This is a genomic window from Roseateles chitinivorans (assembly GCF_050632145.1).
In the GTDB taxonomy this organism is placed as follows: Bacteria; Pseudomonadota; Gammaproteobacteria; order Burkholderiales; family Burkholderiaceae_C; genus Roseateles; species Roseateles chitinivorans_B.
Genome location: NZ_CP192577.1, coordinates 2,480,892 through 2,590,336 on the forward strand (window position 1 = coordinate 2,480,892; position 109,445 = coordinate 2,590,336).

Consider the following 109,445-nt stretch of genomic DNA (forward strand, 5'->3'; position numbering starts at 1 on the left):
GGTAGCGCTTGATGAACTTCCCGTCGGGATCGAACTTCTCGCTCTGGTTGACCGGATTGAAGATGCGGAAGTAGGGCTGCGCGTCGCATCCGCTGGACGAGGCCCATTGCCAGCCGCCGTTGTTGGCGGCGAGGTCGAAGTCGATCAGCTTCTCGGCGAAATAGGCTTCGCCGCGACGCCAGTCGATGCCGAGATCCTTGATGAGGAAGCTGGCCGTCACCATGCGCAGCCGGTTGTGCATGTAGCCGGTCTCGTTGATCTGGTGCATGGCGGCGTCGACCAGCGGGTAGCCGGTGCGGCCCTGGCACCAGGCCTCGAAATCGGCGTCTGCGTCGGGGCCGTCGGCCCAGGCGATGCGGTCGTACTCGGGCCGGAACGCGCCTGCCACGACCCGCGGATGGTGATGCAGGACCTGGTGGTAGAAGTCGCGCCAGATCAGCTCGGACAGCCAGACCTGAGCGCCCGCGCTGACGGCCTTGCCGCCCTTCGGCGCATGGCCCCGGGCCCAGGCCTCGCGCGCCAGGCGGCGGATCGAGATCGTTCCGAAGCGCAGGTGCGTGCTGAGGTAGCTGGGACCTTTCGCTGCGGGGAAATCGCGCGTGTCGCCATAGCGGTCGATGCGCTCGAGGAACTCGTCGAACAACCGCTGCGCGCCGGCGCTACCGCCGGTCAGCGCCGCAGTGAGTCCGGCCGGCTCGAAACCGATGTCGCCGAGCGCCGGCACGCCCTGTTGCGGAGCCTTCGCCAGATGCGACGCGTATCGCTCGACCGGATAACTGCTCAGGAAGAAGGGATTGACGTCCCGCAACCACGCGTTCTTGTAGGGCGTGAAGACGCCGTAGGGCTTGCGTGAACCCGTCAGGATCTCCGAGCGCTCGAAGACGACATGGTCCTTGAAGCTCTCCACCTGAATGCCGCGTGCGAGCAGCGTTCCGCCCACGTCGGCATCGCGGCGCAGCGCGTCCGGCTCGTCGTCGTGGTTGAAGTACAGCGCGTCGACGCCCAGTTCCGCCGCCAGGGCGGGGATCTGCTCCCGCGCGGTGCCGTGGCGCACGATCAGCCCGGCGCCGGGCGCCAGGGCCGCCAGATCCGCGTCCAGCACGCGCAGGGCGTCGACGATGAATTCCACGCGGCGGTCCGCGCGCGGCAGCGCGTCCAGGATGTCCGTGTCCAGCACGAAGGCGCAGAACACGCGCTCGTGGTGCTTGAGGGCGTGGAAGAGGGCGGCGTGGTCGTCCGCGCGCAGATCGCGCCGGAACCAGACAAGGGCGTTCATGGAGAGGGAGTGTCGGTGAAATAGAATCCGCCCCTATGTCCAAGGCACGCATCGACCTGACCAACCAGTTCCTGATCGCCATGCCGGGCATGGTGGACGAGACCTTTGCCGGGTCGGTCATCTACCTGTGCGAGCACAACGAGAAGGGCGCGCTCGGCCTGGTCATCAACAAGCCGATCTCGCTGACGCTGGGCAACCTGTTCGAGAAGGTCGAGCTCGAGTTGTCGGACGTGGACATGGCCGCGCGGCCGGTCTTCTTCGGCGGGCCGGTGCAGACCGAACGCGGCTTCGTGCTGCACGAGGCGCTGGACGAGCAGGGCAACCACTACAGCGCGACGCTGGCGGTGCCCGGCGGGCTCGAGATGACCACCAGCCGCGACGTGCTGGAAGCGCTGTCCAACGGCGCCGGTCCCAAGCGTGTGCTGGTCACCCTGGGCTACAGCGGCTGGGCCGCGGGCCAGCTCGAGGAAGAACTCGGCCGCAACGGCTGGATCACCGTCGACGCGACGCACGAGATCATCTTCGACACGCCGATCGAGGAGCGCTACGACAAGGCGCTCGCGCTGCTCGGCATCGATCCCCGGATGCTCAGCCAGGAGGCCGGGCACGCATGATGACTGTGAGTCCCCCAGTCGCTTCGCTCCTGCCCCCGAGGGGCGCTGCCCGCCTAGGGGCGGCCCGGCGGCGGGCATGACCGGAGGCGTCATGAGCACCGGCTCTCCCGCTTCTTCCCCGCCGCTTTTGTTTCCCCCTCGGTTTTGATTTCGGTACCAAGCGCCTCGGCGTGGCGACCGGCAACCGGATGCTGGGGAGCGCGCGCGGGCTGCGGACCATCACCGAGCAGGGCGACGCCCGCTGGGCCGCGATCACCGCGCTGATCCAGGAGTGGGAGCCCGATGCGCTGGTCATCGGCGTGCCGCGCCATCCGGACGGCGCGCCGCATGAGATGACTGCCCGCGCGCTCAAGTTCGCCGGGCAGCTGCGCGGCCGCTACCGGCTGCCGGTGGTCGAAGTCGATGAACGCTACACCAGCGTGGAAGCCCAGTCGCAGGGCGCGCGCGACCTCGATGCCGCGAGCGCGGCATTGATCCTCGAACAATTCTTCCGGGAACACCCATGAGCACATTGCACCTCGATGCGGAAGCGCTCTACGCCGACCTCGTGCGCGGCGTCCAGCGGCTGCTGCAACCCGACTGCGCGCTGGTCGGCATCTGGTCGGGCGGCGCCTGGCTGGCCGAGCGCCTCCAGCAGGACCTGAAGCTGGCCGGCCAGCACGGCGTCATCTCGAGTGCGCTGCACCGCGACGACTTCGGCAGCAAGGGCATGAACGCGAGCGCCGACCACACGAAGCTGCCCTTCGACATCGAGGGCCGTCACGTCCTCCTGATCGACGACGTGCTCTACACCGGCCGCACGACGCGCGCCGTGATCAACGAACTGTTCGACTTCGGTCGGCCCGCGAGCGTCACGCTGGCGGTGCTCGTGGACCGCGGCGGCCGCGAACTGCCGATCGAGCCGGCGTTCTCCGCCGCGCGCGTCGCCGTCGCGCCGAACCAGCGCCTCAGCCTGGTGAAGGGTGACGGTGGCCGTTTCAGCTTCGACGTGAAGGAGGACTGACCCCATGCTGAGCAAACGCAATCCGCAGCTGAACAAGCATGGCGAGCTGATCCACCTGCTGTCCACGGAAGGCCTGCCCAAGGCCGTGCTGCACCAGATCCTGGACACGGCGGGGACCTTCCTCTCGGTCAACGACCGCGAGGTGAAGAAGGTGCCGCTGCTGCGCGGCAAGTCGGTGTTCAACCTGTTCTTCGAGAACAGCACCCGCACCCGCACCACCTTCGAGATCGCCGCCAAGCGCCTGTCCGCCGACGTCATCAACCTCGACATCGCGCGCTCCAGCACCGCCAAGGGCGAGACGCTGCTCGACACGGTGGCCAACCTGTCGGCGATGCACGCGGACATGTTCGTGGTCCGCCACAGCGAGTCCGGCGCGCCCTACCTGATCGCGCAGCACTGCGCGCCGCATGTCCACGTGGTCAACGCCGGCGACGGCCGCCACGCGCATCCGACGCAGGGCCTGCTCGACATGTACACGATCCGGCACTACAAGAAGGACTTCAGCAACCTGACCGTGGCGATCGTCGGCGACATCGTGCACTCGCGCGTCGCGCGCAGCGACATCCACGCGCTCACGACGCTGGGCGTGCCGGAAATCCGCGCCGTCGGTCCGAAGACGCTGGTGCCCGGCGACCTCAAGGACATGGGCGTGCGCGTGTGCCACGACATGGCCGAGGGCGTCCGCGATGCCGACGTCATCATCATGCTGCGCCTGCAGAACGAGCGCATGAGCGGCGCGATGCTGCCCAGCGCCGGCGAGTACTTCAAGAGTTTCGGCCTGACGCCAGAGAAGCTGGCGCTGGCCAAGCCCGATGCCATAGTGATGCATCCGGGCCCGATCAACCGCGGCGTGGAGATCTCGTCCACCGTCGCCGACGGCCAGCACAGCGTCATCCTGCCGCAGGTCACCTTCGGCATCGCGGTGCGCATGGCTGTCATGTCCATCCTGGCGGGGAACGAAGCATGAAGATCCTGATCCAGAACGGCCGGCTGCTCGACCCGGCTTCCGGACTCGACAAGGTCGGCGACCTTGCGATCGCCTCGGGCCGCATCGTCGGCCTCGGCAGCGTCGGCGACTTCAACGCGGATCGCGTCATCGATGCGACCGGCCTCGTCGTCGCGCCGGGTCTGGTCGACCTCGCCGCGCGTCTGCGCGAGCCGGGTCACGAGCACGAAGGCATGCTGGAGAGCGAGCTCGCCGCCGCCGCCGCGGGCGGCGTCACCAGCCTCGTCTGCCCGCCGGACACCGATCCGACGCTCGACGAGCCCGGCCTGGTCGACATGCTCAAGTTCCGCGCCCGCAAGCTCAGCCGCTGCCGGCTGTTCCCGCTGGGCGCCCTGACGCGCGGCCTGGCCGGCGAGTCGCTCACCGAGATGGCCGAGCTGACCGAATCCGGTTGCGTCGGCTTCTCGCAGGCCTACGTGCCGATCCGCAACACGCTGACCGTGCAGCGCGCGATGCAGTACGCGGCGAGCTTCGGCTACACGCTGTGGCTGCATGCGCAGGATCCGTGGCTGAGCGGCGGCGTCGCGGCCAGCGGCGCCGTGGCCACGCGACTGGGCCTCTCCGGCGAGCCGGTCGCGGCCGAGACCATCGCGCTGCACACGATCCTGGAACTGGTCCGCGTGACCGGCTGCCGGGTCCATCTGTGCCGCCTGAGCAGTGCCGCCGGCGTGGAGCTCGTGCGCCAGGCCAAGAAGGAGGGGCTGCCGATCACGGCGGACGTCTCGATCAACTCGCTGCACCTGAGCGACGTCGACATCGGCTACTTCAACCCGTCGATGCGCCTGCAGCCGCCGCTGCGCCAGCAGCGCGACCGCGACGCGCTGCGCGCCGCGCTGGCCGACGGCACGATCGACGCGCTCGTCAGCGACCACAACCCGGTCGCCGCCGACGAGAAGACGCTGCCCTTCGCCGAGGCCACGCCCGGGGCCACCGGCCTGGAACTGCTGTTGAGCCTGGCGCTGCGCTGGGGTCAGGACGAAGGGCTGTCGCTCGCGCAGGCACTCGACACGATCACCGCGCGTCCGGTGAAGGTGCTGGGCAGTGCGCTCGGTTCGCTGGCGGCGAGTGCCGGCCGGCTGGTCGAGGGCGGCGTCGGCGACGTCGTCGTCTTCGATGCGGAGGTCAGCGGCGCAGTGACACCGGAGCGTCTGGTCAGCCAGGGCAAGCACACGCCGTTCGCGTTCGACATCACCGGCTTCGAGCTGCCGGGCCGGGTGCGCTACACGCTGGTGGCCGGTACGGTCGCCTACGAATCGCTGGTCACCGAAGCCGAGCGGACCGTCTGATGCGCGCGCTGGTCGGCGCGTGGCGCGCGCTGCGGATGCTGGCGCACATCGGGCACGGGGTCTACCTCGTCCAGTGGCGCTGGGGACGTCTGGACACGCCGGCGAGGCAGCGATACGTCGGCTGGTGGTCGGCCAAGCTGCTGCGCGTGCTGGGCGTGCGGCTGGAGTCCCCCGGGCCTCAGGCGCCGACGCCGCGGCTGATCACGGCCAACCACATTTCCTGGCTGGACATCGCCGCGATCCACGCGGTGATGCCCGAGGCGCGCTTTGTGTCCAAGGCCGACATCGCGACCTGGCCGTTGGTGGGGTCGCTGGCGACGGCGGTCGGCACGCTCTACATCGAGCGTGCCAGCAAGCGCGATGCGCTGCGTGTCGTGCACAAGACGGCTGAGGCGCTGGCGGCCGGCGAGACGGTGGCTGTTTTCCCCGAAGGCACGACAGGCGCGGGCTATCCATTGCTGCCCTTGCACGGGAATCTGCTGCAGGCCGCGATCAGCACGCATACGCCGCTGCAGCCCGTGGTGCTGCGCTGGCATCAGCCGGACGTGCCGTACAGCGATGCGGCGCAATACATCGGGCAGATGACCTTGATGGAGAGTCTGTGGCGCATCCTGACCGCGAAGGATCTGGCGGTCGAGGTGCGTTCCCTGCCGGCGATGCCCACCGAGGGTCTTGATCGCCGCCATCTGGCGGGGGCTCTTTCGGACCGGATCAACAACGCACTCCCAAGGCCCTGAGTCCTCGGTTGATCGGGGACGCCCCCATCCGTCGGGCTCAGTTCGCCCAGCCCGGGTATGCCGGATGCCCTCCGGGTCCCGATTGGTGCGAGGATCCGGCGATGCTGCTTTGTTTCGAAGATGAACAGGAGTTGGCCACGCGCCTGGCGCGCGAGCTGGGCCGCCCGCTCGGCGTGATCACGCGCCACCGTTTTCCGGATGGGGAACTCCGTCTGGTCCTGCCCAAGCCGTTGCCGGCTGATGTGATCGTGCTGCGAGGATTGCAGCACCAACCGAACGATCGTCTGATCGAGTTGCTGATCACGGCGCCTGCTGCGCGTGGTTGGGGTGTCCGGCACCTGATGCTGGTGGCGCCGTATCTGGCCTACATGCGGCAGGACATGGAATTCACGCCGGGTGAGGCCGTCAGCCAGCGGCACATCGCCGCCTTGCTGTCGACGCAGTTCGACCGCGTGGTGACGGTGGATCCCCATCTGCACCGGATCGCGAGCCTGGACGAGGTCATGCCGAAGGGGCGGGGCGTCGCGCTGTCGGCGGCGTCGCTGCTGGGACGTTTCATCGCGGTGCAGGTGCCGGGGGCGGTGCTGGTCGGACCGGACGAGGAGTCCGGTCAATGGGTCGCCGAAGCGGCGCGCGCCGCCAAGCTCGACCATGCCGTCGGTCGCAAGGTGCGTTTCGGCGACACGCAGGTGCAACTCGCCTTCCCGGACCTGGAGGTGCGCGGTCGCGCCGTGGTGCTGCTCGATGACATGGCCTCGACGGGCCGGACGCTGATCGGCTCGGCCCGCGAGGCCCTGGAGCGCGGTGCGGCCAGCGTCGATGTCGCGGTCACGCATGCGCTCTTCAACGGCGATGCGTTGCCGGCGCTCCGCGCGGCCGGCGTGCGCCACGTCTGGAGCAGCAACGCCGTGTCGCACGAGAGCAATGCGGTCTGCATCGCGGAACTGCTGGCGACGGCATTGCGGCGGAAGTAGGTCGCGCCTTCGCGCGGCATGACCCGCTGCGCACCACCAACGAAAAAGCCCGGCACCGCCGGGCTTTCGTTCGTCTGCGTCAAGCGCTGTGTGCCACCGTGCGTGACGCAGCCCGATCTCAGGCCTTGCCCTGGTTGGCCACCGCGGCGGCGGCCTTGGCGGCCGCTTCGGCGTCGCCCAGGTAATAGCTCTTGATGGGTTTCAGGTCCTTGTCCAGTTCGTAGACCAGCGGGATCCCGTTGGGAATATTCACGCCAACGATGGCTTCGTCGGCGATGCCGTCCAAATACTTCACGAGGGCCCGGATCGAGTTGCCGTGGGCCGCGATCAGCACGCGCTGGCCCGACAGAATGGCGGGTGCGATCTGTTCGTTCCAGTAGGGCAGCACGCGGGCCACGGTGTCTTTCAGGCACTCGGTCAGCGGAATGTCCGAGGGCTGCAGGCCGGCATACCGGATGTCGCCGCGCTCGCTGCGCGGATCCGACGCTTCCAGCGCCGGAGGCGGGGTGTCATAGCTCCGGCGCCAGACGAGCACCTGCTCGTCGCCGTACTGCTTGGCCATGTCCGCCTTGTTCAGACCCTGAAGGCCGCCGTAGTGGCGTTCGTTCAGGCGCCAGCTGTGCTTCACCGGCAACCACTGGCGATCCATCTGATCCAGGCAATGCCACAGGGTCCAGATGGCGCGCTTGAGCACCGAAGTGTGGGCCACGTCGAAATCGACGCCGGCTTCCTTCAGCAGACGGCCCGCCTGCTTGGCCTGTTCCACCCCGGTGGGCGTCAGATCCACGTCGGTCCAGCCGGTGAAGCGGTTCTCGAGATTCCAGGTCGATTCGCCATGGCGAATCAGCACGAGCTTGTACATGGGTCTTGGATGGTTTCGTGAGGTTTGGCCGGGTTCCGGCAGGCCCGGCGGATTCTAGAGGCAGCCCTCCAGGGCGCCCGCCTCAAGAAGCCTTCCGCAGGGCCGACAACTGGTTTCGTACCGGGCGAAAGGCGCACTCGCGCCCCAACTTGGTTCGCCAAAAGAACATGCCCGCGTTGGGCATTCACGCTGTACAGGAGTACTTGCAATGATGGTGGTGAAGAACTTGCGCATGACGCCCCTCGCGCTGGCGCTGGTGGCATTCGGCGCGCACGCGCAGGGCCAATCGGACTCGATGTTCTCGTTCTCGGGCTTCGGCACGGTCGGACTGACCGGTGCGACCAAGGACGGTGCCGAGTACGTCATCCCCGGCCAGGTCCACGGCGCCGACAAGACGATCAGCGGCGAAGTCGACAGCAAGCTGGGCCTGCAGGGCACGGCGAAGTTCAACTCGCAGTTCTCGGCCACCGTGCAGGTGCTGACTAAGCAGACCGGCAAGGGCGACTGGACGCCGCAGATCGAGTGGGCCTTCGCCAAGTGGCAGGCCACGCCGGGTCTGGCGATCCGGGCCGGCCGCATCGGCGCGCCGTTCTTCGCGGTGTCCGACTTCCGTGACGTGGGCTACGCCAACACCTGGCTGCGCCCGCCGATCGACGTCTACGGCCAGGTGCCGGTCAGCCACTTCGACGGCGCCGATGTGAACTGGACGACGCAGGTCGCCGGCAAGAGCGTCTCGCTGCAGGCCTTCGGCGGCGAAGCCTCGTCGTACGTGCGCCAGACCAAGCTCGAGATCAAGAAGATGGTCGGCATCAACGCCACCGTCGAACTGGCCGATGGCCTGAACCTGCGTGTCGGTCATGCGCAGGGCAAGCTGACCGCGCACAGCGCCACCGTCAGCGGCCTGGTCGGCGTGCTGCGCCAGACGCCGTTCGCTTCGGTCGGCAACGAGATCGACGCGACCGACAAGGACGCCAGCTTCTCCGGCGTGGGCTTGACCTATGACGAAGGCCAGTGGGTCGTCGCCGCCGAGTACACCAAGCGCCGCAACGACTCGTTCGTGCCGGACACCACCGGCTGGTACACGACGGTCGGCTACCGCGTCGGCAAGTTCACGCCGTACGCGACGCTGTCGCAGCAGAAGACCGACAGCAGCAACGTCAACAACACGATCCCGGGCACGGTCGTCGTGGGCGGCCTGCCGCTGCGCGCCGTCGTCGACGCGATCACCGCCGCGCAGAGCACGCCGCAGAAGACCATCGGTCTGGGCGTGCGTTGGGACGTGTGGCGCAACATCGCCGTCAAGGCCCAGTACGACAGCATCAAGACCACCGGCGCCGGCCAGTTCTACAACGTCCAGCCGGGCTTCAACAACGAGCGCGTCGGCGTCTACAGCGTCGCCGTCGACTTCGTGTTCTAAGCATCAGAAGAAGAGGCCCCCATGCAGTTCAACATGATCAAGCCCATGATCGGCGCGGCGTTGTTCGCCGCCGCCGTGGCCGCACAGGCGCAGGTCGCCGTCGTGGTCAATCCGAAGAGCCCCGTCGCCAGCATGACCGCCGACCAGGTCGCGAGCATCTTCCTGGGCAAGTCCAACCAGCTGCCCAACGGCAGCGCCGCGCAGGCGGTGGATCTGCCCGACAGCGCCGCGGCGCGCGAGCAGTTCTACTCGAAGGCCACCGGCAAGTCGTCCGCGCAGGTGAAGGCCGCGTGGTCACGCCTGGTGTTCTCGGGCAAGGGCACGCCGCCCAAGGAACTCGGCAGCGCGGCCGATGTGAAGAAGTTCGTCGCCGCGAATGCCGATGCCATCGGCTACATCGAGAAGTCGGCCGTCGACGGCTCGGTGAAGGTGGTGCTCAGCGTCGATTGACGCCGGCACAGGGGCGGCGCGTGCCGCTCCCGCACCCGCCCGCCGAGTCCGCGCAGAGGGACCGGTGACGCGTGTCAGGCGCCGCGCCGGGAAACGACCGGGAAACGGGCGCCGCCGACCTCGCGGGGAAACCGCCGGGGTCGCAGGGGATCGTTGGGACAAAGATGAACTGGAGTCAGGCATGAACTTGAAGACCCGTATCGCGATGCTGCCCGTGCTGGCGGCGATCGTCTTCGCGGTGGGCATCGCGGTGGTGCTGTTCTTTTCGTCGCGGACCTCGGGCGCGATCCACGCGCTGGGCGAGGCCGACTATCCGTACCTCGTGGCCACCAACCAGGTGGCCGCGCAGCTCGAGGCCCTGGGCGGGACGATCCAGTCCGCCGTCGCCGAGGGCGAGAAGAAGCGCCTGGACGAAGCCGCCGAGCGGGCGGCCGCGATGCGCAAGGTGATCGCCAGCATCAAGGCGATCCCCGGTCGTGCCGATGCCGGCTCGAAACTGGAGAGTGGCTTCGAGGCCTACTACGCCGCATCGGTCGAGACGGCGCAGCTGTTCCTCGGCATCAAGCAGGGCGATCAGGCGGGCTCGATCCCGAAGATGCAGGCCGCGCAGAAAGCGCTGGAGCAGACGCTCGGCGACGCGCGCGCCGATGCGAAGTCCACCTTCGACGCGACGCTCGCAAGCGCCGAGAAGGGTGTCGGCTCCGGCCTGTGGGCCACCGTGCTGAGCGGCCTGATCGTCGTCGTGTGCCTGGGCGCGGGATCGTGGCTGCTGATCGCCAGCGTGTGGCGCCAGCTCGGCGGCGAGCCCGAGTACGCCCGCGACGTGATGCGCCAGATGGCCGAAGGCGATCTTTCGCAGACCATCCGCGTCGCACCGGGCGCCGAGGCCAGCCTGCTGGCGGCGGTGCGCGACATGTCGCAGGGCCTGTCGGCGATCGTCGGCAACGTGCGCAGCGGCACCGACTCGATGACGGTGGCCTCGCGCGAGATCGCCGCGGGCAACCAGGACCTGTCGGTGCGGACGGAGAAGCAGGCCGGCTCGCTGGAGCAGACCGCGTCCAACATGCAGCAACTGACCGAGACCGTGCGCCAGAGCGCCGACGCGGCCAGCCAGGCGAACCAGCTGGCCGGCAGCGCGGCGACCGTCGCGAAGAAGGGCGGCGAGGTCGTGGGGCAGGTCGTGTCGACGATGGACGAGATCAGCGCGAGCTCGCGCAAGATCGGCGACATCATCGGCACCATCGACGGCATCGCGTTCCAGACCAACATCCTCGCGTTGAACGCGGCGGTCGAAGCCGCCCGCGCGGGCGAGCAGGGCCGCGGTTTCGCGGTGGTCGCGAGCGAAGTGCGCTCGCTCGCCCAGCGCAGCGCCGAGGCGGCCAAGGAAATCAAGACGCTGATCGGCGCGAGCGTGACCCGCGTCGAGGCTGGTTCCCGCCTGGTGCAGGATGCGGGCTCGACGATGGAGGAGATCGTCGCCAGCGTGCAGCGCGTCTCCGACATCATCAGCGAGATCACCGCGGCGTCCGCCGAGCAGAGCCAGGGCATCGGCCATGTCAACGAGTCGGTGGTGCAGCTGGACCAGATGACGCAGCAGAACGCGGCGCTGGTCGAAGAGGCCGCCGCCGCCGCCAACAGCCTGGAGCAGCAGGCCCGCGCGTTGCAGTCTGCAGTGTCGACCTTCAAGCTGAACTGACGGACCCTCCTGGCGGGGTTTCTATAATCCTCGGCTTTTGCATCCAACCGAACGGGCCCCGCCTTGAAGTTCCTGATTGAAAACTGGTATCTCGTGCTGTCGGCCCTGGTGTCGGGCGGTCTGCTGTTGTGGACGTCGATGCGCGGCAAGGCGGGCGGTGTGCCGACGGTCGAGGCCGTGCGCCTGGTCAACCGCGAGAAGGGCGTGCTGGTCGACGTGAGCGAGCCGGAGGAGTTCGCCGCCGCCCACGCCAAGGGCGCCCGCAACGTGCCGCTGTCGACGCTGACTGGCACGGACCTCCCGGCCAAGCAACTGCCCAGCAACAAGGCCCTGCCGGTGGTGCTGATGTGCAAGACCGGCGCACGCGCGCAGCGCGCCGCTGGCATCCTTCAGAAACAGGGCTACGCGAACGCGGTCGCTGTCCAGGGTGGCCTGACCGCCTGGCGCGAGGCGAGTTTGCCTGTCGAGACGTCCGCGGCCTGACCGCCCTGGCGACCGCGCCGGCACAACGATTGCCGGTGGAAGGACGCTCGACACGATTCTTGGAGAACTGGCGATGGCCGCCGTGAAGATGTATACGACCCTGGTCTGCCCGTACTGCGTGCGGGCGAAGCACCTGCTCAAGCAGCGGGGTGTCAGCCAGATCGAGGAGGTCCGCGTGGACCTGGATCCGTCGCAGCGCGACGCGATGATCCTGCAGACGGGCCGCCGGACCGTGCCGCAGATCTTCATCGGCGACACCCACGTCGGCGGATGCGACGACCTGATGGCGCTGGACCAGCGCGGCGGATTGCAACCGTTGTTGCAGGCCTGATACCTGGATCCCTGAAGCGATACCCGAAGTCTTCGCCGATCTCCGGAAACCCCTCACCGGAGTGTCGCGAACGCTCGGTCATAATGCCCGCCACGGCTCGCCGCTGGCGGGCTTTTTCATTTGGATGACCCCATGGCCGACGACAACAACGCTCCCGTGTTCCAGATCCAGCGCATGTACCTGAAGGACCTGTCGCTGGAGCAGCCCAACGCCCCGGCGATCCTGCTGGAGCAGGCCCAGCCGCAGGTCGACATCAAGCTCTCGCTGGCCGCCGAACCGGTCGCCGAAGGCCTCTTCGAGGTCAGCGTCACCGCCACCGTCACGACGACGGTGCAGGACAAGACCCTGTTCCTGATCGAAGCCAAGCAGGCCGGCATCTTCGAGATCCGCAACCTGCCGCAGGACCAGCTCGAAGGCATCCTGGCGATCGTCTGCCCGCAGATGATCTACCCGTACCTGCGTGCGATCGTGTCCGACGTCTGCACGCGCGCCGGCTTCCCGCCGGTCATGCTGACGGAAGTGAACTTCCAGGCGATGTTCGAGGCCCAGCAGGCGCAACTGGCCGCCAACGGCCAAGGCGGCGAAGCCGTCCCGAACTGAACCTCGGCCCATGAGCGCGCCGGCCTCGCGGATCCGTCCGCCGGCCGGCGTGTTTCATTGCGAGCTTCCCCTTTTCGAACCTCTGAACCGACCATGACTGCTCCGCGCATGAAGATCAGCGTGCTCGGCGCCGGTGCCTGGGGCACGGCGCTGGCGATCGCCGCGAGCGCGCGCCATGAGGTGACGCTGTGGGCGCGTGACGCCGGTGCGATCGCCGCGATGCGCGCCGACCGCCGCAACATCCGCTACCTGCCGGATTCGCCGCTGCCGGACGTCCTGCAACTGACCGACGACCTCGACGTCGCGCTCGCACATGGGCGTGACGGATTGATCGTCATCGCGACGCCGATGTCGGGCCTGCGGGGCATGCTGACCCGCTTGCCGGCGGGCGCGCGGGCACAGTGGCTCTGCAAGGGCTTCGAGGCCGGGACCGGCCTGCTCGGCCACGAGATCGCCCGCGAGGTCGCGCCGCAGCTGGCCACCGGCATCCTGTCGGGGCCGAGCTTCGCGCAGGAGGTGGCGGCCGGTCAGCCGACCGCGCTCGTGTCCGCCTCGGGTGATGCGGCACTTGCGCAATTGGGCGTGTCCGCGTTCCACAGCGAACGGCTGCGTGTTTACTCGTCGGCCGATCCGGTCGGCGTCGAAGTCGGCGGCGCGGTGAAGAACGTGATGGCGATCGCCGTCGGCATCGCCGACGGGCTGCGGCTCGTCGCCGAGGCGAAAGGCGTGAAAGGCCCCGGCCTCAACGCCCGCGCCGCGCTGATCACGCGCGGGCTCGCCGAGATGCAGCGGCTCGCGCTGGCGCTGGGCGCGCAGCAGGAGACCCTGCTCGGGCTCGCGGGTCTGGGCGATCTGGTGCTCACCGCCACCGGCGACCTGTCGCGCAACCGCCGTGTCGGCCTGCTGCTCGCCGAGGGCCTGGACCTGCCCGGCATCCTCGTGAAGCTGGGCCACGTCGCCGAAGGTGTCTACAGCGCGCCGACCGTGCTGGCGCGTGCACAGCGCGCCGGCGTCGACATGCCGATCACCGCTGCGGTCGTCGACGTGCTGGAAGGCCGCATGACCACGCATGAAGCCCTGGACGCGCTGATGGGGCGCCAGGCCAAGTCCGAGTGGTGAACCGCCGGACGTTGATCGTCGCGGCCACCGCGACGTCGGCCTCGACCGCGTTCGGCGCCTGGCCGCTGTCCGGCCGCGCCGCGACACCGTGGCCGTCGCGACCGATCCGCCTCGTCGTGCCGTTCCCGGGCGGCAGCTCGCCCGACCTGATTGCGCGTTATCTCGCCGAGCCGCTCGCGCAGGCGCTGGGTCAGCCCATCGTCATCGACAACAAGCCCGGCGCCGGCGGCAATATCGGCACCGGCGCGGTCGCGAAAGCATCGCCCGACGGCCACACGCTGCTGTTCACGATCCAGGGACCGTTGATCACCGCGCCGTTGCTGGCGAAGTCATTGCCGTATGACCCGCAGCGCGAGCTGCGTGCGGTCAGTTTCATCGCGAGTTCGCCGAACGTGCTCGTCGTGCCGCCGTCGCTGGGCGTGGACACGCTGGCGCAGTTCGTCACGCTGGCGAAGCAGCGCGCGGGCGCATTGAACTATGGCAGCATCGGCAACGGCAGTGCCGCGCACCTGGCGATGGAATCGTTCATCGCGCGCGCCGGGTTGAAGCTGGTGCACGTGCCGTATGCCGGCTTCCCGCAGGTCGTGAACGCGATGCTGGCCGGTCAGATCCACGCGGGCTTCATGGTGCCGGCCATCGCGATGCCGCAGGTCAAGGCAGGCAAGCTGAAGGCGCTGGCCGTGACGAGCGCCGGACGTTTCGGAGCGCTCGCCGAACTGCCGACCGTCGCCGAGTCTGGGTATCCCGGCTTCGAGGCGACGTCGTGGCAGGCATTGCTGGCGCCGGCGGGGACGCCGGATGGCATCGTTCGTCGCGTTGCTGACGAAGTCATCCGCATCGTCCGCGGCGAGAGCTTCCGGCGCGAACTGCTGCCGCTGTACTTCAGTGCGGCAGGCACGTCGCCCGAAGGGCTCGACAGTTTGATGCGCGACGAGCGTCAGCGCTGGGGCGCGTTGATCAGGCAGTTGAAGCTGGATCGTGAATAGCGGGGGCTAGACGCCGTCGGCGTAGCCGTTCTGCCGCCAGGCCTCGAAGACCGCCACCGCCACCGCGTTGCTGAGGTTCAGGCTGCGCTGTCCGTCGCGCATCGGCAGCCGCACGCGTTGATCAAGCGGGAAGCTGTCGCGCAAGGGGGTTGGCAAGCCCGCCGTTTCGCAACCGAACACCAGCCAGTCGCCAGGCTTGAGCTCGACCGACGGCAGCAGCCGGCTGCCGCGCGTCGTGAACGCGAACATCCGCGTCGCATCGGGCTGCTCCGAGGCGATGAAGCGCTCCCAGTCCGCGTGCCGCAGTACCGGCGCGTACTCGTGATAGTCGAGGCCCGCACGCTGCAGCAGCTTGTCCTCCATCGAGAACCCCAGCGGCTCGATCAGATGCAGCCGGCAGCCGGTGTTGGCCGCGAGCCGGATCACGTTGCCGGTGTTGGGCGGAATCTCCGGATGGACCAGCACGATGTTGAACATGGGGCGAAGCTCTTTCGACAGGGGTCAGGGCGTGCGCGCGGCGACCCAGGCCTGCACGTCGCGGGCGCCCGCGCGCTGCAAGGCCAGCGCGGCCTCGTGCAGCGTGGCGCCGCTGGTCATGACGTCGTCGACGATCGCGACCCGCAGGCCGTGCACCGGTTTCACGACGGCGAACGCGCCGCGCAGGTTGCCGCGTCGCTCGTCGAGCGGCAACTGCGCCTGCTGGTCGGTGTGACGCACGCGCATCAGGGTCAGCGCGCAAAGGCGGGATTGTCGCTCGGCCCCCGGCGGCGGCACGAGTCGCCGCGCGATCTCGTGCGCCTGGTTGTAGCCGCGCTCGCGCAGCCGCTGCTCGGACAACGGGACCGGCACGATCAGGTCAGGCGGTGCCGCCCGCGCGAGTTCCAGAGCCTGCGACAGCCGCGTCGCGAGCAGTGGCGCGTGCTCCAGCCGTTCGCCGAACTTCAGCCCGAGCAGCAGCCGATCCCACGGAAACAGGTAATCCATCGCTGCGACGCAGCGCGACAGCGGCATCGGATGCGCCGCGCAACGCCCGCAGCGCAATGCGTCCGTGGCGCGCGTGCCGGCCGGCAGCCGCAGGGCGCAGAGCGCGCAACGCGGCCCGGCGTCGACCGGATGCTGCGACTCGCAGTCCTCGCACAACGGCCCCCGGCACCAGCACCGGCAGAACGCGCACTGCCCCGGCCAGAACCGCGCGAGGCCGCTGCCCATCGAGGATCGCGCCAATGCCCGGCGCCGGAACAGGTCAAGCATGGCCGCCTACAATCCCGCCCCATGACTGGAGATGAGGCCTTGCCGCCGAGCACACAGCAGATCGATGCGGGCGCGGCGCGGCGGCAGCGCCGTCGACTGGCCACGTCCGACGAGGCTCCGTGGCTGCATCAGGAGGTGGCCACGCGCATGCTGGACCGCCTGTCGGTGATCCGCCTCCAGCCGACGGCCGTGCTGCAGAGCCGCCCGTCGATCGGCGGCGGCGACGAAGGCCTGCGCCAACGCTACCCGCAAGCGACGCAGCTGTGGCTCGAACCCGACGCCGAGGTGCGCGCGCTGCTCGCGCAGCGCCTCAAGCGGGGCTTCATGCAATCGATGGTGGACAGGCTGCGCGGCAGCGCGCCGACCGAGCTCATCGTCGAGCCGCCCACCGGCGCCGCACAACTGGCGTGGTCCAACATGGAACTCCATGCCGAAGCCGACAAGCCCGCGCTGGTGAAGACCTGGCACGCGGGATTGGCGGTGGAGGGCTGCCTGATGTTCTCGTGCTTCGGTCCCGACAGCTTCATCGAACTGCGCCCGATCTTCGCCCGCGAGGGCTGGGGACCGCCGGCGCCGGACTGGGTCGACATGCATGACCTCGGCGACCTGCTCGTGCACGCGGGCTTCGCCGATCCGGTGATGGACCAGGAACATCTGCGCCTCACCTGGGGCTCGCCGCAGGACCTGCTGCGCGACCTGCGCGCACTCGGCGGCAATCTCGCGCCGGCCCGGCTGCGCGGTCTGCGCACGAAAGCCTGGCGCGAACGGCTCATGCAGGCGCTCGAATCGCTGCGCGGCCCGGACGGCCGCCTGTCGCTGAGCATCGAACTGGTCTACGGCCATGCGTTCAAGCCTCAACCGAAGGTGAAGGTGGCGGCCACGACCGAGGTCTCGCTGGATCAGATGCGGGCGATGGTGCGCGGCGCGGGCAAACACTGACCCCCGTCTTTCGCGGGCTCGGCTAGCCCCGCGCTTTCAGAGGGCGAGAGCGCACCATTCTGCGGGTAATCCTGGGCGGTTCGGCGCGTCGCGCCCAGTCATAGTGCGCCAGGGGGTGGGCTAGAATTCGCCCCCGACTGGAGTACGTCTGCTGGCCCCGTAGGTTTCCGCCATCGCTTGGCGCCGGAGCCCGCGCTACGAGCGGGCTCGAGCGCCGAAGCCGCCTGGAGGAGACCCGGGTGACAAGAGCTTGAGAAAGACTGGATAAAGAGACGACCATGACGATTGAACACAGTTGTGTGCAACTGGGGCGCCGCTGCAGCCAGCTCGCGTTCGGCCTGACGGCCGCGCTGGCCAGCCAGGTCGCCTTGGCGGTCAACGACCTCCCCGGAGGTCCGGCCGTCAACCAGCTGAATCTGCACCCGCCGGTCACCAAGATCGCGCATGAGCAGATGTGGCTGCACAACATGATGCTGATCCTCTGCCTGGCGATCTTCCTCGCCGTGTTCGGCGTGATGTTCTATTCGATCTTCAAGCACCGGAAGTCCAAGGGCGCCGTGTCCGCCAACTTCCACGAGAGCGTGAAGGTCGAGATCGCGTGGACCATCGTGCCCTTCATCATCGTCATCCTGATGGCGCTGCCCGCGACCAAGGTCGTCGTGGCGATGAAGGACACCACCAACTCCGACCTCACGATCAAGGCCACCGGCTACCAGTGGAAGTGGGGCTACGACTACCTGAAGGGCGAGGGCGAGGGCATCGGCTTCGTCTCGACGCTGGACGCCTCGCACCGCGCGCTGTCGGACTCCGGCCACCCCGGCCAGGTCGACAACTACCTGCTCAAGGTGGACAACCCGCTGGTCGTGCCGGTCGACAAGAAGATCCGCATCATCACGACCGCCGACGACGTCATCCACGCCTGGATGGTGCCGGCCTTCGGCGTCAAGCAGGATGCGATCCCGGGCTTCGTGCGCGACACCTGGTTCAAGGCCGAGAAGACCGGCGACTTCTACGGCCAGTGCGCCGAGCTCTGCGGCAAGGAGCACGCGTACATGCCGATCCATGTCAAGGTGCTGAGCGCCAAGGACTACAGCGCCTGGGTCGGCGAGGAACAGAAGAAGATCGCCGCCAAGGCGGACGATCCGAGCAAGGTCTGGACGATGGACGAGCTGCAGGCCCGCGGCCAGAAGCTGTTCGACGCCAACTGCGCGGTCTGCCACAAGGCCGACGGCAAGGGCGCGGGCCAGTTCCCGGCGCTGGACGGCTCGGCGATCGTGAAGGCCGAGGACCACACCCAGCAGCTCCACCTGGTGCTGAACGGCAAGGGCCAGATGCCGGCCTGGAAGACGGTGCTCAAGGACAGCGAGATCGCCGCCATCGTCACCTATACGAAGAACGCCTGGTCCAACAAGACCGGCCAGATCGTGCAGCCCGCGGAAGTCGTGGCCGAGCGCGCCAAGTGACCGGCGGTCACGCGCGCCTGACCCGACCCTTTCCGCCTGACCGACTGAACGCCAGATCGCCCCGGCGACCAGCTACCGAGGATTTGACATGAGTGCAGTGCTCGACCACCCGACCGGTCATGCCCATGACCATGACGATCACCACGACCATCACGCCCCGACGGGCTGGCGGCGCTGGGTCTTCGCGACGAACCACAAGGACATTGGCACGATGTACCTGCTGTTCAGCTTCACGATGCTGATGATCGGCGGCATCCTGGCGCTGTGCATCCGTGCCGAGCTGTTCCATCCGGGCCTGCAGTTCTTCAATCCTGAGCTGTTCAACCAGTTCACGACGATGCACGGCCTGATCATGGTGTTCGGCGCGATCATGCCGGCCTTCGTCGGCTTCGCGAACTGGATGATCCCGCTGCAGATCGGCGCGTCGGACATGGCCTTCGCGCGGATGAACAACTTCAGCTTCTGGCTGATGATCCCGGCGGCGCTGATGCTGGTGGGCTCGTTCTTCATGCCCGGCGGTGCGCCGGCGGCCGGCTGGACGCTCTACGCGCCGCTGACGCTGCAGATGGGCCCGTCGATGGACGCCGGCATCTTCGCGATGCACATCCTGGGCGCGTCCTCGATCATGGGCTCGATCAACATCATCGTGACCATCCTCAACATGCGCGCGCCCGGCATGACGCTGATGAAGATGCCGATGTTCGCGTGGACCTGGCTGATCACCGCCTACCTGCTGATCGCGGTGATGCCGGTGCTCGCCGGCGCGATCACGATGACGCTGACGGACCGCCACTTCGGCACCAGCTTCTTCACGCCCGCGGGCGGTGGCGACCCGGTGATGTACCAGCACATCTTCTGGTTCTTCGGCCACCCCGAGGTCTACATCATGATCCTGCCGGCGTTCGGCATCGTGAGCCAGATCGTCCCGGCCTTCGCCCGCAAGCGCCTGTTCGGCTACGCCTCGATGGTGTACGCGACGGCCTCGATCGCGATCCTGTCCTTCATCGTGTGGGCCCACCACATGTTCGCCACCGGCATGCCGGTCACGGGCCAGCTGTTCTTCATGTACGCGACGATGCTGATCGCGGTCCCGACCGGCGTGAAGATCTTCAACTGGCTGGCGACGATGTGGCGCGGCTCGATGACCTTCGAGACCCCGATGCTGTGGGCCGTCGGCTTCATCTTCGTGTTCACGATGGGCGGCTTCACGGGCCTCATCCTGGCGGTCGCACCGGTCGACATCCAGCTCCAGGACACCTACTACGTGGTGGCCCACTTCCACTACGTGCTGGTGGCCGGCTCGCTGTACGCGCTGTTTGCCGGCGTCTACTACTGGGGTCCGAAGTGGAGCGGCGTCATGTACTCGGAGACGCGCGGAAAGATCCACTTCTGGGGCTCGCTGATCTTCTTCAACCTGACCTTCTTCCCGATGCACTTCCTCGGCCTGGCCGGCATGCCGCGACGCTACGCCGACTACCCGATGCAGTTCGCCGACTTCAACGCGGTGGCCTCGATCGGCGCCTTCGGCTTCGGTCTGATGCAGGTCTACTTCTTCCTCGCCGTGGCCATCCCGATGATGCGCGGCAAGGGCGAGAAGGCCCCGCAGAAGCCCTGGGAAGCCGCCGAAGGCCTGGAATGGGAAGTGCCGTCGCCGGCGCCGTTCCACACCTTCGAGACGCCGCCCAAGCTCGACGTGACGGCCACGAAGATCATTGCCTGATCGCCTGATCGCCTGACCGAAATCGCCACCGCAGCGGAACCCGAGGACCGATCGATGTCGCCGACACCCGAGCAACGCAAGAGCAACCTGCGCCTGGCCCTCATCCTGGCCAGCGTGGCGGCGATCTTCGGGATCGGCTTCGTGGTCAAGATCGCGTTCCTCGGAGCGTCATGACCGAACCGATCAAGCGCGCCAGCTGGATCCGCCGGGAGAACCTGCGGATGACCGGCAAGCTGCTGGTCGTGGTGGCGGTGATGTCGTGCTTCGGCTATGCGCTGGTGCCGATGTACCGGGCGATCTGCACGGCGCTGGGCATCAACGTGCTGTCGCTGTCGGAGCGCCAGCATGCGGTGCGCGCCGAGGACGTGAAGAACACGCAGATCGACTACAGCCGGACGATCTCGATCGAGTTCGACGCGAACGCGCGCGGGCCGTGGGATTTCAAGCCGGCCAAGCGCCACCTGACGGTCCATCCGGGCGAGCTGACGACGGTGATGTACACCTTCCAGAACATCCAGACGCGGACCATGTCGGCGCAGGCGATCCCGAGTTACGCGCCCAAGCAGGCGACGCCGTATTTCAACAAGCTCGAGTGCTTCTGCTTCAACGAGTACACGCTGAAGCCGGGTGAGCAGAAGGAGTGGCCGGTGGTGTTCGTCATCGACCCGAAGATCCCGAAGGACGTGCGCACGATCACGCTGTCGTACACCTTCTTCGAGGTCGCGGGGAAGGGCAAGGCGCAGGCGAACCTGTCGGCGCCGACCACGGTGAAGACGCCCGCGGGCGACGTGAAGATCCAGCCCGGCGCCTGAGCGGCGGGCTGTGCAGAACGACGATGCTGAACGACGATAGCGACGATGTCCGATGACCTGAAGCCGGGCGAGGATCTGAAGCAGGCGATTCGGCGCAAGGGGTCCTTCTGGGCCACGCTGCGCGCGGTGGCCTGGTCCTTCTTCGGCGTGCGCAAGGGATCGGATTACGAGAAGGATGTATCGCAGCTCAATCCGGTGCACGTGATCGCGGCGGGCGTCATCGCCGCGGCGGTGTTCGTGGTCGGATTGATCCTGCTGGTCCGCTGGGTGGTGAGCAGCGGTGCGGCAATGAACTGAGAACCGAGTTCGAGGAGAAGAACGCATGTCGGCAACGACGACTCATGGCAACACGCCTTATTACTTCGTGCCCGGCCCGTCGCGGCATCCGGCGATGGCCGCGTTCGGCCTGTTCTGGGTGATCCTGGGCGCGGGCCAGTGGATCAACGGCCACGACTGGGGCAAGTGGTCGCTGCTGTTCGGGCTGCTGTGGTGGGCGTTCACGCTCAAGCAGTGGTTCGGCGACGCGATCCGCGAGAGCGAGACCGGCCAGTACAGCGACCGCATCGACCTGTCGTTCCGCTGGAGCATGGGCTGGTTCATCTTCTCGGAGGTGATGTTCTTCGCGGCCTTCTTCGGCGCGCTGTTCTGGTCGCGCGGCTACAGCATCCCGACGCTGGGCAGCCTGGACAACGCGTTGCTGTGGCCCGACTTCAACGGCCTGTGGCCCAGCGTCGCCGCGGGCGCGACCGCCTCGCCGGCGGGCACGGTGGATGCGTTCGCGACGATGGGCCCGTGGCCGATCCCGACGATCAACACCGCGCTGCTGCTGACCTCGGGCGTCACGCTGACCATCGCGCACCATGCGCTGATCGCGGGCAAGCGGGCGAAGACGATCGCCTGGATGTGGGCGACGGTGATCCTGGGCATGACCTTCCTGGGCTTCCAGGGCTACGAGTACTTCCACGCCTACCACGAGCTCAACCTGAAGCTGAACTCGGGCATCTTCGGCTCGACCTTCTACATGCTGACGGGCTTCCACGGCTTCCACGTGTTCGTGGGCATGCTGATGCTGCTGTTCATCACGCTGCGGCTGATGAAGGGGCACTTCACGCCGGACCGCCACTTCGGCTTCGAGGGCGCGGCCTGGTACTGGCACTTCGTGGACGTGGTGTGGCTGGGCCTCTACGTCATCGTTTACTGGCTGTGACCGCGCCCACCAGCGCACAATGAAGAAGCGCCGCTTGAAGCGGCGCTTTTTTACTTTCCGATCACTGCCGGATCACCTGCCGATCGGCAGTCCCGTGGGGTGGATCCACCCCATCCAGGCGCTGAAGAGGATGAACAGGAACAGCGCCACCGACAGCCCGACGCGCACCGCCAGTGCGCGGGCCATGGTGGCCTTGCCCTTCTGCTTGCGCAGCATCAGGATGCCGGCCGAGAAGAGCGCGGCCAGGATGCCGATGAACGCGATGAGGACGATGACTTTCATGGCGGACGATTATTCCCACCCGGCCCCGGCGGGGCCATCGGGCCGGGCCCGAAGGCGTCACGCCGTCGTGGTGATCGCGACGATCGCGGGCACGGCGGCGGCGCTGTCGCTCGGGGCCTGGCAACTCGATCGGGCCGATCAGAAAAAGACGATGCAGCGGGCGATCGACGAACGCGGGCAGGAAGCGCCGCTCGCGACGAGTGCGCTGCCGGGCGCCGATCAACCGCCGCAGCAGTTGCTCGAACACCGCCGCGCCGTGCTGACCGGCGAATGGGATGTCGCGCACACCGTCTACCTCGACAACCGCGTGATGGACGGCCACACCGGCTTCTACGTGGTGACGCCGCTGAAACTCGCCGGCCGCCACGATGCGATCCTCGTCCAGCGCGGCTGGGGCCCGCGCAACGCGGCGCAGCGCGAAGCGCTGCCACCGGTGGCGACGCCGACGGGCGAGGTGCGGATCGAAGGCCGGCTGGCGGCCTCAGTGTCCAAGGCCTATGCGCTGAGCCGGGACGCGGAGACGGGGCCGATCCGGCAGAATGTGGAACTCGCTGCCCTGCAGGCCGAGACCGGTCTGCGGCTGCTGCCGCTGGTACTGCTCCAGACGGAGCCGGACCTGGCGACAGTGACGGCAACGGCGACAGTGACGACGACAGGCGGCGCGACCCCGGTGGCGCCCGCCGCCGAGGCCGCTGACGGTCTGCAGCGGCACTGGCCGCCCCCCGCGGTCGACATCCACAAGCATTACGGGTACGCGTTTCAATGGTTTGCGCTTGCGGCGCTGATCCTGGGTCTTTATGTCTGGTTCCAAGTCCTCGCTCCCTACCGCGCTGGCCGAGCCGCCCGTGCCACCAAGGTCTCCGATGAACAGCGCGATGCGTGACGACAACGACCATGGCCGCGATGCCGCCCCGGCGCCCGTCGACATGCCGCTGCCGCCGGACGGTCCGGTGACGCTCGCCGTCCATTCGGTGCCGATGCCCGACCTCGATCCGCCGAAGCGCACGCGCTGGACGCTGTGGCTGGTGATGCTGGTCTGCGCGGCGCCGGTGATCGCGTCGTACTTCAGCTTCTACGTGCTGGACCTGCGCGGCCGCGCCTACAGCGACCTGATCACGCCGACGCGCGACCTGCCGGCCGCGATGCCCCTGACGACGCTGCAGGGCGCGCCGGTGGCCGCGGCATCGCTCAAGGGGCAGTGGCTGCTGACCTACGTGCCGGACCGGGCCTGCGACGAGGCCTGCGAGCGCATGCTCTTCATGCAGCGTCAACTGCGCGAGATGCTCGGCAAGGACCGCGACAAGCTCGACAAGCTGGTGCTGCTGCCCGACGACGTCGCGCTGACGCCGGCGCAGGTCGACGCGCTGACCGGCCACGGCGCGCCGGCGACGGTGCTGCGCGCGCCGCGCGCCGCGATCGAGGGCTGGCTGATGGCCGCACCGGGACGCCGGATGGACGAGCACCTGTTCCTGGTCGATCCGATGGGGCGCTGGATGCTGCGCTCGCCGGCGACGCCGGAACCGTCGCGGCTGAAGAAGGACCTGGAGCGCCTGATGCGCGCCAACGCCGGCTGGGACAAGCCGGGCCGATGATGACGAGGACGGCCCGCGCATGAACGGATTGGCGCTCGGTTTCGATTTCGAGCCGCTGCTGGAGCTGCTGGCGATGGCCGCGCTCGTCGGCGCGGTGCCGCTGGTCTGGTGGCAGTGGCGGCATCGTGGCGATGCCGCGGCGAAGCGGCTGCGCGCGCTGACGGTGCTCGCGACCTTCCTGACCTTCGACCTGATCCTGATCGGCGCGCTGACGCGGCTGACCGATTCCGGCCTCGGCTGCCCGGACTGGCCGGGCTGCTACGGCAGCGCCTCGCCGATCGGCGCGAAAGCCGAGATCCTCGCCGCGCAGACGGCGATGCCGACCGGGCCGGTGACGCACGGCAAGGCATGGATGGAGATGCTGCATCGCTACATGGCGGGCGGCGTCGGTTTCCTGCTGGTGGCGCTGGCGGGGCTGAGCTGGTGGATCTGGTGGCGCGGCCGTCGCACCGGCGAGGCGACACCGTCGCCGTGGTGGGCGACGCTGTCGCTGGTCTGGATCCTGGTGCAGGGGTTCTTCGGCGCCTGGACGGTGACGATGAAGCTGTTCCCGGCGATCGTGACGACGCACCTGCTGCTCGCGCTCGGGCTGCTGATGCTGCTGGCCTGGCAGGCCGAGTCCTACGCGCCGAGACCGCTGGCCTGGCCCACCGGCCTGCGACGCGCGTTCGCGGCCTTCACGGTGCTGGCGATCGCGCAGGTGGCGCTGGGCGGCTGGGTCAGCACGAACTATGCGGTGCTGGCCTGCCAGGACTTCCCGACCTGCCAGGGACAATGGCTGCCGCCGACCGACTTCGAACACGGCTTCACGCTGTGGCGGGAGCTGGGTCGCGGTGCCCACGGCGGCTGGTTGCCCTTCGAGGCGCTGACCGCCATCCACCTGGCGCACCGTGGCGGCGCGATGATCGTGTTCGCCGCGTTGCTGGCGCTGTCCTGGGCCTTGTGGCGCCAGGGCGGCCGCGGCGCCGGCGGCGGTGAGGGTCTCGACGCCCGGCGCTGGGCGCGCCGCCTGCTGGCGGTGGGGGCGTGGCAGCTGGCCTCCGGCCTGTCCAACGTGGTGCTGGGGTGGCCGCTGGTGGCCGCGCTGGCCCATACCGGCGGCGCCGCGGCGCTGCTGCTGATGTGTGCGATCGTGCTGGCGCGGCTGCGTGCCGGCCGGACGACAACTGTGATTGAGCCGGTGCCCGTGCGCGCCGGCATCCTGACGATGGGTTCGAAATGAGTTCCGCGACGCAGGCCGCCATGCCCTCCCGCTGGTGGCAGTTCTATCAACTGACCAAGCCCCGGGTCGTGCAGCTGATCGTGTTCTGCGCGGTCATCGGCATGGCGCTGGCGATCCCCGGCATGCCGCAGGGCGAGGAATGGGTGCGGCTGATCGCCGGTACCGGCGGCATCTGGCTGGTGGCGGGCGCGGCGGCCGCCTTCAACTGCCTGATCGAGCAGCACATCGACGCCAAGATGAAACGCACCGCCTGGCGTCCGACGGCGCGCGGCGAACTGAGCCGCAACCAGACGCTGCTGTTCTCGGGCGCGTTGTGCGCGCTGGGGTCGGCGATCCTGTACGTGCTGGTGAATCCGCTGACGATGTGGCTGACCTTCGCGACCTTCGTCGGCTACGCGATCATCTACACGATGGTCCTGAAGCCGATGACGCCGCAGAACATCGTGATCGGCGGCGCCTCGGGCGCGATGCCGCCGGTGCTGGGCTGGGCGGCGATGCGCGGCGATCTGGGCTCCGAAGCCTGGCTGATGTGCCTGATCATCTTCCTGTGGACGCCGCCGCACTTCTGGGCGCTGGCGCTGTACCGCAGCGAGGACTACCGCAAGGCCGGGCTGCCGATGCTGCCGGTGACGCACGGCAACGAGTTCACGCGGCTGCAGATCTTCCTCTACACCTGGGTGCTGTTCGCCGCGACCTTGCTGCCCTTCCTGACGGGCATGAGCGGCTGGATCTACCTGGCGGCGGCGATCGTCCTGGGGCTGATGTTCTGCCACCACGCGTTCAAGCTGTGGCGGGCCTACTCGGAGCCGCTGGCGCGCAAGACCTTCATGTTCTCGCTCTGGCATCTGTCGCTGCTCTTCGGCGCGCTGCTGCTGGACCACTACGTGAGTCCCTGGATCAGCTGAACGGCGGCGGACCTCGGGACCTTCTTTCGGATCGGATGGACGGATGATCTCGCGACGATTTGTGGGTCTTGGCGCCCTGGGTGCACTGGGGGCGGCGACGCTGCTGGCGGGCTGCGACAAGCTGGGGTTCTCCTCGGCGCCCAAGGCCAGTTTCCAGGGCGTGGACCTGACCGGCGCCGCGTACGCGCGCAGCTTCAGCCTGCCGGACCAGGACGGCCGCACCCGCACGCTGGAGGATTTCAAGGGCAAGGTCGTCGTCGTGTTCTTCGGCTTCACGCAATGCCCGGACGTCTGCCCGACCACGCTGGCCGAACTGGCGCAGGTCAAGCAGGCCCTGGGGCCGGATGGCGACAAGGTGCAGGGCGTGTTCATCACGGTCGATCCGGAACGGGACAAGCCGGAGCTGCTGAAGGCCTACCTCGGGAACTTCGACCCCGGCTTCGTCGCGCTGCGCGGCACGCCGGAGCAGCTCAAGGCCACGGCCAAGGAGTTCAAGATCTATTACGCGAAGGTGCCGGGCAAGACGCCCGACAGCTACACGATGGATCACACGGCGGCGAGCTTCCTGTTCGACCCGCAGGGGCAGGTGCGGGTGTTCTCGCGCTATGGCGCGGGGGCGCAGGCGCTGATGGGTGACATCAAGACGCTGATCGCTGGTCAATGAAGAAAAGGCCCCGCAGTGCGGGGCCTTCTCCATGGGCGCAGATCAGGCGATCAAGCGGCTTCCGCCACCATCGCCTTGCGCATCTTCTTCATCGCGGCGACTTCGATCTGGCGGATGCGTTCCGCCGAGACCCCGTACTCCGCCGCCAGCTCGTGCAGCGTCATGCCGCCGGAGCCGTCGTCGTTGACGTTCAGGTAGCGCTCCGTGACCACGCGGCGGCTGCGGTCGTCGAGCTGCTCCAGCGCCTTCTGCAGGCCATCGGTGGCCAGGCGGTCACGCGACTTCGACTCGATCACCCGCGTCGGTTCCTGCGTGTCGTCCGCCAGGTAGGCGATCGGCGCGAAGGTCTCGCCGTCGTCGTCGGTCTGCGGTTCCAGCGCGACGTCGCCGCCGGACAGCCGCGTCTCCATCTCGACCACGTCCTCGGGCTTGACGTTGAGCTCCTCCGCCACCAGGGCGATCTCGGCTTCCGTCAGCGAGGTGCGCTGCTGGTTCTCGGCATGTTCCTTCAGCGCGTGCTTCTTCGAGCGCAGGTTGAAGAACAGCTTGCGCTGCGCCTTGGTCGTCGCGACCTTGACCATGCGCCAGTTCTTCAGGATGTACTCATGGATCTCGGCCTTGATCCAGTGCATCGCGTACGAGACGAGGCGGACGTTCTGCTCCGGATCGAAGCGCTTGACCGCCTTCATCAGGCCGACGTTGCCTTCCTGGATCAGGTCGCCCTGCGGCAGCCCGTAGCCCAGGTACTGGCGCGAGATCGACACCACCAGCCGCAGGTGCGACAGCACCAGCCGACCGGCCGCGTCCACATCGCCATGCGTCTTCAGACGCGTGGCGTAATCCTTCTCTTCTTCCGGCGTCAGCAGCGGGATGTGGTTGATCGCCGTGATGTACGCATCCAGGTTCCCGAGCGATGGCACCAGGGACCAGGGATCGCGGACCTTCAATGCAAGGGTGTTGGACATGGGTTCTTTGCTCCTGTATCGGGGCGGTCCTCCGACCCGACGCCAGGAATATTAGCACTCATGCCGGATGAGTGCTAAGGCGCCGGCAATCAGATGGGTCACGGGAGGGCTACCCCTGAAACCGAGTGTGAGCCCGCCGTCTTAGGGCCGACTTAAGTCATTGATCTACCGAAGGAATCGGCAGTTCGAAGCTGAATGTCGCCCCCTCGCCGGCCGTGCTCCGGACCTGCAGCCGGCTGCCCATCAGTTCCAGCAGCCGCTGGGTGATCACCAGCCCGATCCCCGTGCCCTCGATCCCGCCGACCTCCCGGCCCAGCCGGTTGAACGGCTGGAAAAGCTGGGCCATCTGCGCCTCGGTCAGACCGGGGCCCGTGTCGCTGACGCTGAGTTCAACCTGCGAATCACCGACGCGACGCGTCCGCAGCTCCACCCGGCCGCCGTCCTGGTTGTACTTGACGGCATTGCTGAGCAGGTTGGTCAGCACCTGCTTGAGCCGGGTGGCATCGGCGCGCAGCCGGTCGACGGCAGGATCGAGCTCGACCTCGATGCTCACCCCGCGTCGCTGGCGCTGGGTCTCGATCATCGCCAGGCTGTCCGCCACGATCGGGCCCAGGTCCTGGTCGTCGATCTGCACCCGCAGGCCGCCGGCGTCCAGCCGTGACAGGTCGAGGGTGTCGTTGATCATCTGCAGCAGGTGCCAGCCCGACTGCTGGATCTGGGCGAGCCAGCCGCGCTGCCGCGCACTGAGCGTCGACTCGGGGTCCGACTCCAGCAGTTGGGAGAACCCCAGCATCGCGTTCAGCGGGGTGCGCAGCTCATGGCTCATCCGGGAGAGGAACTCGTTCTTGGCGCGGTTGGCGGCGAGTTCGGCTTCATGGATGCGTTCCAGTTCCGCCAGCCGGAGCTGTTCGCCGATGTCCTCGACGACGCCCAGCAGCCGCGCCGGCTGGCCTTGGGCGTCGCGCAGCAGGCTGACGGTGGACCGCACCGTGATCACCTGGCCCTGGCCGCCGATGTAGCGCTTGATGCGGCTGTAGCGGCCGAGTTCGCCCCGGATCAGCGCCATGCCCAGGCGGCTGTCCTCCGCGCGGTCTTCGGGATGGGTGATCGCCATGATCGAGCGCGCCTGCAACTGCTCGACGCTCAGGCCCAGCAACTGGCAGAAGTAGGGGTTGATCTCCTGCGGCCGCGCGTTGAGATCGCAGGAGACGACGCCGATCGGCGCGTGCTCGACGATGGTCTTGAAGCGGTCCTCGCTGGCGCTCAGGCGCTGGGTGGCCTCCTCGACGCGACGGGCGACGCGCGCGGTGCTGCCGGTGACCGACAGCAGCAGCAGGCCCAGCAGCGCGGTCCCGACCAGCCCCGCGATGGCGAAGGGCAGCGCGGCGCCGCCGTCGAGCGTCGGCAGGCCCGAGGGGTTGTAGACGATCAGGCGCCAGGCCCGCCCCGCGAAGTCGAAGTCTCGCGACTGGCTCGGCAGCGCGGCGGGCAGGCGCAGGCAGCGCTCGTCGCCGGCGAGCAGCGGACGACGGGTGCCGGCGGTGGTGTCGATCAGGCAGTAATCGAGCCGGCCCGCGCGCGCCGGCAGCGCGTCATGCAGCAGCGCTTCCGGACGCAGCGTCGCGAAGGCCACGCCGATCGGCCGGCGGGCGCGGCCCCCGGCGTCGCGGGGATCCGTGGAGCCGCCCTCGTAGAGCGCGCGGTAGACCACGACCCCCATCAGCGTCACGCCCGCGTCCTGCGAGAGCGGGAAGCTTTCGCTGGCCGACGGCTCGCCGGTGGCCATCGCGCGCTCCTGCGCGGCGCGCGCCTGGGGGATGTTGCGGACGTTGGCGCCCAGCGCCGGCCGGTTGCGCGCAAACGGCGCGATCAGCCGGATCGGCAGCCGGTCCTCCGCGGGATCCGGGGTCAGGTCGCCGGGGCGGCGCCATTCGTACACGCGATATCCGGCATAACCGTCGGCCTGGGCCGCGCGCTCGAACGCGGGCATGTCCTGCGGACGCACCAGCGGTGCCCAGCCGACCGCGAACACGGCGCCGCCGGCGCGGGCGCGTTCGGCATGGGCGCGTTCGAAGTCGAGGCGGCTGATGCCCGGTGCGACCAGCAGCAGGCTGTGGTTGGCCTCGAGCGCGGTCAGCGGCATGGACAGCGTGTCCGACAAGGTGTTCAGCGCGTTGACGGCCTCGAGGTCGAAGGCGTGGCGTCGGCGGCCCTCCTCGTTGCGGGCGACGTGGAGCGTGGCGCCGAACAGCAGCGCGCACGCGATCAGCAGCGGCAGGGCGACGCTCAGGCGTCGCGGTGCCCAGTGCTTGCGCGGCAGGCCGAACAGCGCCAGCGACACCGGCGCGCCGATCAGCACGCCGATCGCGTCGCCGATCCACCACGCAAGCCAATGGGAGACGAGCTGCGACGGTCCGATCGCGCCGGTGATCCACAGTGCCGCGACGCCGACGCTCGGTCCGACGAGGCAGGCGATGCCGGCGGTCGCGGCAAGGAAACGCAGCAGCTCGGCGGGCTCGCACAGCGGCGGATGTTCGCCCGTCCAGCGCCTCGCGAGCCAGGCCCCCAGCCACGCCTGCAGCACGCCGCCGACGCCGATCAGCAGATGCTGCAGCGGCTGGATGTGCGAGCGCTCGATCCCGAGCGTGAGGCTGACCGCCGCGCCGCCGATCGCGATGCCCGGCAGCGCGCCGGGGCCCCAGCGCAAGGCGGCGGCGACCGCGAGGCCGGCGGCGGGATAGATCGGGGAGACGAAGTCCGGCGGCAGGATCAGCCTCAGCGCCAGCACGCCGAGCGCGGCGTAGGCCAGCGCGAGGACGACGTTCAGGCGCACCAGCCGGACCGCCCCGCCTGAGCCGTCCGGTGGCCGTCCCTCGCCGGTCTCGTCGAGCGCCAGCGCGATGGAGGCGGACGTGGCGGGGGAGGACGCGTCGGTCATGAGCGCCAGCCTACCCTCGCCGCGACGCGCCCGGTACGTCGGTTTGCCCCCGGATCAGGCGCTTGTCCTGCGAAACCAACGCCGGCGCGAAACCAAGGACCTCGCGAAACCGGCGACGGCCCGAAACCGGCGACACAGCGCAACGACGATGGCGTCAGGCCGGCAGATCCCAGCCGAGCCCCAGGCTCTTCTGCAGCGCGACGAAGTCCTTCAGCAGCGCGGACTCGCCGTCCAGCGTCTTCAAGCGCGCGTCGGTGTCGCGGCGCTGCGCGTCGAGCAGGTCGATCTGGCTCGCGGCGCCGGCCTCACGGCGTTGCCGGGTCAGGTCCAGCGTCCGCGCCGTGGAGCCCTGCTGCGCGATCAGATGCAGGACCGACTGCCGTTGCCGGCCGAAGCGCGCCAGCGAGGTGTTGGCATCCTGCAGCGCGCCGAGCACCGTGGCCTTGTAGTTGGCGACGGCCTCATCGCGGCCCGCTTCGGCCTCGCGCACGGCGGCCGCGGTCCGGCCGAAGTCGAGGAAGTTCCAGCTCAGGTAGGGCACGGCGGCGAGCGCGAGGTTGTCGGTGCGCAGCAGCTTGCCGGGGTTGGTGCCGGCGACGCCGATGTTGCCCAGCAGGCTGAGCTTGGGGAAGTACTTCGCCTGCTCCTGGCCGATCTGCGCGTTGCGGCCGGCGAGGCGGCGCTCGGCCGCGCGGATGTCCGGACGACGCTGCAGCAGCGAGGCGGGATCGCCGATGGCGACGCTGTCCGGCGCTTGCGGCAGCGTGGTCGGCTCGGCCGTCGAGGCGGCGAGCTGTTCATCGAGCGCGCCGGGTGCCTGTCCCGTCAGCAAGGCGAGCCGGTCGAGCGAGGCGGCGATGTCCGCCGCCACGTCGGCCAGCGAGGCCTGCGTCGCTTCGCCCTGCTGGGCGCGTTGCTCGACGTCGTCGGCGCTCGCGACGCCCTGGTCGCGCCGCTGGCGCACCAGCGTCAAGGCCTGCGCGTCGAAGGCGGCCGTGTCGCGCAGCAGCGCCTGGCGGCGTTGCTGGGCGCGCAGGCCGACGTAGGTCGAGGCGACCTCCGCCGTCAACGAGACCTGCGCATCGGCGAGGTCCGCCTGCACGGCCTGCGCCTGCGCGGAAGCGGACTCGACCGCGCGCCTGGTGCCGCCGAAGAGGTCGACTTCCCAGGTCGCGTCGAAGCCGACGCTGTAGAGATGGAGCGAGCTCTCGTGGTCGGTGCCCGGCCCTTGCCAGACGCCGGCGCCGAGTGCCGAGGCCGAGCCCTTCGGGCGGCCGTTGGCTTCCTGCTCGTGGAAGGCGGCGCGCGCGGAGCGCAGACGCGCCTCGGCGGCCTGCAGCGTCGGGCTCTGGCCCAGCGCCTGCTCGACGAGTCCGTCGAGCGTGGCGTCGCCGAGTGCGCGCCACCACTGCGCCGCCACCGGCGCGGTTGCATCAGCGGAGGCGTCGTCCCGCTTGAAGCGCGACTGCTGGCGCGCATCGGCCGCCACGTCCGGCGCGCCCCGGTAGTCGGGCCCGACCGTGGTGCAGCCGGCGAGCAGCAGCATGGCGGCGGCAGCCGCGACGGCGGACAGCGTCGTCAACGTGGTGAGCCTGAGCGGCCCTGAGAGCCGGAGGCGGGAGAGGTGGGGAAAGTGGATCATGGAAGTCTCAATGCGCATCGTTGGACACCGGCGCCTTGCCGGGCTGCTGCGGTGTCTTGAGCGTGAGCGCCAGCGGCACGCAGAGCAGCAGCGCGGCCGCGAGCACATAGAAGGTTTCGGAGAAGGTCATCACGCTGGCCTGCTGGTGGAGGGTCAGCACCAGTTCCTTCATCGCCTGCAGCTGCGCGTAGGCGAGGTCGCCCACCTGCGCGAAGTGGCTGGCGGCGCTGCCGGCCAGACGTTCCTGGACGATCGTCGAATTGGCGTTGAGCGTCTCGCCGAGCCGGTCGATGTGCAGGCTGTTGCGCCGGTCGATGAAGGTGCCGATGACGGCCAGGCCGACCGAGCCGCCGAGGTTGCGTGCCATGTTGTAGATGCCGGCGGCGTCGCCCGATTCCTCGCGCGTGACCGTGGCCATCGACGCCTGGTTGAGCGGCATCATGCAGAGCATCTGCCCGACGCCGCGCAGCAGCTGCGAGCCGATGAAGTCGTGGCCGACGCTCTGCGCGGTGAGGCTGATGTCGAGCAGGCAGCTCGCGGCGAAGGCGGCCAGACCGAGGATCACCATCACGCGCAGGTCCACGCGCGAGATCAGCCGCGGCAGGATGGGCATCATCAGGAAGGCGGGCAGGCCCGCCAGCAGCATGATCGCGCCCGACTGGGCCGCGTTGTAGCCCGCGATCAGCGCCAGGAACTGCGGCACCAGGTAGGAGATGCAGTACAGCCCGGCGCCGACGGTGAACACGATGACGATGACGCTGGCGTAGTGCCAGTTGCGCAACAGGCGCAGCCGCAGGATGGGCCTGGACGCGTAGCGCTGCGACAGCGCGATCATCGCCATGCCGATCCCCGAGACCAGGCTCAGCGTGACGATCAGCGAGGACTCGAACCAGCGCTCGCGCTGGCCTTCCTCGAGCACGACGGTCAGCGTCGACAGCCCGACCGCGAGGCCGACGATGCCCAGCCAGTCGGCGCGGATGAACTCCTCCAGGTGCATGCGCTGCGCGGGCAGTCCCAGCAGCAACAGCGTGAGCAGCGCGGCGCAGACCGGCACGTTGATGAAGAAGCACCAGTGCCAGCTGGCGTTCTCGGTCAGCCAGCCGCCGAGCACCGGTCCCAGCAGCGGCCCGAGCAGCACGATCAGCCCGAACAGCGTCATGCCGACGGGGAGCTGATGCCGTGGCAGCCGCGTGCGGATGATGGTCTGCGCGGTGGGGATCATCGCGCCGCCGGTGAAGCCCTGGCCGATGCGCGCGAGGATCAGCATCGGCAGGCTGCCCGAGAGCCCGCACAGCACCGAGAAGCCGGTGAACAGCGCCGCGTTGCCGACCAGGAAGTTGCGCAGCCCGAAGACGCGCGTGAGCCACGCGGCCAGCGGGATCATGACGATCTCCGACATCAGGTAGCCGGTGGAGATCCACGTGCCCTCGGTGCCGGTCGCGCCGATCGCGCCCTGGATCTGCGGCAGCGCCGAGTTGGTGATGGAGATGTCCAGCGTCGCCATCAGCGCGCCGAGCGCGCCGGCCGCGACGGCGATCCAGTCGCCGGTGCCGGCATTGGGCTCCGCGTGCGGGGCGGCTCCGGGAGCGCCGGACGCGCCCGACGCGTCGGGCACGCCGGGAGCACCGGGCGCGGCCGACGGGACGGCCTCAGCCATGGCGCGCTCCGCGGGTATCGACGTCGGTCGTCACCGACAGTCCGGGCAGCAGGCGCTCGTGCAGCGTCGGATCGGCCTTCGGGTCGAGCTGCACGCGGATGCGCACCGGCACGCGCTGGACGATCTTCGTGAAGTTGCCGGTGGCGTTCTCCGACGGCAACAGCGCGAATTGCGCGCCGGTGCCGGGGGAGAAGCTCTCGACGGTGCCGTGCAGGTCGAGGTCGGGCAGGGCGTCGACGTGCAGCGTCACCGGCTGGCCGGCGCGCATGCGGCCGATCTGCGTCTCCTTGAAGTTGGCCACGAGGTACACGTCCTGCGTCGGCACGACGGTCATCATCCGCGTGCCCGGCTGCACGAACTGGCCGACGCGCACGGTGGTGTCGCCGATGCGGCCGTCGATGGCGGCCCGCACGACGGTGTCGTCGACGTCGAGGTGGTTCTGGCGCAGCGCGGCCTCGGCGGCCTCGACCTGCGCCTTCGATTGCGCGACCTGCGCCTCGCTCGACTTCAGCCGGCCGTCGGCGGCCTTCACCGCGGCTTCGGCGGCGGCCAGCGTGGCGACCGCCTGGTCGCGGGTGTTGCGCAGCTCGGCCAGGCGCTCCGCGGTCGTCGCGCCGGTGGCGGCCAGCGGCGTGTGGCGCGTCACCTCGTCCTGCGCGTGGGTCAGCGCCAGGCGCGAGGCCCCGGCCTGGGCGCGGGTCTGCGCGAGCTGGCCCTGCTGCTGGAGGATGTCCGCCTCGAAGCGGCGGATGTCGGCCTTGCGGCCGTCGATGGTCGCCTGCGACTGGTCGGCGGCGGCCTGGTACTGGCGCGCGTCCAGCTTCACGAGCGGATCGCCGCGCTTCACGGCCTGGTTGGCGACCACGTAGACCTGCGTCACGTAGCCGCCCACCTTGGGCGCGGCGGTGACGCTGTCGGCCTTGAGGTAGGCGTCGTCGGTGGTCTCGATGAAGCGGCCGGTGGTCCACCAGTGCAGGCCGTACGCGCCGGCGGCCACCAGCGCCGCCGCGGCGATGACGAGCAGCACGGGCCTGCGCTTCGAGGACGGCTTCGGGGCCGGGGCGGGGGAGGACGCCGGGGCGTCGGGCCCGTTCGGGCCGGCGGGGGTCTGGGACGACATCGGAGTGGCCGGGTGGACCGGCTCGCAGAATTATTCCGGTCGCTATCTTTTTCCAGTTGGAAGATTTCTGTCAACTGGTATATTTTTGACTTCTGCCATCGGCGTGCGTTGGTCGACGGGGCCTTCACGGGACCTTGACGGCGCCGGCGCCGCGGCGGCCAGCTGTCCCCCTGCCATGACCGAACGTCCCGTCCGAGCTCCCCGACATCGTGCCGACACCGCCTACGCGCGCGGCGAAGAGACCCGCCGCCGCATCATCGAGGTGGCGTTGCGGCTGTTCAGCGAGCGTGGTTTCGAGGGGGCGTCGACGCGCGAGATCGCGACGGCGGCAGGCGTGAATGCGCCGGCGCTGCAGTACTACTTCGACAACAAGGAAGGCGTGTACCGGGCCTGCGCGCAGTACATCGCGGACAGCTCGGCCGCGCATTTCGGGCCGGTGGTCGAACAGACCCAGGCGGTGCTCGACGACCCGGCGGCGACGCCGGACCAGCTCTTCGAGGCGTTCGGGGTGATGCTGGATGCGCTGACCGATTTCCAGCTGCTGCCCGACGACGCCGAGTACCGCCGGCTGTTCATCGCGCACGAGCAGATCGGGCATGCGCCGGGCGTGCTGTTCGAGATCTTCGACAAGACGCTGCGTCCGCGGATGGGCGAGCTGTCGGCGCGCGTGGTCGCGCGTTACTGCGGCATGTCAGAGAAGGACCCGCTGCTGGCGATGCGCGTGATGATGCTGTGCGGGCAGGTGATGGTGTTCTCGCTGGGGCGACGGACCATGCTGACCAAGCTCGGCTGGGAGCGCTTCGGACCGGAGGAGGTCGCGACCATCAAGCGGTCCTCGCGCGCGCACAGCCGCGTGCTGATGGACAGCTGGCGCGACGAGTCGCGCCAGGACACGGCCAGCCGCTGACGGGGCATCAGGCCGCCGCCAGCGCCTCCGCCAGGGCCACCGCATCGGCGCCGGCCGGAATCCGCATCGGCGCCGCCGGATCGGTGACCGCGCGCCAGACGGCCTCGGCCACCTCCTGCGCCTGGGTCACCGGGGTCGACAGGTCGCGGACGGCGGCGAAGACGCGGTCACGGAACTCCGTGTAGGCCTCGGGCACGCTGTCGCTCATCAGCTTGCGCGCGTTGTCGCCGAAGCTCGTGCTCGGCGAGCGGCCCGGCAGCACCAGCCGCGCGCGGATGCCGAAGGGCTCGAGCTCCAGCGCGAGCGATTCGGTGAACGCATTCACCGCGGCCTTGCTGCCGGTGTAGACCGACAGCAGCGGCAGCGACTTCAAGGTCACGCTCGAGGTGACGTTCACGACCACGCCGGCGCGGCGCTCGCGGAACTGCGGCAGCACCGCCTGCGTCATCGCGATCGTGCCCAGCACGTTGGTCTCGTAGAGGGCGCGGGCGTTGGCCATGTCGACCGCCTCGAGCGGCGACAGCAGACCGACACCGGCGTTGTTGACCAGCGCATCGATCGGACCGGCGTCCCAGAGGCATTGGCGGATGCTGGCGGCGTCGGTCACGTCGAGCGGCAGCACGCGCAACGCCTCGGAACGCGGCAGCAGGTCTTCGCGCGGCGTGCGCATCGTCGCGATGACGCGCCAGCCCTGGTCGAGGAAGAAACGCGCCGTCTCGAGGCCGAAGCCGGACGAGCAGCCAGTGATCAGGACGGTGGAAGCACGGGACATCAAGGACTCCTTGGTTGGGGGTGTCCTCACGATAGGGATAGACGGCTGGACTGGCTACACTGCCGAGTCCATTCATTTGTCGAGATCGTCCAGATGATCCAGGCAGCCACCGCAGCCACCGCAGCCACCGCAGCCACCGCAGCCACCGCAGCCACCGCAGCCACCGCAGCCACCGCAGCCACCGCAGCTCCAAGGGGCCTGATTGGCCCGACGAGCCCGACGAGCCCGACGCCGCCGGTGGTCGACCCGCTGGCGGAGGTCGTCTCGCTGCTGCGCCCCCAGGCGCCGTACGCCAAGCTCGTCGTGGCGACGGCCCCATGGGCCGTGCGCCGCAGCGAGACGGGGCGTCCGTTCTACTTCGTCGCGCTGGAAGGCGCCTGTCACCTGACGATCGACGGACCGACGCACAGCGAGACGATCACCGTGCAGCAGGGCGACTTCGTCCTGCTGCCGGCCGCGCGCAACTTCGCGACGTCCAGCCTGGACCGCCAGCCGCCGCGCGAGGGCGAGCCGGTCACGACGCCGATCGCGCCGATGCCCGGAGGTGCGCGCATCGGCGATCCGGACGGGAAGGTCGACATGCGGCTGCTCGTCGGCCACTGCGTGCTCGGCTCGCCGGACGCGGAGCTGCTGGTGTCGCTGCTGCCGCGGTGGGTGCACGTGCGCGGCGAAAGCCGCCTGTCGACGCTCGTCCAGCTGGTCGGCGACGAGTCCCGCGCGCATCGGCCGGCACGCGAGATCGTCATGTCGCGCCTGTTGGAGGTGCTCTTGATCGAGGCGTTCCGTTCGACGGCGAGCACGGCGCAGACACCCGGCCTCGTGCGGGGCCTCGCCGATCCGAAGCTGGCGCAGGCGCTGCGGCGCATGCATGAGGCGCCGGCGCTGCCGTGGACCGTCGCCGAGCTGGCGACGGAGGCCTCGATGTCGCGCTCGGCCTTCTTCGATCGCTTCAGCCGTGCGATCGGCGTTGCGCCGATGACCTACCTGCTCGGCTGGCGCATGGCGTTGGCCAAACAATGGTTGCGGCAGCGCGAGCTGTCGATCGCGGAGATCGCCGAGCGCGTCGGCTACAGCGCCGTCGGTCCGTTCGGCGTCGCGTTCACGCGGCACGTGGGCATGCCACCGGGACGTTACGCCCGGCGGCCGAATGAAAGCATGAATGTCGAAGTCTGAGCTGTCCAAGCCGGTGTGGAACGGCGCCACGCTGCTGGGCCTGGTGGCCATCCTCTTCTGGAGCACGTCCGTCGGCGTCACCCGCAGCACGATCGAGTTCCTGGGCCGGACGGGCGCGCCGGCCGTGCTGTTCACGGTGTCCGCGCTGCTGCTCCTGCCGACGCGCACGTCGCTGCGCGAGATGCCGCGGCGCTATCTCTGGCTGGGCGCCGCGCTGTTCGTCGGGTACGAGCTCTGCTTCGTCCTCGCGCTCGGCTTCGCACGCTCGCGCCACGAGGCCATCGAGGTCGGCATGGTGAACTACCTCTGGCCGAGCCTGACGGTGCTGTGCTCCGCGATCGCCGGCCGCAAGCGGCTGAACGTGTGGATGCTGGGCGGACTGGCGCTGGCCTTCGCCGGGGTGATCGCGGCGTCGTCGCCGCCGGAAGGGCTGTCGCTCAGCCAGTTCTTCCACAACGCGGCGTCGAACCCGCTGAGCTACGGCCTGGCCTTCATCGGCGCCATCGTGTGGGCCCTCTACAGCACCTGCACGAAACACATGGCCGAGGGCAAGAACGCGCTCTGGTTCTTCATGGCGCTGAGCGCGGCCGGATTCTGGATCGTGCACGCGTGCAACGTCGAGCGCACGCCGATGAACTGGTCGACGCACGTGGTCATCCAGGTCGCGCTGGCGAGCGCCGCGGTGACGCTGGCGTACATGCTCTGGAACATCGGTGTGCTGCGCGGGAACATCCATGTGCTCGGCCTCGCGGCGAACGGGACGCCGTTGATGTCGGCGCTGTTCGCGTCGGTGCTGCTGAGCGCGCCCTTGCCGCCGGTGTTCTGGGGCGGGGCGGCGATGGTGGCGATCGGCTCGCTGATCGCGGGGATGGGCGCAAGGCGATCGGCATGAGCGACGTGAGCGGTCTGATCGGCCCCACCGGTCCGCCGCCGTCCTGATCGCGTCTATCCCGACGCGCTGCCGAGTCCTGTCAGCAGACCCTGCTGTCACGCGCCTGCCATCCGGGTTCCTACATTGGCCTCACCGGCCGCGCCGGGCGTTGCCGCGCAGCGCCGCGCGATCCGGTTTGTTCAACAAGTCCAGGAACGACCATGGCATTGACCGTCACCCCCCACCTCAACTTCCGCGCCCAGGCCCGCGAGGCACTGACCTTCTATCACGGCATCTTCGGCGGCGACCTCATGGCCGTGACCTACGGCGAGGCGCATGCGGCGCGTTCCGAGGCCGACACGGCCCTGGTGCTCTTCGGCCAGGTCGTGGCGCCGAACGGCTTCCGCGTCATGGCCTACGACGTGCCGACCGACCTGAGCTGGGATCGCGGCGACCGCGCCTTCTTCGTCTCGATCCAGAGCGGCGACGCCGACGAGATCTCGGCCTTCTGGAAGCAGTTGGCCGAGGGCGCCTCGATCCTGCAGGATCTCGGCCCCTCGGCCTGGTCGCCGGCCTACGGCATGCTCACCGACAAGTTCGGCGTGACCTGGGCGTTGAGCGTCGCCACGTTCTGACCGGGGAGGCTCAGGCCGCCGGTTGCAGCAACTCCACCTGCCGTCCGCTCAGCAGCGGCAGGATGCGCTGCACCACCAGGTCCTGGTAGTGGGCCGAGGCGCGGTGCGCGTCGATGGCGGCCTGGTCGGCATAGCGCTCCAGCAGGAGCAGCTCCCCCGGCACGCCGACGCTCTGGAACGCCTCGTAGCCCTGGCAGCCGGGCTCGGCCAGCGATTGCTCGCGCAGCGCGGCGACCAGCGGGAGCACCGCCTGCACCGCCTCCGGCGCCATGCGCCAGCGGGCCACGACGACGATCGGGGCAACGGCGCTCATGCGACGTCCTTGTTCAGCGCGGCCACGATCTCCTTCGCCAGCGGGGCGCCGGACGCCGGGTTCTGACCCGTCATCAGGCGGCCGTCGACGACGACCTTGGGCTGCCACACGTCGGCCTTGTCGTAGATCGCGCCTTCCTCGGCCAGCGCGCTTTCCAGCAGGAACGGCACGTCGGCGATGGCGTAGCCTTCCTCCTCGGCATTCGAGAATGCGGTGACGCGACGTCCCTTCAGGAACGGCGTGCCGTCGTCGAGCGTCACACCGGCGAAGGCCACGGGACCGTGACACACGGCGGAGACGATCTTGCCGCCGTTCCAGGCGCGGATCACCGCCTGCTTCACGTCGGGATCGGTCGCGATGTCGGCCATCGGGCCGAGACCGCCCGGGAAGAAGATCGCGTCGTAATCCAGCACGTCGACCTCGGACAGCTTGCGGCTGCGCGACAGGCGCCGGAAGGCGGCGCTTTCGCGGAAGGCCCGCTGCGCCGGGTCGGTCTCGTCATACGCGTCCGAGGGCGGCGTGCCGCCGAGCGGCGACACAAAATCGACGGCAACGCCGGCGTGGTCGAATACCTCGAACGGATGCGCGACCTCGGCGAAGAAGTAACCCGTCGGGCGATGGTTCGGGCCGATCCGGGCGGTGTTGGTCAGGACGAAGAGGACATGCTTGACGGTCATGATGAGCTCCTTGGCGGTGCCCGCGTCGCGGGCGGAATCGAAGGTCGTCGCTCCCTGGGGGAGATGAATATCGACGTCGCCAGGGAATGATGGGCGTTCGACTTCAATTCATGAAATTTATTCGATGGATATCAGTCATTCACAGAGGAGCATGACTCCGGGCTTCGTCTGGCTCTCCGAGGCCGCACGCGTGCTGACCTTCCGTGCGCCGCGCTGGGAGCGGCTGGACGGCGGACCATGGACGCTGGTCGCGCTCGTGCTGCTGTCGCTGGCCGTCGGTCTCGGCCTGCAGCGCGAGGCGATCGACGGCGCCGCCACCTTCGAGTGGAGCGCGATCTACAAGAGCTGGAGCGGCACGCTCGTGTCGGTGTGGATCTGCTGGCTGCTGCTCGCTTCGGCCGGACGACGGGAGCCGGGACCCGCCCATGTCGGCACCTTGGTGTCGCTGCTCGTTGCCGTGACGCTGCTGCTGAACATCGTCGACGGTGCCGTGGCGAAACTCGCGCCCGCGGTGTTCGGCTCGCCCGACGACTGGCCCGACGGGGCGCGCTGGGTCGAGTGGCTGTTCCCGATGGTCTGGGAGGGGTTGGCGAGCTTGCGCTTGTGGTGGCGGCTCACCACCTCCGGCGCGGTGCGTGTGATCGCGCTCCTGCTCACGCCGCTGCCGATCGCGATCAGCGGCTGGCTCGATCCGATGTATTTCTGGTGGCCGGCGCGATCGGCCGATGCGAACGAGCAGTACGCGGGACTCTCGCTGAGCGAGGAGGTCCTCGACACGCAGTCGCAGCTGATGGCCGACGCGCTGCGCGCGTTGCCGCCGTCGCAACCTGGCATCGTGAACGTCTACGCCGCGACCTACGCGCCGTATGCCTCGCAGGACGTCTTCATGCATGAGAGCGCCGTGGTCGCGAAGACGATGACCGAGCGTTTCGGGACCGCCGGGCGCACGGTGCAGCTGGTGACGAACGCCAAGTCGCAGAACGCGATCCCATGGGCCACGCGGCCGAATCTCCACAAGACCATCGCGCGCATGGGCGCGGTCATGGACCGCGAGAAGGACGTGCTGTTCCTGCACCTGACCTCGCACGGCGGCCGTGACGGCCTGCTCGCCACGGACTCGTACCCGCTGGAGACCGAGCCGATGACCCCCGCGCTGCTCAAGCAGTGGCTCGACGAAGCGGGGATCCGCTGGCGGGTGATCTCGATCTCGGCGTGCTTCTCCGGCAGCTGGATCGCTCCGCTGGCCGACGACGGCACGCTGGTGATGACGGCGGCCGATGCGACGCACACGTCCTACGGCTGCGGCTCGCGCTCGCCGTTGACCTTCTTCGGACAGGCGATGTATGTCGACGCGTTGAAGGAGACCTGGTCCTTCCAGCAGGCGCATGCACGGGCGCGCCAACTGATCGAGGTCCGCGAGAAGGACGTGGGGAAGACCGATGGCTACTCGAATCCGCAGATCCGCGAAGGCGCTGCGATCGGCGACGTGCTGAAGCGTTTGGAGGCGCAGCAGCGGGATCGCTGATGCGCTTCACATCAGCGGAGGGACTTGAGCACGATCATCAGGATCATCAGCATGCTGCAGCAACAGAACATCGCAATTGCGACAGTGATTTCGAAGTGAGCGCACAGCCAATGAAAATCGCTCTTGAAGAGTATGAGATCGGCTTTGGAGAGTGTGCGATCAGCCTCGGTTCCGTTTTCCATTCATCACCTCACTTTCAGCGAGTCATTGCGGAGAGAGAAATCTACGCCCGCAGGCCGGGCTTGGCACTGACTGGTTCTGAGGCTTCTCGCTGCGATTCGACGTGAATGAGTGGTCTGCATTCACAGCAATGAGTGATCGCGGCTCATGCTGTGCAACCATCGCAACACCTGACCCCGAATCGAGTACGGTCATCGCGGCGGCCCATTGCGCGAGCGCTCGGCTTCGCTCAAAATCCGGCACATCATGAAGACCTCCCAAGTGATCAAGGCGACTTTCGCCACCTGACGCGCCCTCCGATCGCATTCGGAAGGCGTGCGCGCCTTCCGGTCTTCCACAGAACCCCGGCAGGCCCAGCGCCCTCCGGGGTTTTCTGTTTTCTGTTTTCCGCTTTCCCTTTTCCGCCACTCGTTGTCGAGTCAAACCATGCGCACCCGCACCTACGACAAGCTGATCGCGACGATTCCCGCCCGCCGGACTTGCGTCCGCGCGCGCCCGCGCTCCGGCTCTCGATCCGGCATCCCGCCGCATCCCTCTCGACGCTAGCCCGCATCAGGTGAATCCGCCTGAGGGCAGCGTCTTGCCCTCAGATTCCGAAAGAAGGATTCACCATGAACCCCGTCCACAAGCCCCTGCGCAACCTCGGCGTCATCGCGCACGTCGACGCCGGCAAGACCACCACCACCGAACGCATCCTGTTCTACACGGGCGAGAGCCATCGCATCGGCGACGTCAACGACGGCACCACCCGCATGGACTTCGATCCGCAGGAACGCCGCCGCGGCATCACGATCAACAGCGCCGCCGTGTCCGTCCACTGGAAGGGCACGCAGCTCAACCTGATCGACACGCCCGGGCACATCGACTTCAACATCGAGGTCAACCGCTCGCTGCGCGTGCTCGACGGCGCGGTGGTGGTGTTCGACGGCGTCGCCGGCGTTGAGCCGCAGACCGAGACCAACTGGCGCCTCGCGGACAAGTACCGCGTGCCGCGCATCGCCTTCATCAACAAGCTGGACCGCGTCGGCGCGGACTTCCTGCGCGTCGTGGCGATGATGGAGGAGCGTCTCGGCGCGACCGTGCTGCCGCTGCAGATGCCGATCGGCGCGGAAGGCGACTTCCGCGGCGTCGTCGATCTGATCGCGATGAAGGCGCTTGTCTGGGAACGCGACGACGCGTCGGCGCCGTACGTCGAATCGGACGTGTCCGCCGCGATGCTCGACCAGGTGCTCACCCATCGCAGCCGCCTGGTCGAGGCCGTGGTCGAACAGGACGACGCTGCGCTCGCGGCCTACCTCGACGGTCAACCGATCGATGAAGCGATGCTGCGCCGCTGCATCCGGCGCGGTGTGCTGTCGGGCGCGTTCGTGCCGGCGCTCGCGGGCTCGGCGTTCCGCAACCGCGGCGTGGAACCGCTGCTGGACGCGGTCGTCGACTACATGCCAGCGCCCGAGGACATCCGTCGCGCCGACATCGACGACGCGGAGACGTCGCCGTCCGATCCGGACGGCCCCTTCGCCGCGCTCGCCTTCAAGGTCGCGGCGGACGGTCACGGAACGATGGTCTTCGTGCGCGTCTATCGCGGACGTCTGCGGCGTGGCGATGCGGTGCTCGACGTCAACACCGGACGCATGGAACGGGTCGGGCGGCTCTACGAGATCCAGGCGGACGACCGCGTGGAACGCGACGAGCTGCGCGCCGGCGACATCGCCGCGGTGATCGGCCTGAAGGAGACGCTGACCGGCCACACGCTGTGCGACCCGGCGAGTCCGTTGCATCTCGAGGAGATCAGCGTGCCCGAGCCGGTGATCGACGTGGCCATCGAGCCGAAGACGCGCGACGACGTGGCGCAGCTGTCGAAGGCGCTGCAGTCCATGCTGCGCGAGGACCCGAGCCTGCGGATGCGCTTCGACGGCGAGACCGGGCAGACGATCCTCTCCGGCATGGGCGAGCTCCAACTGGAGGTCTCGATCGAGAAGCTGCGCGCGCGCCACGGCGTGGAGGTGCAGGTCGGCCGACCGCAAGTGGCGTATCGCGAGACGCTCGGACGGGCGGTGGACGTGCATCACGTCCACAAGAAGCAGAGCGGCGGCCCCGGGCAGTTCGCCGAGGTCGTGCTGCGCTTCGAGCCGCTGCCGCGCGGCGAGGGCGTGCGTTTCGAGAGCCGTGTCGTCGGCGGCGCGATCCCCCGCGAGTTCATTCCTGCGGTGGAAGCGGGCATCCGGCGCGCGGCGCTCAGCGGCGTGATTGCAGGCTTCCCGTGCGTGGACTTCCAGGTCACGCTGCTGGACGGCGGTTTCCACGAGCGCGACTCGTCGGCGATGGCGTTCGAGCTCGCGGCGGCGAATGCGACGCGCGAGGCCTTTGCGAAGGCCGATGCGCAGCTGCTGGAGCCGGTGATGGCGGTCGAGGTCGTCACGCCAGCCGAGGCGCTCGGCGACTGCATCGGCGACCTGAATCGCCGGCGTGGTCTGGTCCGCGGGCAGGAGATGCGCGGCTCGGCGATCGTCGTCGACGCCCAGGTGCCGCTGAGCGAGATGTTCGGCTACATCGGCAACCTGCGCGCGCTCTCATCGGGCCGCGCGTCGTTCTCGATGCAGTTCGAGCGTCATGAACTGGCGCCGCGCAAGGTGCGCGACGCCGTCGTCCAGTGATCGACTGATCGTCGTCTGACAGCCGCCTGTGGAGGGCGGCTCCAAGGGAGCCCGTGAAAGCGGGCTCCCTTTTTCGTCAGTGCGCCGCCTGGCGACGACGCGTCGTGAACCCCAGCGCGCCCAGGCCGAGCGCGGCCAGCAGCGCGGAGGTCGGTTCCGGGACCGCTGACACCGCCAGGTTCAGCGACGCGTTGAGCGGCTGCACGTCGCTCCACAGGTAGCTCAAGCCATGGTTGAGGTTGCCGGCATCGGTGATCAGGCCGACCTGCGCGAGGCCGCCCTGCAGCGCGTCGAAGTGCAGCGTGCCGAGCAGCAGCGAGGTCTGACCGTTGTTGGCGACGCCGGGGAAGCTCGATCCGCCGAAGGTGCCGGCGCCCAGCCAGGGGCTGTCGTCGTCCCAGCCGGCGGCGGCGGTGAAGCTGCCGAAGGAGAGCTTGGTCGTGTCGTAGCTGAGGCGGAAGCCGAAGGACAGCAGTTCCTCGTCCGACGGCAGACCGCCGAATGGATCCACCAGGCTGATGAGCAGGTCCACGCCTTCACCGACCTTGGCCGGGCCGGCGGTGGTGAGCGAGACGGTGGCGGCATGGGCGGCCGGGGCGGCCAGCGAGGCGATCGCCAGCGCGGCGGCGGCGAGCAGGGGCTTGAGGGTCATGAGGGTTCTCACAGGGTGCTGAAGAGCTGGTACCAGACGCGGTAGTCCGCTTGCGTGATGCACTTGTCGCCGTCCATGTCGGCCAGCGGCTCGAAGCGTGCGTCACCGGCGCAGCTGCCGATGGCGTTGCGCAGCGTGTCGCGGTCGGCGGCGGTGACGGCGCCGTCGGCGTTCACGTCGCCGTTCTTGCGGATGCGCACCGGCAGGCGCGCCGCGGCTTCGCCGTAGCCGTCGTTGAGGAACAGGCCGAGGAAGTAATCGCCCTCCGGCTGACCCGCGAGCGCGAACACCTGCGATCCCGACGTGCTCGCCACGTAGTTCCACTTCAGCGAGCCGGGACCGCCGGGTGTCATGCCGACGCGGTAGAGGCCGATCCAGTTCGTCGTGCTCGACGGCAGGCCGGTCCAGGTCAGCGAGACGTTGCCGCCGATGCGCACGCGGTCGACGTCGGCCTTGAAGGTGGCCGTCGGCGTGCTGGGCGGCAGCACCGGCGGCGCATTCCACGTGACCTGCGCCAGGCCGTTCAGCACCGGATCGGTGAAGTCGAGGCCAGCGCCTTCGACGTGGCCGGCCAGGCGGCGCTGGAAGACGTTGTCGCCGTCGACGGTGACGAGCAGGTCGTACCAGCCGTAGCTCGACGTGACCGCACGGACATGGTCGCGACTCGAGCCCGCCGGCACGTCGAGCGTCACGACGGTCTTGTCGCCGTAGGCGTTGTCGATGACGCGGAAGCGCATCGCCTGCGCGCTCGCGTTGCGCAGCGTCAGCGTGATGCTGGCGGTCGAGGGCTGTTCCTTCAGGCTGGTCGCGGCCAGGCGGCCGATGCCGTCGAAGCTCATGCGGAACTCGCGCAGGAAGCCGTTGTCGCCGTGCACGGCGAGCTGCAGCGGCGCGCTGCTCCAGTTCCAGACTTCCTGGTCGATGCGCTTGCTCGGCTCGACGGTGTAGTGCCACGGGCCGTCGGTGCGCAACGTCGAGTAGACGATGAACGCGGCCGTGACGCTGCCTTCGTTGGCGAAGCTCAGCGCGAACTGGCGCGCGTTGGTCGCGGCGATGCCCTCGACGGTCGAGCGGTACGGCAGCGGCACTGCGCGGCGCGGGATGCCGCTGGTGGCCTTCTCCTGCCGCGGCAGGCTCTGGTTGGTCGGCGGCAGCGCGTCCTTCGTGCCCCAGCCCTTGAAGTACACGGCGTTCGCCGGCACCGAGGACGGGAACTCGGCGCCGCCGGACTTGAAGTCGAAGGCGCTGGTCATGTCGCCGCAGACCGCGCGGCGCCACGGCGAGATGCCGTTGCACTGCACGCTGTTGCGCGGATGGCCGAGCGCGACCAGCCATTCCTCGGTGAAGCGGATCAGCGAGGTGTGGTCGAACAGCTGCGAGCAGACGCGGCCGCCCTTGCTCCACGGCGAGATCACCAGGGTCGGCACGCGAGGGCCGAGGCCGATCGGCTGGCTGTTGGCGATCTCGCCCTGCGTGGCGTTGGTCATCGTCGTGCGGCCGCGGTCGCTGTTCAGCGGCGCCATCACCGACGGCATGTGGTCGAAGAAGCCGTCGTTCTCGTCGTAGGTCAGGATCAGCGCGGTCTTGGACCAGACCTCGGGCGTCTGCACCAACGCCTGCAGCAGCCGCGCGGTGAAGTTCTCACCGGCGTTGGGCGTGTCGTCGGGGTGCTCGCAGTACTCGGTCGGCGCGCAGATGTAAGACACGCGCGGCAGGTTGCCGCTGCGGACGTCGGCGGCGAACTGGTCGATCAGCCACTGGCCCGTGGTGCCCGGTGCGTTGGCCTGCGTCGATCCCGCCGCCAGCGCGCGGCCCTTGCGGTACAGCGGCGAGGCGCTGGTCAGCTTCTGCCCGTTGGCGTCGGTGCGGAAGTTCTTGAAGTACTGGAGGTAGTTGTCGCCGTAGTTGTCCCACTCCTGGTAGACCTTCCAGCTCACGCCGGCGGCCTCCAGGGTCTCGGCGTAGGTCAGCCACTCGTTGCCCTTGCCGGCGGGGTTGTCGTTGGCGATGTCGCCGTTGTAGGTGCCGTTGGTGACGTTGTAGAGCTTGGAATCGGCGATGCCGGTCACGACCGCGTTGCTGTGGCCGGTGAGGGCGTAGAAGCGGTTGGGGTCGGTCGGGCCGAAGATCGAGCAGTGGTACGCGTCGCAGACGGTGAACGCGTCGGCGAGGGCGTAATAGAAGGGCAGGTCGCTGCGGTCGAAGTAGCCCATCGTGCGGGACGACTTCTTCGGCACCCAGACGTTCCAGTCCTTCCAGGTGGCCTCGGTGCCTTTCCAGCTGTGGTCCAGGCCGACGCGCAGCGCGTTGGTGTTGCGGATGTCGAAGTGGTAGGGCAGGACCTGCGAGCCGACGGCGGTGCCGGGCTGCATCCAGACGGGCTGGCCGGAGGGCAGGGCGATGGGGCGCGGATCGCTGTAGCCGCGCACGCCGGCGAGCGTGCCGAAGTAGTGGTCGAAGGAGCGGTTCTCCTGCATCAGGATGACCACGTGCTCGACGTCGGCGAGGGTGCCGGTGGCGTTGTTGGCGGGTGTGGCGAGCGCCTGGCGGAGGGTCTGCGCGAACGAATGGCTGCTCGCCATGCCGGCGACCGCGGCCGTCAGGAAAGACCGGCGGGATGTCGTGCTCATGAAGCTTCACCTGGGAGGTCGTGAAGCGCGTGATTTTTTCGCGGAGGAAGTCAGCAGCGTGAAGGGACGACGTAGCGCCCGGGGTCGCCACCACCATCGGTGCGAGCAGCGGAGGCGGTGCCCGTCCCCGCTGGCGGTGTCACGGCGTGACCGCCGTGGTTGCGCCTGTCGATACCGCGGCATCGCGGCGACGGCCGCGTCGACGGGCTGTCCCACACTGCGCGGCGTTGCTTTTCAACGAGGGAAGAGATGAGACGCGTGATCTGGACGTTGATCCTGGGGGCGATGGCGCTGGGCCTGATGCACTGGAGCCAGAAGCACGGCAACGTGGTGCCGGACTGGGCCTTCCTGGTCATCCTCTCGCCCGTCCTCTGGATGACCCTCGCCGAGGATGACGCCGACGAGTTCGATGGCCCGCTGGGCGGCGCGGTCCGCGGCATGGCGCTGATCGTCCTGCTGATCGGCAGCGTCGGGGCGCTCATCGTCGGACTGGTCGGACTCGGGCTGCGCAACGGTCATGGCTGGGAGGCGCTGCTGGTGTATGCGCTGCCGGCCGGCATCGCCGGCCTGGCGTTCTGCGTGCTCAGCCTGATGCGGGCGAGGGAGTAATCTCGTTCCCATGCAAGACGTGACCGACCTGCTCGCTGCTTACGACGATCAACTCCGCTCCGACGCCGAGACGCCCAGCGCCATTGCCGTGACGCGCCTGGGCCCGCTGCGGCTGGTGACCTTCGCGCGCGGACGCGGCTTCGTGACCTACCGCGATCTCGGCGGCGCCGATGCGGCGGAGATCCGCCGGCTCGTCGGGGAAGCGCAGCGGCACTATCAGGCCGATCCTTCCATCACCCACGTCGAATGGAAGTCGCGCGGGCATGACCTGGCACCGGGACTGCACGAGGCGCTCCTCGAGCACGGCTTCCAGCCTGACGCGCCGGAGTCGATCATGGTCGGCGAAGCGCGCCTGCTGGTCGCCGACGTGACCTTGCCCGAGGGCGTGACGCTGCGCACCATCCGCGAACCGCAGGAAGTCGCCCGCATGTGCGCGATGCAGGCGGAGGTCTTCGGCGACCATGATCCCGATCCGATGACCCGGTCACTGCTGGAGCGGCTCGCCCGCGCCGACGGCATGTCGCTGTGGATCGCGGAGGCCGGCGGCGAGGTCATCACCGCCGGACGGCTGGAGCCGGTGGCCGGCACGGACTTCGCCGGCATCTGGGGCGGCGCGACGCGTCCGGCGTGGCGCGGACGAGGCGTCTATCGCGCGCTGACGGCGGCGCGTGCGCGCGAAGCGCTGGCGCAGGGGAAGACGCTGATCCACAGCGACTCGACCGACTTCTCGCGGCCCATCCTCGAGGCCTCGGGGATGGTCAAGGTGTCGACGACGACGCCGTACAACTGGGAGCGCCGCCTGGCGCGCGGTGTCACGCCCTGACCCCCTCGGTCGCGGGAACCGGCACCGGAAAGACGCGGCTATCGTCGCAGGCGTCGCGGCGCTCACACTGCGCGGCATCGCTGCCAACTGCTCCAGTCTTCACGTCCATGTCGCCCGGTGTCTTCTTCCTGGTCTTCAGCGTGCTGCTTTACCTGGGCTCCCTCGCGCTGCCGGCGATCCACTTCGCCCAGGGCGACGTTCACAGCGGGTTCTTCCTGCTCTGCCTGGGCTACCTCAATGGCAGGGTCCACTGGCTCGCCAATCCCTTGGTGTGGACCGCCTGGCTGCTGTTGGCCCTGCGCAAGCCCGTGCCTGCGCTGATCGTGCTGGGCGCCGCCGTTGCGCTGATGCTCGGCGCGCTGCAAGTGCGCGAGGCGCTCTGGTCCTGGTCCTGGAACAGCACGACCTCGATCCGGCTGAAAGTCGTCGCGCTGGGCACGGGTTACTGGGTCTGGCTTTCGAGCGCGATCGTCGCCGGGATCGGCGCGCTGGCCGATTGGGGCGGCCGGGTGGTGGCGCGTGCGGGCAAGTCGCGGTGAGCGGGACGGCGCGACTCAGACAACGCTTGCCCGGCGCGTGCCGGCGCGGCGCTCACTTCATCGGATCTTCTTCCGGCGCTTGAGGTCCCTCGGCGGCATGGCTGCCCGCCGCGCCGAGTCCGATCCCCGCGCCGAGACCGCCGGCACCCGCTGCGCCGCCACCTCCGCCGCCGCCGCCGCGTGAACTGCCTTCACGCCCACCGGCGCCGGAGCCCTTGCCGGCTCCGCTGCCTGCCGGCCTCAGCGGCCCCTGCTTCGGAATCACGACGGACGCCGGGATCGGATCGAGCTCCAGCACCTCGCGGATGAAATCGCGCAACGAGGCGACGAGCGCCGCCGTCTCCACCGGCTTGCCCGTGACCATGTCCTGCGCCGCCTGCGCGGCGAGCCGCACCTGCTCATCGGTGCCGAGCAGGATGATGTCGGACAGCGCGGCCTCGACCGCATCGCGCATGCGGCGCGCGCGATCGGACGCGCCGATCGCCATCGTGCCGGGCTCGGCGAGCTGGCGCAGTTCCCGCAGATGGCGCGGGTCGACGGCCAGCGTGCCGGTGAACGAGCCGCCCAGCGTCTTGTACGCCGCGATCAGCGTCTTCAGCCGTTCATTGATCTGACGGTTGGCGCGCTCGCGCCGCTGCTGCACCGACTGCATCACGAGCAGCCGCACGCCGACGGCGATCAGCGACACGATGACGAGCCCGATCAGCGTCGAGAGCATCGTCTGCCAGGAGGTGAAGTCGAGGGCGCCGCGCATGGGGTGGTCTCCGGAATGAAGGGAGAGGGGCAATGCGAAGGCCCGATGTCCCGTTCATGGCGGAGACTTCTGTCGACACCGCTAAACCCCAGGCACGCCTCGCCACCGCAGGATCACATGCGACAGCGCAAAGCCGATGCTCGCGGAGGCGAAGAAGCCTGGAACCGACCCGTTGAAGGCATCCGGATTCGAATGCCAGCACCTCATCGCCAGGTGGGCGGATCCGACGAGGCTGGCCACGGCCATGAGCAGCAGCGGTTTCAGGCGAGCCAGGAAGGCCTGGCTGCCGCCTGCGCCGAGGCGCTGGTCGATGAGTTCGGCGATCCACGGTGACAGGAACGGCGAACGCGTGGTCCAGAACGCGCCGATGCTGAAGAACAGCGCGGGCATCACCAGGAGAAACACGGTCGCTTCGCGCGGGACAGGCATCGGGGTCGAGCAGAACAGGCGTTCACTCTGCGCCGATAGCGCGAGCAGATTGGCGCCGAGGAGGCCGACCCAGATGACCACGATCAGCGCGGTCGATCCCCGGCCGGCTGGCGCGACGGCGCCCGGCGATGCCGAAGCGGGCGATGCGGGCAATGCGGGCAATGCGGGCGACACGGCTGGCGGCGGCGGAGGCGCCGCCAGTCCCTCCAGCAGATCTTTTCGACGCAGCGCGATGAAGCGCCACACCACGACCGAGACCAGCGAGAAGAGCACCCAGAGGCGACTGAACACGCCATAGAGCCGCTGGTTCAGCCGGTCGTAGGTCGCCTCGTCGATCTCGACGGCAGGACCGTCGTTGACGCGCTCGAAGTAGCGGGTACCCTCCGCGTGCCATTGATGCCTGGTCACTGGCGTGCCGTCTCTCGTCTGGACAGACGCCCACGGCGACGGCCCCCAGCTCGGCACGGCGACGACGGCGCCGGTCGCCGCAGCCGCCAGCACCCACGGCGCAAGCAGCTCCCCCAGACGAGGAGACGCCCGACCTGCCGGCGCGGCGTCGAGACGCTTGATCGTCCACATCGCCGTACCGGCGAAGACGACAAGGGCGACGTGGTTCCACATCAGGAACGGCACGATCCACGCCCACGCCGTCCGTGTGCTCGCGATGGTTGCGATCAGGCTGACGACGAACAGGGCGACCGATCCGCGGGCCATCAGCCGCGCGCGACGCAGGTGTCGTTGGGTGCTCACGCCGTTGCGCTCAGCACGCAACCGATCGCCAGCAGCGCCAGTGCCGTGCGCAGCGCCACCATGCGCTGCCGCTCCTCGAGCGGGGCAGGGGTCAGGTCTTCTCCCTCGAGCACGAACTCGCCGGTCGCCGGCACGGTCTGATCGGTCATCGCTTCCTCCCTCGTCCCGGTCCGGTGGTCCGGACCTCTGTGGGCGAAGCGTATCAGGAGGTGTCGGCGTTCAGACGTGCTCCGCGCGATCGATCGATCGCCCGTCAGGTCCGCAGACGGACGGGTGAGGCCGCTCCGGCATCAACGCCTGGCCGCGGGATCCTCGTCCGGGTCGTCGTCGAGCCGGTAGGCCCCGGACTCGAATTCCTCGATGGCCCGGTGCGCGGCGGCGACCTCCGAAGCGGGGACCAGCACGCGCACGCCGCCGAGTGCCGGCGCCAGCAGCGAATAGTTCCGGACCATGTGTTCGTCCGCCAGGTGTGGCGTGAGATGAACGGCCTCGAGCACGCCCTTCAGCAGATGGGCCTCGGTCGGTGAGTCCAGCGTCGCGACGCAGACGAAGTCATCGGATGTCGGGTCGTGGTGTCCTGGCATGGGTCCTCCCAGGTGCCGAGCTTAATGCGCCTGGAGGGGATGCGGCGGCCCTGCGCGACCATCACAATGGCGCGAATCCATCGTCCCGACACCCCATGCATCGCCACGCCGACCCCAAGGACTCGATCGACGAGTCGTTCGACCTGCTGCTCCGCCAGGCCCTCGATGAGTACGCCAGCAAGCAGGACGCCTTCAAGCAGGCGATCGCCCCCTTCGACGCCTGGCTGATCGATGAGGACCTCGCCACCCTCTCGATGACCGGTGCTGGGCGCGCGGCGACGTTTCCGCTCATTCCGATCGGCACTTACCTGCCGGAATCGGAGAGCTTCTGCTGGGCCTGGGCGAACGACGCCTTCCCCGACGCTTCCAGGGCCAACGCCTCCCGGATCAAGGCCATGGGCGATCGCACGGGCTACGGCATCTTCGAGCGCGCCCAGTTCCGTGCCCGCGGCACCGACCTCGACGAGTTGTGTGCCCTGGCACTCCTGGCGCTCGAGGGCACCGCCGTCTTCAAGCAGAAGAACGACTCGCCCTGGGTGTTTTACGCGGTCGGATCCACGGGAGCGTAACCGCGCCGCGCCGTGCCTGGCGCGGCGGGCGGGCGGGCGGGTGACGGCGGAGCGGGCCTCAGGACGCCGCGCGCTCCGCGCTTGCGCGGTCAGGCGACGGCCGTCGGCCTCGACGCGACCGCCGCCGGTGCATACCGGGTCACATACTGCTGATGCCCCGGCATCTGCGCCACGGTCTTGTCGATCCGCGCGGTGATCGCGCCGAGGAAGCTGGCCAGCTCCCGGTCGCCCATCAGGTCCGCCGACGGGTGATGCTGCTCCGGCACCAGTCCCTGGCCGAGCAGCACCTGCACCCAGGAGTTCTCGGTGAACAACTCGTTGGGCACGCGGAACACGCGGCCCGTCTCGCGGAACAGGTCCAGCCGGTGCTGCAGCGAGGCCGGCACCGGCATCTCGCGCATGTCGCGCCACATCGGCGAATCGGTCCGCTGCTGCAGGTGGTAATGCAGCACGATGAAATCGCGGATGTGCTCCAGTTCGTGGCGCATCTGCGCGTTGTACTCGTCGATGTCGGACTGCCGGATGCCGTCCTTGGGGAACATCTGCAGCAGCCGGATCGCCGTGCGCTGGATCAGGTGGATGCTGGTCGACTCCAGCGGCTCCAGGAAGCCGCTCGACAGGCCCGCGCCGACGCAGTTGCGCTTCCACACCACCTCGCGCTGTCCCGGCTTGAATCGGATCACCCGATGTGGCGTCAGCACCTCGCCGTCGATGTTGCCGAGCAGCGCGGCACGCGCCGTCTCGTCGTCGGTATAACGGCTGCTGAAGACCACGCCGTTGCCGACGCGGTGCTGCAGCGGGATCTGCCACTGCCAGCCCCACGGATGCGCGATCGAGCGCGTGTAGGGCACCGCATCGCGCACCGAGGCCGTCTGCAGCGCGATCGCGCTGTCGCAAGGCAGCCAGTGCGACCAGTCCTCGTAACCGACACCCAGCGCCTGCCCCAGCAGCACCGAGCGCATGCCCGTGCAGTCGACGAAGAGATCGCCTTCGATCTCCGTCCCGTCCTGCAGTTTCAGCGCGCGGATGTCGCCGTCGGCGTGCATCAGCACCTCGGCGATCTTGCCTTCCAGGCGCTTCACCCCGTAGCCCTCGCTGAACCGGCGCAGGTACTGCCCGTACAAGGTCGCGTCCAGGTGGAACGCGTAGTTGATCCCGTCGTCAGGCAGATGCGCGAACTTGTTCTCCTTCGCCGCGCGCAGCTCCAGGCAGTAGTCGCCGTAGTCCGACGCCAGCCCCTGCTCGCGGCCCTTCATCCAGAAGTGCTGGAAGCCCGCGGTCCAGTGGTCGATCCCGGTGCTGCCGAACGAATGGATGTAGGTCGTGTCCTGTTCGCGCCAGCCTTCGAACTGGATGCCCAGCTTGATCGTGGCCTGCGTCGCCGCCATGAACTCGCGCTCGTCGAGCCCCAGCAGCTGATGGAAGGTCAGCATCGTCGGGATCGTGGCCTCGCCGACGCCGACGGTGCCGATCTCGTCGGACTCCACCAGCCGGATGTCGAGTTGCTTGCCCAGGTGTTTGGAGAGGCAGGCCGCCATCATCCAGCCCGCCGTCCCGCCCCCGGCGATGACGACGCGCTTCACCGGACGGCGCGGGGTGTGGGGTTCAGGCGAAGTGAAAGTCATGGCGTCTCCTCCATGTTGTCTCGGGTGTTCAGCGTTGCTTGAGCCGCTGAATCAGATGTCCGCGCAGGTGGCCCGCGCCTTCCGCCGTCAGCGGAGCGAGCGCATGCCGCGCATGCGCGGGGATGTGGGCCGCCGTGTCGGCGTCCGCGTTGAACACGTAATGGTCGAAGATGCCGCGCCACGCCGCGCGCTGCGGCGCGGGCAGGTCGCGCATCGACAGCAGCGCCTGCATCAGCGCGAACAGCGGCGGATCCATGTGCGCCGGCGACTGCCGCCACCAGTAGTTGATCAGGACGTTGAACGCGTCCAGCGCCTCGACCTGATGCCACCACATGCTCGGGATGTAGAGCGCGTCGCCGGGACCGAGCTCGGCGACCTGCGCGTGCTCGAGCGCCTGCGCGAAACGCGGGAAGCGCTCGAAGTCCGGATGCTTGAGGTCGACCAGGCTCACCGGCTGACCTGCCGGCGTGAAGTCGATCGGACCGACGTAGAGGTTGGCGAGCTGCTCCGGCGGGAACAGCGTGAAGCGTCGATGCCCGGCCGCGACGCAGGCGATGTTGTCCGGCAGGTCGTAGTGCGGCGCGATGCGGCTGCGGTTGCCCAGCCACACGCTGGCCAGCGCGTCCTGCGCCGTGCCTTCGCCGGTCGCCAGTGGCGACAGGTCCAGGTCGTTGGCGGCCAGGAAGCCCGGCAGGCAGGTCTCCACCGTCGTCGAGCCCACGTAGTAGCAGGGCGGGCGGTCGACCTCGGCGAGCTTGAGCAGCTCCTCCATCAGCGCCGGCAGCGGCGCGTCGGCACGACCGAAGTTCATGCCGGTGAAATCGTCGTTGTAGAAGATGCGGCCGTCGATGTCCGGCGGCCCCGTCATGATGGCCACCGGCGCGCCGCGCCAGCAGTCGTGCAGGTAGTCGACCGCCGCGCGGTCGGAGCGTCGCGCCTCCCGCACCATCGGCCAATGCGACACGAGGCCGCGCAACACCACCGGTTGCGCGGCCTCGAGCAGGTTCGAAGGAAGCCGACCCGGGACCAGGTCGTGGATTTCCAGGATCGGCTTCATGCGGGCAGGGGCCCTCGCGGGCTCAGAACTTGTAGCGGAGTCCCAGCATATAGCGGCGGCCGGTCTGCGTGACCGAGAACACCTCCTCCGACGTCCGGCCGTGCTGACGCAGGATCGAATCGCCCAGGTTGATGACTTCGGCCTGCATGCTCAGCTTCTCGCTGAAGTTGTAGCCCAGGCTGACGTCCACCTGCGAGTACGCCTCCGTGAAGATCGGCGCCGAGCGGCCCAGCGTGTTGCCGTCGCTGACCGCGGCCAGGAACTTGTCGCGCCAGTTGTAGGCCACGCGCACGCTGAACTTCGCGTCCTCGTAGAAGCCCACCAGGTTGGCGGAATCGCTCAGGCCGATCAGCGCGTACTGCTGCGCGATGCTCATGTTGTCGTACTTCAGGCCCGACTTCACCTTGGTGTAGTTGGCCGCGACGCCGAAGCCCGAGTTCCCGAACGCGTGCTGCACGTTCAGCTCGAAGCCCTTCAGGCTGTTGGACTGCGTGTTGGCCGGCACCGTGATCTGGAAGTTGGCGATCGGATCGCCCGGCTGGCCGGCGATCGTGCCCTGCGCGTTGCCGTTCGTGTCGAAGCCGGTGCGCACCACGCCCTGCTGACCGTTGTAGGTGTTCAGGATGTAGTTGCGGATGCAGGTCAGGTCGCCGCCGCAGGCGCCGGTCGTCGTGGCCTCGTTGTACAGCTTGCCGCCGATCGGTGTCGACAGGTTGAACGGCGTCGCGTTCTCGATCGTCGAGCCGATGTAGTTGGAGATGTTCTTGCGGAACAGGCCCCCCGCGATGTAGCTCGACTTGGCGTAGTAGTACTCGAGCGACAGGTCGAAGTTCTTGGCCTTCAGCGGCTTCAGCCCCGGATTGCCCTGCGCACCCGTGCCCCCGTTGACACGGGCCAGGTCGTTCAGCGTCTGGCCGCCCTGGATCGCGTCCCAGCCCGGCCGGCCGATCGAGGTGCCGAAGCTGGCGCGCAGCTTGAGCTTGTCGGTCAGGTCGGCGTCCCAGTCGATGCTCGGCAGCCAGTAGTGGTACTTGCCGTCCAGCTCGGTGAAGCCGGGCGCGCCCTTGAGCACCGTCAGCTCGTTGTTGGAGCCCCAGGTGATGCCCGTGGCGGTCGGCACCAGCGCGCTCGAGTTGACCTTGGTCTTCTCGTAGCGCATGCCCACCGTCGCGCTCATCGGCACGCCCAGTTCCCATTCCCGGGTGTACTCGGCGAAGGCGCTGGTGGACTTCTCCGTCGTGCGGCGGTCCGTCGAGAAGACGTTCGACGCCTCATACATCTTCGGGTCGCTCCAGGCCTTGGCGGCGAGGTCGCGCACGGTGCCGAAGTCGAAGGTGTAGAACTGCGTGAACTGGCGCGGGTCGTTGATGCCGCCGAGCTTGCCGAAGAACTGTCGCAGGTCCTGCGGCAGCCACACGTTGTCCGGATAGTCGCCCGGGTTGGTCGCGCCGCCCCAGGTGTCCAGCTGCACGTTGGAATAGGCCGAGCGGTTCTTGATCTTGGTCAGGCCGGCGCCGAAGTCCAGCTTCGATTCGTCGGTGATCTTGAAGGTGCCGCGCACCTGCTGCTGATCGACCTCGGACTTCATGTAGCTGTTGCGGAAGGCCGAGCCGGTCACCAGCTGCTTGGACGCATCGCGCTGCGTCGTCGGCATGATCAGGATCGGCATCTCGTTGGTGAAGTCGACGCCCGTCTGGCCACGGTTGAAGCTGGCCGTGCCGATCACGTTGTTCGTGCCCCACGGGCCGTCGGCACCGGAGGTCGCCGTCGACTTGTGCGCGTCGAACTCGAAGCGCAGGCGGTCGGTGGCCTTCCAGTCGGCGTTGAAGCCGAGCGACTTGTTGTCGTTCTTCGTCGCGAAGTCCGCGCCACCCATTGCCAGGTCGGCGTTGCCGGCGGCGATCAGCTCGGTGTAGTTCAGCGGCGCGGAGACCGGGCCGTTGGTCCACGAACTGGTCGACGGGCCGAAGCTGAACCAGGCCGACAGGTCGTTGCGGCGCGTGTGCACCTTGTTCTGCGACGCGGTGTAGTCCAGCGTGGTCGTCAGCGACTTCGTCGGCGCGAACTGGAAGGTCACCTGACCGTTCGTGCGTTCGCGGCTGAAGCCGTTCATGTTGTAGTTGACGTTCTGCGGCAGCGAGTAGACGTCGTTCGGACCGGGCCGGTTGGTGATGTCGCCCGCGCCGGCCTCGCCGGGCTGGGGCAGCGCCGGCAGGTTGGGGGTGCGGACCTCGTTGCCCTTGAAGGGCAGCCAGCCGCCGGGCACGCCGGCGGAGTTGTAGCCGCCGTCGCGTTTCTGGAAGCTGCCGGTCACCGCCAGGCCGAACATGCCGTCGGCGAAGGTCGTGCTGAAGATGCCCGACACCTCGGGGGTCGTGCTGTCGCCCTTGATGTTGTCCGGCAGGCGCGAGTTGGCCTGGTCGTGCACGGCCTTGACGCCGATGCTGGCCACGGTCTTCTTCGTGTCCAGCGGACGTGCCGTCTTGATGTTGATCGTCGCGCCGATGCCGCCGGTCGGCGAGCTGGCGCGGCTGGTCTTGTAGACCTCCAGCGCGGAGATCGATTCCGTGGCCAGGTTCGCGAAGTCGAAGGCGCGCGAGTTGGACGGGCCCGTATCCTGGATCGAGGACGCCGGCATCTGGCGGCCGTTCAGCAGCACCAGGTTGAAGTCGGGGCCGACGCCGCGGACGGTGACCTTGGAGCCTTCGCCCATCGAGCGGTCGATCGACACGCCCGAGATGCGCTGCATCGATTCGGCCAGGTTGGTGTCGGGGAACTTGCCGATGTCCTCCGCGACGATGCCGTCGACGACGCCGCGTTGCTGGCGCTTGAGGTTCAGCGAGGTGTCCAGCGACTGCCGGATGCCGGTGACGACGACGGTGTCGATCGTCGCGTCGGCCTTGCGCTGCGCCTCGGAGGCCGCCGATTCAGGCGCCGCGGGGGCTTGCTGCGCATGCGCGGCAGCGGCGAAGAACAACAGGGCGCAGGCGGCCGCGACGGGCTGGCGCTGCAGTCCGCGGACCTGCCGCGCTCGGGTGGGGTGGACGTGCTTCATCTTGTCTCCTTGTTATCTCTCAGTCTTGGCCTTGACCCCCATGCGATGGCGGGCCCGATTGTCTGCAGGGCAAGCTGGATCCGTGTATTCGGCGGTAACTCTGAAAGCGCTTTCAGAATTTATCCGCTTCGGACTTGGGACCTCTACTGACTTTCCCTAGCGAGGGGATCCGCGCCACACGTGGGCGCGGGGGTACTGCGGAAATGGGGCCGGACCTTCGCGCACGAAGACCGGCCGGGCGACCCGCGAGGCGTCGCCGGGGCGTCGCGGTTCAGGCCGCGACGGGGACCGTGCCGGAGGTGGCGGCGCGCGGTTCGAGCGCGCGGGCCTCGGCGTCGAAGGCCAGCGCGTGGTCGGCGCCGGCGATCAGTCGGACGGTGTCGCCGTCGTGCAGCGACGCCGCGCCCGCGGGGAGCTTGGCGGTGAGCAGGTCGGCGATGCCGTCGACGCGCAGGTGCAGGATCGAGGTGTCGCCGAGGTGCTCGGCGAGCACCACCGTGGCGGGCACCGCCCCCTCGTCGTGGCTTGTCCCCAGAAGCAGGTGCTCGGGGCGCAGGCCGAGGCGGTTCGCCGCGGGGCGCGACGCGCCGCCGAGCGAGTCCCACAGCCGCCGTGCCGCGCCCGGCGCGTTGGCCGTCGGGCGCTCGATGAAGTTGATCTTCGGCGCGCCCAGGAAGCCGGCGACGAACTCGTTGGCCGGATGGCGGTAGAGGTCCATCGGCGCGCCGAGCTGCTCGATGCGGCCCTTGTTGAACACGGCGATGCGGTCGCCCATCGTCATCGCCTCGACCTGGTCGTGGGTGACGTAGATCATGGTCGTGCCCAGCTGCTGGTGCAGCCGCGTGAGCTCGATGCGCATGTCCACGCGCAGCGCGGCGTCCAGGTTGGACAAGGGCTCGTCGAACAGGAAGACCTTGGGCTTGCGCACGATCGCGCGGCCGATGGCCACGCGCTGGCGCTGGCCGCCCGACAGCTGCTTGGGCGTGCGCTGCAGCAGGTCGGTGATGCGCAGGATCTCGGCGGTGCGGCGCACCTGCTCGTCGCGCTCGGAGCGGCCGACGCCGGCCATCTTCAGCGCGAAGCCCATGTTCTCGGCGACGGTCATGTGCGGGTAGAGCGCGTAGCTCTGGAACACCATCGCCGCGCCGCGGTCGGCGGGGCGCAGGTCGTTGGCGCGGGTCCCGTCGATCAGCAGGTCGCCGCCGGTGATCTCCTCCAGACCGGCGATCATGCGCAGCGTCGTGCTCTTGCCGCAGCCCGACGGGCCGACGAAGACCATGAACTCGCCGTCCCGGACGTCGAGGTCGATGCCCTGGATCACCTCGTGATCGCCGTAGCGCTTGCGGATGCCGCGCAGCGTGACTTGTCCCATGACGGTCTCCCGGATCAGCCCTGGCGCGCGGTGCGCCGTTGTGACACTTGTTGCACGACGAAATCCTTGTAGGCCAGCGCGCTGTCCTTGGGCGTGCGCTGCTGCGTCGCGTAGTCGACATGCACGATGCCGAAGCGCTTGACGTACCCCGAGGCCCATTCGAAATTGTCGAGCAGGCTCCACACCATGTAGCCGGCCATCGGCACGCCCTGCGCGAGCGCGTCGCCCACGGCGGCGATGTGCGTGTCGAGGTAGCGGGTGCGGTCCTCGTCGTGGACGCGGCCGTCGGTGCCGACCGGATCGGGGAAGGCGCCGCCGTTCTCCGTCACGTACAGGCGCTTGGCGCCGGGGTAGTCGCGCTTGATCGACACCAGCAGGTCGGTCAGGCCTTGCGGATAGACCTCCCAGCCCATGTCGGTCAGCTCCAGGCCGCTGGTCTTGTTGTCGACCGGGCCGTTCGCGCTGATCATGCCGCGCGAGTAGTAGTTGATGCCGACGAAGTCGATGGGCACCTGGATCTTCGCCATGTCGCCGGCCTCGACGTAGGGCGCGTCGTGGCCGAGGTAGTCCAGCACGTCCTGCGGATAACGGCCCTCGAAGAGCGGATCCATGTACCAGCGGCGCAGCTTGCCGTCTTCCAGTCGGGCGGCGGTGCGGTCGGCGTCGGAGTCCGTCGCCGGGTACATCGGCGCCATGTTCAGCACGATGCCGAGCGAGGCCTTCAGCTTCAGCGCGCGCAGGGCGGTGACCGCCAGGCCGTGGCTAAGCAGCAGGTGGTGCGAGACCTGCGCGGCGATCCTGCGGTCCTTCACGCCCGGGGCGAAGACGCCGGACTCATGGCCGAGCTGCGCGACCACCCAGGGTTCGTTGTGCGTGGCGATGGAGACGACCTTGTCGCCCAGACGCTTCGCGATGCCGACGGCGTACTCGACGAAGCGCTCGACGGTGACGCGGTTGCCCCAGCCGCCGATGTCCTGCAGCGCCTGCGGCAGGTCCCAGTGGTTCAGGGTCAGGTAAGGCTTCAGGCCGCGCGCGAGCATGCCGTCCACGAGCTTCTCGTAGAACGCCAGCCCGGCCTCGTTCCATTCGCCCTGGCCGGTCGGCTGCACGCGCGGCCAGGACACCGAGAAGCGGTAGGCGTCGACGCCCAGGCTCTTGATCAGGTCCAGGTCCTCTTCCCAGCGCCGGTAGTGTTCGCAGGCGACGTCGCCGTTGCTGCTGTCGGCGATCACGCCGGGCTGGCGGCAGAAGGTGTCCCAGATCGACGGTCCCTTGCCGTCGGCGTCGTGCGCGCCCTCGATCTGGAAGGCGCTCGTGGCGACGCCCCAGACGAAGTCGGCGGGGAAGTCCTTGGCGGCGGCCGTCGCGAGTGCGGTCGAGGCGGAGGTGGCAGGCGTGGAAGATGACATCGGGGTGTTGTTCTAGGTGTTGGAGGAGAGGCGCAGGCGTCGGGCGTCACTTCACCGCGCCGACGGTCAGGCCCGAGATGAGCTGCCGCGAGCACAGGACGAAGAGCACGATCAGCGGCAGCGTCGCGATGGCGGATCCGGCCATCAGCGCGCCCCATTCGGTGTCCACCGGGCTCTGCAGCGATCGCAGCGCCAGCGGCAGCGTGTACATGTCGGGCGAGCGCATGACGACCAGCGGCCCGATGAAGTTGTTCCAGGAGGAGATGAAGGTGATCAGCCCCAGCGTGCCCAGCGCCGGCTTGAGCAGCGGCAGCACGATGCGGGCGTAGATGCCGAGCTCCCCGCAGCCGTCCATGCGCGCGGCCTCGACCAGCTCGCGCGGCACGGAAGAGCCGATGAACTGGCGCATCAGGAAGATGCCGAAGGCGCTGGCCGCGCCCGGGATGTAGAGCGCGCGCGGCTGGTCGATCCAGCCCAGCAGGTCCATGATCATGAAGCTGGGGATCATGTTCATGAAGGTGGGGATCAGCATCGTGCCCATCACCAGCCCGAACAGCGCCTTCTTGAAGCGGAACTCGTACATCGCGAAGGCGTAGCCGCCCATCGAGCAGAACAGCAGCGTCAGGCCGGTGTTGCAGATGCCGACGTAGAGACTCAGTCCGAGGTTGCGCCAGAAGGGCAGGCGCTTGGTCAGGATGTCGACGTTGGCCAGGAAGTCGTCGCCGAACCACATCGGCGGCGGCAGGCTGAAGATCTCGGTGCGCGAGTGCGTCGCGAAGACGAACATGAAGTAGAACGGCGCCAGCATGATCAGCGCGCCGGCGCCGACCAGCAGGTAGGCGGACCAGGTCGTCAGGCGCGGTGGCTGCGCGGTGTGGGCCGCGGCGGCGTCGAGGGGGCGTGCATCGTGGTGCTCATGGCGGTGTCCCGATCGTTCGCGAGGGAATCCCTCAGTCGTCCTTGCGCCGGAAGGCCCGGTTGGTCAGCCACGTCAGCGCGGCCACGACCAGGAACAGCAGCCACGACATCGCGCTGGCGGCGCCGAAGTCGTTGAAGTCGAAGGCGTTGCGGTACAGGTAGACGGCGGCGCTCATGCCGGCCTGGTCGGAGCCGCCCTTGCCGCCGGTGAGGATGAAGGGCTCCTCGAACAGCTGCAGCCCGCCGATGACGCTCAGCGTCACGCCGAAGAAGATCATCGGCCGCAGGCTGGGCAGCGTGATGTGGAAGAACTGCTGCAGGCGGCTGGCGCCGTCCATGGTCGCGGCCTCGTAGAGATCGGGCGGGATGGTCTGCAGCGCGGCCAGGTAGAGCACGACGTTGAAACCGACGTAGCGCCAGAACACGATCATCGAGATGGCGGGCTTGAGCGCGTCGGGATCGTTGAGCCAGTCGACGGCGGCCTGCGGCACCAGGTGGCCGAGCACCGGGATCTCGCGCAGCGTGGCGATGGCGAGGTTGATCAGGCCGTAGTCGGTCGAGAACAGCGAGCTGAACAGGATCGCGATCGCGACCGACGACGTGATGTAGGGCAGGAAGTAGGCCCCGACCATCGGGTTGCGCCAGCGCTTGAAGGCCAGGTGCAGGAAGGTGGCGAGGGGGATGGCGACCAGGTGCTGCGGCACGCCGGAGGCGACCGCGAGCCAGCCGGTGTTGCGCAGCGACTTCCAGAACCACTCGTCCTGCAGCGCGAAGGCGAAGTTGTCCAGGCCGACCCAGTGCATGGCACCCAGGCCGCTGGTCGGTTCCCAGCTGTGGAAGGCCAGGTAGAGCGAGAACAGCAGCGGGAACAGTCCGAAGACCACGAACAGCAGCAGGAACGGCGCCAGCAGCGCGTAGGGCGCGTAGCGGGGCGACAGGCGCAGGGCTTGAGGGAGGCGGAAGCTCATCGGAGGGGTCCCGGGTCAGCGGTGCGCGCGCAGCAGCAGCAGGCGCTGCGCGTCGGCCAGGGCGGTGGGGATGTCCTTGCCGCGGTCGAGCACCTTGTCGAGTTCGGTGTCGATCACTTCCTTGGCGAAGTTGTCCTGCTTGTGCACGGGGAAGGCGCGGATGTGGTCCGCGGCCTCGCGCCAGTCGCGGCGGGCCTGCTGGCCGCCGAGGAAGGGCAGGGGCAGGTCGTAGAAGGGGTCGGTCTGCGCGTCGATCAGCGCGGGGAAGGCGTCCTGCGCCTTGAAGGCCGCGAGCTGCTGCGTGCGGTTCATCGTCATGAAGCGGATGAACTCGTAGGCCATCGGCTTGCGGGCCGCGTCGCCGTGGCGGGCGATGGCGAAGAAGCTGCCGCCGTAGGCCGCGAAGGCGCCCTCGGGCAGTTGCGCCGAGCGCCACTTGCCGCGGGTGCTGGGGGCAAGCCAGGTGTTCAGGTGGCCGGCCAGCCACGCGCCCGACATCTGCGTGGCGATGCCGCCGCGCTTGAAGCCCTCGGACCAGTCGGAGGACCAGGCGATGACCTTGGCGTCGAGCTGCTGGCGGCGCACGGCGCGGGCCAGCTCGAAGGCGCGGACGAAGCGCGGCGTGTTCACCAGCGGGCGCGAGTCCTTGTCGAAGAACAGGCCTTCGCCCGGCTCCAGGCCGGTGCGGATCAGGATGTCCTTCATGTCGCGGGCGTGCGCCATCAGGTAGGCGCCGGTCGCGGCCTTGATCTTCACGCCGGCGGCGACGTAGCCCTCCCAGCTCGTGGTCAGGTCGGACTCCTTGAGCCCGGCCCTGGCCAGCAGGTCGGTGCGGTAGAGCAGGGCGCCGGGGCCGATGTCGGTGGGCACGGCGAGCACCGCGCCCTTGGGCGTGGTGGCCTGGTCGAAGGCGTAGGTGACGAAGCGCGACTTGTCGACGCTGAGGTTGTAGGGCGGGACGGAGAGATCCTCGAGCCCGGTGCCCTGCGCGAAGCGGCCGAGGTAACCGACCTCCAGCGCCATCACGTCGGGCAGGCCCTTGGCGGTCGACAAGGCCGTCGTCATCGCGGTGTGGTGGTCGTTGAGCTCGCGGCTCACGATCTTCACGTCGACGTCGGGATGCAGCGCCTTCCAGGCCGGCAGGGCGCTGCGGACGATCTCGTCGATGGCGGGGAAGGCCGCGACGGTCAGCGTGGTCGTGACTGTCGACGGGACCGCTGCCGGTGTGGACGTCTGCGCGGCAACGCCCGACCCCGCCTGGGACGCGCCCAGGGTCAAAGCAACCGCCGATAGCCATCGGGCCCACTGCCGCATGCTGTCTGTCTCCGTCGTCGTTCTGTTTATGAAAGCGCTTTCATGATAGCGAAAGGCGTAGCGTGACCGTACCAGGGTTATCGCTAGGGAGGTGGCCCGTGTGCCTCGACCGGGGCGTCGGCCGCCTGTGCATGGGGCCCGGACGGCAAGCGTCCGAACCCCACGCCCAGCCGTCCCTCATCACCACCGCACTTCCACGGTTTTGCCACCGAGGACTTTGGGGAAGGGCTCTGGCGTCAGAGCGCGCGTGTCGATGACCGGATGATCAGCCGGGGCTCGGGGAGCTGGACGGTGGGGAGCTTGTTGCCGAGCAGGTCCAGCAGCGCCTGGGCGGCGCAGCGGCCGAGCTCGAGACCGGCCTGGTGGATCGTGGTGAGCGGCGGGATGCAGTGCGCGGCGCCGGCCAGATCGTCGAAGCCGACGATGGAGACATCCTCCGGCACACGCAGGCCGCGGCGGTACAGCGCCAGTGACGCGCCGAAGGCCATCTGGTCGTTCGCCGCGAAGATCGCGGTGAACGGCTCCCTGCTGTCGATCAGGCGCTCGACGGCCATCACGCCGCTGTCTTCCTGGAACAGGCCCGGCAGCACCAGCGCCGGCTTGTACTTCACGCCGGCGGCTTCCAGCGCCGCGCGGTAGCCCTTCAGACGCTCCTGCGCATCGGGGTGGACCGGGTCGCCGGTGATGAACGCGATCTTGCGGTGGCCCTGTGTGAGCAGGTGATGCGTGGCGAGCCGCGCGCCTTCGAAATCGTTGAAGTTCAGCGCGTACAGGCTGGGCGCCTTCAAGGTGCGGCCGGTGACGACGACCGGCAGCTCCTTGGCGAGCTTGCGCAGCGAGTCGTCGCTGAGCCGGCCGGTGAGCACGATGATCCCGTCGACGCGGCGCGCGCGCAGCGTGTCGATGCAGCGCTGCTCTTCCTTGGCATTCCAGTGGCCGCTGGCGAACAGCGGCACATAACCGGCGGCGTCGAGGACTTCCTCGATGCCGCGCAGCGCGACGCCGTAATAAGGGCTGTCGATCGCCTGGGTCACGACGCCGACGCTCAGCGAGCGTCCGCCGGCCAGCACGCGGGCGATCGGATTCGGGACGAAGCCGAGGTCCGCGATCGCGCGGTCGACGGCGTCCTTCTTCTCCTGGCTGACGACGGCGGTGCCGTTGAGGATGCGCGAGACGGTGCTCGGCGAGACCCCGCTGACTTCGGCGACCATGCCCAGCGTCACCTTGGAGGGCGGCGTGCGGGCGGACTTGGTGCTCTTCATGAAGGGGGATAGCGTTGTCGTTGCGCGGCGAGTGTAAGGGACGGTTGCGGGGCGGAGGCAAGCGAGCCTGCGGGCGATAGTCGCGCGCTGGGCTGGCGACCGGAAACGGCCTCGACAGGAGATCGGTAAGCTGCTGCCGTGGGAGCCCGGTCGCCGATCGGCATCAAGCGACCCCATTGATTCGAATCGGCCCCACTCGCGCATGACGATCCGCATTGCACCTTTTCTCGTAGCGTTCGCGTGGGGGCTCGTCGCCATGATCGGCGCGGTCCTCGTCAGCGGGCTCCTTGCCGTGACAGGCACATCGGAGATTCGCACCGGCTCGGAAGTGACGCCGCCGATGGCGGGGCGGGTTCACTCGAGGGAAGAGCTCGATCGCGTGGAGCGTCTCGCGGAACAGGAGCTGGAGGAAGCTCGGCGCGATGTCTCGAGAGACGCCTTCAAGGACGAACTCCGGAACGGATGGACGCGGAACCTGCCTTGGGGCGTGCTTGCCGCTCTGGTCGTGATCCTGCTTGCCACTCGGCGGGGCGGTGCGGGCAAGGTGGCCATCGCCGCCATGCCGACGCTGGTCCTGTTGCTCGCGGTCCATGGCGGTGCGCTGTTCTCGGCGGCTGGTCTATCCTGATGCGATCGAGCCGGAGTTCGCGGCGCTCGCTGCGTCGTGACCGAAGGCATTTGATCCAGGCGCCTTCCGAGACGGACATGCCACCGAACTGAATGAGTGAACTTGATCGGCAACTCCAACGTGCGGACGGTGCAACGTGAATCGACTGTTATCCAGCCTGGGATCGGCATTCGCGTACGTGCGGGTGTTCCTGGTGTTGTTGCGCCTGACCCTCCCGGTCCACGCACCGGCTACCGCTCTCCGGATCGACGCGGGAACTACGACATCTGCGGCATCTGTTGCTGAGACAACATGATCAGCGTGAGGCTGATGCGCCCGTGCCTTGTCATGGTCTCGCGGGAGAATCGAGGCAGCAAAGTCGCTTTCGAAACGGTGTCAAGTTCGATATGAAAGATCGAAGTGCGCGGGCTGTCGTGCGTTTGGCGTTGTGCGCCGCAGCGGTCGGCTGCGCCTCCACCATCGATATCGAACCGGAGCTGAATGCTGCAGTCGGCGTCTACGTCGGCGACTTCAACGGTGCGCTGTGGGCGCGTCGAACGCTTCTCAGCGACGACGGAACGACGAGGACCGTGCAGTACGGACTGAACGAGCAATGCCAGTTCGTGCTCGAGATGGACAGCCAGACCTTCGTGGTGAAGTCCTGGCGATATGTGGATGCGGCGTCGGCGCTGCATTGCCGGCGCCTCCCGTTGCATCGCGCCGTCTGAATGGCGTGACCCGGGTGCGTCGATCAACGATCCGGCGGAGCGGATGAGCGAGCCGGCAAGCGCGCTTCGATGGCGCTGATCGTCGGCTGAATCGTGTGGCAAGGTCCAGCGACCAACCGGGCGCGCGCCTCGTCGAGCACATCGACCAGTTCGGACGAAGCGACATGCACCGCGAAGGCCGCGGGCGAGTCGACGGGGTCGTCCGCGATCACGGTGTCGTTCGACCGGTCCACCCGCTCCGCATCGTGCAGCCACAGCGCGAGCCGGTACGCGCGTTCCAGCAGCGCGGCCAGTTCGCATCGCTCGTCGCGATGCGGATGAAGCGGGTCGCGTGGGTAGCGAGAGTCCGCGTTCATAGCGCCCGCCACATGTTGGCGACACCGAGCGCGATGAACACGACGAACAGCGCGCGCTGGAAGGTCGCCGCGCTGATCCGCGCCCGCACGGCGGCGCCGACGCCCAACCCTGCGAAGGCGGCGGCGAGCGCCACCAGCGACGACACCGACAGCACGGAACCGCTCTCGAACGAATGCAGCCGCGCGGCCAGCGACAGCGTCGCGACGGTGAAGGACAGGCCGAGCGCCTGGATCATCGTGTCCTTGTCCAGCCGCAGGGCCTGGAGGTAGGGCACCAGCGGCAGCGCGAAGACGGCGGTCGACGCGGTGACGAAACCGGTCGCGAGTCCGGCCGCCAGGCCGATCCACCAGGCGTGCGGCGAGACCTGCGGGACGACGGGTTTCCACAGGCCCCACAAGCCGTAGACGACGAGGATGACGCCCAGGGCCAGCCGCGCGTCGATCGGTGCGATCGAACTCAGGTCGGGACCCCACACCGTTGTGATGACCATGCCGAGCCACACCGGCCACAGCGTCGTCACGATGCGGCGCCAGGCAGGCCCCTGGCACTGCGCGATGTTCGTGACCAGCGACGGCATCACCAGCAGCGCCGCCGCCTGCGCGGGCGCCATCCACAGGCCGAGCAGGCTCATGGCGACGGTCGGCAGGCCCATGCCGGTGACGCCCTTGACGCCGCCGGCCAGGACGAAGACCAGCCCGATGCCGAGCCAGGGTGCGAGCGCCGCGAAGGAGGTGGAAGCCATGCGGCGCATCTTCGAGGCGGGCCGCGAGGCTGTCGATCTCGATGTACGGCGGATATCCTTCGTGTTCGCAAGAGGATGAGTTCGAAGACCTCCAAGATCCGGAAAGCCTCGATGACCGCAACGCGCGCCACCGCCCGCCCGATCGACTATCGCGTCGACCCTTTCGACCTGCAGCTGTTCGAGGCGGTCGTCGCGCACGGCTCGATCACCGCCGGCGCGGCGGCGATGAGCCTGTCGCTCGCGGCGGCGAGCGCGCGTCTGAAAGGGCTCGAGCACCGCGTCGGCGTGCGCCTGCTGGACCGTTCCAAGGCGGGCGTCGTGGCGACCGACGCGGGCCGGGCGCTGTCGCGCCAGGCCCGGCGGGTGCTGTCCGAGCTGGATTCGCTGCACATCGAGATGTCGGCCTTCGGCCGCGGGCTGCGTGGCACGGTCCGCCTGCTCGGCAACACGGCGGCCCTGGTCGAGGCGCTGCCGCCCCGGCTCGGCCGCTTTCTCGCGGACCATCCGGACATCGACGTCGAACTGCAGGAGATGCCCAGCGATGCCGCGCTGCAGGCTCTGCGCGAAGGCATGGCCGATGTCGCGATCGTCACCAACCACGTCGACACGACGGGCCTGACGGCCCGGCCCTGGGTGGAGGACGAACTGGTCGCGCTGCTGCCCGTGGTCAAGCGCGGTCGCGCGCCGAAGCGCGTGCGCTTCATCGAGCTGCTGGATCGTCCCTTCGTCGGACTCGGTGCCGACAGCGGCCTGAGCCGGTTCCTGCTGGCGCAGGCCGCGCGCAGCGGCCGCGTGCCGCATCACCGTGTGCGCGTCTCGGGCTTCGAAGCAGTCGTCCGGCTCGTCGAGGCCGGCGCCGGTGTCGCGGTGATGTCGCGCAGCGCGGCGGAGCGCGAGCGGACGGCGGGCGTCCACATCGCCCGTCTCGATGAACCGTGGGCGCTGCGCACGCTGATGCTCTGCCATTCGGGGCAGGCCGCGGAACAGCCGGGTGTGACGGCGTTGGTAGCGGCGTTGATGAACGACGCGAATATCAGCAGTTCACCGATTCAATTTCATGAATCGCCGCTGAGCCCCTAGATTGGGAGCAGGTCACTCTTTCCCGAAAGGACACCCCATGGCTCTGAAAGACCTTCTCCCCGGCAAGCTGGGCTTCGGCACCGCGCCGCTGGGCAACATGTTCCGCGACATTCCCGAGGCCGAAGCCCGTGCCACGGTGGACGCCGCCTGGAACGACGGCATCCGCTACTTCGACAACGCGCCGTTCTACGGCGCCGGCCTGGCCGAGATCCGCATGGGCGACGCGCTCGCCGGCCGGCCGCGCGACGAGTACGTCATCAGCACCAAGGTCGGCCGCCTGATCCTCGACGAGGTCGAGGACGTCAGCGCCCGCGACAACGGCGAGAAGGGCGACGTCTTCAAGTACGGCCGCCCCAACAAGATCGTCAACGACTACTCCGAGGACGCGACGCTGCGCTCGATCGAGGACAGCCTGAAGCGGCTGAAGACCGACCGCATCGAGATCGTCTGGGTGCACGACGTCGCGCAGGACTTCTACGGCGACGAGTGGCTGGGCGTGTTCGAAGGCGCGCGCAAGGGCGCCTTCAAGGCGCTGGACCGGCTGCGCGACGAGGGCGTCATCAAGGCCTGGGGCCTGGGCGTCAACCGCGTCGAGCCGATCGAGCTGGTGATGGCGCTGGACAGCGCGCGGCCGGACGGCTTCCTGCTCGCGGGCCGCTACACGTTGCTCGATCACGATCGCGCGCTGCAGCGTCTCATGCCGGAGGTCGCCGCGCAGGGACTCGGCATCGTCGTCGGCGGCCCGTACAGCTCGGGCGCGCTGGTCGGCGGACCGAACTTCGAGTACGCGCCCGCCACGCCGGCCATCCTCGACAAGGTGGCCCGCATCAAGGCGATCGCCGACCGCCACGGCATCAGCATGAAGGCCGCGGGCCTGCAGTTCTCGCTCGCGAATCCCGCGGTGGCTGCCGTCATTCCCGGTGCCAGCCAGCCGAGCCGCCTCGCCGAGGACCGCGCCGCGCTGAACGAGACGGTCCCGGTCGACTTCTGGCGCGAGCTGCGCCAGGCCCGGCTGGTGCATCCGGACGCACCGCTGCCCGGCGGCGTGTAAGGAGCGCGGCACCCGAGGCCCGCGCCGGAGGCTGCGGGCGGGCGTCCGGCTTGCCGGGACGGTTATCGTTCCAGCTTTCCGCCTTGCCGCGCGCCTCCTCGCCCATGCCCCAGCCGTCCGCGTCCCGCCTTCCGCCGCTCTTCGTCGTGTTCAACCGCGCCTCGGGCCGGGGCAACCGGGATGAAGTCGGGCCCGCCGTCGAGGCCGCCTGCCGCGCGGCCAGCCGCGAGGTGCATCTGCTCCCCATCGAAGCGCCCGGCAAGCTGGCCGAGACGGCCCGCGAAGCGGTGCGTCGCGCGCGGGAAGTGGATGGCGTCGTCGTCGCCGCCGGCGGGGACGGCACGATCAACGGCGTCGTGCAGGAAGTGCTCGGCAGCGGCTGCACTTTCGGCGTGCTGCCGCGTGGCACCTTCAACTACTTCGCCCGGACGCACGGGATCCCGTCCGACCTCGACGGCGCGCTGCGCGTGCTGCTGGAGGAGCAGCCCTCGCCGGTCCAGGTGGGCCTGCTCAACGACCGGGTCTTCAACGTCAACGCGAGCCTCGGGCTCTACTCCCAGTCGCTCGAGGATCGTGAGGTCTGGAAGCGGCAGTTCGGACGCAGCCGGCTGATCGCCGTCGGCGCGGTGCTGGCGACGATCCTGCGAGGCCACCGCAGTCTCGGTCTGACCATCGAGATGCACGGGCAGCCGCGACAGGTCCGTACGCCGACGGTGTTCGTCGGCAACAACGCGCTCCAGATGGAGCAGGTCGGCCTGCCGGAGGCGCAGGCGATCGATCGCGGCGAGCTGGCCGGCGTGATGCTCAAGCCGGTCGGCCGCTGGGGACTGCTGAAGCTGCTCGCGCGCGGCGCGATGGGCAAGCTGGCGGAGGCGGACCAGATCGTCAACTTCCCCTTCACCCGCCTGACCGTCCGCAGCCGACGCTTCGGCGCGCGCCGCGTGAAGGTCGCGACCGACGGCGAGGTGCTGTGGATGCGCCTGCCCGTGCGCTTCGAGGTCGCCCCGCAGCCGCTGATGCTGATCCGGCCGGACGGGCTGTCGGAGGAACGTCGGCAGGCGCAGGCCGCCATCGCCGCTGCCTCCGGCGCCGAGACCGACATCGCCACGACCGGATCGGACCGATGACGGTCGTGCTCCAGATGTCCGATCCGCATTTCGGGACCGAGCGGCCGATGGCGGTCGGCGCGCTGGAGCGGCTGTGCGGCGACTTGAAGCCCGACCTGCTGCTCATCACCGGCGACATCACGCAACGCGCGCGGCCGATCGAGTTCTCGCGCGCGAAGGCCTTCGTCGACAAGCTCGGCGTGCCGGCGCGGCTGGTCATCCCCGGGAATCACGACATCCCGTTGTACGCCGTGGCCACGCGCCTGCTGCATCCCTACCAGCGCTACGAACGCGCGTTCGGTCCCGCCGAGGACGGCGAGTTCGAAACGGACGATCTTCTGGTCGTCGCGCTCAACACGACGCGCCGCTACCGGCACAAGAACGGCGAGGTCTCCGACCCGCAGATCGAGCGCACCGCGCAACGGCTCGCGCGGGCGAAGCCCGGTCAGGTGCGGCTCGTGGCCGTGCACCAGCCGGTGGCGGTGATCAAGACCGTGGATGTGTCCAACCTGCTGCGCGGCCACGCGAAGGCGGTGCGACGCTGGTCGGAGGCCGGCGCGGATGCCGTGGTCGGCGGCCATATCCATCTGCCCTACGTGCTGCCGTTGCACGAACGAAGGACGGACCTGCCGCACCCGGTCTGGGCAGTGCAGGCCGGCACCGCGCTGAGCATCCGCGTGCGCGGCGGGATCCCGAATTCGGTCAACGTGATCCGGACCGGACCGGCGCGCACGGCCGTCGTCGAACGCTGGGACGTCGACGAGACGGCGGGGCTCTTTCAGCGCGTGAACTCGACGCCGCTGGCCTGACGCCCGGTGCGTCTCCGCCGCGCCCAACGCGCCAGTTCGATGCTCACGATCGAGACGGTGAGCCAGGCCGCGCCGGAGGCGAAGCCCGCCAGCACGTCGCTGGGGAAATGCACGCGCAGGAAGATGCGGCTCGCGCCGACCGAGAAGGCCAACGCGGCGGCCGCGATCCAGGCCGTCACGTGCCAGCGCCTGGGCAGCAGGCGCACGGCGAGGTAGGCCAGCATGCCCATCGCAATCACCGAGCCGGAGCTGTGGCCGCTGGGGAAGCTGAAGCCGTCCTCGGTGAGCCAGTGGGTCGGGTGAACCGGGCGGGCGCGTTCGAAGATCTGCTTCAGGGCCGGATTCAGTGCGGCGTTGCCCAGCATCGCCAGCGCCCAGCCGAGCGCCAGTCCGCGGCGTCGCAGGACCAGCAACCCCACCGTCACTGCGATGCCGAGGGCGATCAGCGTCTCCCGGTTGCCGACGAAGGTGATCAGGTAGAACAGGTGCAGCGCGAGGTCGGGCACGTGCTCGATCATCGCGACGATGAAGGCCTCGTCGAGCTGGCCGAGCGTCTGCTCGGTGTGGAGTTCCTCGGCGATCTCGGCGAACAGCATCGCGCCGCCGATGAGGAACGCGAAGCCGGCGGCGAAGCGCAGCAGCAGCGAAACCGGGGAGAGCGGCTCCGGCGCGGCGGCCTGACCGCCACGGTCCGGCAGCAAGGCGCGCGCGACGAGCCAGGTCGTGCCGGTGACCAGGACCAGCAGCGCGCCGTAGATCGCCAGCGCATTCGCGCCTGCGAAGCCGGCGGCATCTAGAAGGGAGACGTGGGACATCCGTCGATTGTGCAGGGCACGTGAATGCCCTGCCGCTCTGTTCAATGAGGACGCCCAACGTCGAACCACGTCGTGACCTGTTCCTGCGAGAGCCCGTGACGCCTGCAGTTGCCTTCGTACAAGCCTGCGAGTTCATCGAGCAGGAATTCCAGGAACATCGCCTCGTCCCCGACAGGAACTTGCTGCTCGGACGCGGCGGTGCCGGCGGGTTTCCGGTCGACGACCACCGCACGCATGGCGGGGCTCAGCTGCCGATAGAAGCGCGAGTACCGGGGATCTTTCCTTGATCCGCTCTCCGCCAGCATCCACGGATACTTCTGCATCGAGCGTCGATACATCCACTCAAACAGGTCTACCGCGACGGAGACATCCTGGCGCTCGTAGACGCCCAGCATGGCGACTGCATAGTCGTGCGCCTTGACGCCTCCGAAGCTGAGCGGCGCGCAGTGGCCCGTTAGGAGAGGCAGGTTGGCGGCGAGCCGACCGGTGCGCTTGTTCCCGTCGGAGAAGGCCTGCAGATAGGCAATGTGAACCCACAGGAAGAAGGCGGCCTCGACGGGGTTCCGGATCGCGGCGGCCTTGACGGCGATCTGCTGGAGCAGCTCTTCGAGTTGGACCGGAATGCCGCCCGGGGTGTAGGCCGTGCCGGTCACCTGGACCACGATGTTCCGCACCCGACCGCAAAGCGCCGGGGGCTGGAGACCGTCGATCAGGCAACCTTGAAGGCGCAGAAGGAATTCGAAGCTCACGCGGCGCGGCGCATCGAATGCGATCAGCTCCAGCGCCCGCTTGTGATTCAGGACGATGCGCATGTCGCCGCTCTGTTCGGCGGACGCGGTCGCCAGTTGCTCGTTCAGACGCATGATGGAGGCTGTCTCCGCGAGCGTGAAGTTGCAACCTTCCAGCTTCGAGGACGACCAGCAGAGTTCCGTTATGAACTCGGTCATCAGCGTCACGGCGCCGTAGAAATGATGCGGGCCGTTCTCCCAGTGCGCAGTCCTGTACAGGCTGTCTGCAAGCTGGGTCGGTAGCAGCGAATCGACATTGGGGTCGTAGTTGTCCAGAAACTCGCGGCGGTAAGGCACCTTGTCCCGGAGATCGACCGGGGTGTCCAGGAAGTCGAAGACCCGACCAGAGCGCTCCGACCAGTTCGGCGGCTTGGGTCGAGGTGCGAGGTAGGTGGAGTCCGGCTCGGACACCCCCACGACGCGTCGCGTCGAGTTGACGGTTCCGGGTCCATATCCCGCGCCCGCCGGGTCATGGCGGGGCGGCTCCCGCGCCACATCGTTCAGGAATTCCATCGCTTGCCTCGCTTTCAACAACAAGGCGTCGATGCTGCTTTGCGAAGGGCTTGACCTTGATCAAAACGCCGGGGAAGGCGGCTCATCGTTCCCGCGTTTGACGGATCACGACTCGCACACTCCCTTGGATTTGCTAGTCCGGCTGTCTCCCGACACCCGGGTGCGGCTTCCCCGCGACAAAGAAAAAGCCGGACCTCGCGGCCCGGCTTTTCCTTGCAGGAGGGACGCTGGTCAGGCGTCCTGAAGAAACACGGTTCAGTACATCATCCAGCCGTTGCGGGCGACGCGGCGCAGCGAGAAGGCCAGGTCCGGGCGCTCGGCCGACTGCTCGGCGGCGGCGCGCAGGACGGCTTCGCGGGGGCGCAGCTCGATGGAGGTGTGGACGAATTCGACGACGGCGTGGCCGGCGCGCAGGACCAGGCCCACCAGACGCTCGCCGGCGGCGCTCGCGGTGCGAGCCCGGGCTGCGTCGGCAGCCATCACTTGGACATTCAGCGTGGTGGTGGTCATGGCGGTTCCTTCTGGGGTGATGTTCGGTGGCGCTTGGCGGGTGGCCGTGGCGCCATGGACGAGATATTGCGGTTTTTACGTAGGGCACGCCAATTGCACTTGGGAATCGCGTCATCACTGCCGGAAATGACCCGTGACGGAATTAGCATCCGGCCCATGAGCACCCCTCGCCCCGTCAACTTCCGGACGCTGGACCTGAACCTGCTGCGCGTCTTCGACGTGGTGATGGAGGAACGCCACGTCACCCGGGCCGCCCACCGGCTGGCCATCACCCAGCCGGCCGTCAGCAACGCGCTGCGACGCCTGCGCGAGGCCACGCACGAGGAACTCTTCATCCCGAGTTCCACCGGCGTCGAGCCCACGCCGCATGCCCAGTCCCTCTGGCCGGTGGTCCGCCGGGCGCTGTCGGCGCTGCAGCAGGCGCTGGAGCCGCAGGTCTTCGACCCCCGCGCCGCCGGCAACACGGTCAGCTTCACGCTGGCCATGGCGGACGCGACGGCGGCGCTGGTCGTGCCCCAACTGAGCCGGCGCTTCCTGGCGGAGGGCATCCATGTCGGCCTGCGCGTCGTGCCGCTGACCACCCGCGACCCGCGGGAACTGCTGGAGCAGGGCTGGGCCGATCTGGCGATCGGCTTCTTCCCCGACCTGACTGAGCAGCTGCTGGTCGAGGACGACAGCGCGGCCTTCCGGCGCGAGGCGCTCTACGCGAGCCGGTATGTCTGCGTCATGCGCGCCGACCACCCGCTGGCCGAGCCCGGCGCCCTGACGCTGGAGGCCTACTGCGCCGCGCCGCACCTGCGCGTGAGCTTCGCGGGCCGGGCGCACGGCTTCGTCGACGACGCGCTGGCGATGATCGGCCGCAAGCGGCACGTGGCGATGACGGTCAACAGCTTCTTCACCGGCACGATGGCCGTGCAGCAGTCCGACCTGATCACCGTGCTGCCGGACAGCTTCGTGCCGGCCACCGGCTTCGCGGGCCAGCTCGCCTGCCGGAACCTGCCGTTCGCGCTGCGCGGCATCGACATCAGCCAGGTCTGGCACGTCCGCGCCGAGCCCGATCCCGCGCAGCGCTGGCTGCGGCAGGTGATCGGGGAGATCTCCGACGTCATCGCCGCCGGCGCGCGGGCGCTGCCGCAGACCACGGCGGCGATCTGACGAAGGACTGAGGGAGGCCTGAAAAAACTGAAGGAAACCTGAAGGACCGGGCCGGCGTCGCTGCCGCCCGGGACCCGGTTATCCCTGCGGCCCTTCGCAGCTTTTGTCTCCTTCCGTCCGGCGGACGGGGCGCCTACATTGCGCGTCTTCCAGATGAGAGTCGTTCTCATCGACGGAGCCTGATGTTCCCGGCCCACCCCGTCCACCCGGACGCCAGAGAAAGAGACCCGACGATGCGCCGCCCCGACCTGTCCCTCCGTCCGGCCCACGCCGCCGCGCTGGCCGTGGCCGCCGCCGTGCTGATGCCGGTCGCCGCCCAGGCCAACGTGCCCGCCGGTGGTGAACTGACGCTCTACACGACGCGCGAGGTCGCGCTCGTGCAGCCCCTGCTGTCGGCGTTCACCGCGAAGACGGGGACCAAGGTCAACACGGTGTTCGTCAAGGACGGGCTGCTGGAGCGGGTGAAGGCGGAAGGCGCGCGCTCGCCGGCGGACCTGCTGATGACGGTGGACGTCGGCAACCTGGTGGACCTCGTCGAGGGCGGCGTGACACAGCCGCTGAAGTCGGCCGAGATCGACTCGGCCGTGCCCGCGAACCTCCGTGCCGCGGACGGTCAATGGACCGCGCTGTCGCTGCGCGCCCGTGTGCTCTACGCTGATCCGTCCTTGAAGGCCGCCGCGATCCGCTACGAAGACCTGGCCGATCCGAAGTGGAAGGGCAAGGTCTGCACGCGCTCGGGCCAGCATCCGTACAACACGGCGCTGGTGGCCGCGATGATCGCGCACGACGGCGAGGCGAAGACCGAGCAGTGGCTGCGCGGCCTGAAGGCCAACCTCGGCCGCAAGCCCACCGGCGGCGACCGTGATGTCGCGCGGGACATCCTCGGCGGCATCTGCGACGTCGGTCTGGCCAACTCCTACTACGTCGGCCAGATGAAGTCGTCCAAGCCGGGCAGCGATGCGCGCAAGTGGGGCGACGGCATCCAGGTGCTGAAGCCGACCTTCGCGAAGGGATCGGGCACGCACGTCAACATCAGCGGCGCCGCAGTGGCGAAGCATGCGCCGAACAAGGCCGCCGCGCAGGCGCTGATGGAGTTCCTCGTGTCCGAGCCGGCGCAGCAGCTCTACGCGCAGACCAACTACGAGTACCCGGTGCGGGCCGGCGTCACGCTGGATCCGCTGATCCAGTCGGCGATCGGTCCGGTGAAGGCCGATGCGCTGCCGCTGACGGAGATCGCGCGCCATCGCAAGCAGGCCAGCCTGCTGATCGACAAGGTCGCCTTCGACCAGTGATCGCGTGAGGAGCGTCCTCGGCCGGCCGCGCGCGGTCGGTCCGCTGTGGCGCGCGACGGCCGTGGCCATCGCGCTCGTCGTGCTGGCACCGCTGGGCGCGCTGGCCTGGACGGCGCTGGGCGCGGGGGCCGCGCACTGGTCCCATCTGTTCGAGCACGTGCTGCCGCGCGCGGCCGCTCAGACGGTGACGCTGCTGGCTGGCGTCGGCGTGCTGACGGCGATCGTCGGCACCGGATGCGCGTGGCTCGTGACGCGCGTCGACTTCCCGGGCCGCGCCGTGCTGGGCTGGGCCTTGCTGCTGCCGTTGACGGTGCCGACCTACATCGCGGCCTACAGCTACGTCGACCTGCTGCATCCGATCGGACCGTTCCAGGGCGCCGCGCGCGCGCTGCTGGGATTCGATTCGCCGCGGCAGTTCCGGCTGCCCGACGCCCGCTCGATGGGCGGCGCGGTGCTGGTGCTGTCGGCGGTCCTCTATCCCTACGTCTACCTGAGCATGCGCGCGATGTTCTCGACGCAGCCGGCGCGTCTGATGGAAGCGGCGCGGCTGCTCGGGGAAGGGCCGTGGGGCGCGTTCCGGCGCGTCGCGCTGCCGATGGCGCGGCCGGCGCTCGCGGTCGGCGTGGGGCTGGTGCTGCTGGAGGTGCTGAACGACGTCGGCGCGTCCGAGTTCCTCGGCGTGAGCACCTTGACCACGACGATCTACACGACCTGGGTGACCCGCTCCGACCTCGGCGCCGCGGCGCAGATCGCCTGCGCGATGCTGGCCATGGTGGCGCTGCTGGTCTGGCTGGAACGGCAGGGCCGTCGTCGACTGCGCGCGGACAGCGTGCGCGCGATGCGCGCCGCGCCACGCCCGCGGCTGCGCGGCACACGGGCATGGCTCGCGACGGTGGCGGCGTCGTTGCCGGTGCTGATCGGCTTCGTGCTGCCGGCCGGGCACCTCGTGGTGCTGGCCTGGAAGCGCGCGGCGGAAGGCCACGGGCTGTCGGCGGAAGTCCTGTCCGGTGCGATGCATTCGGCGGCGCTCGCATCGAGCGTGACGGCGATCGCCGTCGTGGTGGGACTGGTGGTCGCGTGGGCCGCCCGACCGGCGGGCGGCGCGGGACGTCCGCGCGCGTGGTGGCTGGGCAGCGCGGCCTTGGGATACGCGATCCCCGGCACGGTCCTGGCGATCGGTCTGCTGCCGCCGGCCTTGGCCGTCGACAGCTGGGTCGCGGAGCGGCTGGGCCTGCCGGGCCTGCCGCTGATGAGCCTCGGCGCCGTGCTCGCGGCGGCCTGCGTGATGCGGTTCCTCGCCTTGCCGATCGGCGGCGTCGAGGCGGGTCTGGCGCGTCTGCCGCCGTCGCTGGAGCAGGTCGCGCGCAGCCTCGGCGAGACGCCGCTCGGCACGCTGCGGCGCGTGCATCTGCCGTTGCTGCGGCCGGCGCTCACGACGGGCGCGCTGCTGGTCTTCATCGACGTGATGAAGGAGCTCCCCGCATCGCTGCTGCTGCGACCCGCCAACGTGGAGACGCTGCCGACGCTGCTCTACGCCGAGGCCGCGCGCGGCAGCTACGAGCACGGCGCGCTTGCGGCGCTGCTGATCGTGGCGGTCGGCCTGCCGGCGGTGCTGCTGCTGAGCCGCGAGCCCGCGGCGCCGGCCTCGTCCACGCCGCCCGAGCCCGCAGCGCCGTCCGTGCCGTCCGTGCCGCTAACCAGATCCGAGGCGGAGACCCCCGTCCCCGTCGCCGCCATGAAAGAAGCCCCATGAGCACGCTCGCCCTCGAGGACCTCCAGGTCCGTTATCCGGGCGCCGATGCCTTCGTCCTGAACGGCCTGTCGCTGACGCTGCCGCTGGGCAGCATCGCCTGCCTGCTCGGCCCGTCGGGTTGCGGCAAGAGCACGGCATTGCGCGCGATCGCCGGCTTCGAGCCGCTGAGCGAGGGTCGGGTCTTGCTGGGCGACCGCGTGCTGTCCGGTCCCGGCGTCCACCTCCCGCCCGAGCAGCGCGGCGTCGGGCTGCTGTTCCAGGAGATCGCCCTGTTCCCGCACCTGACTGCGGCGGCGAATGTCGGTTTCGGCCAGCGCCGCCGGCCGGGTGCCGAGCGCGACCAGCGGGTGCGGGAGTTGCTGGCGCTCGTCGGGCTCGAGGAACTGGGCTCGCGCATGCCGCATGAGCTGTCGGGCGGCCAGCAGCAGCGGGTGGCACTCGCGCGGGCGCTCGCCCCGTCACCGCGCCTGCTGCTGCTCGACGAGCCGTTCTCCAACCTCGACAGCGCGACGCGCGACCGGCTCGTCGTCGAAGTGCGCGACATCCTGCGCGCCGCCGGCCAGACCGCGCTGATGGTCACGCACGATCCCGAGGAAGCCGAGGCGATGGGCGACTGGATCGGCGTGATGGCGGGCGGACGACTCGTGGCATGGCGACCGACTCGGGTAGCGGCGTAGCGCATCGCGGTCATTGAATGTTCCGCTGGGAAGCGGAGCATCGCGGGCTTCTTCACGACGGAGTCTGTATGCGACGCGGAATTGCTGGGTGCCATGAATATTCGGTTGCCGGTGGCGAGGTGTGCCAGGCCTTTGTGCCCACGCCGCTGCCGCCGCGACCTTCCCTGATCCTCGACATCGACCTCGAGCACTGCCTGGACCTCGCGAACCTCGCATTGGGCCGGCTGGATGGGATGTCGGCGCTGATGCCGGACCCCTCCGTCCTGCTGTACAGCTACATCCGCAAGGAAGCGGTGCTGTCGTCGCGGATCGAGGGCACCCAGTCCTCGCTGGCGGACCTGATGCTGTACGAGGCGGAAGGCGCGCCCGGTCTGCCCTTGGACGATGCGCGGGAGGTGTCCTGCTACGTGTCCGCCCTGGAGCATGGGATCGGCCGGGTGCGCCGCGGGATGCCGATCTGCACGCGACTGATGAACGAGATGCACGCGCGCCTGATGACGCACGGCCGAGGCCTGGGCAAGGCGCCGGGCGAGATCCGTCGCACACAGAACTGGATCGGCGCCCGATCGGCGCGGGACGCCACCTTTGTGCCACCGCCCGCTCACCGGGTCGCCCAGTGCCTGTCCGATCTGGAGCGCTTCATCAATGACCAGCCGGAGCGCTATCCGGCACTCCGGAAGGTGGCGCTGACCCATCTGCAGTTCGAGACCATCCATCCCTATCGGGACGGCAACGGACGGCTGGGCCGACTGCTCATTCCGCTGATGTTCGTCGCCGATGGCGTCCTGCGCGAGCCCTTGCTGTTCCTGTCGCTCTACTTCAAGGCGAACCGGCGCGACTACTACGAACTGCTCCAGCGGGTGCGCGAGCATGGCGACTGGGAAGAGTGGTTGTGGTTCTTCGCCAGCGGCGTGCAGGTGGCTGCGACACAAGCGGTCAATCTGGCGGTGTCGATCACGCAGCGCTACACGGTGGACCGTGCGCGCATCCGGCGGGAGGCCCGGCGCAACGAGGACGCCCTGCGCGTTCACCACGCGCTGTGCAGGCGCCCGGTCGCGCGGCGCGCAGACATCACCGCCCTCAGCGAGCAGGACGCGGCATCGATCGACCGCGGCGTGTCGGCGCTGATGGATCTCGGATTGGTCCGCCGGCTATGCGGAACGGCCGGCGAGCCGATCTTCGTGTACACCGCCTATCTCGACCTGCTGAATCACGAAGAGACATGAGCTTCTTCATCCGCCCCGCCGTTCCGGCCGACATCGCCGCCTGCATCGCCCTGCGCGGCCGAACGCGTGAAAACGCGGTGTCCGCCGCCCGTCTGGCCGAACTCGGCATCACCGAGGCGTCCTGGTCCGGCCAGGTCCGCGACGGCGAACTGCCGGGCTTCGTCGCCGAGTCCGGCGGCATGCTGGCCGGCTACTGCTTCGGGGACGCCGGCAGCGGCGAGATCGTCGTGCTCGCGCTGCTGCCCGAGCACGAGGGCCACGGCCTCGGCCGCGCGCTGCTGGAGCGCACCGTCGCGCATCTGCGCGGGCTGGGCCATCAGCGCCTCTTCCTCGGCTGTTCGGACAACCCGGCGCATCGCTCGCACGGCTTCTACCGGCGGCTCGGCTGGCAGCCGACCGGCGAGCGCGACGGCCTCGGCGACGAGGTGCTGGAACTGCTGCCGGACTGAGCCCCCCGAACTGGGCGGCTTCCCCTCGGTTTCTCTTGATGCGACCTTGATGCCGGACGGGCTACGCTCGCCCTGAGCGTTCCTGCATTCAAGAACAAGCGAGACAAGCCATGCTCATCAACTGTGTCGCCTACCGCGACGGCCGCCGGCTGGCCGATATCCAGCCGGAAGAGATCAGCGAGTACATCAAGCTGCCCGACTGCTTCGTCTGGGTCGCCCTGCGCGACGCGTCGACCGACGAGGTCCTCGCGATGAAGGAGGAATTCGACCTGCACGAACTCGCCGTCGAGGACGCGTTGCACGGCCAGCAGCGGCCCAAGGTCGAGGAGTACGGCGACACGCTGTTCGCCGTGATGCAGACCGTGCAGTTCACGCCGACCGATGAGCTCTGCACCGGCGAGGTGTCGATCTTCGTCGGCAACAACTTCGTGCTGTCGATCCGCAACCGCGTGGCGCAGAGCCTGCTGGGCGTGCGCGCCCGCGCCGAGAAGGAGCCGCACATGCTCAAGCGCGGCCCCGGCTTCGTGATGTACGCGATCATGGACGCGATCGTGGATCGCTACTTCCCGGTGATCGAGGCGCTGGAGACCGAACTCGAGGCCATCGAGTCGCACATCTTCGAGCCGGGCGTCACGCGCGAGAACATCCGCCGCGTGTACGAGCTCAAGCAGCGCGTGACCGTGGTCAAGCACGCCGTCTCGCCGCTGCTCGACGCCGTGGGCAAGCTGGTGCGAGGCCGCGTGCCGCCGGTGTGCGAAGACACCCGCGAGTACTTCCGCGATGTCTACGACCACCTGGAGCGCATGCAGTCGGCGCTGGACTCGCTGCGCGATACCGCGACCACCGTCATCCAGGTCCACCTGTCGATGGCGGCCATCGAGGATTCTGAGACCACCAAGCGCCTCGCGGCCTGGGCCGGCATCTTCGCGGCGGCGACAGCGTTCGCGGGCATCTGGGGCATGAACTTCGAGGTCATGCCGGAGCTGAAGTGGCGCTTCGGATATCCGGTGGCGCTCGGTGTGATCGCGGCGACCTGCGGCGTCCTGTTCTGGAGATTCCGGAAAGCAGGGTGGCTCTAGGACAAACGCCTCGCACCGGCAGTCTGCCGGGTGCGAGGCGTTGGTGAGGTTGAACGCTCAGATCAACTCGGCGATCGCCTGGCCCATTTCCGTCGTGTTGGCCGTGCCACCCAGGTCGCCCGTGCGCGGACCCGACGCCAGCGTCTGCTCGATCGCCTTCAGGATCGCGTCATGCGCGTCCTGCTCGCCGAGGAACTGCAGCATCAGCGCGCCCGACCAGATCATCGCGACCGGGTTGGCGATGTTCTTGCCGTAGATGTCCGGCGCCGAGCCGTGCACCGGCTCGAACAGCGACGGGAAGTTGCGCTCCGGATTCAGGTTGGCCGACGGCGCCAGGCCGATCGTGCCGGTCGTCGCCGGGCCCAGGTCCGACAGGATGTCGCCGAACAGGTTGGACGCGACCACCACGTCGAAGCGCCCCGGCTGCAGCACGAAGCGCGCGCTCAGGATGTCGATGTGCTGCTTGTCCACGGTGACCGACGGATAGCCGGCGCCGACCGCGTCCGCGCGGCCGTCCCACCACGGCATCGAGATCGCGATGCCGTTGCTCTTGGTCGCCACCGTCAGGTGCTTGCGATCGCGGCTCTGCGCCAGGTCGAACGCGTACTTCAGCACCCGGTCCGCGCCGAAGCGCGAGTAGACCGATTCCTGGATCACGATCTCTCGATCCGTGCCCGCGTACATCACGCCGCCGAGGTTGGTGTATTCGCCCTCGGTGTTCTCGCGCACGACGAAGTAGTCGATCTCGCCCGGCTTGCGGTTGGCCAGCGGGCAGGGCACGCCTTCGAACAGGCGCACCGGACGCAGGTTGATGTACTGGTCGAATTCGCGGCGGAACTTCAGCAGCGAGCCCCACAGCGAGACGTGGTCCGGCACAGTCGCCGGCCAGCCCACCGCGCCGAAGAAGATCGCGTCCTGGCCTTCCAGCTGGGCCTTCCAGTCGTCCGGCATCATCTGGCCGGTCTCGGCGTAGTAGTCGCAGTTGGCCCACTCGATGTGGGTGAACTCGAACTGGATGCCGAAGCGCTTCGCGGCGGCGTCCAGCACGCGCAGGCCCTCGGGCATCACTTCCTTGCCGATGCCGTCGCCGGGGATGACGGCGATCTTGTACGTCTTGCTCATGGTCGTGCTTTCAACGGAGATCAGAAGGCGCGCGGCGACTGCCGTCCGGGACGTTCAGCGGTCCGCGCGCGACGGTGCGTTCAATGCGTTCAGTAAGGCGAGCCGGTCGGGGCCGGCAGCGGCGGGGCCAGGTCGAAGTCTGCCGCAAGGCGCCGCGTGGCCTGTGCGAGCAGCGTGACGTCGATGCCGACGGCGACGAAGGTCGCGCCCAGCGACAGGTAATGACGGGCCAGCTTGGCGTCGCCGGTGAGCGTGCCGGCCGCCTTGCCGCTGGCGACGATGGTGCGGATCGCGTCGTCGATGGCCGCTTGTACTTCCGGATGCGTCGGGTGGCCGCGATGACCCATCGAGGCCGCGAGGTCCGCCGGCCCGATGAACACGCCGTCGACGCCGTCCACGGCGCAGATCGCCGCGAGGTTCTTCAGCGCCGTCGCGGTCTCGGCCTGAACGAGCACGCAGGCTTCATCGTCGGCCTCGTCGAGGTACTGGCGACGCAGGCCCCAGCGCGACGCACGGGCGACCGCGGCGCCGACGCCGCGCACGCCCAGCGGCGGATAACGCGTCGCGGCGACCACCGCCGCCGCCTGCTCTGCGGTGTCGATCATCGGCACCAGCAGCGTCTGCACGCCGATGTCGAGCAGCTTCTTGATGCCGTCCTTGTCCGCGTTGACCGCGCGCACCACCGGGTGCGCCGGGTAGGGCGCCACCGCCTGCAGCTGCTGCAGCGTGCTGGTCAGCTCGTTGGGCGCGTGCTCGCCGTCGATCAGCAGCCACTGGAAGCCGGCGGTCGCGCAGACTTCGGCGCTGTAGGCCTGCGCCATCGACAGCCACAGGCCGACCTGCGGTTGGCGCGCCGCGAGGCCCTGCTTGAAGGTGTTGGAGAAGTTCATGGAGGCGCTCATGGAAGCAGTCGTCGAATCGCTCGTCGAGGGGCTCGATGCGCTCACGACAAGCCGCCTTGGCAAACGTACTTGATGTGGAGGTAGTCGTCGAGCCCGTGCGTGGAACCCTCGCGGCCGTAGCCGGATTCCTTGACGCCGCCGAAGGGCGCGGACTCGGCCGCGATCGCGCCCTCGTTGAGGCCGACGATGCCGCTCTCCAGCGCGTCGGCGACGCGCCAGGCGCGCGCGATGTCGCGGGTGTAGAAGTAGGCCGCCAGGCCGAACGGCGTGTCGTTCGCCGCGGCGACGACCTCGTCCTCGCGCTCGAAGCGGAACACCGGCACGACGGGGCCGAAGGTCTCCTCGTGCCAGAGCAGCATCGCCGTCGTCGCGCCGGTCAGCACGGTCGGGGCGAAGTAGTTGGGACCGGTCGCGATGTCGTTGCGCACGCGCTCGCCGCCGGTGATGACCAGCGCGCCGTGCTCGACGGCGTCGTCGACGTGGCGCTCGATCTTGTACAGCGCGCGGGCGTTGATCATCGGACCGATCTGCGAGTCGGGGCGGCTGGCCGGTCCGACCTTGAGCGCCCGCACGCGCGCCGCGAGCTTCTCGACGAACAGGTCGTGGATGCCGGCCTGTGCGAACACGCGGTTCGGGCACACGCAGGTCTGGCCGCCGTTGCGGAACTTGGCGGCCATCAGGCCCTCGACGGCCGCATCGACGTCGGCGTCGTCGAAGACGATGAAGGGCGCGTTGCCGCCGAGCTCCAGCGACAGCTTCTTCAGTGTCGAGGCCGACTCGCGCGCCAGGTGCTTGCCGACCGGCGTCGAGCCGGTGAACGTGATCTTGCGCACCCGCGCGTCGGCCAGCCAGACGTCGACGACCTCCGGCGTGCGCTCGCGCGACGCGCACACGAGGTTCAGCACCCCGGGCGGCAGGCCGGCTTCGACCGCCAGTGCCACCAGCGCGAGCGAGGTCAGCGGCGTGTCCTCGGCCGGCTTGGCGACGACGGTGCAGCCGGCAGCCAGCGCCGGCGCGATCTTGCGGGCGATCATCGCGGCGGGGAAGTTCCACGGCGTGATCGCGGCGACGACGCCGACCGGCTCGCGCAGCGCGAGCATGCGACGGCCGTGCACCGGCGCGGGAATGATTTCGCCGTTGGCACGCGTTGCCTCCTCGGCGAACCATTCGACGTAGCTCGCGGCATAGGCGACTTCAGCGCGGCCCTCCGCCAGCGGCTTGCCCTGCTCCTGCGAGATCAGCGCGCCGAGGCGATCCTGGTCGCGCAGGATCAGGTCGTTCCAGCGCTTGAGGATGACCGCGCGCTGCTTGGCCGGCACCGTGCGCCAGCCGGCGAAGGCGGCGTGCGCGGCGTCGACCGCGGCGAGCGCGTCGTCGGCGCGACTGTCGGGCACCTCGGTGATGAGGCTGTCATCGGCGGGATCGACGACCGGGAAGCGGTCGCCCGCGGCCGCGTCGCACCAGCGACCGGCGATGTGGTTCTGCGTCTGCATGGGGACCTCAGGGTCAGGAAGGGGAAGGCTCAGCTCACGATGCCCAGATGCCAGGGCACGAACTCGTGGTCGCCGAGGCCGAGCAGCTCGCTCTTCGTCGGCTCGCCCGAGGCCGAGCGCAGGATGTGCTCGAAGATCCGCTGGCCCATCTGCTCGATGGTCAGCGCGCCGTCGATGACGAGGCCGCAGTTGATGTCCATGTCCTCTTCGAGTCGCGTGAACATCGGCGTGTTGCTGGCCAGCTTGATCGTCGGCGCCGGCTTGGAGCCGAACATCGAGCCGCGCCCGGTGGTGAAGCAGATCAGGTTGGCGCCGCTGGCGATCTGGCCGGTGACGGCCACCGGGTCGTAGCCCGGCGAGTCCATGAACACGAAGCCCGACTGCTCGATGGGCTCGGCGTATTCGTAGACCTCCTGCAGCGGCGTGGTGCCGCCCTTCATCGCGGAGCCCAGCGACTTCTCGAAGATGTTGGCCAGCCCGCCCGCCTGGTTGCCGGGTCCGACGACGCCGTTGAACTGGCCGTTCTGGCCGCGGGTGTACTCCTCCCACCAGGCCAGCCGGTCGAGCAGCTTCTGGCCGACCTCGGGGGTGACCGCGCGGCGGGTCAGCATGTACTCGACGCCGTGGATCTCCGGCGTCTCCGACAGGATGGCGGTGCCGCCGTGGCGCACGAGGATGTCCATCGCCGCGCCCAGCGCCGGATTCGCGCCGATGCCGGAGAAGCCGTCCGAGCCGCCGCATTCCAGGCCGATCTTCAGGTGAGAGGCGCTCACCGGCTGCCGCGTCACGCGGTTGGCGATCGGCAGCATCGCCTCGACGGCGCGGATGCCGGCCTCGATCGTGGCGCGCGTGCCGCCGGTGTCCTGCATCACCAGCGTTTTCAGCGTCTCGCCGGGGACCAGGTGTTGCGACTCCATCAGGCCGGCGACCTGGTTGCGCTCGCAGCCCAGGCCGACGATCAACGCGCCGCCCAGGTTGGGATGCTTCGCATACCCGGCGATCGTGCGGCGCAGCAGGTCGAAGTGGGGGCTCGGCGACGACATGCCGCAGCCGGTGGTCTGCGCGAAGGCGACCACGCCGTCGACGTTGGGGAAGTCCTTCAGGCGCTCCGGCGTGAAGTGCTCGGCGATGCGGTTGATCGCCGTCGACGAGCAGTTCACCGAGGCCAGGATGCCGATGAAGTTGCGCGTCGCCACGCGGCCGTCGGCGCGCACGATGCCCATGAAGGTGGCGCGCTCCGACTCGGGCAGGTAGTCGACCGGTTTCACGTCGGCGCCGAAGGCCGGATCGCGGTCGAACTCGACCAGCGCGATGTTGTGCGCGTGGACGTAATCGCCGGGCTCGATGTCTCGCGCGGCGACGCCGATCACGGCGTTGTACTTGCGGATCGCCTCGCCGGCGGCGATGCGGCGCGCCGCGATCTTGTGGCCGGCCGGGACCTGCGCCTTCAGGCGCAGACCGAATTCCGGCAGCGTCTGGCCCAGCGTCAGCACCTGGCGCGCGATCAGGACGTTGTCGTCGCGATGCAGGCGCAGCAGCGGCGACGAGGTCGCCATCGCGGCCGACGCGGCGGCGACCGCGTCGGAGGTGGTGGCGCCGGCCGAGGTCGAAGTCATGCTCAGCCCTTCGCCAGCAGTTCGCGCAGCTTCAGGCGCTCGATCAGCTGCGTGTCCTTGCGGTAGGTGGCGGCGATGTACTTCTCGTAATCGGGCTGGTCGAGGTACATCACCGGCGAGTCGATGCGGTCGCAGGTGGCGATGAAATCGGGGTCCGCGGCCGCCTTGCGGAAGGCGTCGCGCAGCTTGGCGACGACCGCCGGGTCCATGCCCTTGGGCGCGCCGATGCCGTTGGGCGCGTCGACGACCAGGTCGTAGCCGGCTTCCTTGAGCGTGGGCACGTTGGCGAAGTCCTTGGCGCGCGTCGCGCCCCAGGTGACCAGCAGGCGCAGCTTGCCGGACTTGACGTGCGGCGCCCACGAGGTCGAGTCCGCCACCGCGTCCACCTGGCCGCCGAGCAGGTCCTGCAGCGCCGGGGCGCCGCCCTTGTACGGGATGTGGTTCAGCTGGATGCCGGCGAGCAGGTTGAACTCCTCCATGCCGACGTGCGTCGCACCGCCGATGCCGGCGCTGCCGTAGTTGATCATCCCGGGCTTGGCCTTCGCGGCGGCCACGAACTCCGCCAGCGTCTTCCACGGCGAGTCCGCGCGCACGACCAACCCGAAGGTCTGGCCGTTGACCCGGGCGAGGTAGGTGAAGTCCTTGAGCGGATCGAGCTGCACGGTGCGCAGCTGCGCGAAGCGCGTCACCGAGATCGGCACCTGGCCGATCGTGTAGCCGTCGGGCTTGGACGTCGACAGCACCTTGGTGCCGAGCATGCCGGAGGCGCCGGCGCGGTTCTCGATGATGATGGTCTGGCCGAGGACCTTGCCGGCGGCCAGGCACAGCGAGCGCATCGTCACGTCGGCGGTGCCGCCGGCGGGCCAGGGGCAGATGAAGGTGATGGCGCGCTCGGCGGGATACGCGGCGGCATTCGCCAGGCGCGGCAGCGCGAGGGCGCTGGCGCCGAGGCCGGCGGCGCCGGCGAGCAGGACGCGGCGGCGGTCCATGCGGATGGTCATGTCTTGTCTCCTGGCTCGGGATCGATGCTCGCACCGATCGGGATCGTGGGCTGGGGCCTCGTTGGGCAATGGCACGACGGCGCAATGGGGCCCGTCACCGCGAGGTCTCTGTGCGATGCATTGTGGGCATCCGCTCCATGCGACTCAATTGAAGAACTGGACTGCCTTCATGTCATGAACGGCATGAAGGGTCGTCAGGCTTCTAAGATGGGCCCATGAGCCAGATCGACCGCGTCCTCCGTTCCAACCTGAAGCTGCGCCATCTGCAGATGCTGGTGGCGCTCGACCAGTTCCGCCACCTGGGCCGCGCCTCGGAGTTCCTGTCGCAGACGCAGCCGGCGGTGTCCAAGTCGCTGGCCGAGGTCGAGCGCATGTTCGGGCTGGACCTGTTCACACGCTCCACGCGCGGCACCGAGCCCACGCCCTTCGGCGAGGCGGTGGTGCGCTTCGCGCGGTCGGTGCTGTCGGACTTCGCGCGCACCCGCGACGAGATCGACGCCGTGGCCAGCGGCGCGGCGGGACGCGTGAGCGTCGGCGCGATGGTGGTGGCGACGCCGGGGCTGGTGGCCGGCGCGGTCGAGCGGCTCAAGCGCCATTCGTCGCTGACGACCGTCCACATCGAGGAGGGCGACCTGACGCGCCTGCTGCCGCGGCTGCGCGTGGGCGAGCTCGACGTGATCGTCGCGCGACTGGAGCCGGGTTACGCCTCGCCGGACCTGGCGACCGAGCCGCTGGTCGAGGAGGCGATGCGCATCGTCGTGCGCCCGGACCATCCGCTGGCGACGGCCCGCAAGGCCAAGCGGCCTCCGTGGGCCGAGCTGGCGCGCATGCCATGGGTGATGCCGCCGCCGTGGGCCTCGTCGCGGATCAAGCTGAACCAGATGTTCTATTCACAGCAGCTGGATCCGCCGAGCGACATCGTCGAGAGCGCGTCCTTCCTGGTCACGCTGACCTTCCTGCGCCAGCGCGGCGCGGCGGCCTTCGTGGCGGACAACGTCGCGCGCTACCTCGCGAAGGAGGGGCTGGCGAAGGCCCTGACGATCGACGTGCCGATCGAGCTGCCGCCGGTCGGCCTGCTGACGCTGCGCAACCGGCGGCCGTCTCCGGCGGCGGCGCAGTTCATGAACTGCTGCCGCGAGGTTGCCGCCGCTCACCAGCCCAAGGCGGCGTCGCGGAAGCTGTCCAGGGCCAGTTCGTAGTTCATCTCCCCGAGCAGGCCGACCAGCCGGTCGCGGTCCGCGTTCCAGGCGTCGACGACATGGCGCCAGGCCGGCGCGAGCGACCGCGGCTCGGCCTCGTCGCCGGGGATCTCGCCCTCGATCGAGGGCGGCGGCAGGTCCGACGGCAGCATCAGGCGTGACGGCACGGCGGGCCGGTCCGCGTCCTCGTCGTACAGCGCGTCGGCATCGCCGGCGTCGACGCCGGAGTCGATGCGCCAGCGGCCGTCGTCCTGCACGGTGATGCACGGACGCAGCCACGGCTCATGCGCACGCGGATTCAGCAGATGACAGCTGCGGCGACGGGCGTCGACGACCAGCAGGCTCAGCACCGAGCCCCGGCCGTTGGCGAGTTCCTCGACATAGTCGGGATGCTCCGGCGGGCCGTCGACGTCGACGACGAAGTAGCGGTCGTCGATCCACTCACCCGAACCGTTGATCGAGCAGCCGAAGGTCAGCTCCTGCGGATAGGGCAGCAGCCGGCCGTCGAGCCAGAGCGCCGCGCCGTAGGGCATCTCGAAGACGCGGTCGGTGTCGGGGTACTCGGGCGTCCGCCCGTCCTCCCACCAGACGACGGCCCGGTGCAGCCGTCCCGGCGCGTCGGCGATGCGGAAGCCCGCCGTCCGCCATTCGGGCCAGGAACTCCACACGCGGGACTCGACGCGCTCGTCCAGCCCCATCGCGCGCAGGTCGCGGGTGCTGGCGTGCTGCAACAGATGCTGTGCGAAGTGCCGCCACATCGCCGGGCCGAGCGCGCGGGCGATGGGTTCGGCGTCGCGCAGCCAGTCCAGCAGCAGCGGCACGACGGGCGCCTGGCGGGACCACAGCGCATGCGCCGCGATCGACCGCGCCCAGCGCCGTTCAAGGGCGCGCACGCCCGTCGCTTCGGGGTTCGGCGGGGATGTGGCGGGGTCGGGGAGGTCGGCGGACAGGGGCCGTCCGGCGGGCATGGCGGGCATCCCGACCGGTGACGGCGGGATGGGCGAAGGCGGCAGGTGGTACAGCGGCATCAGTTGGGGCGCACCGGGGTGAGGGAGGCGGTGGCGCACGACCGGGGCAGATGGGAGTCCCGGGGACGGGTCAGTCCGTCGCCGTCGTCGGGGACGCCCGTTCGCGGGGTGCGGGGCCGGGTCTTGCTCGGCGGTGTCCTGCATCGGAAAAAGCTGCCGGCGCCTGTCCCTTCCACGGGGGATGACATCACGCGTGCGGCGCACCATCCTGAGGACCTGGAAAGGGGATGCCATGACCGAGCCAGGGCCGGGCCCACGGGAGGTGCCGGGGAAGACGGCAGGGAGGACGGCAGGGAAGGCGGCAGGGAAGGCGGCGGAGCGCGGGGCGCGTGGCGCGGACGACGGACCGGAAGCCGTCCACGCGTCCGGCCCGCCGGTGGCGGTCGTCGCCGTGCACGGCGTCGCGGACCAGGCGCCGGGCGACACGGTGCATGCGCTGGCGGCGCTGCTGACCGCGCGTCCACCGGCGCAGGTGCAGTACCGCGACGGGACCTGCGACTGCCTGCTGCTCCAGGTGCCGGTCCTCGAAGGCTGCGTGCCGGCCGCCTGCGATCCCGGGGAGCGGCCGTCGCCGATGACGGCGCTGCGGCAGTCGCTGCGATCGGACTTCCAGCGGACCGGCTGGATGGACGCCTCGGCGCAGGGAGACGGGCAGGACCGGGCGAAGGCCCTGCATTACCAGTCGACGATCCGGTCTGCGCATGCCGCCAAGGGCACGACCTCGCAGGCGCCGGGCGACCCGTTGAAGGGCGAGCCGGACCTGGGCATCGCCTTCACCGATTACCTGCTCTTCAAGGCGCAGCGCGGCCGGGCCGGGACCGACGCCGTGGAAAGCCAGCGGATCCGCATGACCCGCGAGGATCCCCAGGCCCGGACCACGCAGCAGGTGGACCTGCACGAGATGTACTGGGCCGACCTGTCGCGGCTGTCGAGCGCGCTGCCGAGCCTGCTCACCGAGCTGTTCACCATCCTGTTCCGGCTGTCCAAGCTGGCGCGGGACACGATCGACCAGGCGCGCCATGCCGCCGACGCGGCCGGGGCGCCCGCGGGCATCCGCCGCGGCTGGGCGCGGCTGTCCTGGCTGCAGACGGCGCTGGACTGGTCCTTCGCCCACCTGCTGTCCCACCTGTTCCTGCAGGCGCTGCTGCTGGGGACCTTCATCGTCGCGATGTCGGTGCTGAACGACGATCCGCGGGGCGAGACGGCGGAACGCGTCCGGACCCTGCTCGCCGTGGGCCTGCCGGCCCTGGGTTTCTGGTGGTTGATCTATCGCCATGTGCGATCGATGCCCGGGCGCGGCCTGCTGCTCCTGGCGGCGGCAGGCGCGGCGTTCTTGCTGAAGCTGCTGGCCGCCGCCTGGGTGCTGGGCCTCCTCGTGCTGGCCGCGCTCGCGCTGCTGTGCGACGCCGGCCTGACGCTCGCGGACCGGCGCTTCGTCGCGACGCGGCTGGTCGGTCGGGTCTTCCTGGCGGCGAGCCTCGTCACCATCGCGCTTGCCATGCTCGGCGTCCCGCCGGGGCAGGACCTCTGGATCTGGTGGACCGCCGCGGCGCTGCGCGCCTTCGAGCTGATGTTGATGGGCACCTATGTCTGGTGGATCGCCGCCGCGGCGTTGCTGGTGCCGTGGACCTGGTACGGCGTGCGGCAGGCCGGGCTCGGCGACGCGGCCCGGGCCAGCGTCGCGACGGCGCGGCTGGGGTTGTTCGTGTCCGTCACCTCGTTCACCGCCGTGGGCATGGTGATCTGGGCCGCCGGACATCAGGTGCTGGAGCGCGCGGCCGGCAAGTGGGGCTACCGGCCGTGGCTGTTCGACCTGCAGTTCGAGGTGGCCGCCGACACCTGGGGCTTCCAGCACCGCGCCGCCGACCTGGTGCGCGCGCTGCCGGCGGAGAGCTTCCTGACGCTGCGGTATGTCTACAGCACGGCGACCTTCTTCCTGGTGGCGATGCTGCTGCTGGCGCTGGTGGCCTACGTGCTGGTGTCGCTGCTGCCCAGCGTGCTGGCCGAGCTGCAGCGGGGCGTGGGGACCGCGGGCAACCTGGGACGCTGGCTGACCGGCGGCTACGAGCGGCTCGAGGATTTCATCGCGCTGCTCGCGATCGCGAGTGCGCTGGCCACGACCTACATCGGCGGCGTCTACCTGCTGGACCTGCTGCGCCTGGTGCCGCCGTTCACCGCAGCGGACCTGAAGCAGGCCATCACCGGCACCGGCTTCGCGTCCCAGTCGCTGCTGGCGCCGTTCGTGATCGGCTCGGTGTCGGCGATGGGCGCGTTGACGCTGTTCGGAAGAACGCTGTCCAAATATGCGCCCTGGCTGCGCGCGCCCCTGGACGCGATGCTGGACGTCGACAACTACCTGCGCGAGTTCCCGCGGAACGCGATCCCGCGCGCCCGCATCTTCGCGCGCTACGTCGCGCTGCTGGAGCACCTGAAGCGGGACGGCGCGTCGCGCGTGGTGATCGTGTCGCACAGCCAGGGCACGGTCATCACCGCGGACCTGCTGCGTTACCTGACCTACCGCGCGATGCGCGATCCGGCCAGCCGGGCCGGCCGGTTGGGGCAGTGGCTGCAGGACATCGAGGTCCACCTGTTCACCGCCGGCAGTCCGCTGCGCCAGCTCTACGCGGCGCGCTTCCCCGACCTCTACCACTGGGTCCGGACCGGGCCGTCGCTGGACGAGCTGGGGATCGACCGGTGGACCAACGCCTTTGCCGCCGGCGACTACGTCGGACGCTGGATCTGGGAGCCGGCGTCGCCGTCGGCCGAGCAGCAGCCCGGGTTCTACTCGGCGGGCGCGGCGATGCTCGACGTGCCACCCCGCAAGGATCTCTGCGTCGGCGCGGGCGCGCACACGCACTACTTCGATGTCGACAGCGCGCTGGTCGCGAAGTGCATCGACGAATTGATCCGTCCCTGAGCCCTGAACCCTGCGGCCCAACGCTTCAGCGGACCAGCGCCTCAGCGCCTCAGCGAATCAGCGCCGCCGGCGCCACCACAGCCAAGCGCCGGTGATGCCCATGCCGGACAGCACCAGGCCGAGCAGACCGGTGATCACGCGATTGGGGAGCCCGAAGAGCTCGCCCGCATGCAGCGGATAGATCCAGGCGGTGGAGCGCACGGCGAGGTCGAGGTCGTCCCAGCGCTGCTGGCCGAGCACGCGGCCGTCGACCGGATGCGCCCAGATCGAGGACAGCCCGTTCGGATGCGGATCGCCGGCGAGTTTGAAACGCAGGCGGATCGGTCGCGTGTCCGCGGCGCCCAGCTGGACGAAGCCGAGCATCGCGCCCGGCCAGCGCATGCGGGCCTCGGCGACGACCAGGTCCAGCGGCACGCGCTCACCCGCGGTCTTCTCGATCTTGGGCGGCTTGCTCGCGACGTCGCCGACCAGCGTGTTGAGCCAGCCGCCGATGGGCCGGTAGGCCATCCACGCGCCGCTGGCGACCGTCACGGCGATCAGCAGGCCCAGCACCGCGCCGCCGAAGCGGTGCAGGTCGAACAGGCTGCGGGTCGTGCCCTTGTCCAGCTTCAGCTTGAAGGCGTGTTTCCACTGCGCCGCGTTCATCGGCCACCACAGGATCAGGCCGGTGATCAGCAGCAGGAGGTAGGCCAGCGCGGTGAAGGCGAGCGTCGCCTTGCCGGTGTCGCCGAGCAGCAGCTCGCTGTGCAGCTCGAAGACGAGGTTGGCGACGCCTTCCGTCTCGCCGCGCCGGCCAAGCTCGGCGACGCTGACCGGGTCCAGGTAGACCGTGCCTGCCCAGCCCGGCGATCGCACCGCCACGCGCAGCGACTCGCCGTCTTCGCGGGGCGGGCGGATCGTCATCGTCGCCTTGGGGCCGAATTCATCGGTCACGCGGCGTCTCAGCGTCTCGAACGGCGTGCTCGACGCGACGACGGCCTGCGTCGCGTTGTGCGCGGGCGCCCGGAAGAGTTCCGGATGCATCGCCTCGTCGAGCGGTCGCAGCACGGTCATCAGAGAACCGAGCAGCGCCGCCGCCGCGAGCAGCATCCCCAGCGTCAACCCCATCCAGCGGTGCAGCCACATCCAGACGCGGCGCGCGGTCATCAGAGCCATGGTTCGTCGCTCCCGCGGTGCTGCGATCGGGCGGTCAGAAGTCGACCTTGGCGGTCAGGCGCAGCGTGCGCGGCGCGCCGACGCCCAGCAGGCTGTTGCCGGCGGTGCTCCAGTAGTTCTTGTCGGTCAGGTTGTCGACGTTGGCCTGCAGGTTGACGGCCTTGTCCATGACGCGGAACTGGTAGCGCGCGCCGATCGACAGCGTCTCGTACGCATCGACCCAGCCCTGGTTGAGGTTGTTCACCGCGCGCTTGCCGAAGTGGTACACGCCGGCGTTCAGCGACAGGCCCGGCACCATCGGCAGGCGGTACTCACCGAACAGGCTCAGCGTGTTCTTCGGCGTGTTCTCCGGCGACTGGCCCAGTTCGCCCGCGTTGGTGGTGCCGACCTTGGTGATCTCGGCGTCGAGCACCAGCGCGGAGGCCACGATCGCGAAGTCGCGGCCGATCTCGCCGCTGGCGGAGAACTCCAGGCCGCGATAGCGGGCCTCGCCGCCGATCTGGTAGACGCGGTTGATGATCGTCGTCAGCGCGCGGTCCGTCTGGAACACCGCCGTCTGCAGCAGCACCTCGCCCACACGCGCCTTCACGCCCAGCTCGCGCTGCTTGCTCACGGCCGGCGCCAGCACCTGGCCGGCGTTGTCGGTGGTCAGCGGCGCGGTGCCGGTCTCCTCCAGGCCGCGCAGCACGCTGCCGTAGACGCTCAGGTTCTTCATCGGCTTCCACATCACCGAGAAATTGGGCGTGACCTTGTCGGCGCGGTAGACGCTGGTCGGCGCGGTGGGGCTGGTCGCCTCGCTGCGGTAGACGGTCTTGCGCAGACCGGCCAGGAACTGCCACTGCTCGCCGACGGACACGCGGTCGAAGGCGTACAGGCCGCGGTCGTTGATCTCCGACGGGAAGCCGGCCTGGCGCAGCGTCGGGTTCAGCTGCGCGATGTCGACCGGCGCGTACAGGTTCTGCGGCGCGGTCGCCGTGCCGCTGATCCAGCCGGCGGACTCGCGCCGGTTGTAGGTCGTGCCCAGGGTCAGTTCATGCCCGACGCCGAAGGTGTCGAAACGGCCGATCGCCTCGACGCGGTGGTTGGTGTTGGTGTACTTCTGGCCCTTCAGCGTGTTGACGCTGGCGGTGCCGGCGCCGGTCTGCGGGTTGTAGTTGATGAAGGTCGTGTTGTTGCGGTCGCGTTCGGTCTGGGCGCGGCCGGTCTCGACGCTCAGCACCCAGTTCTCGCTCAGGCCGAAGTCGCCGCGCAGCAGCACGTTGTCGGCCTGTGCGTCGTAGCGGGCCCATTCGGGCGCGAGGTTGGTCTTGTTGTCCGGCACGCGCGGCAGCGTGATCACGCCGTTCACCGCGGCGGGCAGCTGGATGCCGGCCTGCTCGCTGGTGTTCTTGCGGTAGTGCTCGACGTCCAGCTTGAAGTTGGCCCAGGAGGTCGCGCGCCAGTCGGCGGCCAGGGTCAGCACGTCGCGATCGCCCTTGTAGCGGTCGATCCCGGTCTCTTCCTTGCTGGTCGCGGCGTTGACGCGGAGGCCCACGCTCTGGTCTTCGCCGAAGCGGCGGCCGATGTCCATGTGGACCTTGGCGCCGCCGTGGTCGTTGACGGTGGTCGTCAGCGACGTCACCGGCGTGGGGCCGGCGCGCTTGGTCACGAAGTTGACGATGCCCGACGGCGGCACCATGCCGTAGTACATCGACGACGCGCCCTTGAGGACCTCGACCTGCTCCTTGTTCTCGAGCGGGATGTCGATCAGGTTGACGACGGGCAGGTTGCCGTTGAGGCGGTAGTTGCTGCGGTTCTCGACAATGATCCCGCGGATGGAGAGGTTGTCGTAGGTGGAGCCGCTGACCTGCGAGCGGGTCACGCCGGCGGTGTTCTTCAGCGCGTCGAACAGGCCCTGCGCGGCCTGCGCGTCCAGCAGGTCGCGCGACATCACGCTGTTGGTCAGCGGCACGTCCAGCGGATCCTGGTCGCGGAAGGCGCCGACCCGCACCGTCTCCGCCGCGAAGGTCTTCTTGCGCACGCCGGTGACGACGACCTCGTCCAGCAGACGTTTCTGGGTGCCGTCGCCGGCGGCGGTCGACGCACCCGTCGAGGGCTTCGCGTCGGCGGCCGGCGCCTCGGCGGGCGCGGTCTGCGCCTGGACCGCAAGCGGCACCAGCAGCGCCAGGATGGACAGGGAAATCGGAGACAGGCGCGGCGCGGCGGCGCGGGAGGCGGTGTTGGACATGGTGTGGACCGGGAGAGACAGGGAGACGGGGGATCAGAAATTCGGCGTAACGCGATACGTTAGCAAATGCGAATGGTTCGCAATATTGTGGATGGGGCCTAGGGGGCGCTGGTCGCGCGAACCGCCCCGTTCGCAGGGGAATCGTCGCGACGCCACCACCCTTTTGGAGGTAGCGGTGGCGGAGGAACAGGTCCGATTGCTGCCAGACGGCGGCAGGAGCGCGGCCTAGCATCCGGCGTCTACCCACCGAGGAGGCCCGCCATGAGCACCCCGTCCACGACTGCTGATCACACCCCCGAGACATCGGTCGAGACCTTGGCCGCGAAGGCCGCCGCGTTGCGCGCGTTGCATGAACGGCCCGGCCCCTTCGTGATCGCGAACGCGTGGGACATCGCCTCGGCGCGCATGCTGGAGGCTGCGGGCTTCCCTGCGCTGGCGACTTCGAGCGCCGCGGCGGCCGAGGCCGTCGGCCGCCGCGACGGGCAGCTCACGCGCGACGAGACGCTCGCGCACATCCGGCTGCTGGCCGGTGCCACGCCGCTGCCGCTGAGCGCCGACCTGGGCAACGGCTTCGGTCATCGTCCCGAGGACTGCGCGCTGACGATCCGCCTCGCGGCGGAGGCGGGCGCGGTCGGCGGCTCCATCGAGGACTCGTCGAGCGAGGGCGGACCACCGATCCTGGACTTCGATCTCGCGGTCGAGCGCGTGGCCGCGGCGGTGGCGGCGGCCCGCGCGCTGCCGTTCCCCTTCCTGGTCACGGCGCGCTCGGAGAATTTCCTCCACGGCGTCGACGATCTGGACGACACGATCCGTCGCCTGCAGGCCTTCGAGCGCGCGGGCGCCGACGTGCTGTTCGCGCCGCTGCTGCCGGACCTCGACGCGGTGCGTCGGGTCTGCGCGTCGGTGAGCCGGCCGGTCAACTTCATGGCGGGCATCCCGGGGCGCTCGTTCACCGTGCGCGAGCTGGGCGACGCGGGCGTGAAGCGCGTCAGCCTGGCGATGTCGCTGTTCCGGCACGCGATGAAGGCCGCGCGCCTGGCCGCCGAGGAGATCCGCGATCACGGCAGCTTCGGGTATCTCGATCAGCGCTGAAGCCCCTGCGGGACGCACCGGGGAGAGAGGGAACGACACTTGCTCGCTTCGGCGCGCCGTTCCCCTCTCTACTGGAGTTTCCCGTGAAGCAGATGTTGTCCGTCCTGACCGTGTCGTCCGTGTTGTCCGTGTTGTCCGTTGCAGCGCTCGCGGCCTTCGCCCCGATCGCGCAGGCGCAGAGCGTCGAACCTGCCTCGGCCACGAAGACCGCGCCGTCCGTGCAGGACCTGCCGGTCTACGGCGCGCGTCTCGAAGGCTTCGACTACCCCCATCCGCAGCAGCGCTTCAAGCTGACTTCACAGCGGCAGGCGCTGGAGATGGTCTACATGGACGTCGCGCCGACCGGCCAGCCCAACGGCCGGACCGCGGTGCTGCTGCATGGCAAGAACTTCTGCGGCGCGACCTGGGAACAGACGATCAGCGTGCTCGCCGGCGCGGGCTACCGCGTCATCGCGCCGGACCAGATCGGTTTCTGCGCGTCGAGCAAACCGACCGGCTACCAGTTCAGCTTCAACCAGCTCGCGGCGAACACGCAGGCGCTGCTGCAGTCGCTGGGCATCGCGAAGGCGACGGTGATCGGCCACTCGATGGGCGGGATGCTCGCGATGCGCTTCGCGCTCGCGTATCCGACGCAGGTCGAGCAGCTCGTGGTCGTGAACCCGCTGGGCCTGGAGGACTGGCAGGCCGCCGGCGTGCCGTACGCGAGCATCGACCAGCTCTACGCGCAGGAACTCAAGACGACCGCGGAAACCATCAAGGCCTATCAGCTGCGCTTCTATTACAACGGCCAGTGGAAGCCGGCGTACGACCGCTGGGTGCGCATGTCCGCCGGCCAGTACGCGGGACCGGGGCGCGAGCAGGTCGCGTGGAACCAGGCGCAGACCTCCGAGATGATCTTCACCCAGCCGGTGGTGCAGGAACTGCCGCGGCTGCGGGTGCGCACGCTGCTGATGATCGGCGGCAAGGACCGCACCGCGCCCGGCGCGGCCCGCGCACCCAAGGAGATCGCGGAGACGCTGGGCGACTACGCGACGCTCGGCCGCTCGACGGCGAAGATGATTCCGGGGGCCTCGCTGATCGAGTTCCCGGCGCTGGGCCACTCGCCGCAGGTCGAGTCGCCGAAGGAGTTCCACGAGGCGCTGCTCAAGGGGTTGAGCGCGCGGTGAGCGCGCGATGAGCGGTCGATGAAGCGCAGGTCGGCAAGGCCCGGTTCGGCAGGGCGCAGCGATGCGCCCCCGCGCCCCCGCGCGCGTCCGTCGATCCGGACCGTGCTCAGTCCTTGAGCGTCACGATCTCCTCGGCGATCGTCGGATGCAGCGCGACGGTGGCGCGGAAGTGTTGCCAGGTCGCGCCGGCGATCAGCGCGACCGCGATGAACTGGATCATCTCGGCGACACCTTCGCCGAGCAGATGGACGCCGAGGACCCGGTCCGTCGGACGGTCGACCAGCACTTTCACGAAGACCTGGTCCGGTGAGCCGCCGAAGGCCAGCGTCATCGCCCGGAAGGTCGTCGTCAGCACCCGGAGGTCCGGGTGGCGCGCCCGGGCGGCCTGCTCGGTCAGGCCGACGACACCGATCTCCGGGCTGGTGAAGACGGCGGTCGGGACGGTTTCATGGTCGAGCACCGGGACGTCCAACCCGCCGAAGAGGCGGTCGGCATAGGCCTGTCCTTCGCGGATCGCCACCGGCGTGAGGTTCAGCCGGTCGGTGACGTCGCCGATGGCATGGATGGACGGAATGTTCGTCTGGCCCAGCGCGTCGACGACGATGGCGCCCCGATCGTCCATCGCCACGCCGACGGCCTGCAACCCCAGGTTGTCCGTGTTGGCGCGGCGGCCCACCGCCAGCAGGACCGCATCGACGTCCAGCCGCGATCCCGTCGAGGTCGTCACGACGAGGCCGGAGGCCCCCTTGTCGATGCGGGCGAGCTCCTGCCCGAGGTGCAGACGGATGCCTTGCTGCGTCATGTGACGCGCCAGCACCGTCGCGATGTCCTCGTCGAAATCGCCCAGCAGCCGCGGGCCGCGGACGACCTGGTCCACCTCGCTGCCCAGTCCGCGGAAGATGCCGGCGAACTCCACCGCGATGTAGCCGCCGCCGACGACCAGCACCCGCCGCGGCAGCGCGTCCAGATGGAAGGCCTCGTCCGAGGTGATGGCGAACTCCTTCCCCGGGATGTCCAGCGTCGCGGGCCGACCCCCGGTGGCGATGAGCACGCGCGCCGCGGTCAGTCGGCGGTCGCCGCCGTCGAGCTGCACCGTGTGGGCATCGACGAGCCGCGCATGCGCATGGAAGGTCTGGACGCCGACGCCCTGCAGGTTGCGCTCGTAGACATCCTCGAGCCGGTCGATCTCCGTGTCCTTGTGCGCGATCAGCCGCCGCCAGTCCAGGTCGGCGACCTCGGCCGCCCAGCCGTAGCCCCGGGCCGACGCTGCGGACCGCGGAAACCGGCTGGCCTGCACCAGCAGCTTCTTCGGCACGCAGCCGCGGTGGACGCAGGTGCCGCCGTAGTTGGCGCTCTCCACGATCGCGACGCGCGCGCCGTGCTGGGCCGCGACGCGGGCGGCCCGCACGCCGCCGGAACCGCCGCCGACCACCACGAGATCAAAATCGAAGGGACTCACGTCGGGTACTCCTTGTCGGCCGGGTTGGCGGGGACGCCACGCTCGCCGGCCGTCGACACGATGGGGGCGATGGCGCCCGTCTTGAGATAGGCCATGAGGCCCTCGTCGCCCGCGCGAAGGTCGGCGTACTCGCCACCCGGCAGGCGCAGCCAGCTTTGTGGCGGGAGCGTCCGATCGCCCCAGCGCAGTCCACCCCGCAGGACGAAGATCTCGGCGCCGTCGACATGGCGCGGCAGCAGGACGGCGCCAGCGGTGATCTCGATGAGATCGACCGTCTCGTCGCCGTGCCGATGCAGCGCACAGACGCTGCGTCCGTCCCCCTGCGTCCAGTTGGCGGGATCCTGTGTGTTCACGCGGACGATCGTCGCATCGTCCGGCGACATCTGCCGGAGCTTGACCAGGATCAGGGCGCCTTCCACGCTGCGCGGCCGATGGGCGGAGCCCGGCGGATTGCGGAGGTAGCACCCGGCCGGATAGTCGCCGGTCTCATCCGAGAAGGTCCCCTCCAGGACGAGGATCTCCTCGCCGCCGGGATGAGCGTGAGTCGGGAAGTCCGACGCCCGGTCATAGCGCACCAGGCTGGTCGCCCGAGCCTGCTCGGCACCGACGCGGTCCAGCATCACGCGCGACACGCCACGCTGCGGCGACGGTATCCACCGATGGTCGTCCGGCGTGACGAGGGCGGGTCTGTCGAAATCGGCATTCACAAGCATGCGGGGCTCTGCTGGGTCGTGAGCCGCGCCTCAGCGCGGCCCGATGCAACGATCTTCGCCTTCGCCAGCGATTCCCGCAAAGCGGATATTCTTTCGGGACCGCAAAGAAAAACTTCTCCAGCACGATGAAGTCGCCCATCTTCCTGAACGCCCTGAAGGCCTTCGAGGCCGCGGCCCGGCACGGCAGCTTCTCGGCGGCGAGCGCCGAACTGAACGTCACGCCGGCGGCCGTCGGGCAGCTGGTGCGCGGTCTGGAGGACTGGCTGGGCGCGCCGCTCTTCCTGCGTGCGGCCAGCGGTCGCGCGCGGCTGGTCCCCACCGATGCGGCCCGTCGCGCGCTGCCCGACATCCAAGCCGGGTTCGACAAGCTGGCCTTGGGCATGGAAATCCTGCGCGACGCCTCGCATTCGGGCGTGCTGACGGTGACGATCAGCCCCGCGTTCGCGGCGAAGTGGCTGCTGCCACGCATCGAGCGCTTCCAGGCGGCGTGGCCGGACACGGATGTCCGCCTCGAGACGAGCCACAAGTCCGTCGACTTCCTCGCGCAGGGGATCGACATCGGGGTGCGCTACGGCGCGGGCGCATGGCCGGGCCTGACCGCCGAGAAGCTGCTGGACGAGGAGATGTACCCGGTCTGCTCGCCCGACTACGCGCGTCGGCATCCGCTGGCCGCGCCGCGGGATCTGGCGGGCGCAGCGTTGATCCATGACCTGTCGCTGGAGGGCGTCGACGGGGCCACCTCGTGGGACGACTGGCTCAGGCAGGCGGGTGTGCCGTCGGGGGCCCGCAAGCGCGGACTGCGCATCAACAACGCCGCCGCCGTCCTCCAGGCCGCGAGCGAAGGGCAGGGCGTGGCGCTGGCCCGCGGCGTCATGGCGCAGGACGATCTGGCCGCGGGTCGCCTGGTCCGGTTGTTCCCCACGATCGCCTGCCGCTCCGCGCTGGCCTACTTCATCGTCTATCGGGCCGAATGCGCCGCGTCGCCGCGGCTGCAGGCGTTCCGGGATTGGTTGCTCGCCGAAGCGGCCCGCTTCTCCAAGCCCGCCAGCTCCACCAAGGCGACCAAGGCCGCCAAGCTCGCCAAGCCTGCCCGTCAACGATGAGACCTCCGGCGTCGCGCGTTCAGCCGACCGGCAGATTGCTCGTCACCGTCTTCAGCGCCGGCGCATGCGCCTTCTTGCGGAACAGCTGCGCCGGCCGGTGGCTGCCGCCGCTGGTGAACGCGCCGGGGATCTCCTCGATCACGTCGAGCTCGTCGATGCGGCGGCGGAAGCCGCGCTTGTCGAGTTCCGCGTCGAGCACCTGCTCGTAGGTGCGCTGCAATTCGCCGAGCGTGAACTCGGCCGGCATCAGGTGCACCGGCAGCGACGAGTACAGCGTCTTCGATCGCACGCGCTCGACCGCCGTGCGCAGGATCTGCGCGTGGTCGAAGGGCAGGGACCGCAGGCTGTCGACGGCGGCCCAGCGGAAGCGCTCGCCGAGGCCGGCGTCCACGTCGACCGGCACGACCGCGTAATAGCTCACCGACAAGGACCACCCGCGCGAGTCGCGATGCATGCCCGAGAAGGTCTTCAGTTGCTCCAGATAGGGCGAGACGAGGCCGGCCTTCTCGCGCAGGATGCGGGCGGCGGCATCGTCGGCGTCCTGGTCGGTGTCCGTGTGCACCCATCCACCGGGCAGCGTCCAGGCGCCGGGCGCCGGCTCCCGGTCCCGCTGGACCAGACCCGCCTGCAGCACGCCCTCGCGCAGCGTGAGCAGCACGATGTCGACGGTGACGATGGGGCGTTCGAAATCCACTGCTCTTCTTCTTAGTGCGGAAAGGCACGAATTATGGGCGGCAAGGATGCCGTGCGTCAAACCGTCGCATTGAACGCATCCTGGAATCATTGACGCACCGCGCAACACCTCGTTGCAAGAGGAGTGGATCCAGATTTTCGAGACTTAGTGCAAACAAGCACGAAGTGAGCTATGCTGGCGCCACGACATGACAAAGACGGAATCGGAGTTTTCATGACCACCCCACGCATCCAGCCCCTGCAACTGCTGATCGTCGATCCGCAGAACGACTTCTGCGACATCCCCGGCGCGACGTTGCCGGTGACCGGCGCCGATGCGGACATGAAGCGCCTGGCCGCGCTGGTGGATCAGGCAGGCGGCGCGATCGCCGACATCGTCGTGACGCTGGACTCGCACGCGGTGTATGCGATCGAGCGGCCGGCGTTCTGGCAGGTGCCCGGCGACGACGGCACCGGCGAGGCGCCCCAGCCGGTCGCTCCGTTCACGCAGATCAAGGCCGAGGACGTCCGCGCCGGCCGCTTCGCCCCGCGCGACGCCGCGCTGCGCGAACCGGTGCTGGCCTACCTGGACGCGCTCGAGGCCAGCCCGAAGAAGTACATCCTGATGGTCTGGCCGACGCACTGCGTCGTCGGCACCTGGGGCCACAACGTCCATGCCGAGCTGGCCGCCGCGCTGGGGCGCTGGGAAGCCGCGCGGCTGCGCACGGTGGAGAAGGTGCTCAAGGGCCAGAACCCGATGACCGAGCAGTACAGCGCCGTGCGCGCCGAGGTCCCGATCGCATCGGACCCGCGCACCCAGACCAACCGCGCCTTGGTCGACCGCATCGTCGACTTCCCGGGGCTGACCTTCATCGCCGGGGAAGCCAGCAGCCACTGCGTCGCCGCGACGGCGGAGGACCTCTTCGGCGAGATGAGCGCCGAGCGGCTCGGACGGGTCGTGCTGATCGAGGATGCGATGAGCCCCGTCGGCGGCTTCGAGGCGGGCGCGAGCGCCTTCGTCGAGCGCGCCCGCGCGCTTGGCGTCCGGACGATGACCGCGGCGCAGGCGCTCGGCCTGCTGTCGGCCTGAGCGGAGCGACGTCATGAACGACACCCCCGTCATCCGCTCGCTGCTCGAGACCGACCTCTACAAGTTCACGATGTGGCAGACGCTGCTGCATGCGTTCCCCGCCAATGACGCCGAGTACCGCTTCGTCTGCCGCAACACGCCGGCCTTCCCGCTGAGCGAGCTCAGCGATGCGGTGAACCGCGAACTGGACCACCTCTGCACGCTGAGCTTCAGCGATGAGGAACTGGCCTACCTCGGCGGCCTGCGATTCATGAAGTCCGACTTCATCGACTTCCTGCGGATCTTCCGCTTCCAGCGCCGCTTCATCGAGGCCCGGCCGGGCGAGGGCGCCGAAGCGGGTCAGCTGGTGATCGTCGCCCAGGGACCGCAGGTCCACGTGATGGCGTTCGAGATCTTCGTGCTCGCCATCGTCAACGAGCTCTACTTCCGCCGACTCTGCGCCGGCCGCGAGGACGAGGTGCTGGCCGAAGGCCGCGCCCGGCTCGCCGCGAAGACGGTCCGGTTGCGCGAGTACGCCGCCGCAGTGCCCGGCACGCTCGGCGACGAGGCTTATCCGTTCGAGTTCTTCGACTTCGGGCTGCGCCGCCGCTTCTCCGGCGACTGGCACGACGAGGTGGTCGCCACGCTCAAGCGCGAGATCCCGTCGGTGTTCAAGGGCACGTCCAACGTCGAGCTGGCCCGCCGCCACGGCCTGATCCCGATCGGCACGATGGCGCATGAGTACCTGCAGACCTACCAGGCGGTGGGCGTGCAGCTGCGCTTGTCCCAGAAGGCCGCGCTGGAGGGCTGGGTGCAGGAGTTCCGCGGGGACCTCGGCATCGCGCTGACCGACGTGATCGGCATGGACGCGTTCCTCGCCGACTTCGACCTGTACTTCGCCAAGCTCTTCGACGGACTGCGGCACGACAGCGGCGATCCGGTCGTCTGGGGCGAGAAGGCGCTGGCGCATTACGCGAAGCTGCGCATCGACCCGTTCACCAAGCGCCTGGTCTTCAGCGATGGCCTGAACTGCGACGAGGCGTTCCGGTTGCACACGCATTTCGCGCCACGCGTGCCGGTGGGCTTCGGCATCGGGACCCACCTCAGCAACGACCTCGGACCGAAGCCGCTGAACATCGTCATGAAGCTGATCCGCTGCAACGGCCAGTCGGTCGCCAAGCTCTCGGACGCGCCCGGCAAGACGCTGTGCGACGACCAGACCTTCCTCGACTACCTGCGGCAGGTGTTCCGCGTCACCGCCTGACGAGTCATTGAATGAACCGGCGGCGGGCGACGCCGCCGTCCAGCCAAGGAGCGAGTCATGCTCAAGATCACCCTGGCGCAGATCAACCCGACGATCGGCGACCTCGACGGCAACCTCGCGTTGCACCTGGATGCGGCGCGGCAGGCGCGACACGACGGCGCGGACCTGGTCGTCTTCCCCGAACTCTCGCTGACCGGCTACTACCCGGCCGACCTGCTCGACGACGAGGACTTCCGCCAGCGACTGGACCGCGCGATGACCGCGCTGCTCGCGGCGACGCGCGAGGTCGGCTCGCTGCACTGGGTCGTCGGCGCGCCCACGCGCAATCCCGGCGCCGGCAAGGCCTTCCGCAACTCGCTGCTCGTGATCCGCGACGGCGAGGTGCTGCTCGAGTGCCACAAGCAGCTGCTGCCGACCTACAACGTCTTCGACGAGCGCCGCCACTTCGAGCCGGGCCCCGATGTCGCGCGCGTGTTGCGCATCGGCGGCACGCAGGTCGGTTTCATGATCTGCGAGGACGGCTGGAACGACGACGGCAAGGACTACGCGGTCAACCCGTTCCAGCGCCTGGCCGACGCGGCGCCGGACCTGATCGTCTCGATCAACGCGAGCCCGAGCAACATCGGCAAGCGCGAGCAGCGCCACGCCGTGTTCCGCGCGGCCTGCTGGCGGCATCGCCTGCCGCTGGTGTTCGTGAACCAGGTCGGCGGTCACGACCAGCTGGTCTACGACGGCGCGTCCTTCGCGATCGAGCCGGAGCCGGGCGTGGTCTTCGAGGCCGAACGCTTCGAGTCCCACGTCGTCACGCTGCGCTTCGAGACGGATCGGGGCCTCTTCTCCTCCCGGGACGGCGGTGCGCTGCCACCGGCCAGCGCGGGCCTCGACACGATGGCGTTCTACCGCCGGCAGATCGTGCTCGGCCTGCGCGACTACGCGCGGCGCTGCGGCTTCGAGCGCGTCGTCGTCGGGGCCTCCGGCGGCATCGACTCGGCGCTGACGCTGGCCCTCGCCGTCGAGGCGCTCGGCGCCGACCAGGTCTCGGCGATCACGATGCCGTCGCGCTTCTCGTCGTCCGGCAGCGTCGACGATTCGAAGGCGCTGTGCGCCAACCTCGGCATCCCGCTCGATACCTGTCCGATCGAGGACATCGTCCGCCAGGTCGGTGACTCGATGGCGGCCAGCACGCTGGCGCTGCGGCCGTCCGGCCTGGCGCTGGAGAACCTGCAGGCGCGCATCCGCGGGACGCTGCTGATGACGGTGTCCAACGCGCAGGGGCACCTGCTGCTGACGACCGGCAACAAGAGCGAGATCGCCGTCGGCTACTGCACCCTCTACGGCGACACGAACGGCGGCCTGGGATTGATCGGCGACCTCTACAAGACGGAAGTCTTCGCGCTGAGCCGCCACCTCAACGAGACGGCGGGCCGGGAGATCATCCCGGTGGCCATCATCGACAAGCCGCCCAGCGCCGAACTCGCGCCGGACCAGCGCGACACCGACAGCCTGCCGCCCTACGAGGTACTGGACGAGGTGTTGAAGGTGCTGATCGAAGGCGAGCGTCTCTCCGACGACGAACGCACCGCCGCCGAGGCCGCGGTCGCCGCGCTGCGCGGGAGCGACGAAGGTCAGGCGCTGGTCGCGCGGATCAAGGGCATGATCGCCCGCAATGAATACAAGCGCCGCCAGGCCCCGCCGATCGTGCGGCTGCGGGCGCGGGCCTTCGGCAGCGGGCGGCAGTTGCCGATCGCGGCGAAGCACTATTGAGAACCGGAAGGACCTTCATGACTCGCAAGACCGTCGCCGTCGTGGTCGGCCGCTGGCAGCTGGTGCACCTCGGGCAGGAGGCGCTGTTCCAGGCCGCCTTCGGCCTCGCCGACGAGGTGATCGCGGTGCTGGGCTCCTCGTACAAGGCGCGCGATCCGCGCAACCCCTTCGTCCATGACGAGCGTCGCCAGATGCTGCTGGCCAACCTGACGCCGGAGCAGCAGCAGCGGCTGCACGTGCTGCCGGTGCGCGACTACTTCGACGACAGGCGCTGGAACGCGGCCGTGACGATGGGCGTGCGCGCCATCGCCGGCGAGGACGCGGACATCGTGCTGGTCGGCCACCAGAAGGACCACACCAGCTACTACCTCAACAACTTCCCGCGCTGGCGGCAGCAGCTGGTGGAACGGCTGGCCGACGTCGACGCGACGGCGATGCGCCAGGTGTTCTTCGAGGCCGACGATCCGGACGCCGCGCTGACGGTGATGACGCCTTACGTCAGCGCGCCGGTGCGGGCCTGGCTGCAGGCCTGGAGCCGTCTGCCGGAATACCGCAGGCGCAAGGCCGAACATGCGGCCATCGCGAGCTATCGCAGGAAGTACACGGCGGTCGCCTACATGACGGGCGACGCGGTGGTGACGGTCGGCGACCACGTGCTGCTGGTGCGGCGCAAGGGGCCGTTCGGCGAGGACCTCTGGGCGGTGCCCGGCGGCCACCTCGACCGCGGCGAGAAGCTGGTCGCCTGCGCGGTCCGCGAGCTGATCGAGGAGACGCGTTTCCCGCTGCTGCCGGCGTCGATCCTGGCGGCGCTGCACGGTGTCGAGACCTTCGAGGATCCCTTGCGGAGCGCGCGTGGCCGCCTGATCACGATGGCGCACCACTTCAAGTTCGGCGAGATGGGCACGCTGCCCGAGGTCGTCGGCAGCGACGACGTCAAGGAGGCGCGCTGGTTCCACCGCGACGAGCTGCCGGCGATGGAGTCGCAGCTGTTCGAGGACCACTTCGTGATGCTCGACCATTTCCTCAACATCATCGAAGGCTGACCGACGCGGCCCCGCTCGGGGCGCCTCGCGTTGTTGCAAATCCTCGCCATAGCGCTGCTATGGCTCCGGTTTGCGCCTAGCGGCGCACCCCGATCGGGGCCGCGTCGGCTACAGCGGGAGGCCGACGTAGTTCTCGGCGAGCGCCCGCTGCGCGGCGTCGGAGGCGAGCACATAGTCCAGCTCGGCGGCCTGGAGCTTCGCCTGGAACGCGGGCTCCTGGTCGAAGTTGTGCATCAGGCTGGTCAACCACCAGGAGAAGCGCTCCGCCTTCCACACACGGGCGAGGCAGCGTGCGGAGTAGTGGTCCAGGCCGGCGTCGCTGCCCTCGAGGTAGTGCTCGATCAGCGCCTGCGACAGGTAGCGCACGTCGGACGCCGCGAGGTTGAGTCCCTTCGCGCCAGTCGGCGGCACGATGTGCGCCGCATCGCCCGCGAGGAACAGCCGGCCGAAGCGCATCG

Annotated in this window: 104 protein-coding genes and 1 pseudogene (2 of these 105 cut by a window edge); 60 read left to right on the forward strand and 45 right to left on the reverse strand. The window is 69.2% G+C overall.

The window, feature by feature from the left end; genetic code table 11:
* Positions 1-1,276, reverse strand: partial view of a cryptochrome/photolyase family protein gene (locus ACQ86G_RS11340; protein ID WP_431260644.1) — the 5' portion only. The gene continues 191 nt to the left of window position 1, outside the view; 1,276 of the gene's 1,467 nt are visible here — the first part of the coding sequence; the start codon lies at positions 1,274-1,276; its stop codon lies off the left edge, out of view.
* Between the two features lie 35 nt (positions 1,277-1,311).
* On the opposite strand from ACQ86G_RS11340, the gene ACQ86G_RS11345 reads away from it, so the two are divergent.
* The 7 genes and pseudogenes from ACQ86G_RS11345 to ACQ86G_RS11375 all read left to right on the forward strand — a co-directional run bounded on the left by ACQ86G_RS11345 (position 1,312) and on the right by ACQ86G_RS11375 (position 6,896).
* Positions 1,312-1,890 carry a YqgE/AlgH family protein gene (locus ACQ86G_RS11345; protein ID WP_431260645.1) on the forward strand — a complete coding sequence of 193 codons (579 nt, stop codon included), beginning with the start codon at positions 1,312-1,314 and terminating at the stop codon, positions 1,888-1,890.
* 95 nt (positions 1,891-1,985) lie between these two features.
* Positions 1,986-2,396: pseudogene (gene ruvX, locus ACQ86G_RS11350) on the forward strand (Holliday junction resolvase RuvX); the annotation flags it as partial.
* Positions 2,393-2,893 (forward strand): bifunctional pyr operon transcriptional regulator/uracil phosphoribosyltransferase PyrR, encoded by a 501-nt coding sequence (gene pyrR, locus ACQ86G_RS11355; protein WP_431260646.1) that lies wholly within the window; start codon positions 2,393-2,395, stop codon positions 2,891-2,893. The pseudogene ruvX and the gene pyrR, both read left to right, overlap by 4 nt.
* 4 nt (positions 2,894-2,897) lie before the next feature.
* Positions 2,898-3,860, forward strand: a complete 963-nt coding sequence (locus ACQ86G_RS11360) for an aspartate carbamoyltransferase catalytic subunit (RefSeq protein WP_431260647.1) — start codon at positions 2,898-2,900, stop codon at positions 3,858-3,860.
* Positions 3,857-5,185, forward strand: coding sequence for a dihydroorotase (locus ACQ86G_RS11365; RefSeq protein WP_431260648.1), 1,329 nt, complete (start codon positions 3,857-3,859; stop codon positions 5,183-5,185). The genes ACQ86G_RS11360 and ACQ86G_RS11365 overlap by 4 nt, the downstream gene beginning before the upstream one ends.
* Complete coding sequence (locus tag ACQ86G_RS11370) at positions 5,185-5,922, forward strand: lysophospholipid acyltransferase family protein (protein ID WP_431260649.1); 738 nt, start codon at positions 5,185-5,187, stop codon at positions 5,920-5,922. The genes ACQ86G_RS11365 and ACQ86G_RS11370 overlap by 1 nt, the downstream gene beginning before the upstream one ends.
* A 101-nt stretch (positions 5,923-6,023) precedes the next feature.
* Positions 6,024-6,896: a ribose-phosphate diphosphokinase gene (locus ACQ86G_RS11375; RefSeq protein WP_431260650.1), complete on the forward strand. Its 873-nt coding sequence runs from the start codon at positions 6,024-6,026 to the stop codon at positions 6,894-6,896.
* A 118-nt stretch (positions 6,897-7,014) separates the two neighbouring features.
* Here ACQ86G_RS11375 and gpmA read toward each other — a convergent pair whose 3' ends face one another.
* Entirely contained in the window at positions 7,015-7,758 is a 744-nt protein-coding gene (gpmA, locus tag ACQ86G_RS11380; protein ID WP_297526590.1) for a 2,3-diphosphoglycerate-dependent phosphoglycerate mutase, read from the reverse strand.
* A gap of 232 nt (positions 7,759-7,990) precedes the next feature.
* Here gpmA and ACQ86G_RS11385 point away from each other — a divergent pair, with 232 nt between their 5' ends.
* The 8 genes from ACQ86G_RS11385 to ACQ86G_RS11420 all read left to right on the forward strand — a co-directional run bounded on the left by ACQ86G_RS11385 (position 7,991) and on the right by ACQ86G_RS11420 (position 14,840).
* Complete coding sequence (locus tag ACQ86G_RS11385; protein WP_431260651.1) at positions 7,991-9,175, forward strand: hypothetical protein; 1,185 nt, start codon at positions 7,991-7,993, stop codon at positions 9,173-9,175.
* Positions 9,176-9,196: 21 nt separating this feature from the next.
* The gene (locus ACQ86G_RS11390; RefSeq protein WP_431260652.1) at positions 9,197-9,625 is read left to right on the forward strand and encodes a hypothetical protein; all 429 of its coding nucleotides are present in this window, start codon (positions 9,197-9,199) and stop codon (positions 9,623-9,625) included.
* Positions 9,626-9,806: 181 nt separating this feature from the next.
* Positions 9,807-11,321 (forward strand): methyl-accepting chemotaxis protein, encoded by a 1,515-nt coding sequence (locus tag ACQ86G_RS11395; RefSeq protein ID WP_431260653.1) that lies wholly within the window; start codon positions 9,807-9,809, stop codon positions 11,319-11,321.
* A 63-nt stretch (positions 11,322-11,384) separates the two neighbouring features.
* Positions 11,385-11,804: a rhodanese-like domain-containing protein gene (locus tag ACQ86G_RS11400; RefSeq protein WP_431260654.1), complete on the forward strand. Its 420-nt coding sequence runs from the start codon at positions 11,385-11,387 to the stop codon at positions 11,802-11,804.
* A 73-nt stretch (positions 11,805-11,877) separates the two neighbouring features.
* Complete coding sequence (gene grxC, locus ACQ86G_RS11405; protein WP_431260655.1) at positions 11,878-12,135, forward strand: glutaredoxin 3; 258 nt, start codon at positions 11,878-11,880, stop codon at positions 12,133-12,135.
* 132 nt (positions 12,136-12,267) lie between these two features.
* The gene (secB, locus tag ACQ86G_RS11410) at positions 12,268-12,735 is read left to right on the forward strand and encodes a protein-export chaperone SecB (RefSeq protein WP_431260656.1); all 468 of its coding nucleotides are present in this window, start codon (positions 12,268-12,270) and stop codon (positions 12,733-12,735) included.
* A gap of 108 nt (positions 12,736-12,843) precedes the next feature.
* Complete coding sequence (locus ACQ86G_RS11415; RefSeq protein ID WP_431261382.1) at positions 12,844-13,854, forward strand: NAD(P)H-dependent glycerol-3-phosphate dehydrogenase; 1,011 nt, start codon at positions 12,844-12,846, stop codon at positions 13,852-13,854.
* Positions 13,848-14,840: a Bug family tripartite tricarboxylate transporter substrate binding protein gene (locus ACQ86G_RS11420; protein WP_431260657.1), complete on the forward strand. Its 993-nt coding sequence runs from the start codon at positions 13,848-13,850 to the stop codon at positions 14,838-14,840. Before ACQ86G_RS11415 ends, ACQ86G_RS11420 begins: the two co-directional genes overlap by 7 nt.
* Positions 14,841-14,846: 6 nt before the next feature.
* Here ACQ86G_RS11420 and trmL read toward each other — a convergent pair whose 3' ends face one another.
* Together trmL and ACQ86G_RS11430 are read right to left on the reverse strand one after the other, a co-directional pair.
* Positions 14,847-15,317, reverse strand: a complete 471-nt coding sequence (gene trmL / locus ACQ86G_RS11425) for a tRNA (uridine(34)/cytosine(34)/5-carboxymethylaminomethyluridine(34)-2'-O)-methyltransferase TrmL (protein ID WP_431260658.1) — start codon at positions 15,315-15,317, stop codon at positions 14,847-14,849.
* A 24-nt stretch (positions 15,318-15,341) separates the two neighbouring features.
* The gene (locus ACQ86G_RS11430) at positions 15,342-16,091 is read right to left on the reverse strand and encodes a ComF family protein (RefSeq protein ID WP_431260659.1); all 750 of its coding nucleotides are present in this window, start codon (positions 16,089-16,091) and stop codon (positions 15,342-15,344) included.
* Between the two features lie 21 nt (positions 16,092-16,112).
* On the opposite strand from ACQ86G_RS11430, the gene ACQ86G_RS11435 reads away from it, so the two are divergent.
* From ACQ86G_RS11435 to ACQ86G_RS11465, 7 genes are all read left to right on the forward strand, one after another.
* Positions 16,113-17,030, forward strand: a complete 918-nt coding sequence (locus ACQ86G_RS11435; protein ID WP_431260660.1) for a biotin synthase — start codon at positions 16,113-16,115, stop codon at positions 17,028-17,030.
* Positions 17,031-17,308: 278 nt separating this feature from the next.
* On the forward strand, positions 17,309-18,493 hold the full coding sequence (coxB, locus tag ACQ86G_RS11440) for a cytochrome c oxidase subunit II (protein WP_431260661.1): 1,185 nt from the start codon (positions 17,309-17,311) through the stop codon (positions 18,491-18,493).
* Positions 18,494-18,581: 88 nt separating this feature from the next.
* Positions 18,582-20,213, forward strand: coding sequence for a cytochrome c oxidase subunit I (gene ctaD, locus ACQ86G_RS11445; protein WP_431260662.1), 1,632 nt, complete (start codon positions 18,582-18,584; stop codon positions 20,211-20,213).
* 54 nt (positions 20,214-20,267) lie between these two features.
* The gene (locus ACQ86G_RS11450; protein WP_331614812.1) at positions 20,268-20,387 is read left to right on the forward strand and encodes a cytochrome oxidase small assembly protein; all 120 of its coding nucleotides are present in this window, start codon (positions 20,268-20,270) and stop codon (positions 20,385-20,387) included.
* Positions 20,384-21,025 (forward strand): cytochrome c oxidase assembly protein, encoded by a 642-nt coding sequence (locus tag ACQ86G_RS11455; RefSeq protein ID WP_431260663.1) that lies wholly within the window; start codon positions 20,384-20,386, stop codon positions 21,023-21,025. The genes ACQ86G_RS11450 and ACQ86G_RS11455 overlap by 4 nt, the downstream gene beginning before the upstream one ends.
* Before the next feature lie 45 nt (positions 21,026-21,070).
* Positions 21,071-21,322 carry a DUF2970 domain-containing protein gene (locus ACQ86G_RS11460; protein WP_431260664.1) on the forward strand — a complete coding sequence of 84 codons (252 nt, stop codon included), beginning with the start codon at positions 21,071-21,073 and terminating at the stop codon, positions 21,320-21,322.
* A 25-nt stretch (positions 21,323-21,347) separates the two neighbouring features.
* Complete coding sequence (locus tag ACQ86G_RS11465) at positions 21,348-22,232, forward strand: cytochrome c oxidase subunit 3 (protein ID WP_431260665.1); 885 nt, start codon at positions 21,348-21,350, stop codon at positions 22,230-22,232.
* Positions 22,233-22,304: 72 nt separating this feature from the next.
* Here the strand turns inward: ACQ86G_RS11465 and ACQ86G_RS11470 are convergent, their stop codons facing one another.
* On the reverse strand, positions 22,305-22,514 hold the full coding sequence (locus ACQ86G_RS11470; protein WP_431260666.1) for a DUF2909 domain-containing protein: 210 nt from the start codon (positions 22,512-22,514) through the stop codon (positions 22,305-22,307).
* A gap of 67 nt (positions 22,515-22,581) precedes the next feature.
* On the opposite strand from ACQ86G_RS11470, the gene ACQ86G_RS11475 reads away from it, so the two are divergent.
* The 5 genes from ACQ86G_RS11475 to ACQ86G_RS11495 are packed head-to-tail and all read left to right on the forward strand — an operon-like array spanning position 22,582 to position 26,897.
* Positions 22,582-23,397: an SURF1 family protein gene (locus tag ACQ86G_RS11475; RefSeq protein WP_431260667.1), complete on the forward strand. Its 816-nt coding sequence runs from the start codon at positions 22,582-22,584 to the stop codon at positions 23,395-23,397.
* Positions 23,390-24,106, forward strand: a complete 717-nt coding sequence (locus tag ACQ86G_RS11480) for an SCO family protein (RefSeq protein WP_431260668.1) — start codon at positions 23,390-23,392, stop codon at positions 24,104-24,106. The genes ACQ86G_RS11475 and ACQ86G_RS11480 overlap by 8 nt, the downstream gene beginning before the upstream one ends.
* A 19-nt stretch (positions 24,107-24,125) precedes the next feature.
* Positions 24,126-25,328 carry a COX15/CtaA family protein gene (locus ACQ86G_RS11485; protein ID WP_431260669.1) on the forward strand — a complete coding sequence of 401 codons (1,203 nt, stop codon included), beginning with the start codon at positions 24,126-24,128 and terminating at the stop codon, positions 25,326-25,328.
* Positions 25,325-26,233: a heme o synthase gene (cyoE, locus tag ACQ86G_RS11490; RefSeq protein ID WP_431260670.1), complete on the forward strand. Its 909-nt coding sequence runs from the start codon at positions 25,325-25,327 to the stop codon at positions 26,231-26,233. Before ACQ86G_RS11485 ends, cyoE begins: the two co-directional genes overlap by 4 nt.
* A gap of 43 nt (positions 26,234-26,276) precedes the next feature.
* Entirely contained in the window at positions 26,277-26,897 is a 621-nt protein-coding gene (locus tag ACQ86G_RS11495) for an SCO family protein (protein ID WP_431260671.1), read from the forward strand.
* Between the two features lie 50 nt (positions 26,898-26,947).
* Here ACQ86G_RS11495 and rpoH read toward each other — a convergent pair whose 3' ends face one another.
* The 5 genes from rpoH to ACQ86G_RS11520 form a co-directional block, all read right to left on the reverse strand.
* Complete coding sequence (gene rpoH / locus ACQ86G_RS11500) at positions 26,948-27,862, reverse strand: RNA polymerase sigma factor RpoH (RefSeq protein WP_431260672.1); 915 nt, start codon at positions 27,860-27,862, stop codon at positions 26,948-26,950.
* Positions 27,863-28,019: 157 nt separating this feature from the next.
* Positions 28,020-30,800: an ATP-binding protein gene (locus ACQ86G_RS11505; RefSeq protein ID WP_431260673.1), complete on the reverse strand. Its 2,781-nt coding sequence runs from the start codon at positions 30,798-30,800 to the stop codon at positions 28,020-28,022.
* A gap of 154 nt (positions 30,801-30,954) precedes the next feature.
* Positions 30,955-32,346 (reverse strand): efflux transporter outer membrane subunit, encoded by a 1,392-nt coding sequence (locus ACQ86G_RS11510; protein WP_431261383.1) that lies wholly within the window; start codon positions 32,344-32,346, stop codon positions 30,955-30,957.
* Positions 32,347-32,449: 103 nt separating this feature from the next.
* Positions 32,450-34,099 carry an MDR family MFS transporter gene (locus ACQ86G_RS11515; RefSeq protein WP_431260674.1) on the reverse strand — a complete coding sequence of 550 codons (1,650 nt, stop codon included), beginning with the start codon at positions 34,097-34,099 and terminating at the stop codon, positions 32,450-32,452.
* Positions 34,092-35,219, reverse strand: coding sequence for an HlyD family secretion protein (locus ACQ86G_RS11520; RefSeq protein ID WP_431260675.1), 1,128 nt, complete (start codon positions 35,217-35,219; stop codon positions 34,092-34,094). The genes ACQ86G_RS11515 and ACQ86G_RS11520 overlap by 8 nt, the downstream gene beginning before the upstream one ends.
* Positions 35,220-35,394: 175 nt before the next feature.
* On the opposite strand from ACQ86G_RS11520, the gene ACQ86G_RS11525 reads away from it, so the two are divergent.
* Positions 35,395-36,126, forward strand: coding sequence for a CerR family C-terminal domain-containing protein (locus ACQ86G_RS11525; protein WP_431260676.1), 732 nt, complete (start codon positions 35,395-35,397; stop codon positions 36,124-36,126).
* A gap of 7 nt (positions 36,127-36,133) precedes the next feature.
* On the opposite strand, the gene ACQ86G_RS11530 is transcribed toward ACQ86G_RS11525, so the two are convergent.
* On the reverse strand, positions 36,134-36,898 hold the full coding sequence (locus tag ACQ86G_RS11530) for an SDR family oxidoreductase (protein ID WP_431260677.1): 765 nt from the start codon (positions 36,896-36,898) through the stop codon (positions 36,134-36,136).
* Between the two features lie 237 nt (positions 36,899-37,135).
* On the opposite strand from ACQ86G_RS11530, the gene ACQ86G_RS11535 reads away from it, so the two are divergent.
* The 3 genes from ACQ86G_RS11535 (at position 37,136) to ACQ86G_RS11545 (ending at position 39,577) form a co-directional block, all read left to right on the forward strand.
* On the forward strand, positions 37,136-38,071 hold the full coding sequence (locus ACQ86G_RS11535; RefSeq protein ID WP_431261384.1) for an AraC family transcriptional regulator: 936 nt from the start codon (positions 37,136-37,138) through the stop codon (positions 38,069-38,071).
* Positions 38,058-38,963, forward strand: coding sequence for an aromatic amino acid DMT transporter YddG (yddG, locus tag ACQ86G_RS11540; RefSeq protein ID WP_431260678.1), 906 nt, complete (start codon positions 38,058-38,060; stop codon positions 38,961-38,963). The genes ACQ86G_RS11535 and yddG overlap by 14 nt, the downstream gene beginning before the upstream one ends.
* A gap of 200 nt (positions 38,964-39,163) precedes the next feature.
* On the forward strand, positions 39,164-39,577 hold the full coding sequence (locus ACQ86G_RS11545; protein WP_431260679.1) for a VOC family protein: 414 nt from the start codon (positions 39,164-39,166) through the stop codon (positions 39,575-39,577).
* Between the two features lie 10 nt (positions 39,578-39,587).
* Here the strand turns inward: ACQ86G_RS11545 and ACQ86G_RS11550 are convergent, their stop codons facing one another.
* Complete coding sequence (locus ACQ86G_RS11550) at positions 39,588-39,890, reverse strand: putative quinol monooxygenase (RefSeq protein WP_431260680.1); 303 nt, start codon at positions 39,888-39,890, stop codon at positions 39,588-39,590.
* Complete coding sequence (locus ACQ86G_RS11555) at positions 39,887-40,567, reverse strand: type 1 glutamine amidotransferase domain-containing protein (RefSeq protein WP_431260681.1); 681 nt, start codon at positions 40,565-40,567, stop codon at positions 39,887-39,889. Before ACQ86G_RS11555 ends, ACQ86G_RS11550 begins: the two co-directional genes overlap by 4 nt.
* Positions 40,568-40,718: 151 nt before the next feature.
* Between ACQ86G_RS11555 and ACQ86G_RS11560 the strand changes: the two genes are divergently transcribed.
* The 3 genes from ACQ86G_RS11560 to fusA all read left to right on the forward strand — a co-directional run bounded on the left by ACQ86G_RS11560 (position 40,719) and on the right by fusA (position 44,926).
* Positions 40,719-42,092 carry a C13 family peptidase gene (locus ACQ86G_RS11560; RefSeq protein WP_431260682.1) on the forward strand — a complete coding sequence of 458 codons (1,374 nt, stop codon included), beginning with the start codon at positions 40,719-40,721 and terminating at the stop codon, positions 42,090-42,092.
* Positions 42,092-42,379, forward strand: a complete 288-nt coding sequence (locus tag ACQ86G_RS11565; RefSeq protein ID WP_431260683.1) for a hypothetical protein — start codon at positions 42,092-42,094, stop codon at positions 42,377-42,379. The genes ACQ86G_RS11560 and ACQ86G_RS11565 overlap by 1 nt, the downstream gene beginning before the upstream one ends.
* Positions 42,380-42,883: 504 nt before the next feature.
* Positions 42,884-44,926, forward strand: coding sequence for an elongation factor G (fusA, locus tag ACQ86G_RS11570; protein WP_431260684.1), 2,043 nt, complete (start codon positions 42,884-42,886; stop codon positions 44,924-44,926).
* 76 nt (positions 44,927-45,002) lie between these two features.
* Here the strand turns inward: fusA and ACQ86G_RS11575 are convergent, their stop codons facing one another.
* Together ACQ86G_RS11575 and ACQ86G_RS11580 are read right to left on the reverse strand one after the other, a co-directional pair.
* Complete coding sequence (locus tag ACQ86G_RS11575) at positions 45,003-45,578, reverse strand: PEP-CTERM sorting domain-containing protein (RefSeq protein WP_431260685.1); 576 nt, start codon at positions 45,576-45,578, stop codon at positions 45,003-45,005.
* 8 nt (positions 45,579-45,586) lie between these two features.
* Positions 45,587-48,208: a phosphocholine-specific phospholipase C gene (locus ACQ86G_RS11580; protein ID WP_431260686.1), complete on the reverse strand. Its 2,622-nt coding sequence runs from the start codon at positions 48,206-48,208 to the stop codon at positions 45,587-45,589.
* A 249-nt stretch (positions 48,209-48,457) separates the two neighbouring features.
* Here ACQ86G_RS11580 and ACQ86G_RS11585 point away from each other — a divergent pair, with 249 nt between their 5' ends.
* From ACQ86G_RS11585 to ACQ86G_RS11595, 3 genes are all read left to right on the forward strand, one after another.
* The gene (locus ACQ86G_RS11585; RefSeq protein WP_431260687.1) at positions 48,458-48,817 is read left to right on the forward strand and encodes a hypothetical protein; all 360 of its coding nucleotides are present in this window, start codon (positions 48,458-48,460) and stop codon (positions 48,815-48,817) included.
* Positions 48,818-48,827: 10 nt separating this feature from the next.
* Complete coding sequence (locus ACQ86G_RS11590) at positions 48,828-49,640, forward strand: GNAT family N-acetyltransferase (protein WP_431260688.1); 813 nt, start codon at positions 48,828-48,830, stop codon at positions 49,638-49,640.
* A gap of 107 nt (positions 49,641-49,747) precedes the next feature.
* Positions 49,748-50,179 carry a hypothetical protein gene (locus ACQ86G_RS11595; RefSeq protein WP_431260689.1) on the forward strand — a complete coding sequence of 144 codons (432 nt, stop codon included), beginning with the start codon at positions 49,748-49,750 and terminating at the stop codon, positions 50,177-50,179.
* 52 nt (positions 50,180-50,231) lie between these two features.
* Here ACQ86G_RS11595 and ACQ86G_RS11600 read toward each other — a convergent pair whose 3' ends face one another.
* The 4 genes from ACQ86G_RS11600 to ACQ86G_RS11615 form a co-directional block, all read right to left on the reverse strand.
* Entirely contained in the window at positions 50,232-50,933 is a 702-nt protein-coding gene (locus tag ACQ86G_RS11600; protein WP_431260690.1) for a hypothetical protein, read from the reverse strand.
* 81 nt (positions 50,934-51,014) lie between these two features.
* Positions 51,015-52,112 carry a hypothetical protein gene (locus ACQ86G_RS11605; RefSeq protein WP_431260691.1) on the reverse strand — a complete coding sequence of 366 codons (1,098 nt, stop codon included), beginning with the start codon at positions 52,110-52,112 and terminating at the stop codon, positions 51,015-51,017.
* Entirely contained in the window at positions 52,109-52,261 is a 153-nt protein-coding gene (locus ACQ86G_RS11610; RefSeq protein WP_431260692.1) for a hypothetical protein, read from the reverse strand. The genes ACQ86G_RS11605 and ACQ86G_RS11610 overlap by 4 nt, the downstream gene beginning before the upstream one ends.
* A 141-nt stretch (positions 52,262-52,402) precedes the next feature.
* Positions 52,403-52,696, reverse strand: a complete 294-nt coding sequence (locus ACQ86G_RS11615) for a putative signal transducing protein (protein ID WP_431260693.1) — start codon at positions 52,694-52,696, stop codon at positions 52,403-52,405.
* A 95-nt stretch (positions 52,697-52,791) separates the two neighbouring features.
* On the opposite strand from ACQ86G_RS11615, the gene ACQ86G_RS11620 reads away from it, so the two are divergent.
* Positions 52,792-53,265 (forward strand): DUF6882 domain-containing protein, encoded by a 474-nt coding sequence (locus ACQ86G_RS11620; protein ID WP_431260694.1) that lies wholly within the window; start codon positions 52,792-52,794, stop codon positions 53,263-53,265.
* 89 nt (positions 53,266-53,354) lie between these two features.
* On the opposite strand, the gene ACQ86G_RS11625 is transcribed toward ACQ86G_RS11620, so the two are convergent.
* The 9 genes from ACQ86G_RS11625 to ACQ86G_RS11665 form a co-directional block, all read right to left on the reverse strand.
* Positions 53,355-54,890, reverse strand: coding sequence for a tryptophan halogenase family protein (locus ACQ86G_RS11625; RefSeq protein ID WP_431260695.1), 1,536 nt, complete (start codon positions 54,888-54,890; stop codon positions 53,355-53,357).
* Positions 54,891-54,918: 28 nt separating this feature from the next.
* Complete coding sequence (locus ACQ86G_RS11630) at positions 54,919-55,947, reverse strand: cupin-like domain-containing protein (protein ID WP_431260696.1); 1,029 nt, start codon at positions 55,945-55,947, stop codon at positions 54,919-54,921.
* A gap of 22 nt (positions 55,948-55,969) precedes the next feature.
* The gene (locus tag ACQ86G_RS11635; RefSeq protein WP_431260697.1) at positions 55,970-59,002 is read right to left on the reverse strand and encodes a TonB-dependent receptor; all 3,033 of its coding nucleotides are present in this window, start codon (positions 59,000-59,002) and stop codon (positions 55,970-55,972) included.
* A 271-nt stretch (positions 59,003-59,273) separates the two neighbouring features.
* Positions 59,274-60,374: an ABC transporter ATP-binding protein gene (locus ACQ86G_RS11640; protein WP_431260698.1), complete on the reverse strand. Its 1,101-nt coding sequence runs from the start codon at positions 60,372-60,374 to the stop codon at positions 59,274-59,276.
* Between the two features lie 14 nt (positions 60,375-60,388).
* Positions 60,389-61,783 carry a GH1 family beta-glucosidase gene (locus tag ACQ86G_RS11645; RefSeq protein WP_431260699.1) on the reverse strand — a complete coding sequence of 465 codons (1,395 nt, stop codon included), beginning with the start codon at positions 61,781-61,783 and terminating at the stop codon, positions 60,389-60,391.
* Positions 61,784-61,829: 46 nt separating this feature from the next.
* Positions 61,830-62,591, reverse strand: a complete 762-nt coding sequence (locus ACQ86G_RS11650; RefSeq protein ID WP_431260700.1) for a carbohydrate ABC transporter permease — start codon at positions 62,589-62,591, stop codon at positions 61,830-61,832.
* A gap of 142 nt (positions 62,592-62,733) precedes the next feature.
* A complete protein-coding gene (locus tag ACQ86G_RS11655) occupies positions 62,734-63,669 on the reverse strand; it encodes a carbohydrate ABC transporter permease (protein ID WP_431260701.1) in 936 nt (311 codons plus the stop codon).
* 15 nt (positions 63,670-63,684) lie between these two features.
* Positions 63,685-64,983 carry an ABC transporter substrate-binding protein gene (locus tag ACQ86G_RS11660; protein ID WP_431260702.1) on the reverse strand — a complete coding sequence of 433 codons (1,299 nt, stop codon included), beginning with the start codon at positions 64,981-64,983 and terminating at the stop codon, positions 63,685-63,687.
* A gap of 236 nt (positions 64,984-65,219) precedes the next feature.
* Positions 65,220-66,245 carry a LacI family DNA-binding transcriptional regulator gene (locus ACQ86G_RS11665; protein WP_431260703.1) on the reverse strand — a complete coding sequence of 342 codons (1,026 nt, stop codon included), beginning with the start codon at positions 66,243-66,245 and terminating at the stop codon, positions 65,220-65,222.
* A 202-nt stretch (positions 66,246-66,447) separates the two neighbouring features.
* Here ACQ86G_RS11665 and ACQ86G_RS11670 point away from each other — a divergent pair, with 202 nt between their 5' ends.
* A complete protein-coding gene (locus ACQ86G_RS11670) occupies positions 66,448-66,873 on the forward strand; it encodes a hypothetical protein (protein WP_431260704.1) in 426 nt (141 codons plus the stop codon).
* Between the two features lie 278 nt (positions 66,874-67,151).
* A complete protein-coding gene (locus ACQ86G_RS11675) occupies positions 67,152-67,580 on the forward strand; it encodes a hypothetical protein (RefSeq protein WP_431260705.1) in 429 nt (142 codons plus the stop codon).
* A gap of 23 nt (positions 67,581-67,603) precedes the next feature.
* Here ACQ86G_RS11675 and ACQ86G_RS11680 read toward each other — a convergent pair whose 3' ends face one another.
* Together ACQ86G_RS11680 and ACQ86G_RS11685 are read right to left on the reverse strand one after the other, a co-directional pair.
* The gene (locus ACQ86G_RS11680) at positions 67,604-67,936 is read right to left on the reverse strand and encodes a hypothetical protein (RefSeq protein WP_431260706.1); all 333 of its coding nucleotides are present in this window, start codon (positions 67,934-67,936) and stop codon (positions 67,604-67,606) included.
* Complete coding sequence (locus ACQ86G_RS11685) at positions 67,933-68,679, reverse strand: sulfite exporter TauE/SafE family protein (protein ID WP_431260707.1); 747 nt, start codon at positions 68,677-68,679, stop codon at positions 67,933-67,935. The genes ACQ86G_RS11680 and ACQ86G_RS11685 overlap by 4 nt, the downstream gene beginning before the upstream one ends.
* A gap of 111 nt (positions 68,680-68,790) precedes the next feature.
* Here ACQ86G_RS11685 and ACQ86G_RS11690 point away from each other — a divergent pair, with 111 nt between their 5' ends.
* The 4 genes from ACQ86G_RS11690 to ACQ86G_RS11705 all read left to right on the forward strand — a co-directional run bounded on the left by ACQ86G_RS11690 (position 68,791) and on the right by ACQ86G_RS11705 (position 72,725).
* Positions 68,791-69,759 (forward strand): LysR substrate-binding domain-containing protein, encoded by a 969-nt coding sequence (locus ACQ86G_RS11690; RefSeq protein ID WP_431260708.1) that lies wholly within the window; start codon positions 68,791-68,793, stop codon positions 69,757-69,759.
* Positions 69,760-69,796: 37 nt separating this feature from the next.
* The gene (locus tag ACQ86G_RS11695) at positions 69,797-70,810 is read left to right on the forward strand and encodes an aldo/keto reductase (RefSeq protein WP_431260709.1); all 1,014 of its coding nucleotides are present in this window, start codon (positions 69,797-69,799) and stop codon (positions 70,808-70,810) included.
* Positions 70,811-70,914: 104 nt separating this feature from the next.
* The gene (locus tag ACQ86G_RS11700) at positions 70,915-71,937 is read left to right on the forward strand and encodes a diacylglycerol/lipid kinase family protein (protein WP_431260710.1); all 1,023 of its coding nucleotides are present in this window, start codon (positions 70,915-70,917) and stop codon (positions 71,935-71,937) included.
* A complete protein-coding gene (locus tag ACQ86G_RS11705; protein WP_431260711.1) occupies positions 71,934-72,725 on the forward strand; it encodes a metallophosphoesterase family protein in 792 nt (263 codons plus the stop codon). Before ACQ86G_RS11700 ends, ACQ86G_RS11705 begins: the two co-directional genes overlap by 4 nt.
* Here ACQ86G_RS11705 and ACQ86G_RS11710 read toward each other — a convergent pair.
* The 3 genes from ACQ86G_RS11710 to ACQ86G_RS11720 form a co-directional block, all read right to left on the reverse strand.
* A complete protein-coding gene (locus ACQ86G_RS11710; protein ID WP_431260712.1) occupies positions 72,695-73,540 on the reverse strand; it encodes a phosphatase PAP2 family protein in 846 nt (281 codons plus the stop codon). The two genes, ACQ86G_RS11705 and ACQ86G_RS11710, sit on opposite strands and share 31 nt — an antisense overlap.
* Positions 73,541-73,581: 41 nt before the next feature.
* Positions 73,582-74,841: a Fic family protein gene (locus tag ACQ86G_RS11715; protein WP_431260713.1), complete on the reverse strand. Its 1,260-nt coding sequence runs from the start codon at positions 74,839-74,841 to the stop codon at positions 73,582-73,584.
* 255 nt (positions 74,842-75,096) lie between these two features.
* Complete coding sequence (locus ACQ86G_RS11720; protein ID WP_431260714.1) at positions 75,097-75,351, reverse strand: hypothetical protein; 255 nt, start codon at positions 75,349-75,351, stop codon at positions 75,097-75,099.
* Positions 75,352-75,507: 156 nt separating this feature from the next.
* Here ACQ86G_RS11720 and ACQ86G_RS11725 point away from each other — a divergent pair, with 156 nt between their 5' ends.
* The 7 genes from ACQ86G_RS11725 to corA all read left to right on the forward strand — a co-directional run bounded on the left by ACQ86G_RS11725 (position 75,508) and on the right by corA (position 82,982).
* Positions 75,508-76,506 (forward strand): LysR family transcriptional regulator, encoded by a 999-nt coding sequence (locus ACQ86G_RS11725; protein ID WP_431260715.1) that lies wholly within the window; start codon positions 75,508-75,510, stop codon positions 76,504-76,506.
* A 233-nt stretch (positions 76,507-76,739) separates the two neighbouring features.
* Positions 76,740-77,798, forward strand: a complete 1,059-nt coding sequence (locus ACQ86G_RS11730) for a Fe(3+) ABC transporter substrate-binding protein (RefSeq protein WP_431260716.1) — start codon at positions 76,740-76,742, stop codon at positions 77,796-77,798.
* A gap of 4 nt (positions 77,799-77,802) precedes the next feature.
* Positions 77,803-79,551 (forward strand): ABC transporter permease, encoded by a 1,749-nt coding sequence (locus ACQ86G_RS11735; protein ID WP_431260717.1) that lies wholly within the window; start codon positions 77,803-77,805, stop codon positions 79,549-79,551.
* Positions 79,548-80,228: an ABC transporter ATP-binding protein gene (locus tag ACQ86G_RS11740; protein ID WP_431260718.1), complete on the forward strand. Its 681-nt coding sequence runs from the start codon at positions 79,548-79,550 to the stop codon at positions 80,226-80,228. Before ACQ86G_RS11735 ends, ACQ86G_RS11740 begins: the two co-directional genes overlap by 4 nt.
* Before the next feature lie 17 nt (positions 80,229-80,245).
* Entirely contained in the window at positions 80,246-81,454 is a 1,209-nt protein-coding gene (locus ACQ86G_RS11745) for a Fic family protein (RefSeq protein ID WP_431260719.1), read from the forward strand.
* Positions 81,451-81,903, forward strand: coding sequence for a GNAT family N-acetyltransferase (locus ACQ86G_RS11750; RefSeq protein WP_431260720.1), 453 nt, complete (start codon positions 81,451-81,453; stop codon positions 81,901-81,903). Before ACQ86G_RS11745 ends, ACQ86G_RS11750 begins: the two co-directional genes overlap by 4 nt.
* Positions 81,904-82,013: 110 nt before the next feature.
* A complete protein-coding gene (gene corA / locus ACQ86G_RS11755) occupies positions 82,014-82,982 on the forward strand; it encodes a magnesium/cobalt transporter CorA (protein WP_431260721.1) in 969 nt (322 codons plus the stop codon).
* A 57-nt stretch (positions 82,983-83,039) separates the two neighbouring features.
* Here the strand turns inward: corA and ACQ86G_RS11760 are convergent, their stop codons facing one another.
* The 5 genes from ACQ86G_RS11760 to ACQ86G_RS11780 all read right to left on the reverse strand — a co-directional run bounded on the left by ACQ86G_RS11760 (position 83,040) and on the right by ACQ86G_RS11780 (position 89,116).
* Positions 83,040-84,104 (reverse strand): tartrate dehydrogenase, encoded by a 1,065-nt coding sequence (locus ACQ86G_RS11760; protein WP_431260722.1) that lies wholly within the window; start codon positions 84,102-84,104, stop codon positions 83,040-83,042.
* 89 nt (positions 84,105-84,193) lie between these two features.
* Positions 84,194-84,994 carry a 4-hydroxy-2-oxoheptanedioate aldolase gene (gene hpaI, locus ACQ86G_RS11765; protein ID WP_431261385.1) on the reverse strand — a complete coding sequence of 267 codons (801 nt, stop codon included), beginning with the start codon at positions 84,992-84,994 and terminating at the stop codon, positions 84,194-84,196.
* A gap of 53 nt (positions 84,995-85,047) precedes the next feature.
* A complete protein-coding gene (locus ACQ86G_RS11770; RefSeq protein ID WP_431260723.1) occupies positions 85,048-86,499 on the reverse strand; it encodes an NAD-dependent succinate-semialdehyde dehydrogenase in 1,452 nt (483 codons plus the stop codon).
* Between the two features lie 29 nt (positions 86,500-86,528).
* Positions 86,529-88,055, reverse strand: coding sequence for a UxaA family hydrolase (locus ACQ86G_RS11775; protein WP_431261386.1), 1,527 nt, complete (start codon positions 88,053-88,055; stop codon positions 86,529-86,531).
* 62 nt (positions 88,056-88,117) lie between these two features.
* Positions 88,118-89,116, reverse strand: coding sequence for a tripartite tricarboxylate transporter substrate binding protein (locus ACQ86G_RS11780; RefSeq protein ID WP_431260724.1), 999 nt, complete (start codon positions 89,114-89,116; stop codon positions 88,118-88,120).
* A gap of 215 nt (positions 89,117-89,331) precedes the next feature.
* On the opposite strand from ACQ86G_RS11780, the gene ACQ86G_RS11785 reads away from it, so the two are divergent.
* Positions 89,332-90,315, forward strand: coding sequence for a LysR substrate-binding domain-containing protein (locus ACQ86G_RS11785; RefSeq protein ID WP_431260725.1), 984 nt, complete (start codon positions 89,332-89,334; stop codon positions 90,313-90,315).
* Here the strand turns inward: ACQ86G_RS11785 and ACQ86G_RS11790 are convergent.
* Positions 90,267-91,208 carry a hypothetical protein gene (locus ACQ86G_RS11790; RefSeq protein ID WP_431260726.1) on the reverse strand — a complete coding sequence of 314 codons (942 nt, stop codon included), beginning with the start codon at positions 91,206-91,208 and terminating at the stop codon, positions 90,267-90,269. The two genes, ACQ86G_RS11785 and ACQ86G_RS11790, sit on opposite strands and share 49 nt — an antisense overlap.
* Before the next feature lie 367 nt (positions 91,209-91,575).
* Here ACQ86G_RS11790 and ACQ86G_RS11795 point away from each other — a divergent pair, with 367 nt between their 5' ends.
* A complete protein-coding gene (locus ACQ86G_RS11795) occupies positions 91,576-94,260 on the forward strand; it encodes a hypothetical protein (protein WP_431260727.1) in 2,685 nt (894 codons plus the stop codon).
* Positions 94,261-94,317: 57 nt separating this feature from the next.
* Here the strand turns inward: ACQ86G_RS11795 and ACQ86G_RS11800 are convergent, their stop codons facing one another.
* Together ACQ86G_RS11800 and ACQ86G_RS11805 are read right to left on the reverse strand one after the other, a co-directional pair.
* Positions 94,318-95,415, reverse strand: a complete 1,098-nt coding sequence (locus ACQ86G_RS11800) for a PepSY-associated TM helix domain-containing protein (RefSeq protein ID WP_431260728.1) — start codon at positions 95,413-95,415, stop codon at positions 94,318-94,320.
* A 34-nt stretch (positions 95,416-95,449) separates the two neighbouring features.
* Positions 95,450-97,642, reverse strand: coding sequence for a TonB-dependent siderophore receptor (locus tag ACQ86G_RS11805; RefSeq protein WP_431260729.1), 2,193 nt, complete (start codon positions 97,640-97,642; stop codon positions 95,450-95,452).
* 261 nt (positions 97,643-97,903) lie between these two features.
* Here ACQ86G_RS11805 and ACQ86G_RS11810 point away from each other — a divergent pair, with 261 nt between their 5' ends.
* Positions 97,904-98,734 carry an isocitrate lyase/PEP mutase family protein gene (locus ACQ86G_RS11810; RefSeq protein WP_431260730.1) on the forward strand — a complete coding sequence of 277 codons (831 nt, stop codon included), beginning with the start codon at positions 97,904-97,906 and terminating at the stop codon, positions 98,732-98,734.
* Between the two features lie 92 nt (positions 98,735-98,826).
* Positions 98,827-99,900 (forward strand): alpha/beta fold hydrolase, encoded by a 1,074-nt coding sequence (locus ACQ86G_RS11815; protein WP_431261387.1) that lies wholly within the window; start codon positions 98,827-98,829, stop codon positions 99,898-99,900.
* A 106-nt stretch (positions 99,901-100,006) separates the two neighbouring features.
* On the opposite strand, the gene gorA is transcribed toward ACQ86G_RS11815, so the two are convergent.
* Positions 100,007-101,359, reverse strand: a complete 1,353-nt coding sequence (gene gorA, locus ACQ86G_RS11820; protein WP_431260731.1) for a glutathione-disulfide reductase — start codon at positions 101,357-101,359, stop codon at positions 100,007-100,009.
* Entirely contained in the window at positions 101,356-102,072 is a 717-nt protein-coding gene (locus ACQ86G_RS11825; protein WP_431260732.1) for a cupin domain-containing protein, read from the reverse strand. Before ACQ86G_RS11825 ends, gorA begins: the two co-directional genes overlap by 4 nt.
* 125 nt (positions 102,073-102,197) lie before the next feature.
* On the opposite strand from ACQ86G_RS11825, the gene gcvA reads away from it, so the two are divergent.
* Positions 102,198-103,175 (forward strand): transcriptional regulator GcvA, encoded by a 978-nt coding sequence (gene gcvA / locus ACQ86G_RS11830; RefSeq protein WP_431260733.1) that lies wholly within the window; start codon positions 102,198-102,200, stop codon positions 103,173-103,175.
* A gap of 19 nt (positions 103,176-103,194) precedes the next feature.
* Here gcvA and ACQ86G_RS11835 read toward each other — a convergent pair whose 3' ends face one another.
* Positions 103,195-103,869 (reverse strand): NUDIX hydrolase, encoded by a 675-nt coding sequence (locus tag ACQ86G_RS11835; RefSeq protein ID WP_431260734.1) that lies wholly within the window; start codon positions 103,867-103,869, stop codon positions 103,195-103,197.
* Between the two features lie 213 nt (positions 103,870-104,082).
* Between ACQ86G_RS11835 and ACQ86G_RS11840 the strand changes: the two genes are divergently transcribed.
* The 4 genes from ACQ86G_RS11840 to ACQ86G_RS11855 are packed head-to-tail and all read left to right on the forward strand — an operon-like array spanning position 104,083 to position 108,987.
* A complete protein-coding gene (locus tag ACQ86G_RS11840; protein ID WP_431260735.1) occupies positions 104,083-104,937 on the forward strand; it encodes a cysteine hydrolase in 855 nt (284 codons plus the stop codon).
* Between the two features lie 13 nt (positions 104,938-104,950).
* Positions 104,951-106,180 (forward strand): nicotinate phosphoribosyltransferase, encoded by a 1,230-nt coding sequence (gene pncB, locus ACQ86G_RS11845; protein WP_431260736.1) that lies wholly within the window; start codon positions 104,951-104,953, stop codon positions 106,178-106,180.
* A 57-nt stretch (positions 106,181-106,237) separates the two neighbouring features.
* On the forward strand, positions 106,238-107,944 hold the full coding sequence (locus tag ACQ86G_RS11850; protein WP_431260737.1) for an NAD+ synthase: 1,707 nt from the start codon (positions 106,238-106,240) through the stop codon (positions 107,942-107,944).
* Between the two features lie 17 nt (positions 107,945-107,961).
* Positions 107,962-108,987, forward strand: a complete 1,026-nt coding sequence (locus ACQ86G_RS11855) for an NUDIX domain-containing protein (protein ID WP_431260738.1) — start codon at positions 107,962-107,964, stop codon at positions 108,985-108,987.
* Between the two features lie 108 nt (positions 108,988-109,095).
* Here ACQ86G_RS11855 and pobA read toward each other — a convergent pair whose 3' ends face one another.
* A protein-coding gene (gene pobA / locus ACQ86G_RS11860; protein WP_431260739.1) for a 4-hydroxybenzoate 3-monooxygenase crosses the window boundary here: on the reverse strand, positions 109,096-109,445 show its 3' end. Its footprint extends 832 nt past the window's final position; only the last 350 of its 1,182 coding nucleotides appear in the window; the start codon falls outside the window, past its right edge; the stop codon is at positions 109,096-109,098.

What these genes read in the sequence shown, in the direction of transcription:
- ACQ86G_RS11345 (WP_431260645.1), top strand. Translation starts at nt 1,312, where the DNA reads ATGTCCAAGGCACGCATCGACCTGACCAACCAGTTCCTGATCGCCATG.
- pyrR (WP_431260646.1), top strand. Translation starts at nt 2,393, where the DNA reads ATGAGCACATTGCACCTCGATGCGGAAGCGCTCTACGCCGACCTCGTG.
- ACQ86G_RS11360 (WP_431260647.1), top strand. Translation starts at nt 2,898, where the DNA reads ATGCTGAGCAAACGCAATCCGCAGCTGAACAAGCATGGCGAGCTGATC.
- ACQ86G_RS11365 (WP_431260648.1), top strand. Translation starts at nt 3,857, where the DNA reads ATGAAGATCCTGATCCAGAACGGCCGGCTGCTCGACCCGGCTTCCGGA.
- ACQ86G_RS11370 (WP_431260649.1), top strand. Translation starts at nt 5,185, where the DNA reads ATGCGCGCGCTGGTCGGCGCGTGGCGCGCGCTGCGGATGCTGGCGCAC.
- ACQ86G_RS11375 (WP_431260650.1), top strand. Translation starts at nt 6,024, where the DNA reads ATGCTGCTTTGTTTCGAAGATGAACAGGAGTTGGCCACGCGCCTGGCG.
- gpmA (WP_297526590.1), bottom strand. Translation starts at nt 7,758, where the DNA reads ATGTACAAGCTCGTGCTGATTCGCCATGGCGAATCGACCTGGAATCTC.
- ACQ86G_RS11385 (WP_431260651.1), top strand. Translation starts at nt 7,991, where the DNA reads ATGACGCCCCTCGCGCTGGCGCTGGTGGCATTCGGCGCGCACGCGCAG.
- ACQ86G_RS11390 (WP_431260652.1), top strand. Translation starts at nt 9,197, where the DNA reads ATGCAGTTCAACATGATCAAGCCCATGATCGGCGCGGCGTTGTTCGCC.
- ACQ86G_RS11395 (WP_431260653.1), top strand. Translation starts at nt 9,807, where the DNA reads ATGAACTTGAAGACCCGTATCGCGATGCTGCCCGTGCTGGCGGCGATC.
- grxC (WP_431260655.1), top strand. Translation starts at nt 11,878, where the DNA reads ATGGCCGCCGTGAAGATGTATACGACCCTGGTCTGCCCGTACTGCGTG.
- secB (WP_431260656.1), top strand. Translation starts at nt 12,268, where the DNA reads ATGGCCGACGACAACAACGCTCCCGTGTTCCAGATCCAGCGCATGTAC.
- ACQ86G_RS11415 (WP_431261382.1), top strand. Translation starts at nt 12,844, where the DNA reads ATGAAGATCAGCGTGCTCGGCGCCGGTGCCTGGGGCACGGCGCTGGCG.
- trmL (WP_431260658.1), bottom strand. Translation starts at nt 15,317, where the DNA reads ATGTTCAACATCGTGCTGGTCCATCCGGAGATTCCGCCCAACACCGGC.
- ACQ86G_RS11430 (WP_431260659.1), bottom strand. Translation starts at nt 16,091, where the DNA reads ATGCTTGACCTGTTCCGGCGCCGGGCATTGGCGCGATCCTCGATGGGC.
- ACQ86G_RS11435 (WP_431260660.1), top strand. Translation starts at nt 16,113, where the DNA reads ATGACTGGAGATGAGGCCTTGCCGCCGAGCACACAGCAGATCGATGCG.
- coxB (WP_431260661.1), top strand. Translation starts at nt 17,309, where the DNA reads ATGACGATTGAACACAGTTGTGTGCAACTGGGGCGCCGCTGCAGCCAG.
- ctaD (WP_431260662.1), top strand. Translation starts at nt 18,582, where the DNA reads ATGAGTGCAGTGCTCGACCACCCGACCGGTCATGCCCATGACCATGAC.
- ACQ86G_RS11450 (WP_331614812.1), top strand. Translation starts at nt 20,268, where the DNA reads ATGTCGCCGACACCCGAGCAACGCAAGAGCAACCTGCGCCTGGCCCTC.
- ACQ86G_RS11455 (WP_431260663.1), top strand. Translation starts at nt 20,384, where the DNA reads ATGACCGAACCGATCAAGCGCGCCAGCTGGATCCGCCGGGAGAACCTG.
- ACQ86G_RS11460 (WP_431260664.1), top strand. Translation starts at nt 21,071, where the DNA reads ATGTCCGATGACCTGAAGCCGGGCGAGGATCTGAAGCAGGCGATTCGG.
- ACQ86G_RS11465 (WP_431260665.1), top strand. Translation starts at nt 21,348, where the DNA reads ATGTCGGCAACGACGACTCATGGCAACACGCCTTATTACTTCGTGCCC.
- ACQ86G_RS11470 (WP_431260666.1), bottom strand. Translation starts at nt 22,514, where the DNA reads ATGAAAGTCATCGTCCTCATCGCGTTCATCGGCATCCTGGCCGCGCTC.
- ACQ86G_RS11480 (WP_431260668.1), top strand. Translation starts at nt 23,390, where the DNA reads ATGCGTGACGACAACGACCATGGCCGCGATGCCGCCCCGGCGCCCGTC.
- ACQ86G_RS11485 (WP_431260669.1), top strand. Translation starts at nt 24,126, where the DNA reads ATGAACGGATTGGCGCTCGGTTTCGATTTCGAGCCGCTGCTGGAGCTG.
- cyoE (WP_431260670.1), top strand. Translation starts at nt 25,325, where the DNA reads ATGAGTTCCGCGACGCAGGCCGCCATGCCCTCCCGCTGGTGGCAGTTC.
- ACQ86G_RS11495 (WP_431260671.1), top strand. Translation starts at nt 26,277, where the DNA reads ATGATCTCGCGACGATTTGTGGGTCTTGGCGCCCTGGGTGCACTGGGG.
- rpoH (WP_431260672.1), bottom strand. Translation starts at nt 27,862, where the DNA reads ATGTCCAACACCCTTGCATTGAAGGTCCGCGATCCCTGGTCCCTGGTG.
- ACQ86G_RS11505 (WP_431260673.1), bottom strand. Translation starts at nt 30,800, where the DNA reads ATGACCGACGCGTCCTCCCCCGCCACGTCCGCCTCCATCGCGCTGGCG.
- ACQ86G_RS11510 (WP_431261383.1), bottom strand. Translation starts at nt 32,346, where the DNA reads ATGCTGCTGCTCGCCGGCTGCACCACGGTCGGGCCCGACTACCGGGGC.
- ACQ86G_RS11515 (WP_431260674.1), bottom strand. Translation starts at nt 34,099, where the DNA reads ATGGCTGAGGCCGTCCCGTCGGCCGCGCCCGGTGCTCCCGGCGTGCCC.
- ACQ86G_RS11520 (WP_431260675.1), bottom strand. Translation starts at nt 35,219, where the DNA reads ATGTCGTCCCAGACCCCCGCCGGCCCGAACGGGCCCGACGCCCCGGCG.
- ACQ86G_RS11525 (WP_431260676.1), top strand. Translation starts at nt 35,395, where the DNA reads ATGACCGAACGTCCCGTCCGAGCTCCCCGACATCGTGCCGACACCGCC.
- ACQ86G_RS11530 (WP_431260677.1), bottom strand. Translation starts at nt 36,898, where the DNA reads ATGTCCCGTGCTTCCACCGTCCTGATCACTGGCTGCTCGTCCGGCTTC.
- yddG (WP_431260678.1), top strand. Translation starts at nt 38,058, where the DNA reads ATGTCGAAGTCTGAGCTGTCCAAGCCGGTGTGGAACGGCGCCACGCTG.
- ACQ86G_RS11545 (WP_431260679.1), top strand. Translation starts at nt 39,164, where the DNA reads ATGGCATTGACCGTCACCCCCCACCTCAACTTCCGCGCCCAGGCCCGC.
- ACQ86G_RS11550 (WP_431260680.1), bottom strand. Translation starts at nt 39,890, where the DNA reads ATGAGCGCCGTTGCCCCGATCGTCGTCGTGGCCCGCTGGCGCATGGCG.
- ACQ86G_RS11555 (WP_431260681.1), bottom strand. Translation starts at nt 40,567, where the DNA reads ATGACCGTCAAGCATGTCCTCTTCGTCCTGACCAACACCGCCCGGATC.
- ACQ86G_RS11560 (WP_431260682.1), top strand. Translation starts at nt 40,719, where the DNA reads ATGACTCCGGGCTTCGTCTGGCTCTCCGAGGCCGCACGCGTGCTGACC.
- ACQ86G_RS11565 (WP_431260683.1), top strand. Translation starts at nt 42,092, where the DNA reads ATGCGCTTCACATCAGCGGAGGGACTTGAGCACGATCATCAGGATCAT.
- fusA (WP_431260684.1), top strand. Translation starts at nt 42,884, where the DNA reads ATGAACCCCGTCCACAAGCCCCTGCGCAACCTCGGCGTCATCGCGCAC.
- ACQ86G_RS11575 (WP_431260685.1), bottom strand. Translation starts at nt 45,578, where the DNA reads ATGACCCTCAAGCCCCTGCTCGCCGCCGCCGCGCTGGCGATCGCCTCG.
- ACQ86G_RS11580 (WP_431260686.1), bottom strand. Translation starts at nt 48,208, where the DNA reads ATGAGCACGACATCCCGCCGGTCTTTCCTGACGGCCGCGGTCGCCGGC.
- ACQ86G_RS11585 (WP_431260687.1), top strand. Translation starts at nt 48,458, where the DNA reads ATGAGACGCGTGATCTGGACGTTGATCCTGGGGGCGATGGCGCTGGGC.
- ACQ86G_RS11590 (WP_431260688.1), top strand. Translation starts at nt 48,828, where the DNA reads ATGCAAGACGTGACCGACCTGCTCGCTGCTTACGACGATCAACTCCGC.
- ACQ86G_RS11595 (WP_431260689.1), top strand. Translation starts at nt 49,748, where the DNA reads ATGTCGCCCGGTGTCTTCTTCCTGGTCTTCAGCGTGCTGCTTTACCTG.
- ACQ86G_RS11600 (WP_431260690.1), bottom strand. Translation starts at nt 50,933, where the DNA reads ATGCGCGGCGCCCTCGACTTCACCTCCTGGCAGACGATGCTCTCGACG.
- ACQ86G_RS11610 (WP_431260692.1), bottom strand. Translation starts at nt 52,261, where the DNA reads ATGACCGATCAGACCGTGCCGGCGACCGGCGAGTTCGTGCTCGAGGGA.
- ACQ86G_RS11615 (WP_431260693.1), bottom strand. Translation starts at nt 52,696, where the DNA reads ATGCCAGGACACCACGACCCGACATCCGATGACTTCGTCTGCGTCGCG.
- ACQ86G_RS11620 (WP_431260694.1), top strand. Translation starts at nt 52,792, where the DNA reads ATGCATCGCCACGCCGACCCCAAGGACTCGATCGACGAGTCGTTCGAC.
- ACQ86G_RS11625 (WP_431260695.1), bottom strand. Translation starts at nt 54,890, where the DNA reads ATGACTTTCACTTCGCCTGAACCCCACACCCCGCGCCGTCCGGTGAAG.
- ACQ86G_RS11630 (WP_431260696.1), bottom strand. Translation starts at nt 55,947, where the DNA reads ATGAAGCCGATCCTGGAAATCCACGACCTGGTCCCGGGTCGGCTTCCT.
- ACQ86G_RS11635 (WP_431260697.1), bottom strand. Translation starts at nt 59,002, where the DNA reads ATGAAGCACGTCCACCCCACCCGAGCGCGGCAGGTCCGCGGACTGCAG.
- ACQ86G_RS11640 (WP_431260698.1), bottom strand. Translation starts at nt 60,374, where the DNA reads ATGGGACAAGTCACGCTGCGCGGCATCCGCAAGCGCTACGGCGATCAC.
- ACQ86G_RS11645 (WP_431260699.1), bottom strand. Translation starts at nt 61,783, where the DNA reads ATGTCATCTTCCACGCCTGCCACCTCCGCCTCGACCGCACTCGCGACG.
- ACQ86G_RS11650 (WP_431260700.1), bottom strand. Translation starts at nt 62,591, where the DNA reads ATGCTGGCGCCGTTCTACTTCATGTTCGTCTTCGCGACGCACTCGCGC.
- ACQ86G_RS11655 (WP_431260701.1), bottom strand. Translation starts at nt 63,669, where the DNA reads ATGAGCTTCCGCCTCCCTCAAGCCCTGCGCCTGTCGCCCCGCTACGCG.
- ACQ86G_RS11660 (WP_431260702.1), bottom strand. Translation starts at nt 64,983, where the DNA reads ATGCGGCAGTGGGCCCGATGGCTATCGGCGGTTGCTTTGACCCTGGGC.
- ACQ86G_RS11665 (WP_431260703.1), bottom strand. Translation starts at nt 66,245, where the DNA reads ATGAAGAGCACCAAGTCCGCCCGCACGCCGCCCTCCAAGGTGACGCTG.
- ACQ86G_RS11670 (WP_431260704.1), top strand. Translation starts at nt 66,448, where the DNA reads ATGACGATCCGCATTGCACCTTTTCTCGTAGCGTTCGCGTGGGGGCTC.
- ACQ86G_RS11680 (WP_431260706.1), bottom strand. Translation starts at nt 67,936, where the DNA reads ATGAACGCGGACTCTCGCTACCCACGCGACCCGCTTCATCCGCATCGC.
- ACQ86G_RS11685 (WP_431260707.1), bottom strand. Translation starts at nt 68,679, where the DNA reads ATGGCTTCCACCTCCTTCGCGGCGCTCGCACCCTGGCTCGGCATCGGG.
- ACQ86G_RS11690 (WP_431260708.1), top strand. Translation starts at nt 68,791, where the DNA reads ATGACCGCAACGCGCGCCACCGCCCGCCCGATCGACTATCGCGTCGAC.
- ACQ86G_RS11695 (WP_431260709.1), top strand. Translation starts at nt 69,797, where the DNA reads ATGGCTCTGAAAGACCTTCTCCCCGGCAAGCTGGGCTTCGGCACCGCG.
- ACQ86G_RS11700 (WP_431260710.1), top strand. Translation starts at nt 70,915, where the DNA reads ATGCCCCAGCCGTCCGCGTCCCGCCTTCCGCCGCTCTTCGTCGTGTTC.
- ACQ86G_RS11705 (WP_431260711.1), top strand. Translation starts at nt 71,934, where the DNA reads ATGACGGTCGTGCTCCAGATGTCCGATCCGCATTTCGGGACCGAGCGG.
- ACQ86G_RS11710 (WP_431260712.1), bottom strand. Translation starts at nt 73,540, where the DNA reads ATGTCCCACGTCTCCCTTCTAGATGCCGCCGGCTTCGCAGGCGCGAAT.
- ACQ86G_RS11715 (WP_431260713.1), bottom strand. Translation starts at nt 74,841, where the DNA reads ATGGAATTCCTGAACGATGTGGCGCGGGAGCCGCCCCGCCATGACCCG.
- ACQ86G_RS11720 (WP_431260714.1), bottom strand. Translation starts at nt 75,351, where the DNA reads ATGACCACCACCACGCTGAATGTCCAAGTGATGGCTGCCGACGCAGCC.
- ACQ86G_RS11725 (WP_431260715.1), top strand. Translation starts at nt 75,508, where the DNA reads ATGAGCACCCCTCGCCCCGTCAACTTCCGGACGCTGGACCTGAACCTG.
- ACQ86G_RS11730 (WP_431260716.1), top strand. Translation starts at nt 76,740, where the DNA reads ATGCGCCGCCCCGACCTGTCCCTCCGTCCGGCCCACGCCGCCGCGCTG.
- ACQ86G_RS11740 (WP_431260718.1), top strand. Translation starts at nt 79,548, where the DNA reads ATGAGCACGCTCGCCCTCGAGGACCTCCAGGTCCGTTATCCGGGCGCC.
- ACQ86G_RS11745 (WP_431260719.1), top strand. Translation starts at nt 80,246, where the DNA reads ATGTTCCGCTGGGAAGCGGAGCATCGCGGGCTTCTTCACGACGGAGTC.
- ACQ86G_RS11750 (WP_431260720.1), top strand. Translation starts at nt 81,451, where the DNA reads ATGAGCTTCTTCATCCGCCCCGCCGTTCCGGCCGACATCGCCGCCTGC.
- corA (WP_431260721.1), top strand. Translation starts at nt 82,014, where the DNA reads ATGCTCATCAACTGTGTCGCCTACCGCGACGGCCGCCGGCTGGCCGAT.
- ACQ86G_RS11760 (WP_431260722.1), bottom strand. Translation starts at nt 84,104, where the DNA reads ATGAGCAAGACGTACAAGATCGCCGTCATCCCCGGCGACGGCATCGGC.
- hpaI (WP_431261385.1), bottom strand. Translation starts at nt 84,994, where the DNA reads ATGAACTTCTCCAACACCTTCAAGCAGGGCCTCGCGGCGCGCCAACCG.
- ACQ86G_RS11770 (WP_431260723.1), bottom strand. Translation starts at nt 86,499, where the DNA reads ATGCAGACGCAGAACCACATCGCCGGTCGCTGGTGCGACGCGGCCGCG.
- ACQ86G_RS11775 (WP_431261386.1), bottom strand. Translation starts at nt 88,055, where the DNA reads ATGGCGACCTCGTCGCCGCTGCTGCGCCTGCATCGCGACGACAACGTC.
- ACQ86G_RS11780 (WP_431260724.1), bottom strand. Translation starts at nt 89,116, where the DNA reads ATGACCATCCGCATGGACCGCCGCCGCGTCCTGCTCGCCGGCGCCGCC.
- ACQ86G_RS11785 (WP_431260725.1), top strand. Translation starts at nt 89,332, where the DNA reads ATGAGCCAGATCGACCGCGTCCTCCGTTCCAACCTGAAGCTGCGCCAT.
- ACQ86G_RS11795 (WP_431260727.1), top strand. Translation starts at nt 91,576, where the DNA reads ATGACCGAGCCAGGGCCGGGCCCACGGGAGGTGCCGGGGAAGACGGCA.
- ACQ86G_RS11800 (WP_431260728.1), bottom strand. Translation starts at nt 95,415, where the DNA reads ATGGCTCTGATGACCGCGCGCCGCGTCTGGATGTGGCTGCACCGCTGG.
- ACQ86G_RS11805 (WP_431260729.1), bottom strand. Translation starts at nt 97,642, where the DNA reads ATGTCCAACACCGCCTCCCGCGCCGCCGCGCCGCGCCTGTCTCCGATT.
- ACQ86G_RS11810 (WP_431260730.1), top strand. Translation starts at nt 97,904, where the DNA reads ATGAGCACCCCGTCCACGACTGCTGATCACACCCCCGAGACATCGGTC.
- ACQ86G_RS11815 (WP_431261387.1), top strand. Translation starts at nt 98,827, where the DNA reads ATGTTGTCCGTCCTGACCGTGTCGTCCGTGTTGTCCGTGTTGTCCGTT.
- ACQ86G_RS11825 (WP_431260732.1), bottom strand. Translation starts at nt 102,072, where the DNA reads ATGCTTGTGAATGCCGATTTCGACAGACCCGCCCTCGTCACGCCGGAC.
- gcvA (WP_431260733.1), top strand. Translation starts at nt 102,198, where the DNA reads ATGAAGTCGCCCATCTTCCTGAACGCCCTGAAGGCCTTCGAGGCCGCG.
- ACQ86G_RS11840 (WP_431260735.1), top strand. Translation starts at nt 104,083, where the DNA reads ATGACCACCCCACGCATCCAGCCCCTGCAACTGCTGATCGTCGATCCG.
- pncB (WP_431260736.1), top strand. Translation starts at nt 104,951, where the DNA reads ATGAACGACACCCCCGTCATCCGCTCGCTGCTCGAGACCGACCTCTAC.
- ACQ86G_RS11850 (WP_431260737.1), top strand. Translation starts at nt 106,238, where the DNA reads ATGCTCAAGATCACCCTGGCGCAGATCAACCCGACGATCGGCGACCTC.
- ACQ86G_RS11855 (WP_431260738.1), top strand. Translation starts at nt 107,962, where the DNA reads ATGACTCGCAAGACCGTCGCCGTCGTGGTCGGCCGCTGGCAGCTGGTG.